Annotated in this window: 77 protein-coding genes (2 of these 77 only partly in view); 46 read left to right on the forward strand and 31 right to left on the reverse strand. The window is 50.3% G+C overall.

The window, feature by feature from the left end; all coding sequences use genetic code 11:
* Positions 1 to 1,150: the 5' portion of an HD domain-containing phosphohydrolase gene (locus ACGHM3_RS03425; protein WP_345420059.1), read on the reverse strand. Its footprint begins 8 nt before the window's first position; only the first 1,150 of its 1,158 coding nucleotides appear in the window; its start codon is at positions 1,148 to 1,150; its stop codon lies beyond the left edge, outside the window.
* Positions 1,147 to 2,562, reverse strand: a complete 1,416-nt coding sequence (locus tag ACGHM3_RS03430) for an ATP-binding protein (RefSeq protein ID WP_345420062.1) — start codon at positions 2,560 to 2,562, stop codon at positions 1,147 to 1,149. The genes ACGHM3_RS03425 and ACGHM3_RS03430 overlap by 4 nt, the downstream gene beginning before the upstream one ends.
* Before the next feature lie 193 nt (positions 2,563 to 2,755).
* Here ACGHM3_RS03430 and msrP point away from each other — a divergent pair, with 193 nt between their 5' ends.
* From msrP to ACGHM3_RS03445, 3 genes are all read left to right on the forward strand, one after another.
* On the forward strand, positions 2,756 to 3,763 hold the full coding sequence (gene msrP / locus ACGHM3_RS03435) for a protein-methionine-sulfoxide reductase catalytic subunit MsrP (protein ID WP_345420065.1): 1,008 nt from the start codon (positions 2,756 to 2,758) through the stop codon (positions 3,761 to 3,763).
* 121 nt (positions 3,764 to 3,884) lie between these two features.
* Positions 3,885 to 4,523 (forward strand): protein-methionine-sulfoxide reductase heme-binding subunit MsrQ, encoded by a 639-nt coding sequence (locus ACGHM3_RS03440; protein ID WP_345420068.1) that lies wholly within the window; start codon positions 3,885 to 3,887, stop codon positions 4,521 to 4,523.
* 79 nt (positions 4,524 to 4,602) lie between these two features.
* Positions 4,603 to 5,049: a cytochrome c gene (locus tag ACGHM3_RS03445; protein WP_345420071.1), complete on the forward strand. Its 447-nt coding sequence runs from the start codon at positions 4,603 to 4,605 to the stop codon at positions 5,047 to 5,049.
* A gap of 116 nt (positions 5,050 to 5,165) precedes the next feature.
* Here the strand turns inward: ACGHM3_RS03445 and ACGHM3_RS03450 are convergent, their stop codons facing one another.
* Positions 5,166 to 5,924 (reverse strand): cytochrome b/b6 domain-containing protein, encoded by a 759-nt coding sequence (locus ACGHM3_RS03450; protein ID WP_345420075.1) that lies wholly within the window; start codon positions 5,922 to 5,924, stop codon positions 5,166 to 5,168.
* A 39-nt stretch (positions 5,925 to 5,963) separates the two neighbouring features.
* On the opposite strand from ACGHM3_RS03450, the gene ACGHM3_RS03455 reads away from it, so the two are divergent.
* Positions 5,964 to 6,776: a ParA family protein gene (locus ACGHM3_RS03455; RefSeq protein WP_345420078.1), complete on the forward strand. Its 813-nt coding sequence runs from the start codon at positions 5,964 to 5,966 to the stop codon at positions 6,774 to 6,776.
* On the opposite strand, the gene ACGHM3_RS03460 is transcribed toward ACGHM3_RS03455, so the two are convergent.
* The 7 genes from ACGHM3_RS03460 to ACGHM3_RS03490 form a co-directional block, all read right to left on the reverse strand.
* Positions 6,766 to 7,518, reverse strand: coding sequence for a 4'-phosphopantetheinyl transferase superfamily protein (locus tag ACGHM3_RS03460; RefSeq protein WP_345420081.1), 753 nt, complete (start codon positions 7,516 to 7,518; stop codon positions 6,766 to 6,768). The two genes, ACGHM3_RS03455 and ACGHM3_RS03460, sit on opposite strands and share 11 nt — an antisense overlap.
* Positions 7,519 to 7,582: 64 nt before the next feature.
* Entirely contained in the window at positions 7,583 to 9,115 is a 1,533-nt protein-coding gene (locus tag ACGHM3_RS03465) for a hypothetical protein (protein ID WP_345420084.1), read from the reverse strand.
* Between the two features lie 288 nt (positions 9,116 to 9,403).
* Entirely contained in the window at positions 9,404 to 11,710 is a 2,307-nt protein-coding gene (locus ACGHM3_RS03470; RefSeq protein ID WP_345420087.1) for an NADP-dependent malic enzyme, read from the reverse strand.
* 396 nt (positions 11,711 to 12,106) lie between these two features.
* Positions 12,107 to 13,732: a sensor domain-containing diguanylate cyclase gene (locus ACGHM3_RS03475; protein ID WP_345420090.1), complete on the reverse strand. Its 1,626-nt coding sequence runs from the start codon at positions 13,730 to 13,732 to the stop codon at positions 12,107 to 12,109.
* Positions 13,733 to 14,056: 324 nt separating this feature from the next.
* The gene (locus tag ACGHM3_RS03480; RefSeq protein WP_345420093.1) at positions 14,057 to 14,530 is read right to left on the reverse strand and encodes a hypothetical protein; all 474 of its coding nucleotides are present in this window, start codon (positions 14,528 to 14,530) and stop codon (positions 14,057 to 14,059) included.
* Positions 14,527 to 15,810 (reverse strand): hypothetical protein, encoded by a 1,284-nt coding sequence (locus ACGHM3_RS03485; RefSeq protein WP_345420098.1) that lies wholly within the window; start codon positions 15,808 to 15,810, stop codon positions 14,527 to 14,529. Before ACGHM3_RS03485 ends, ACGHM3_RS03480 begins: the two co-directional genes overlap by 4 nt.
* Positions 15,811 to 15,893: 83 nt before the next feature.
* Entirely contained in the window at positions 15,894 to 17,057 is a 1,164-nt protein-coding gene (locus ACGHM3_RS03490; protein WP_345420101.1) for a PHB depolymerase family esterase, read from the reverse strand.
* 359 nt (positions 17,058 to 17,416) lie between these two features.
* On the opposite strand from ACGHM3_RS03490, the gene ACGHM3_RS03495 reads away from it, so the two are divergent.
* Positions 17,417 to 19,108 carry a VRR-NUC domain-containing protein gene (locus ACGHM3_RS03495; protein WP_345420104.1) on the forward strand — a complete coding sequence of 564 codons (1,692 nt, stop codon included), beginning with the start codon at positions 17,417 to 17,419 and terminating at the stop codon, positions 19,106 to 19,108.
* Complete coding sequence (locus tag ACGHM3_RS03500; RefSeq protein ID WP_345420107.1) at positions 19,092 to 21,530, forward strand: ATP-dependent DNA helicase; 2,439 nt, start codon at positions 19,092 to 19,094, stop codon at positions 21,528 to 21,530. The genes ACGHM3_RS03495 and ACGHM3_RS03500 overlap by 17 nt, the downstream gene beginning before the upstream one ends.
* On the opposite strand, the gene ACGHM3_RS03505 is transcribed toward ACGHM3_RS03500, so the two are convergent.
* A complete protein-coding gene (locus ACGHM3_RS03505) occupies positions 21,527 to 21,685 on the reverse strand; it encodes a hypothetical protein (protein WP_345420110.1) in 159 nt (52 codons plus the stop codon). The two genes, ACGHM3_RS03500 and ACGHM3_RS03505, sit on opposite strands and share 4 nt — an antisense overlap.
* A 447-nt stretch (positions 21,686 to 22,132) precedes the next feature.
* Here ACGHM3_RS03505 and ACGHM3_RS03510 point away from each other — a divergent pair, with 447 nt between their 5' ends.
* Both ACGHM3_RS03510 and ACGHM3_RS03515 read left to right on the forward strand, forming a co-directional pair.
* Positions 22,133 to 22,516, forward strand: coding sequence for a GFA family protein (locus ACGHM3_RS03510; RefSeq protein ID WP_345420113.1), 384 nt, complete (start codon positions 22,133 to 22,135; stop codon positions 22,514 to 22,516).
* A 54-nt stretch (positions 22,517 to 22,570) separates the two neighbouring features.
* Complete coding sequence (locus ACGHM3_RS03515) at positions 22,571 to 25,969, forward strand: EAL domain-containing protein (protein WP_345420116.1); 3,399 nt, start codon at positions 22,571 to 22,573, stop codon at positions 25,967 to 25,969.
* Positions 25,970 to 25,995: 26 nt separating this feature from the next.
* Here the strand turns inward: ACGHM3_RS03515 and mtnP are convergent, their stop codons facing one another.
* Positions 25,996 to 26,874: an S-methyl-5'-thioadenosine phosphorylase gene (gene mtnP / locus ACGHM3_RS03520; protein ID WP_345420119.1), complete on the reverse strand. Its 879-nt coding sequence runs from the start codon at positions 26,872 to 26,874 to the stop codon at positions 25,996 to 25,998.
* Positions 26,875 to 27,193: 319 nt separating this feature from the next.
* On the opposite strand from mtnP, the gene ACGHM3_RS03525 reads away from it, so the two are divergent.
* From ACGHM3_RS03525 to ACGHM3_RS03535, 3 genes are all read left to right on the forward strand, one after another.
* Entirely contained in the window at positions 27,194 to 27,883 is a 690-nt protein-coding gene (locus ACGHM3_RS03525; protein ID WP_345420122.1) for a TIGR04283 family arsenosugar biosynthesis glycosyltransferase, read from the forward strand.
* A 78-nt stretch (positions 27,884 to 27,961) separates the two neighbouring features.
* Positions 27,962 to 28,585 carry a TIGR04282 family arsenosugar biosynthesis glycosyltransferase gene (locus ACGHM3_RS03530; RefSeq protein ID WP_345420125.1) on the forward strand — a complete coding sequence of 208 codons (624 nt, stop codon included), beginning with the start codon at positions 27,962 to 27,964 and terminating at the stop codon, positions 28,583 to 28,585.
* A 2-nt stretch (positions 28,586 to 28,587) separates the two neighbouring features.
* Positions 28,588 to 29,628, forward strand: coding sequence for a DUF3445 domain-containing protein (locus ACGHM3_RS03535; RefSeq protein ID WP_345420128.1), 1,041 nt, complete (start codon positions 28,588 to 28,590; stop codon positions 29,626 to 29,628).
* On the opposite strand, the gene ACGHM3_RS03540 is transcribed toward ACGHM3_RS03535, so the two are convergent.
* From ACGHM3_RS03540 to ACGHM3_RS03555, 4 genes are all read right to left on the reverse strand, one after another.
* The gene (locus tag ACGHM3_RS03540; protein WP_345420131.1) at positions 29,622 to 30,542 is read right to left on the reverse strand and encodes a hypothetical protein; all 921 of its coding nucleotides are present in this window, start codon (positions 30,540 to 30,542) and stop codon (positions 29,622 to 29,624) included. The genes ACGHM3_RS03535 and ACGHM3_RS03540 overlap by 7 nt on opposite strands.
* 197 nt (positions 30,543 to 30,739) lie before the next feature.
* Positions 30,740 to 31,483 (reverse strand): sulfite exporter TauE/SafE family protein, encoded by a 744-nt coding sequence (locus ACGHM3_RS03545; protein WP_345420135.1) that lies wholly within the window; start codon positions 31,481 to 31,483, stop codon positions 30,740 to 30,742.
* A gap of 4 nt (positions 31,484 to 31,487) precedes the next feature.
* Entirely contained in the window at positions 31,488 to 33,008 is a 1,521-nt protein-coding gene (locus ACGHM3_RS03550; RefSeq protein WP_345420138.1) for an alanine/glycine:cation symporter family protein, read from the reverse strand.
* Between the two features lie 31 nt (positions 33,009 to 33,039).
* On the reverse strand, positions 33,040 to 34,332 hold the full coding sequence (locus tag ACGHM3_RS03555; protein ID WP_345420145.1) for a dicarboxylate/amino acid:cation symporter: 1,293 nt from the start codon (positions 34,330 to 34,332) through the stop codon (positions 33,040 to 33,042).
* Between the two features lie 230 nt (positions 34,333 to 34,562).
* Here ACGHM3_RS03555 and ACGHM3_RS03560 point away from each other — a divergent pair, with 230 nt between their 5' ends.
* The 3 genes from ACGHM3_RS03560 (at position 34,563) to ACGHM3_RS03570 (ending at position 40,802) form a co-directional block, all read left to right on the forward strand.
* Positions 34,563 to 34,961, forward strand: coding sequence for a hypothetical protein (locus ACGHM3_RS03560; protein ID WP_345420148.1), 399 nt, complete (start codon positions 34,563 to 34,565; stop codon positions 34,959 to 34,961).
* A gap of 481 nt (positions 34,962 to 35,442) precedes the next feature.
* The gene (locus ACGHM3_RS03565) at positions 35,443 to 37,674 is read left to right on the forward strand and encodes an NADP-dependent isocitrate dehydrogenase (RefSeq protein WP_345420154.1); all 2,232 of its coding nucleotides are present in this window, start codon (positions 35,443 to 35,445) and stop codon (positions 37,672 to 37,674) included.
* Positions 37,675 to 38,051: 377 nt separating this feature from the next.
* On the forward strand, positions 38,052 to 40,802 hold the full coding sequence (locus ACGHM3_RS03570) for a TonB-dependent receptor domain-containing protein (RefSeq protein WP_345420156.1): 2,751 nt from the start codon (positions 38,052 to 38,054) through the stop codon (positions 40,800 to 40,802).
* Positions 40,803 to 40,950: 148 nt separating this feature from the next.
* Here the strand turns inward: ACGHM3_RS03570 and ACGHM3_RS03575 are convergent, their stop codons facing one another.
* The 4 genes from ACGHM3_RS03575 to ACGHM3_RS03590 form a co-directional block, all read right to left on the reverse strand.
* Positions 40,951 to 43,905, reverse strand: a complete 2,955-nt coding sequence (locus tag ACGHM3_RS03575; protein WP_345420159.1) for a TonB-dependent receptor — start codon at positions 43,903 to 43,905, stop codon at positions 40,951 to 40,953.
* 162 nt (positions 43,906 to 44,067) lie between these two features.
* Entirely contained in the window at positions 44,068 to 45,099 is a 1,032-nt protein-coding gene (locus tag ACGHM3_RS03580) for a FecR domain-containing protein (RefSeq protein WP_345420164.1), read from the reverse strand.
* A gap of 434 nt (positions 45,100 to 45,533) precedes the next feature.
* Positions 45,534 to 46,106, reverse strand: a complete 573-nt coding sequence (locus tag ACGHM3_RS03585; protein WP_345420167.1) for a sigma-70 family RNA polymerase sigma factor — start codon at positions 46,104 to 46,106, stop codon at positions 45,534 to 45,536.
* Between the two features lie 277 nt (positions 46,107 to 46,383).
* Positions 46,384 to 48,318: a M2 family metallopeptidase gene (locus tag ACGHM3_RS03590; RefSeq protein ID WP_345420170.1), complete on the reverse strand. Its 1,935-nt coding sequence runs from the start codon at positions 48,316 to 48,318 to the stop codon at positions 46,384 to 46,386.
* 462 nt (positions 48,319 to 48,780) lie between these two features.
* Here ACGHM3_RS03590 and ACGHM3_RS03595 point away from each other — a divergent pair, with 462 nt between their 5' ends.
* The 7 genes from ACGHM3_RS03595 to ACGHM3_RS03625 all read left to right on the forward strand — a co-directional run bounded on the left by ACGHM3_RS03595 (position 48,781) and on the right by ACGHM3_RS03625 (position 55,599).
* Positions 48,781 to 50,376: an ABC transporter substrate-binding protein gene (locus tag ACGHM3_RS03595; protein ID WP_345420173.1), complete on the forward strand. Its 1,596-nt coding sequence runs from the start codon at positions 48,781 to 48,783 to the stop codon at positions 50,374 to 50,376.
* An 11-nt stretch (positions 50,377 to 50,387) separates the two neighbouring features.
* A complete protein-coding gene (locus tag ACGHM3_RS03600; protein WP_345420175.1) occupies positions 50,388 to 51,392 on the forward strand; it encodes an ABC transporter permease subunit in 1,005 nt (334 codons plus the stop codon).
* Between the two features lie 3 nt (positions 51,393 to 51,395).
* Entirely contained in the window at positions 51,396 to 52,289 is an 894-nt protein-coding gene (locus ACGHM3_RS03605) for an ABC transporter permease subunit (RefSeq protein ID WP_345420178.1), read from the forward strand.
* Between the two features lie 2 nt (positions 52,290 to 52,291).
* Complete coding sequence (locus ACGHM3_RS03610) at positions 52,292 to 53,125, forward strand: ABC transporter ATP-binding protein (RefSeq protein ID WP_345420180.1); 834 nt, start codon at positions 52,292 to 52,294, stop codon at positions 53,123 to 53,125.
* Positions 53,122 to 53,964 carry a dipeptide ABC transporter ATP-binding protein gene (locus tag ACGHM3_RS03615; protein WP_345420183.1) on the forward strand — a complete coding sequence of 281 codons (843 nt, stop codon included), beginning with the start codon at positions 53,122 to 53,124 and terminating at the stop codon, positions 53,962 to 53,964. Before ACGHM3_RS03610 ends, ACGHM3_RS03615 begins: the two co-directional genes overlap by 4 nt.
* 120 nt (positions 53,965 to 54,084) lie before the next feature.
* Positions 54,085 to 54,870 (forward strand): sulfite exporter TauE/SafE family protein, encoded by a 786-nt coding sequence (locus tag ACGHM3_RS03620; RefSeq protein ID WP_345420186.1) that lies wholly within the window; start codon positions 54,085 to 54,087, stop codon positions 54,868 to 54,870.
* A gap of 3 nt (positions 54,871 to 54,873) precedes the next feature.
* On the forward strand, positions 54,874 to 55,599 hold the full coding sequence (locus ACGHM3_RS03625) for a sulfite exporter TauE/SafE family protein (RefSeq protein ID WP_345420189.1): 726 nt from the start codon (positions 54,874 to 54,876) through the stop codon (positions 55,597 to 55,599).
* 100 nt (positions 55,600 to 55,699) lie between these two features.
* Here the strand turns inward: ACGHM3_RS03625 and ACGHM3_RS03630 are convergent, their stop codons facing one another.
* The 5 genes from ACGHM3_RS03630 to ACGHM3_RS03650 form a co-directional block, all read right to left on the reverse strand.
* Positions 55,700 to 56,068, reverse strand: a complete 369-nt coding sequence (locus ACGHM3_RS03630) for a hypothetical protein (protein ID WP_345420192.1) — start codon at positions 56,066 to 56,068, stop codon at positions 55,700 to 55,702.
* Positions 56,065 to 57,093, reverse strand: a complete 1,029-nt coding sequence (locus ACGHM3_RS03635; RefSeq protein WP_345420195.1) for a hypothetical protein — start codon at positions 57,091 to 57,093, stop codon at positions 56,065 to 56,067. The genes ACGHM3_RS03630 and ACGHM3_RS03635 overlap by 4 nt, the downstream gene beginning before the upstream one ends.
* 711 nt (positions 57,094 to 57,804) lie before the next feature.
* Complete coding sequence (locus ACGHM3_RS03640; RefSeq protein ID WP_345420198.1) at positions 57,805 to 58,131, reverse strand: hypothetical protein; 327 nt, start codon at positions 58,129 to 58,131, stop codon at positions 57,805 to 57,807.
* Between the two features lie 2 nt (positions 58,132 to 58,133).
* Positions 58,134 to 58,637 carry a hypothetical protein gene (locus ACGHM3_RS03645; protein ID WP_345420201.1) on the reverse strand — a complete coding sequence of 168 codons (504 nt, stop codon included), beginning with the start codon at positions 58,635 to 58,637 and terminating at the stop codon, positions 58,134 to 58,136.
* Between the two features lie 235 nt (positions 58,638 to 58,872).
* Positions 58,873 to 59,346, reverse strand: coding sequence for an Lrp/AsnC ligand binding domain-containing protein (locus ACGHM3_RS03650; RefSeq protein ID WP_345420204.1), 474 nt, complete (start codon positions 59,344 to 59,346; stop codon positions 58,873 to 58,875).
* A 168-nt stretch (positions 59,347 to 59,514) separates the two neighbouring features.
* Here ACGHM3_RS03650 and ald point away from each other — a divergent pair, with 168 nt between their 5' ends.
* From ald to ACGHM3_RS03665, 3 genes are all read left to right on the forward strand, one after another.
* Positions 59,515 to 60,627, forward strand: coding sequence for an alanine dehydrogenase (ald, locus tag ACGHM3_RS03655; RefSeq protein WP_345420207.1), 1,113 nt, complete (start codon positions 59,515 to 59,517; stop codon positions 60,625 to 60,627).
* A gap of 161 nt (positions 60,628 to 60,788) precedes the next feature.
* A complete protein-coding gene (locus ACGHM3_RS03660) occupies positions 60,789 to 61,352 on the forward strand; it encodes an RNA polymerase sigma factor (protein WP_345420210.1) in 564 nt (187 codons plus the stop codon).
* A complete protein-coding gene (locus ACGHM3_RS03665; RefSeq protein WP_345420213.1) occupies positions 61,345 to 63,417 on the forward strand; it encodes a VWA domain-containing protein in 2,073 nt (690 codons plus the stop codon). Before ACGHM3_RS03660 ends, ACGHM3_RS03665 begins: the two co-directional genes overlap by 8 nt.
* A 266-nt stretch (positions 63,418 to 63,683) precedes the next feature.
* On the opposite strand, the gene ACGHM3_RS03670 is transcribed toward ACGHM3_RS03665, so the two are convergent.
* The 3 genes from ACGHM3_RS03670 to ACGHM3_RS03680 form a co-directional block, all read right to left on the reverse strand.
* Positions 63,684 to 64,859: a DUF1501 domain-containing protein gene (locus ACGHM3_RS03670; protein ID WP_345420216.1), complete on the reverse strand. Its 1,176-nt coding sequence runs from the start codon at positions 64,857 to 64,859 to the stop codon at positions 63,684 to 63,686.
* 7 nt (positions 64,860 to 64,866) lie between these two features.
* Positions 64,867 to 66,243 (reverse strand): DUF1800 domain-containing protein, encoded by a 1,377-nt coding sequence (locus ACGHM3_RS03675; RefSeq protein WP_345420219.1) that lies wholly within the window; start codon positions 66,241 to 66,243, stop codon positions 64,867 to 64,869.
* A 289-nt stretch (positions 66,244 to 66,532) separates the two neighbouring features.
* The gene (locus ACGHM3_RS03680) at positions 66,533 to 66,967 is read right to left on the reverse strand and encodes a low molecular weight protein-tyrosine-phosphatase (protein ID WP_345420222.1); all 435 of its coding nucleotides are present in this window, start codon (positions 66,965 to 66,967) and stop codon (positions 66,533 to 66,535) included.
* Positions 66,968 to 67,370: 403 nt separating this feature from the next.
* On the opposite strand from ACGHM3_RS03680, the gene ACGHM3_RS03685 reads away from it, so the two are divergent.
* The 12 genes from ACGHM3_RS03685 to ACGHM3_RS03740 all read left to right on the forward strand — a co-directional run bounded on the left by ACGHM3_RS03685 (position 67,371) and on the right by ACGHM3_RS03740 (position 82,582).
* Positions 67,371 to 67,547, forward strand: coding sequence for a hypothetical protein (locus tag ACGHM3_RS03685; protein WP_345420225.1), 177 nt, complete (start codon positions 67,371 to 67,373; stop codon positions 67,545 to 67,547).
* 666 nt (positions 67,548 to 68,213) lie between these two features.
* Positions 68,214 to 69,860, forward strand: a complete 1,647-nt coding sequence (wbaP, locus tag ACGHM3_RS03690) for an undecaprenyl-phosphate galactose phosphotransferase WbaP (RefSeq protein ID WP_345420228.1) — start codon at positions 68,214 to 68,216, stop codon at positions 69,858 to 69,860.
* 50 nt (positions 69,861 to 69,910) lie between these two features.
* Positions 69,911 to 71,089 carry a glycosyltransferase gene (locus ACGHM3_RS03695; RefSeq protein ID WP_345420231.1) on the forward strand — a complete coding sequence of 393 codons (1,179 nt, stop codon included), beginning with the start codon at positions 69,911 to 69,913 and terminating at the stop codon, positions 71,087 to 71,089.
* A 42-nt stretch (positions 71,090 to 71,131) separates the two neighbouring features.
* Positions 71,132 to 72,235 carry a glycosyltransferase family 1 protein gene (locus tag ACGHM3_RS03700; RefSeq protein WP_345420234.1) on the forward strand — a complete coding sequence of 368 codons (1,104 nt, stop codon included), beginning with the start codon at positions 71,132 to 71,134 and terminating at the stop codon, positions 72,233 to 72,235.
* Positions 72,229 to 73,350, forward strand: coding sequence for a glycosyltransferase family 4 protein (locus tag ACGHM3_RS03705; protein WP_390517759.1), 1,122 nt, complete (start codon positions 72,229 to 72,231; stop codon positions 73,348 to 73,350). Before ACGHM3_RS03700 ends, ACGHM3_RS03705 begins: the two co-directional genes overlap by 7 nt.
* Before the next feature lie 48 nt (positions 73,351 to 73,398).
* The gene (locus ACGHM3_RS03710; protein ID WP_345420241.1) at positions 73,399 to 74,157 is read left to right on the forward strand and encodes a sulfotransferase domain-containing protein; all 759 of its coding nucleotides are present in this window, start codon (positions 73,399 to 73,401) and stop codon (positions 74,155 to 74,157) included.
* A 130-nt stretch (positions 74,158 to 74,287) separates the two neighbouring features.
* The gene (locus ACGHM3_RS03715; RefSeq protein ID WP_345420244.1) at positions 74,288 to 75,388 is read left to right on the forward strand and encodes an acyltransferase; all 1,101 of its coding nucleotides are present in this window, start codon (positions 74,288 to 74,290) and stop codon (positions 75,386 to 75,388) included.
* 143 nt (positions 75,389 to 75,531) lie between these two features.
* On the forward strand, positions 75,532 to 76,947 hold the full coding sequence (locus tag ACGHM3_RS03720; protein ID WP_345420247.1) for a hypothetical protein: 1,416 nt from the start codon (positions 75,532 to 75,534) through the stop codon (positions 76,945 to 76,947).
* Between the two features lie 135 nt (positions 76,948 to 77,082).
* Positions 77,083 to 79,020 (forward strand): acyltransferase family protein, encoded by a 1,938-nt coding sequence (locus tag ACGHM3_RS03725; RefSeq protein ID WP_345420250.1) that lies wholly within the window; start codon positions 77,083 to 77,085, stop codon positions 79,018 to 79,020.
* Between the two features lie 119 nt (positions 79,021 to 79,139).
* Positions 79,140 to 80,228 (forward strand): hypothetical protein, encoded by a 1,089-nt coding sequence (locus ACGHM3_RS03730; RefSeq protein WP_345420253.1) that lies wholly within the window; start codon positions 79,140 to 79,142, stop codon positions 80,226 to 80,228.
* A gap of 61 nt (positions 80,229 to 80,289) precedes the next feature.
* The gene (locus ACGHM3_RS03735; protein ID WP_345420256.1) at positions 80,290 to 81,612 is read left to right on the forward strand and encodes a polysaccharide biosynthesis C-terminal domain-containing protein; all 1,323 of its coding nucleotides are present in this window, start codon (positions 80,290 to 80,292) and stop codon (positions 81,610 to 81,612) included.
* Positions 81,613 to 81,802: 190 nt separating this feature from the next.
* Positions 81,803 to 82,582 carry a hypothetical protein gene (locus ACGHM3_RS03740; protein ID WP_345420259.1) on the forward strand — a complete coding sequence of 260 codons (780 nt, stop codon included), beginning with the start codon at positions 81,803 to 81,805 and terminating at the stop codon, positions 82,580 to 82,582.
* Between the two features lie 239 nt (positions 82,583 to 82,821).
* On the opposite strand, the gene ACGHM3_RS03745 is transcribed toward ACGHM3_RS03740, so the two are convergent.
* Together ACGHM3_RS03745 and ACGHM3_RS03750 are read right to left on the reverse strand one after the other, a co-directional pair.
* On the reverse strand, positions 82,822 to 83,511 hold the full coding sequence (locus tag ACGHM3_RS03745; protein WP_345420262.1) for a sulfotransferase family protein: 690 nt from the start codon (positions 83,509 to 83,511) through the stop codon (positions 82,822 to 82,824).
* A 71-nt stretch (positions 83,512 to 83,582) separates the two neighbouring features.
* Positions 83,583 to 85,637 (reverse strand): YjbH domain-containing protein, encoded by a 2,055-nt coding sequence (locus ACGHM3_RS03750; protein ID WP_390517760.1) that lies wholly within the window; start codon positions 85,635 to 85,637, stop codon positions 83,583 to 83,585.
* Positions 85,638 to 86,450: 813 nt separating this feature from the next.
* Here ACGHM3_RS03750 and ACGHM3_RS03755 point away from each other — a divergent pair.
* The 4 genes from ACGHM3_RS03755 (at position 86,451) to ACGHM3_RS03770 (ending at position 92,161) form a co-directional block, all read left to right on the forward strand.
* A complete protein-coding gene (locus ACGHM3_RS03755; RefSeq protein ID WP_345420268.1) occupies positions 86,451 to 87,581 on the forward strand; it encodes a polysaccharide export protein in 1,131 nt (376 codons plus the stop codon).
* Between the two features lie 79 nt (positions 87,582 to 87,660).
* Positions 87,661 to 89,874: a polysaccharide biosynthesis tyrosine autokinase gene (locus ACGHM3_RS03760; RefSeq protein WP_345420271.1), complete on the forward strand. Its 2,214-nt coding sequence runs from the start codon at positions 87,661 to 87,663 to the stop codon at positions 89,872 to 89,874.
* A 24-nt stretch (positions 89,875 to 89,898) separates the two neighbouring features.
* Positions 89,899 to 90,444 carry a hypothetical protein gene (locus ACGHM3_RS03765; protein WP_345420274.1) on the forward strand — a complete coding sequence of 182 codons (546 nt, stop codon included), beginning with the start codon at positions 89,899 to 89,901 and terminating at the stop codon, positions 90,442 to 90,444.
* 442 nt (positions 90,445 to 90,886) lie between these two features.
* Positions 90,887 to 92,161 (forward strand): hypothetical protein, encoded by a 1,275-nt coding sequence (locus ACGHM3_RS03770; protein ID WP_345420277.1) that lies wholly within the window; start codon positions 90,887 to 90,889, stop codon positions 92,159 to 92,161.
* A gap of 42 nt (positions 92,162 to 92,203) precedes the next feature.
* On the opposite strand, the gene ACGHM3_RS03775 is transcribed toward ACGHM3_RS03770, so the two are convergent.
* The gene (locus tag ACGHM3_RS03775) at positions 92,204 to 93,166 is read right to left on the reverse strand and encodes a sulfotransferase (RefSeq protein WP_390517761.1); all 963 of its coding nucleotides are present in this window, start codon (positions 93,164 to 93,166) and stop codon (positions 92,204 to 92,206) included.
* A gap of 585 nt (positions 93,167 to 93,751) precedes the next feature.
* Here ACGHM3_RS03775 and ACGHM3_RS03780 point away from each other — a divergent pair.
* The 6 genes from ACGHM3_RS03780 to ACGHM3_RS03805 form a co-directional block, all read left to right on the forward strand.
* On the forward strand, positions 93,752 to 96,892 hold the full coding sequence (locus ACGHM3_RS03780; protein ID WP_345420283.1) for a CRTAC1 family protein: 3,141 nt from the start codon (positions 93,752 to 93,754) through the stop codon (positions 96,890 to 96,892).
* A 197-nt stretch (positions 96,893 to 97,089) separates the two neighbouring features.
* Positions 97,090 to 101,691: a Calx-beta domain-containing protein gene (locus tag ACGHM3_RS03785; protein ID WP_345420286.1), complete on the forward strand. Its 4,602-nt coding sequence runs from the start codon at positions 97,090 to 97,092 to the stop codon at positions 101,689 to 101,691.
* 411 nt (positions 101,692 to 102,102) lie between these two features.
* Positions 102,103 to 107,448 (forward strand): Calx-beta domain-containing protein, encoded by a 5,346-nt coding sequence (locus ACGHM3_RS03790; RefSeq protein ID WP_345420289.1) that lies wholly within the window; start codon positions 102,103 to 102,105, stop codon positions 107,446 to 107,448.
* Positions 107,449 to 107,910: 462 nt separating this feature from the next.
* Positions 107,911 to 112,221: a Calx-beta domain-containing protein gene (locus ACGHM3_RS03795; RefSeq protein WP_345420292.1), complete on the forward strand. Its 4,311-nt coding sequence runs from the start codon at positions 107,911 to 107,913 to the stop codon at positions 112,219 to 112,221.
* A 162-nt stretch (positions 112,222 to 112,383) separates the two neighbouring features.
* The gene (locus tag ACGHM3_RS03800) at positions 112,384 to 113,919 is read left to right on the forward strand and encodes a lipopolysaccharide biosynthesis protein (RefSeq protein WP_345420295.1); all 1,536 of its coding nucleotides are present in this window, start codon (positions 112,384 to 112,386) and stop codon (positions 113,917 to 113,919) included.
* Between the two features lie 20 nt (positions 113,920 to 113,939).
* Positions 113,940 to 115,343, forward strand: partial view of a hypothetical protein gene (locus ACGHM3_RS03805; protein WP_345420298.1) — the 5' portion only. 147 nt of this gene lie beyond the right edge of the window; only the first 1,404 of its 1,551 coding nucleotides appear in the window; the start codon lies at positions 113,940 to 113,942; its stop codon lies off the right edge, out of view.

A 115,343-nucleotide genomic window follows, 5' to 3' on the forward strand; every position in this document is an offset into this window, starting at 1 on the left:
TACGCACCAACACCGTGAAAGGCTCGCGTACGCCAATGCGCTCGTGAAAACCTAATAATCTTCCTACCGCGGTGCTGGTCATCTTTTGCCCCTGGGCCATTAATAGTAGGTCAGTTTGGGAGTGGACATCCTCAGCTAAAATCATTCCAGGGACCAAATCGCTGATTTCGATGGATTTGGGAATCAAAATATTATTGACCGCCGCGCCGGCTTTTTTCAGTGCATCGATATAAATACCGTACTTGCCTTTAAAATGCTGGTGCAGTTTTTCAATGGCTGGTTTGTGGCTGATGCCCTGCATACGCAGATCGTCATAATGGCCTGCAACATAGAGAAAACGCGCGCCCAAGTGAGTTTCATCAGACATTGGCTTGGCTTCTCGGCCTTCGTCTGCGGCGGGTTCCTCAGGGTGGTTTTGATTTCTAATCATCAGCGCCACTTGCTCCATGCGAGGTATTTTGTGCAGCAATTGGTAGGCGGCTTCAGGGTGGTTTTCGTACTGATATTTTTCGTTAGCGTTGAGTTTCTCGCGCAGGTAGACTTTTTCCAGTAGGTCCGGTGGGCAGGTAACGCACCCTAACTGCGAGAGCATGGCGGCGATTTCAAACATCCAAGGCTCGCGCACTTTAGCCATTTTGGCCAGCGACGCTACCACCTGGCGCAGACGTCCACCTCGGCTGAACGCCATGGGGTTCATAATACTGAGCGCTTCACTCATTACCTCCATGCTGGCAAACAGCGTGGTTTTAATGATTTCAGATTCAGCCACATTGCGCTGATATTTAACGCAGGCGTCGGCCAGTATATCTAGTAATTTGTCAGTGTCGCAGGGCTTCATTAAAAAGCGGTATACGCCGCCGTCGTTGACGGCCCGAGCGGACTCTTCGGCATTGGCTTGTCCGGTTAGCAAAATGCGCACGCTGTGCGGAAATCGTTCGCGCACCTCAGTCAAAAACTGAGCGCCGTCGATATCTGGCATAATCATATCGCTGATGACCACCGCATAGGGACCGCTTTGTTCTAACAGTGTAATGGCATCCTTGGCGGACAGTGCGGTATGCACGTTGTAGTGTTTGCGCAAGACATCCTTGAGTCCGTCGAGTACCATTTTTTCATCGTCGACGATTAGAATTTTAGTTTGGTCCGTCATGAGGTAGCCTCCTCATAGCTGTATTCTGGGCTTGTGATGGGCAGGTGCACACTGAATTCGGTGCCAACGTCGATTTCACTTTCCACTTTAATGCTGCCGCCGTGTTGGTTTACCACCACGCGATGGCACAGAGATAATCCCTGTCCGCTGCCCTGGCCGATGGATTTGGTGGTAAAAAATGGATCAAAGATTTTTTCTTTAATGGTGTCGGGAATACCGCAGCCGTTGTCTTTTACTTTAATGACAATTTCGTTATCGACATGGGCGCTGGAAATAATAATTTTGCCGCGGCCACGCAGGTTGTGGCGTAGAAATCTTTCGTTTATGGCCTGAGCTGCGTTAACAATTAAGTTTAGAAATACCTGGTTTAAGTCACCGATATTGCAGTGGGTGTTAGGCAGTTCGGATAAGTGCGTTTCAACATCGGCAATCATTTTATATTCGTTTTTAGCAACCACTAATGTATTTTCGATACCCTCATTAATATTGGCTAGGTTACGTTCGCTCTCAGTGTGATGGCTAAACGCCTTCATCGACCGAACAATGGTGCTTACCCGATCCACTCCAGATATGGCCCGGTCTATGCTTTCTGGCAACCTGTCCAATAAGTAGTCTAGGTCGTAATTCTTATTAATGCTAAGTAGTTTTTGTTTTATCTCTGGCTGGTTTGTGTCGATGAGCTCTGAGTATTCAATGCTAGCTTTTTGCAGATCATTAGCGGCCTCTTGTATAAACCGCAAGCTGTCGCCGATGAACTGAATGGGGGTATTAATTTCGTGGGCAATGCCCGCTGAGAGCAACCCCAACGCCTCCATTTTTTGCGCCAGTCTCAACTCCACTTCGACTTCTTCCCGGTGCCGCATCTCCTGGCGCAGCTTTTCCTGGGAGGCTACCAGCTCGTCATTAATTTGGCTCAGCCTCTCAGTACGCCTTTCTACGCGCTTGGCTAGGGATTCATTGAGCTCTTGTAGCTGACCTTTTATGTTCTCGCTCTTTTCCAGCGAGGAGCGCTGGGCTTCATTTAACAGCAAAAAATAGGTGGTTGGTTCGTACAGCGAGTAATCTTTTAGGCTTAAACCCAGGGCACTTAAGGACTTTAAATCGGTCACCCAGGGCACCCCAATAAACAGATATCCTCCGTGGTGTTGCAAACGTAAAAACTGACCGCGCAGAACCAATCCAGGCTCAACGGTCAATGCGATGAGGAAAATATTCTCAATTCGGTTGTCTAAACCGGCAAGGTCGTTAATGGCGGGTGATTTGAAGGTGAATTGCGCAAACAAGCTCTTACCCTGATCGCTGCGCTGTAAAAAGCGCTGCAGGCTTGGTCCGGTTTGGGTGATTTGGCCGTACTCATCCGATTGGAAGTAGAAGGGAAATATTTGGCCAAATTCGGTGTCGGTAATGTTCATGCGCAGAAAGTGGTTGGTATGGGTACATTACGTGAAACTTTTGTTATCCCTTACACTGTAGCATATGGTTAAAATTGGGTGTGGCAGGTGGGCAATATAGGTTTAGACGACGGCAGAAGTCGATGATGTAGTGCACAAGCGCTTATGTAGTGCACAAGCGCTTATGCCCGCACCCATAATTAAGGTAAGTCTTATGTTGATTAAAACGAAAAAATCATGGCAGCTGAGTGAAGCTCAGGTAACCGATGAAACCGTGTTCCGACAGCGCCGCACATTGCTGCGGCAAATGGGGTTTTTGGGGATGGGGGGCTTGCTGGCCAGCCATGCGCAGGCGGGTGTGTTGGACTGGTTTGGCAACGATAAAAACAGTGGAAGTGGCGCTAAGCTCCAGCGCGAGCTGGAATTTGCCAAGGCCACATCGACGCAGCAAACGCTTACCAGCGAGGCCAAGGTCACGTCCTACAATAATTTCTACGAATTTGGTTTAGGCAAAAATGACCCCAGAGAAAATGCGGCAGGTTTTAGAGTTGACCCTTGGCAACTGCAACTCGATGGTTTGGTGGATCAACCGCAAACCCTAGGCTACGAGGATCTGTTCGGATTCGATTTAGAAGAGCGTATCTATCGCCTTCGCTGTGTGGAGGCGTGGTCTATGGTGATACCCTGGGTGGGCTTCCCCTTGGCGGATATACTTAAGCGCGCCGGCGTTAATTCATCGGCAAAATACATTGCCTTTGAAACCTTGTTCGACCCGAAACAAATGCCAGGCCAACGCAGCCGCCTAGGGGGTGGTATCCGCTACCCTTATGTGGAGGGCTTGCGTATGGACGAAGCCATGCATCCACTGACGTTTATAGCGGTGGGGGTGTACGGTAAAACCCTTGCGCCGCAAAACGGTGCGCCGGTGCGATTGGTTGTGCCGTGGAAATATGGCTTTAAGAGCATTAAATCTATCACTCGCATCCAGGCGGTGGACAAGCAACCGCCCACCACGTGGAATTTGGCCGCGGCCAATGAGTACGGTTTTTACGCCAATGTGAACCCGGAGGTAGACCACCCTCGTTGGAGTCAGGCCACCGAACGCCGTATTACTCGGGGCGGTTTGGGTTCGGATGAGCGCATCGCCACCTTGCCGTTCAACGGCTATGGCGAACAAGTGGCGGGTTTATACCAAGGTATGGATTTGCAGCGCTTTTACTGATATTTCTATCAAAAAACCTCTGTCGATTTGAATTATCTCCGGGCAACGGGCAAGTCAATCCCGCCCGGCAACACCCTTCTGATGGAGACCGTGCTCGCTACTATGGATGGCTAATCTAGCTATGGCTTTTAATATCCCCCCTAATTCCATTACTCGCTTCCAGGTAGGTTGGTCGCGGCTTGCGCTTCACCTCGCTTGTTGCTGGTGGTTGGCCAGCGCTTACTGGTCCGCCTTAAACGACACTATCGGTGGTGATCCTGTGGAATCGCTGATCCACTTCTACGGTCTATCTGCTCTGCGTTTGCTGTTGCTGTCGTTGGTATTGACGCCGCTGGTCCGGTTTAGCCGGCAGCCGGCGCTGATGCGGCTGCGCAGGCCCCTGGGGCTTTGGGCGGCGGCCTTCGCCACGGCACATTTGGCGGTTTATGTGGTCTATGACCTGCAAATGAACTGGGCACTGGTGTTGTCTGAAGTCATCGAGCGGCCCTATATCACCGTGGGGTTTGTCGCTTGGTTGGTGTTGTCGGTGTTGGCGGTTACCTCTTTGCCTCGGTTGGTACGAGCCTTGGGTAAGCGCTGGAAGCCATTACACAACACGGTTTATCTGGCCGCCGCGTTGGTTTGTTTGCATTTTTTGTGGTCCGTAAAAGCCGATATCGTGGAGCCGGGGTTATACATATTAATTCTGGCGGTTTTACTGTTTTTAAGAAAAGAAAAGCTCTTTCGCTATTTTCGCAGCAGCAAACCGCACAACGGATGACGATTGTCACAAAAACCCATTATATTTAGCCTTTTATCGCCATGAAGAGCGATTGTGAAAAACCGATAAGGAGAATTAAATGAAGAAATTAACAATGGCCGCCGCCGCGTTGGTGTTCGCCAGCTCCGTAGCCACCGCTCATACCGACGAAAAAGACCCCGTTAAGGCACAGATTCAATATCGTAAGGCCGTGTTTTCTCTGGTGGGCGCACACATGGGCAAAATGGGTGCGGTAATGAAGGGCGAAGCCAAGTACAACGCCGAAACCATCAGCCAAAGCGCCAATGTGCTTGCGGCCTTGGCGCCGGTGGCCAGCCAGGGTTTTGAAATCGAAAGCCTGGGTCACGGCTCAGAGGCCAAAGCGGCCATCTGGAAAGACAAAAAAGCGTTTGATGAAAAGATGGCGGATTTCGTTGCCGCCACTGCTAAGCTGGCTGCCAGCGCCGGTACCGAAAAAGGCTTTAAATCCAATTTTGGTGCCGTGGGTAAAACCTGCAAAGGTTGCCACGACGACTTTAAAGAATAACCTCGGTTTTAAACTAAATCGCCGAAGGTTTGTAGAGTGATAGCCAGAAGCAAAGGGCCTCCAATCGGAGGCTTTTTTCGCATGATCTGGCAAGCACTGGAAAGTTATAAATAACCTCAGGCGGTAACAAACCACAGAACGCCAACGCAGGCAGCGGCCACGGCTAATGCCAACCAGGGCGAACGCCACTGTGTGGGTGTGCCATCGGCGGTGGTGGTGCTAACTTTTTTATTGCCGGTAATCATTGCGCCTACCAAATGGTCGCCGCGCAGGCTATGCACCACAATAGCCAACACGTGAATCACGACCGCGGCGATGATCAAATTTATGCCCAGCTCGTGTATGTCCATCATGGTATCTTGCACGTCACCGCTGACACTGCTAGCCCAGGGGCCCTCGTAAAAGTAGCCGTCACTGACAAACAGTCCGCTGATTGCTTGTAGTGCCATCAGCGCGATTAACACCAATACAAACCAACCGCCGGCAGGGTTGTGGCCGATGTAGCGGGTGTGCTGGCCACCGGCTAGGCCTTTAAGTTCGGTCAGTGCGGCCAGAGGGCTGCGCACAAAACGGCTAAAGCGGGCTGTTTCGCTGCCCATAACCCCCCAAACAATACGGTACAGCAGGAGGCCAAGCAATGTCCTACCAGCCATCATGTGCCAATCCATTAAATCGTCGGCGATTTCCGCGCTAAACCACAGAAACGCAATTAGGGCGACTATGCTCCAGTGCCAGACACGAGTAGGAAGATCCCAGGCTTTAATTTTCGACGGTGTTATTTCCATAATGTATTTCAGTAATTCCAGGCAAATAGACAATCTAAGCGACTTACGCAACGTGTTTAACGCCGTTGCATTGGCTTGAGTGTTAATCAAGCGTTAAGATGTTGGTTCATTCAAACAAGTTTCCCCGCTATGGACGATGAGATACTAAGCAAACCGAGCGTTCGGGTGATCAGTCGGCCCCAGGCAACGCGCATTATGGTTGCCAACGCCAAAGGTGGAGTTGGTAAGACCACGGTAACCACCAATTTAATCACCCACCTAAGCGAGCAGCACAGCGTAGGGTTGATTGACCTTGACCCGCAGCACAGTGCCAGCTACTGGTTACAAATGCGAGACGAAATAAAACCCACGGTAACCAACTACTCGCCCAAATCCAACGAAGGAGCTAACCACACTCGCAGTTGGATGAAGCACAAAGTGGGCCGCGAGGTGCGTTACTTGGTGTGTGACACCCCGGCCGGATTGCAGTCGCCGGATCTCGACCGGCTACTGGTGGACGCGGATATTCTGTTGATTCCGGTGGCCCCGTCACAGATTGATATTCACGCCACAGCGGGCTTTGTGCAACAACTGTTGTTAAACCCTCAGTACCGAGCCAAACCGGTGCGTCTGGGGGTGATTATGAATCGCGTTAAACGCAACACCCTGAGCTTTCAAAAGCTAACTCGGTTTTTAAGCAGCCTGAAAATACCGGTAATTACTGCGCTGCGCGATACCCAAAATTACCTTAAAGCGGTGGAAGAGGGGCGCGGTATTAATGAGATGACCAAGCGCTACGATTCGGATATCGCTGACTGGCAGCGGATTCTGGCTTGGATCAATAAAGCCGAGCGGCAACAAGCTGTGGCCATGGAGCGCAAGCAGGCGCGGGAAACCCTAGCCCAGGGTTCGGAACAGCTGCTGAGCAAAAACATTCCGCCGGCCGAGGCAGTTAAAGATTAGGGGCGCTTCGATATTCGGGCGCAAGCATCAGTGGCGAGGCCGTAAAGTCCTGGCTAAGGCTATAAAACCGCGGTGCCATGGGTGGGTTAGTAGTGTCAATGCTGGCCCAGGTGCAAAAATAGTTATCCGCCACTCGGTATTGATAAATATGCGTTGCCCGGTTATTGCCGGGTACTTTTTCGTCTTGTAAATCCACCTGCTGCTGCCGCAAAGTAAAATAAAAACTTTGCAGGCTGCGTTGTAAGCCGTCTCCCAGTGCCTTTACGTAGGCTTCTTTTAACGTCCAAAAACGAAAAAAGTTTTCCCGCTGCTGCGCCTCTTGGTTCGGTGCAGTAATTGCGGCGGTTTCTTTTGGGTGGAAAAAACGATCGGCGATTTCCAGTGTAGAGCCACTGCGCTGGGCGCTTTCCACGTCGATGCCCAACAAGGGAGCTTCGGCCAAGGTTACCGCCACCAGGCCTTCCGTATGGGAAACATTGAAGTTTATGCTGCTGCCTGCTAGCTCAGGCCGGCCATTTTTATTTTGGCTAAAACAAAAAGACTCCGGCGCTTGCTGCAACGCCTGCGATAACGCATGGCGCAGTAGGGAGCGGCCGATTAGAAACTGGTGGCTGGCATCGACATGCCGAAAGCGCTCAAAGCGAACTTGGTCTTCGGCGTTTAGCGTGGGCAAAAAGCGGTGTTGGAAGTGTGCCATATTCCAGTCGGAATAATGGCACAAAAAAATACTGGGCTCGTGCATGGCAGGTATGGGTTCTGGCTTAAATCGACGCCCGTGCCTGGGCACGGGGGCGTATTAGGTAAAACTAATTAGGACAAAAACCCGCTACCTCGCTGCCGTCGGCCATAAAACATGTGCCGTTAGAGGTCATGTTGCCGTGTTCAAACTCGCCCTCAAAGCGGTTACCGGTTTCGCTCCAGTAGGTGCCCTGGCCGTGTTTTTTGTCGTTCATCCATTGGCCTTCGTATTTGGCGCCGTTGGGGTAGGTCATAAAGCCGTTGCCCTGGCGGTGGCCGTTGAAGAAGTTACCTTCATAGGAGCTGCCGGATACCCACTGGAAGTTACCCTGGCCATGGGGCTTGCCGGCGCCGTTACAGGTACCGTCGTAGAGGTTGCCGGAATCGAAGGTCAGGCTGCAGGGCTCGGCGGTGGTATCCAGAAGCGCGCCATTGCCGCTTTCGGCGGCTTGATCGGCGTCGGCGTTAATTGAGCGATCTATGATCTGAGGCGGCGCATCGCTATGGGTTTCCGAGAATCCAGAGGACAACTGGAAAGCAGTAAAGCCCAACCAAGCGACCAAACAGAAGAACAGTGCCAATATAATCTTCTGGCCGAAGGTCATTATGGGACGGCGCTCTTTAGGCTCACTGGCTTTTTTACGGCCTACTAAACCGCCCAATTTGTTCATGGCGCCGGGTTGCTCGGCCGCGGGCGCGCTTTTTTCATCGAGGATGGTTTCCAGCGCCTGCCGCTGCATGGCCTCGGTATTCTCATTGCTGGCGGGCACCAGCGTGGTGCCAGCGCCTTCTTCGATAGCTAATACAGAAAACTGATTCGGCCCTTGGTAACTGGCGGCCACTTTAAAATTGGTAATTTGCGAGCCATCCATGGAGGTGATGGGGTAGCGCTTAGCCTTGAAGGCAATGGTGATAACGTCACCGGCTTGCAGGGGCTCCTTCAGGGCCAGTTGTATTTCGTGGGGCTCTTCTGAGGAAACCTGGCGTACCGCCGCTGCCGCCACCGTACACCAGCGATCTTGAGCTTCGGCGCGAAAGTCACCCACGGCTACGCCTTGGTGTGGGATCAGAAAGCGGTTGAGGGCGATGCTGATTTGGGCTTCGTCCATGGCGGTAATCACCGGCTCTTCCGGCGGTGGCCCCGCTTCGGGCTTGGCTTTTTTGGCGATGGTTTCCAGCAGCTTAGTGGAGAACGCCTCTTTTGGCTCGTGCCGTGAGAGCTTCACCGGAATATGGGTAATGAACGCGTTGATGGAGTCATCTAAGGTGTTAGACCACATCAAGGCTTCTTGTGGGTGGTAGTGTAGCTCCAGCTCGGACACCGGCGGCAGGGGCTCTTCAAGCACCAAAATGATGCTGGTGCGAGGCTCGTCTGCGGTGGGCTGAGGTTTCAGCTGTAGTGCGATGGGCCGCACGTTGCTGTTGGTATTGGCCTCACACACCGGCAGCGATATCGAGAAGTCCTCTGGGTTGGGCTTCAAGTCGCAATCTAAGTCTTGATCGACATCCATACGCACGAACACACCGGATGCGATGGCAGTGTCAAAATGAAAAGGCAAGGCGTCCTCACCTGTGTCTAGGGCTGTTGAATCTGATTGCATAGGTAAATAATCGGTTGCGAATGCTTTGCGGCCGGGGGCCATTTACTACGAGATTGACTAGTCGATCCAGAGCCAAGCCCGTGTTTATCAGGCATTACTACTGGTTTTAATACTAATACTCTATTCCATTCTTCCGGAATACGCCATTTCAAGGTGATCAGTTTGCGTTCGATTATGTAAAAGCGTGATCAGTTCCCGCTAAAGGGTCGAAGATTTGAACTGGTGGGCAAAAAAAATGAGCGCCGGAGCGCTCATTGTGGGGTTGGCTGTCGATGTTGAGCTCTGTGATTAAGACGTTTGGGTCTTTTTCAGGCTCAAGATATCGGCGGCGGCCAGGGCACTCATGTTGATAACACCGCGCGGCGTGGCGGAGTTGATCAAAATGTGAGCTGGCTTGGCCAAGCCGGATAGGATCGGGCCTACCAGGGTGCCGTTGGCCTTGCGACGAATCAGCCCCAGGGCAATGTGAGCGGCATCCATGTTAGGGAAGACCAACAGATTGGCGACGCCCTCTAGCTGGCTGTGACGGTAGATGTCCTCACGGTACTCAACGTTTAGCGCCGTCATGGCGTGCATTTCGCCGTCGATGCTGAGATCTGGAAACTGCTTGCGCAGAATCTCAGCTGCTTTGCGCATCTTTTTGGCCGATGGCGCAGAAGATGTGCCGAAGTTAGAGTGCGACAACAACGCGACTCTTGGCTCTACGCCGAAGCGCTTTACTTGCTCAATAGCCGACGCGGCAGACAGTACGATCTGTTCGATGGTTGGGTCGATGTTTACGAAACAGTCTGTGAAGAACAGCGGGCCGTCTTTTAATATCAGGGTAGACATTGACGTGAGGTGGGGCTGCTCTGGGTTGATGCCAAATACTTCGGTGATGCGACGCAGGTGATAATCGTAGCGACCTACTTTACCGCACAGCATGCCGTCCACTTTGCCCTGTTGTACCAACATGGCTGCGGCCACGGTGGATTGGGTGCGCAACATGGTTTCACAGGCCTCGTAGGAAGAGCCCATGCGGCCGACGATGGCGTGGTAGTCCTCGGTGAGGCTTTCCATCAGGCCGGCTTGCAGTGGATCTACCACGTCGATGTCTTTACCGATGGTTAGGCGCAGGCCCAAATCAGAAATCTTCTGCTGAATAACGTCTTCTCGGCCAACCAAAACTGGTTTGGCGATGGCTTGGTCTACCACACTTTGAATGGCGTGTAGGATGGTTTCGTTTTCACCTTCGGCGTAGGCAATACTGGCAACTTCGTCACCGGCCTGGGCCATATCAACCACCGGCTGCATAAACATGCTAGTGCGAACCACGTGGCTGTTCAGCTCGGCCTGGTAAGCTTCCAGGTCAGCGATGGGGCGGGTGGCCACACCGGATTCCATGGCCGCCTTAACTACGGCGGGAGGCACGGTGGCAATTAAGCGAGAATCGAAGGGCTTAGGAATGATGTAGTCTGGGCCAAACTTCAGTTGCTCGCCGGCGTAGGCTTCGGCTACCTCGTGGGTAGATTCCTGCATAGCCAGTTCGGCAATGGCTTTAACACAGGCCACTTTCATTTCTTCGTTAATGGTGGTGGCGCCGCAGTCCAATGCACCACGGAAAATAAACGGGAAACACAGGACGTTGTTTACCTGATTGGGGTAGTCCGAACGGCCGGTGGCGATGATGCAATCTGGGCGAGCGGCTTTTGCTTCTTCCGGAGTGATCTCTGGGATGGGGTTGGCCATGGCCAGTACCAGGGGGTTTTCGCGCATGCCTTTAAGCATGTCTGCCGTTACCGTGCCCGGTCCAGATAAACCCAGGAAAATATCTGCGCCGTCCAGGCATTCTGCCAGGGTGCGTTTGTCGGTGACTTGCGCGTATTCTTCTTTGTAACGGTTCATGCCTTCGGCACGGCCTTGGTAAATAACACCACGGCTGTCACAAACGTAAACGTTATCCTTCTTAAGGCCCATGCTGACCATGAGATTGATACAGGCCAAGCTGGCAGCGCCGGCACCGCTGGCTACCAATACGACATCTTCGATTTTTTTGTCGACAATTTTGAGCCCGTTGTACACAGCGGCGGCGGCCACAATAGCGGTGCCGTGCTGGTCGTCGTGGAATACCGGAATGTTCATTTTTTCTCGGCACATACGCTCAATTTCAAAACACTCAGGGGCTTTAATATCCTCTAAGTTAATGCCACCAAAAGTGGGCTCGAGCGCAGTCACTATGTCGACAAAACGATCGACGTTGGGCTCGTCAACTTCGATGTCGAAAACATCGATGTTGGCGAATTTTTTAAATAAAACGGCTTTACCTTCCATCACAGGCTTGGATGCCAATGGGCCGATATTACCCAGGCCTAATACCGCAGTACCATTTGAAATTACGCCAACTAAATTTCCGCGCGCGGTCATATCGGCAACAGCGGAAGGATCTTCTTCAATTAAACTACAGGCGTAGGCAACGCCCGGAGAGTAGGCGCGGGCCAGATCAGATTGAGTGTCTAGGCGGGTGGTGGGGGTAACTTCTAACTTACCTGGGCGAGGAAAGCGATGATAATTAAGCGATGCCTGTTTGAAACTTTCATTTTTGTCTGATTCAGACATATGTGTCTCCTTCAATGCTTTATTAATGTATCAACGTAAACGAAACAGGCATTGTTTGGTTTGTGTCGCTGATGGCTGCTTGTAGAATTTTTATGACGTTGCTGGATGGTTCGCAGGGATGACTTGCCGATAGACCCGTTAACGTACTTTTATAGACAACACCTTTTGGGTGTTGGGGATGGCTTTTTGAGCCGGGGAAGATAAGGGCACTTTATACAGCATGCAGCCCAGTAAGTGTAGGGCTTTACGGCTATTTGGGAGGTAATTTTTTAGCAGTACTATTGGCGGGGTAAATACTGTTTATTTAGGGTTAAGAAAAAGTCACAAATGGGTGGGGGATGACTCAAAAAAATTCCCGTCTGCTCAATTCCCACCCGGGCCATGGCCGATGCGATATTAGCCGGTGGAGGTGTGTTCTTTGGAATCCGATAACTCGTTGGTGTTATCGACGAAATTTACCACGGCGAAGTTATTGCGACCGCCGTGTTTCACTTGGTACATGGTTTTGTCGGCTTTGCGCAGAAGGTCATCGGCCAATACCTTGCCTCCCTTCGGCACAAAGACCACGCCGATACTGGCTCCAATTTGCACCGATTGATCGGGCTGCAAGACGATGGCTTCTTGTAACCTGCCAACAATACGACCGGCCAGTTTGGCTGACATCTCTTGGCTAATGTCGTCCAACACGATGTTAAATTCATCGCCGCCCATGCGGCAGATATAATCGGAATTGCGGGTAATTTGTTGTAGCTGATGGGCAACGTAGATCAAAACCTGGTCGCCGGTATCGTGACCGTAGGTGTCGTTCACGGCTTTAAATTGATCCAGGTCGATGGACATCAAGGTCAGGCTTTGCTTGCCGTCACCGGTGTTGGCCAAGCGCCGATTAAATTCGGTTTCAAAGCCTAGCCGGTTGCCCAATTGCGTCAGTGGATCAGTGCGCGCCAGGGTTTGCGCGGCAATGCTTTCACTTTTTAACGCGGTGATGTCATTGATAACACCTTGGGCGGTGTCTTGATCGATGGGGGTGAGGTTCAACTGCAGCCACATTTCGCGCTTGCCATTTTGCGGCGGCAAGAATATTTCCAGATGTAGCTTTTGCGCCTTGCCTAAGCACTTGGTAATTTGATTGCTGGCGCCGTCTAGGCTGGGAGGTAACATATCCACTATGTTACAGCCGGGGGAAAGAGCGTTGCCATGGCGCAGGCCGATGGCCTGGCAGGCCTGATTAAGCGATAACAGCTTGCCGGTTTTGTCCGCCACAAAGATGCCGGATCGGGCGTTCTCAATTATGGCGGCAATTTGCTTGTGCTGGGTCTCGCTGGCTTGGCGCAACTCGCGCTCGCTGTTGAGGGCAGCAAACATTCTATCGATTAAGCCGTTGATGTATTCGGTGATGCGCGCAATTTCGCCACCCACCTGGTATTTATTGGCGTCCAGTTTTTGTCCGTTTTGTACCTCAAGGTCTTCGATGTCTTTTAAGAACACCCGAACCTTGGGTAGCAACACGGCCAGCCCAGTCCACACCATGGCTATGGCCACGGCTAGGGTTTGCAGGAACGTTGGCGCCAATACGCTGATTAAGTAGCGCATTTTTTCCTGGTTTAATTTGTCGCTATCCAGCACTACCGACAGGGTGCCTACGGCCACGGAGCTATCAAACGGTGAACTCAGCCTGCGTTGTACTTTGGTGTCACTGTCGGTATAGCGTTTGCCGCGGGAGATGGACACCAGTGGGTGGCCGTCAGAGTTGATTAAATCCACTTGGCTGATGATGGGGTTTTTGATGAGGCCTCGGCCAATTTCCCGGGCGATACTTTTGTCGTTTAAATACGCCGAAATCTGAGCGCTGGGTTCTATGGCGTTGAGAACTTCTTTAATTTGACTCAGCGATCGGTGTTTTATTTCGGCGCTGGCCAGCGAATAATTGACCACCAAGGCAATGCCGCCGATAACCGCAATCAGCAGCAAAAAGAACTTCAGTGCCCTGTACACTAGGCTGTTATGAAACCGTAATGGCATCAGCGATTATTACCGGTATTTGCAGCTCTTACTGGGCTGCGGTTTGAATAATTTTTAGTTAACACGAATACCTATTCCACGAACAACTAATGTAAGTGTAGGAGAATCCCCTGTGATATGCGCCATGGGGCCGCAGGCTTGGCGCCTCAGTTAGCAAAAAAAACGCACGGCGTGGCGCAGTAATGATTTAAGCCCCACACTGAGTATAGTTGAAGGTCTATGGAAGAATGTTGGCGCGGTAAGCTACCCCGGCCCGCCCAGCCGTTGTTATCAACCACTGGGCATTCTTAAGGGAATGTTTGAACGCCTATTCCGGAAAATGCGCTACGGGTTTAGCACATAGACGACTTTGCAGTCTTCAGGTGTGAGCTGATTGAGCACGGCCTCCGGAACGTAGGCGATGGTACTTTGGTTATTTCTGATAAGGCTTTTCACCCGCTCGTAGTTATCGACCTCACGCGGTGGAGAGGCATTGCCTGAGAACATCACGCGCACCCAATAGGAATTGACCTCGGCGATATCGCGGTTGATTAAGCGTTGGTAGAACAAACCCTTCTCGGGAAACTCGGCGTTGATATCAATGGGCAGGGCGGTGAGCTGCCGGGTGAGGGTTTGATCTCGTCCCATATAGATATTCACCACCTCGTTTTTGCTCAGTTGTTCCACCCCGGAGGTGGGGTTCACTATGACGTAGAGCTTTTCGCTGTGGGCTAATACTGGCCACGCATACAGCGAAAGCAACAGCGCCAGCCGCATGCTCCGGGGGCGTTTGTAGCGTTGGCGAGTGAGCAGCATCAAAACGTGAAGTCCATTACCAGCGATAACAACTGGTTTTTGCCGTCCCAATCACTGGTTTCGTTACGCCATAGGTAGGTGGGGTTTTCGGTGTTGCGCACGTAGTTATATTGCAGTTTTACGGCCAGTTGATCGGCTAAATCAAAGCGTGCGCCCAGGGCCAGGTTGGTTTGATTGGCTCGGGCCGGCCGGGCGCCGAACAGAATGGCTTGCGCCACAAACTCCGGTAATTCTATGGCTGTGCGGGTGGGGCCGTCGTTATGAGCGTAGGAAAGCCGAATGTAGGGCGTCCAATTTTGTTTGCGATAACCCACGCTGATGTAACCGTTGTAGCTGCCATCGGCAGTGAGATAACCACTGCGAATAGTGCCGGCGGCGGCGTCGATGCGCCACCGGCCAAGGCCGGTGGCAACGCCCGCGTAGGCGTAATCGATTTTGTAATCCTCGGCCAACGTGGTCACTAAAAAGGCGATCTGTTCTCGGGTTGGGGTGGCATCGCCCGGCGCGTTGATAAACAAGTTGTTATCGGTTTTGAGGGTGGTGTGCTCGTCAATTTCGAAATGGGTGTAGCCCAAGCTAAACTGGGTAAAGCCCAGGGTGTATTTCAATGAGCCGCCATAAATCTTGGAGTGGTGGGAGTCGTAGTCTTCGCCGGAATCCAAGCTCACCGCATCGCCCAGGTAGCCCCCAAACGCGTGAATCTGGGTTTGGTTGAGGCCATTTAAAAACCGCTTCTCTAGGGACAGGCCGCGATAACCGCTGGCGATGTTGTAGTTGTACATTTCCGTGGCCGGCCGCGCCCACAAATAGGAAAATCCGGCGTGGATGGAGTCGGAATTGTAGAAGGTCTCCAGTGGGATCATGCCCGCGCGCAGTTTCCAGCTTTCGGCGAAATGCCAGCGGATTAGGGCTGAAAATAACTTGCTTTGAAAGCGGTTGGATAACCCGTAGTAAGTCAGGGTTTGAATCTCGGCGCTCAGTGCCGGTGTGGGGCGGTAGCTTAGGTGCAAGCCTAGGCGGGTATCGGCTTGGTAGCTAAGCTGGCTAAAGTCCGATTTGCGTTGACTCATGTCGCGGTAGAAGCGGGCGTCGCCATCATCGTTGTAGACCATGCCCAGTGTGCCCTGGGCCGAGAGCACCCACTTTTCTCCCAAGCGGACTTCCGCCTGGCTGCAGGGCACTAACAATACACCGAACAGCACCAGTAGGGGCGCCAACAGGGTAATGTTAATTGGTAGCCGTGTCGGTTTGTTCTCTCGCGTGTGCGTCCAAAAAGGCATCATCGACCATCCAGTTGTACTGGCAAAATAACGTGCTCGCACTCACAGTGTAGTCAAGGATGGTCAGATTGCTTTGAGAGCGACAGTTATTGGCCCGTAATGTGATGGTGCTTAAAAAAGTGCCACATACGTTGCGACACGTTGAGTGCGTTGGGGTAGCTGAATTTGCCTGTTTTACCGCCATACCAGCCGTGGCCTGGCCCGTCCAACCACCAGGTTTCGATGTGCTGGCGCGGCGACTGGCCGCGATAACGAGCAAAGCGCCAACCGCTGGCGCCGGTTTGGCCGGATTCAACCCGTGCCTTACGGTGCAGCGAGATACCAAAGCACGCGGCCCAGCTGTCGCGCAGGTTTTTGGCAGCTTTAATAGGCACTACTTCGTCGTCTCTGGAGTGCACAATCATTAAGGGAACCGGCGTTTTGGCCGCAGGCATTTGCGCTTCCATGGTTTTAACCAGCTTCGCCACCGGACGGTATTGCGTGGGAATGGGCTGGAATAGCTGCACCGCCTGGGCGCTCTCACCGTAGGCCACGCCGGCCACGGCGCAACCAGAAGCGATGCGCTCGGATTGGGTCACCATCAGCGCCACCGCCATTCCGGCACCGGAGGATAAACCGGCGACGTGTATGCGAGAGCTGTCCACAGTGTAGTGCTCGCAGACTTCATCTAAGATGCCGTTGAGATCCGCCACCTCGCCCTGGCCGGCTCGAGTTTGCGCCGGCTGCCACCAAGCCCAGCAGTTTTTGGCGCGCAAGCCTGTGTAGCTAGACACAAACGGGTACACCACCAAGAAGCCTTCTTGCTCGGCGATCTGGTCCAAATTGGCTATTTTGGCGATGTCGAGGTTGGTTTGATGGCAACCGTGCAGCACCATCACCAAGGGCATGGCTTTACCGTTTTGATAGTTGCTGGGAATAAAAAGCCGATAGTCTCTATCCCGGGAGCCCTTGTGGCTTTGGGCTTTAAATCGGCAGTCCAGGCGCTTGGGGGTGAGTTGGCGAAAGCTAAACACCCCATGGCGGGCTTCCACATCGTTGGCCGGCTGGTATTCGGTTTCAGCACTTGTACCATTGCCCTCGGCCGAGGGTGTCGGTGCCGAAGCCGCTTGAGGTGCCTGATGATTGTGAGCGTGGCTGCCCAGTGCGTCTTTGAGCCAATCGTGGATACTGTCTGTTTTCAGTGATGGCGGGTTGTTACCAAACAAATGACGCCAAGCGCTGCGCGCGGTTTTCAGTAATGGGGGCTTCATGGTCTTCGCAGTGATGGCCTAATTCGCTAAAACGGGTACGCGCATGCCGCGCTAATGGGTTTCTATCCTTAAAAACAATAGGCTTAGATGAGCCTTACATAAGCATAGTGGCAATTAGCAACTTTGACTGTAAAAGATGGATCAACAATTGGCGCGAAAGTGCACTAATTACGTTACTAATAAGTAGAGCCGCACCATGGCCTGGGTATTAACTGCCATTATCGTCACTGCTTGGCAGTGTGTTTAGTGCCAGAGTCTGGTAAAAATAGCCCATGTGCCTGACTAGCTTATTCGCCCCAATCGCCGTTCCAACCGTGTGCCGCTTTGGCCATCTGCTCTCTTGGTCTTCTATTTAAAGCATGCAAGTCGTAAGCCCTTTACCTCAGCTTTACTACCTAGCTAACTTTTTGGAATTGTTAGAGGGGGTGCAGCAGCAGTACTCAGAAATACTGCCCAAGCCCTACGGCCAGTTTATCCACCGGTTTCAACGGCTATCGCCCAATGCCCAAGCGCTGTTGGTGCGGCTGTTGTCTCGCAAAGGCAATTATTTCCGCCTGGCCAAGCTGAACTATCCCGAGCTGGGTGAATTGGCAACGGCAGTGGAGGCGCTTGCTGCCGAGCAGATGGTTGCCCTACAACCCCCCGTTGCCGCTGACGAATGGTTACCGCTGTTCACAAAAAAAGAATGGTTGGCCAAAATTACGGCCGGTTTGGTGCCCGGTTTGCAGGCTGACCTCGGCTGGAAGCGCACAGAAATGGACAGTGCCTTGCAAACCGCACTGACGGAACTGTCGCCCGATCAGGCCCTAGAGTTGGCCCAAGAACCGATTGTTGAGCTAAGGGCGCAACCTTTATTTGCCTGGTTAAAATTGTTGTATTTTGGCAATGCGCGGCAGGATTTGAGTGAATTTGTGCTGCGCGACCTGGCCCTGTCGCAATTTGAGCCCTACGCCATCAACCGGCAAACCCGGTTGTTTGCCGATTGGGCCCAGGTGAGTGACCACATGGCCGTGGTAGAACTGGCTGATCGATGGCAGAACACGGCCGGGGACGACATTGAAGCCTTAGTCGCTTTGGCTGAGCAAGTGCCGACGCCTACGGGCGAACCACAAGATGCCCGGTTAGAACGCAAATGCGGTCAACTCTTGTGTGATATTGCCCGCCAGTTGGAGCGCTTAGGTGCGTTGTCCCAGGCGCAGCGTTTATTCGCCAAAACCGGCGAGCTACCGGCGCGTGAGCGCCAGGCGAGAATTTTGGTAAGCCGTGGCCTACCGGAGCAGGCTATCATTCTTTGCCGGGCGATGACTGAATCTCCGGCCAGCGATGATGAATTTGAATTCGCCCATGCTTTCGCCTACCGCGTGGCAAAAAAATTACCCTTGGCGTACTGGCCGAAGCCCACGGTATACCAACCGCCCACCGAGCACTGGCGTTGCCCAAAGGAGCCAGGCGAGTGGGGCGCGCGCCTACCGGAGTGGGCCGTGGCAAAAAAATTATCTGCTAGCGGGCGTTGTTTTTATGTTGAAAACCACTTGTTTCTTACCGTGTTTGCACTGGTTTATTGGCCAGTATTTTTTGCCCCGGTGGCGGGCGCCTTTAGTCACCCGTTTCAGAGCCAGCCCCACGATTTATACAGCCAGGATTTTCTCAAACGCCGGCCCGATGTGTTGGCCAAAACCGAAGCTTGGGCTTTTTCTGCTGGCCCAGACGGACATTTGCCATTGCCGTGTTTGTTGCAGCGGCTAGAACAAAAAAACGGTATCAATCACAGTTTGGTATTTTGGCCGGCAGTGGACGAGGCGTTACTCACACTGGCGATAGAAAATATCAGCGTCAAAGATTGGCGGGCCATTTTTGACTATTTATGGGGTGATTTACGAGCCCGGCGCAAAGGCCTGCCGGACTTAATTTATTTTCCGAGTGCCGGCGGCGCAGAGCTGATTGAGGTCAAAGGCCCGGGCGACAAATTGCAAACCCATCAGCGTCGCTGGTTGGCTTTTTTTCATCAAGCGGGCATTGCCCACCGGGTGGTCAATGTTGCCTGGCAATAAAGTGCCTCGGGTAAGCGTTGGTAACCTGGTCGCCTTTGTGGCGCGCAGTGGTGATCTCGGCGCCGGCGGCACCGCCGGCCCCACGGCGCAGCAGGGCACCGCCGGCCACCAGTGGTTAGCGAAAAAAAAGCCCAAGTCTTGGCTCAGTGAAGTTTCTGTAAAGCATACTTTTGATACGCCCCATGGCCCATTGCAAGTGGCCGGCCGGATTGACTTTGCTCGCTTTTCCGCCGGTAAAAACCCGTTAGTAGAAGAAGTAAAAACCTGCCTGGGTGACCCGCAACAAGATTTTGGGGCCAGTGAGCATTGGGCGCAGGCATTGGTGTACGGCTATTTATTAGCACACAGCGACGAGCGGTTGGCTGAAAACGTAAAACCGGCGTTATTAACCGAGCACGACCTGCTGCCGGCACAAAGCCAATTGGATATTCGGCTAACGCGGTTGGATTTGCTCAATCGCAAAACCCACAGTGAAACACGTACTCACACAGTAGCGGAGTTAACGGAAAAAACTCAACAATGGGTAGCTCAGTACACGGCTTGGTTGCACCTGGTGGCGCAACAGCGCGAGAAGAGTATTGCCTCTGCCCAAGGGCTGGCCTTTCCTTATCCAGAGTATCGGCCACAACAACAAGCGGTGGCTCGGCACGTTTTTCGGTGCGTGCGCGATGCGCGGCATTTGCTGTTAGAAGCTCCCACCGGCTCGGGTAAAACCCTAAGCGTGTGTTTCCCGCTGGTGAAAGCCCTGGGTGAGCAAGCCGCCAATAAAGTTTTGTATTTAACCACCAAGGGCTCCAGCCAGCAGGTGGTGTTGGCGTGTTTAACACAACTGCAAAAGCACGGGTTGGCCCTGTCGCTGTTGCAAATCAGCGCCAAAAGTAAGTCTTGCCCCTGTGCCGCAAGCGATGGCGAAAACTACCAAGATTGTCCGCGCCGTGTGGGCTATTACGATCGTCTGCCCAAGGCTCGGCAGGAGGCGCTGAGCCTGGGTTGGCTGGACGAAAAAGCGATACAGCAATTGTGCCTGCGCCACCGTCTGTGCCCGTTTGAATTCAGCTTAGAAATGGCTGCCTGGGCTGACTGGGTCGTCGGCGATGCCAATTATTGGTACGACCCGGTGATTCGGTTGGCGGTGTTGGAGCAAGGTGCTAAACCGGCCGTTGTGGTTGATGAGGTGCACAATTTACCGGATCGTACTCGAGCTATGTTTAGCGCCCAGCTAACCAGTTTCGATTTGCAACAAATCGCTGATTTCGTACTGCCATCTTTGCAATCGCCGCTTATGGTTAAGCGCCATAAAAAATGCACGCGGGTACTCTCACAGTTAGCGTTTAGCGCTGGCCAGTTTAGCTTTGAGCAAACTTTGCCGGCCAGTCGCCTGGCCGATCTGTTTACTGCCGTGGAAGAATTATTGGTGGTAATAGACGAGGCTCGAACGCAGCCCTTGCCCGGCGTAATGGATTCTCTTTTTGGCAATGATATTGGCCAATACCTACAGCCGCTGCGGCGATTTTTGGCATTGCAAAATTATTTGGCTGAGCATCACATTTGTGTGGTTACCGCCGAACGTAAAAACGCAGTGCAATGCCAATTAATATGTTTAAACGCTGGGCCCTACATTGCGGCTAGGCGGAGTGATAGCCAAATGCAATTGGGTTATTCTGCCACGCTGAATCCGGCCAACTATTATTTGGATAACCTAGGGCTATCCGATTGCGATAGCGATGCCTTGCATTGGTTGCAATTGCCCAGTTATTTTCCTGCGCAACATCGCAGCGTTACCTTGGTAACTTGCGTTAACACTCGCTGGCAAAACCGTGCGGAAAGTTTGCCCCAATTAATCGCCACTATTAATGCGGTGGTGGACAGCGCGCGGGGTAATTATCTTTTGTTTATGCCGTCGTTTGAGTACATGGATTTATTGCTCAATCAAATTCCCGCGGAGCAACGCAGGCTCTGGGTAGTGCAACCCCAGGCCAGCTCCGAAGCCGATCGCCAAGTGTTTGTGGAAGCCATTATTAATGCTAGCCAACCCACGGTTGCGGTGGCGGTGATGGGCGGAGTATTTGGAGAAGCGTTGGACTTACCCAGTGGCGCATTGCGTGGCGTCATGGTGGTGGGTACGGGCATGGGGCAGCCCAATGTCACCAACAAGGCGCTACAACAATATTGGCAGCAGCAGGGGCGAGATGGATTCGACTACAGTTTTCGCGCACCGGGTTTTACCCGGGTAGTACAGGCAGCGGGGCGAGTGGTGCGATCCGAATCAGACAGGGGTGCCGTGGTGCTTATCGATGACCGGTTTACGCATTCGGTGTATCAGCCGTTGTTTCCTCCACACTGGCAGCCGGCAGTGGCCAACAGTGTGGAGGCGTTGCAGACGCGGTTGCACGCGTTTTGGCAAGACAAAACAGTGACTTAGTAGCAGCGGTTGTTGCAATGACGGTCGCCGTAATAATTGTCGGCGTAGTTGCAGTCGGTTTCGGCACACTGGTTTTCTTGGCTGATGCTTAAAGCGACTGGCTGCACGGTGTGATAAGAAAATAATGAGGTTAATACTTGTGCTAAAAAGTTCATAACAGAATACTCCATGGTATTGGTTGATGTGGTTTTTGTAAGGATGGGTAATCAAACCCAACACCTGCAGTCTGCCTGTTAACTATCCATAGTAAAACTCAGTTTATTTTACCAAGCTGATAGCTAAAGTTGATGGTTAAGCAGGGTAGTGGTTGATCATGGAAGTTAAGTCAGGTTGGTAAGATTGGTAAGATTAAAAGCCACGCCGTGTAATGATGTTTCGGTGTGCGCACAATGGGCGACGCTTTTTCTTGCACAAACATTAGCGCTTGTTAATAACAGCTCAACATAACTAAACGCGATAAAAAATAACTGTGACTATCGCCGTGGTATACTGCGCCAATAGGCTTCGTTGTCGATAGTTGACTGCTATGATGTGAGGCAAAGTGGCGGTGCACTAACCTGCACAGAGTCAGGCTCATTGGTCAACAAGATTAGAGGGCACTTATGGTGTATTCCGGTGGCTGTCATTGTGGTGCAGTGCGTTACACGGTAGAGGCGTCCGGCCAACTTAGAGCCGATGAATGCAACTGTTCCATTTGTTACAAACTGGGGTATCTGCATCTCATCGTACCCCAGAGCAAATTTTGTTTAGTAAAAGGTGAGCGAGCGCTCACCGAATACACATTCAATACCCACGTTGCCAAGCACCGATTTTGCAAGCACTGTGGAATTAAAGCGTTTTATGTTCCCCGTTCACACCCCGATAAAATCAGCGTTAATGTGCGTACCTTTGATGAGCTCCCGCAACAGCTGGTGGTGGAGCCGTTTGACGGCAAACACTGGGAACAAAATGTGGCCGCGCTACGGGCAAAAGATGTGCACCGTTAGACGCGCCGCCAAAGCCTTAGGCTGCACTACCTACAGGGATGCTAACAGCAGTACATGATAAATCCGCTAGACAACACCGACCCCAGTTGGTTGGTTCTCTCCGCCGCTCTGGTGCTGACAGCGCAGGTGGGCTTTGCGTGTGTAGAAGCTGGCCTGGTGCAAACCAATAATCGAATTAATATCGCCATAAAAGGCATGGCTTGTGCTGTGTTCGCAGTGTTGGCTTTTTGGCTGATTGGGTTTGGCGTTATGGCCGGTAACGACGTCGGCGGTTGGATGGGCACCAGCCTATTCGCCGTGGACATTCGCAACCAAACCACGGCCGTGGGGGCGTACTTTCTGTTCAATGCTGCACTTTGCGTGACGGGTGTCGCCGTGGTGTCTCTGGCCGTGGCCGAGCGCATGCGATTTAACGGTTATTTGTGTCTGTCGTTATTGGTGGCGGGGCTAATTTTTCCGGCGGCGGGTCATTGGGTTTGGGCTCGGCAAGACGGTGCTCCGGCCGGTTGGCTAAGCCGCTTGGGTTTTGTCGATTTTGCCGGCAGCACGGCTTTGCACGTCAGTGCTGGTGCCGCCGCACTGGCTGCAGCCCTGGTGTTGGGGCCGCGCCTGGGTGGCTTTATGGATGCCGGTACCAAGCGTACCGTGTCGGGCAATGTATCCATCGCCTTTGCTGGCTTAGCGTTTCTGTTGGTGGCATGGTTCGGTTTAGTCGGTGGCAGTGACTCGGCGTTTGGTAATCAGGTGCCGGCCATTATTGCTAACCTATTGCTGTCCGCCGCTGCCGCCACTGGCACCGCGTTACTGGTCAGCCGGCTAGATTTACTGTCGTCTCAAAGCAGCGTGCTAACACCACTTACCGGCTGTTTGGCGGGCTTGGTGGCAATCTGTGGTGGAGGCTTCGCAGTGAGCAGCGGTTCCGCCGTTATTATTGGTGTGGGTGCGGCACTGGCTATGTCTATTATCGATCACATATTAGTTCAACGCCGGATAGACGACGTTGCCTGTGTGGTGGCTGTGTTTTTAGGGGCCGGCGCCTGGGGATCTCTCACGGTGGCTCTGTTTATTGATGAGGCCGAACTGCAAATGACCACCCGCGCAGCGCAACTGGGCGTGCAATCTTTGGGCGTGGTGAGCGTTGCTGTGTGGTCCTTTGCCGTGTGCTTTGTCGCGCTTAAACTAATTAATATCGTGTGGCCATTGCGAGTTAGTGAAGAGGCCGAACTGGATGGCTTAGACCACCAAGAGCATGGCATAGAAAGCCGCCTACAGCGGTTGCTGAAAGTATTGGATAAACACGGCGATGAGCCTGCCTTGGAGCCCACCGGCCAAGTAACACTGAGTGAGATTGGGCAAACCGCCGAGCGTTACAAGCGAGTGCTGGATTCCATCGACAAGGCCGTGCGCAAGGCCCAGGCCATCGTCCGCGATTTACCCCAGGGTGTACTGACCTGTAACAGCGAGGGTATTATTACCAGTATTAACCCCGCGGCGGAAACCATTTTTGGTGTGGCCTCGGCGGAGGCCATTGGCCGGTCCATTAAAGTGTTGTTCGCCAAAGAAAGAATTGTGCGCGACGACAAACAAGAGCGGCTATTCGGTGTGTTGGAGTTGAATCGCACTATCGAAACCTTCGGTGTGCATCCGGGCAGAGAATCGTTCCGGGTTGAGGTTACTGCATCCCAGGGCGAGGCTAACGGCCAGCAGCAGTTGATTGTGTTGGTGCGAGACATCCACAATAAACGGCAATTGGAAGATCAGCTGTTTAAAGAGCAAGAGCGTGCCTTGGTAACCTTGGGCTCCATCGCCGATGGTGTGATAACCACGGACGTTAACGGCAAGGTGAAATACCTTAATGCCGCGGCCGAGCGGCTGACTGGCTGGGGTAGCGCCGAGGCCCGCGGATTTCCCTTCGAGCGTGTCTTTCTAAACAGTGAAGACCAAAGCCACATCGTCGGCAAACTGCAAAAGGTACTGGCGGGCAGTGCGCTCAGCGAGGACTTCAACCAAACGACCCTGCAAGGCAAACGCGGCAATGAGCAGCCCGTAAGCTACACACTGGCTCCCATTAAAGATCAGTTTGGCGATACCTTTGGCTGCGTAGCCGTATTTCACGATGTCACCAGCACCCAAGCCTTGCAGCGCAAGCTTTCTCATCAAGCCACCCACGACGACCTGACCGGTGTGCTTAATCGCAACGGATTTGAACGTGTCGCCCAGCGCTTGCTTAATCGCAGCGTAAATCTGGGCGAGCAGCACGTGCTGGGGTTTATGGATTTAGACCAATTCAAAACCGTTAACGACACCTGTGGCCATCAGGCCGGCGATGAGCTGCTGCGGCAAATTGCTCAATTGATTAAAAAGCAATTGCGCAGCGATGATACGCTGGCCCGCATGGGCGGCGACGAGTTCTGCATTTTGCTGCAAAACTGTAACGAGGATAATGGCCTGCACATTGCCGAAATTATTCGCGATGCCATAGCAGCCTATCGATTCTCCTGGGAGGGCAAACAATTTAGTGTGGGAGCCTCCATTGGCCTGGTAAAAATTACCCGCGACACCCCCAGCTTGCCTAAATTAATGAGCCTGGCAGATAGCGCCTGCTACGCGGCCAAGGACGAAGGCCGCAATCGGGTTAATTTGTATCGCCCTAACGATTTGGAATTGGCCGAGCGCCGAGGCCAGGTGGAATGGATTGCTAAAATTCGACAGGCCTTGGATACCGATTCTCTGAGGTTATTTTTCCAGCCCATCGAACCCCTACAAGGCGAGCGCCAAGCCACCGGCCACATCGAGGTTTTTGTGCATCTGTTGGGTGAGAACGGCAAATTAGTACCGCCGGGGGCGTTTATTCCTGCCGCCGAGCGTTACAGTGTCATCCAAGAAGTTGATATGTGGGTGGTGCGCAACGCGTTGGCATGGTTGGGTGATTATCAACGCCGGCCCGCTGCCAGCCCCATGGTGTGTTCCATCAATTTATCGGGTACCACCATCAGCGATAAAAAGAGTTTGGATAAAATCATCGAATTGATCGAAGACAGCCAGGTGGACACCCAGGGCCTGTGTTTTGAGATTACAGAAACCGCCGCCATTGGCAATTTTGAAGCCGCCAAACGCTTTATTGTGGCGTTGAAAGAAATTGGCTGCAGTTTCTCGCTGGATGACTTTGGCAGTGGTTTGTCGTCCTTCGGATATTTAAAAAATCTGCCGGTGGATTACTTAAAAATCGATGGAGTGTTTATTAAAGATATTTTAAATAACCGGGTGGACAAGGTGATGGTGGATTCCATTACTAAGCTGGCCCACGAGCTAGGCCTAAAAACCGTGGCAGAATTTGTCAGCTCCGAGGCCATCGCCGAACAGTTGCGAGAATTAGGCGTAGACTACGGCCAAGGGTATTTTCTGGCCAAACCTCAGCCCCTGCATACGTTAACCGCGGCCGTAGAACCCTAGGCCCCAGAGTAAACTCTTACAGCAGCCTATTGTTTTAAGACTTCTACCAATGCGCGGGTGGCTTCATCCATGGCTTCCATGGGAGTCACCAGCGCATTGGCCAGCGCATTATGCGCAGCGCTGGAAGGCATCTGCTGGCCTATTCTGCGCACTGTGTTGGCAACAATTGTTTGAGCTTTACCGGCGTTTTCCAGTAAGTTTTTTAAGGCTAAATCGGTGGAAACATTGGCCTCTTTTGGGTGCCAACAATCGTAATCGGTAACCATGGCCAGGGTGGCGTAGGCTATTTGAGCCTCCAGCGCCAGCTTGGCCTCTGGCATGTTGGTCATGCCGATCACATCCGCCCCCATGGCGCGGTACCAATTGGACTCCGCCAGGGAAGAAAACTGCGGCCCTTCGATGCACAGGTAGGTGCCGCCACGGTGGCACTGCACCGCTTCTTGCGATGGCAACTCAGCCACGGCCTGGGCCAGTAAATCGCTGAGTAATGTGCAAACCGGTTGGGCCATGGACACATGGGCCACCGCGCCCTGGCCAAAAAACGTGGTTTTGCGTTGTTTGGTTAAATCGATAAATTGATCCGGTAGAACCATATCTTTAGGCGCTAGCGGCTCTTGCAGGCTGCCCACGGCGGACACCGAAATAATGTATTTTACGCCGCACATTTTTAGCGCGAACAGATTCGCCAAGTAGGGCACCTCGGAAGGGATCAGGCGGTGCCCAGCGCCATGACGCGCCAAAAAAATCACACTCACGCCATCGATGGTGCCGTACACTAAATTACCGGATGGGCGGCCAAAGGGTGTATCGAGGCTGAATTCCTGCCGGTTTTGCAGGGCTTCCATTTGGTATAAGCCACTGCCACCAATCACGCCAATACTGGCCTTGTTTATAATAGATTCCACGTGGTCGCCTCATTTAGATACCCAGTCATTGATGGGATTAGCCAGTACCTTACGGTATTCTGTTGCCCGCCGGTAGCGTGCCTCTAACTGGGCGCACAATGTTAGCTTGTGGCGGGCCTGTAATGGTCACCAACTTATCACAATATTGGCGTAACAATGGCACAAAGTTGTGCCGAAAAAAGCGAAGTGTGTGCAGGCTTTGAGGTTGCAATCAAAGAATAATGCCGGGGTTTTACGGTGAGGTTCTTATGTCCGCCCCTGAGTCCAGTTCCGTGTACCAATTCCATGAACTAATTCAATGGGTTGCTAAAGAGTAGAAATGAATTGCCAAAGGTGTAGCCCCAGTGTTTCTGTGATTGTGCCCGTATTCAACGAGTGCGATAACCTGCCTGCGCTTTTGGCCCATGTGAAAAATCTAGCTGCACTGCAAGTCATTTTAGTCGATGGTGGCAGTTCTGATGGCAGTCAACAATTGCTGGCGGAATCGGGTTTAACCTGGTTGAGCAGCCGCCCGGGCAGGGCCCGGCAAATGAACGCCGGGGCTAGCCAGGCCACCGGTGATGTACTGTTATTTTTACACGCCGACACACGCTTGCCAGAGCACAGCTTGGCTTTACTGGGTGACGGTTTAGATAATTCCAACCGGGTATGGGGGCGGTTTAACGTTAGTATCGCAGGGGCGTCACCGTGGCTAAAATGCATTGCCTTTATGATGAACCAGCGCTCGCGGCTAACGGGCATTGCCACCGGCGACCAGGCCATTTTTATCCAGCGCCTGGTGTTTGAATCCTTGGGCGGCTACGCCGATATCGCATTGATGGAAGACGTCGAACTCAGCAAGCGGTTAAAGTGCTATGGCCCGCCGGTGTGCATTCGGCAAAAGGTCATTACCTCAGGCCGGCGTTGGCAAAAAAACGGCGTAGTAAAAACCGTGTTGCTAATGTGGTGGTTGCGATTCGCCTACTGGTGCGGTGTGTCGCCGGTTCGGCTAGCCCGCTGGTATTCCTGATGTAAGTATCAAGCGTTTCTTCACGGCCGTGCCACCAGTGCCGGTTTTAAAGTTTTTGAGATTCCAAGCGAGCCTTGTATGCCAACCCATGTATTAATTTTTGCCAAGCAGCCGTTGCCTGGTTTCGCCAAAACTCGGTTGATACCAGCCCTGGGTGAAGCTGGGGCTGCGCAATTGGCCGAAGGCTTATTGCAGCACGCTGTGCAGCAGGCCAAGGCTGCTGACATAGGCCCGGTATCCTTACACTTTACGCCGGCCCAGTGGCCGGTTGCCGCCCACGTTAACCAGCCAGATTTTAGCTATCAGCCCCAGTGTGACGGCGACTTAGGCGCACGCATGGCCCATGCCTGTGGCCAAATTTCTGCACAGAACCCAGGCCGTGGTGTGTTGGTTATGGGTACCGATTGCCCGGCGCTCACCAGCGAAGTATTGCAACAGATGCACAGCGCCTTAGCCGATTACCATGCCTGTTTGGTGCCCGCCAATGACGGCGGCTATGTAGCCTTGGCTATGCGAGAATGTCAGGCCGAGGTGTTTAGCAATATCGCGTGGAGTACACCGGCGGTGGCGCCCACCACTCGGCAAAGGATGCAAGCGCTGGGCTGGCAATGGCGAGAATTACCGGCATTGGTGGATATCGACGAGGCCGAAGATCTCGCGTATTTGTCGGCAGATTTAAAAGCCATGGTGGGGCTAGGTTAACCTTGGCCAGTCTGCGCGTTGTTCCGCAGCCGGTGGATGAGCATGTCTTTGCGCCGCCCTTTGCAGGCTTAAAATCTGCCCAGGCCATAGCGCGTTTTCCATTTCCCTTTACCCAGCCCGTGCAGGGCCCTTATCGGTACAGCGTTAATATCGAGCCCCACGAGACCGATGGCATCCCAGGCTCGCCCACCGAGCACTTTTTTGATGTCGATGAATTTTATTTTGCCGAGCTGCAAGAGCGCAGGCGAGCCCTAAAGGCAACGCCGCAACACTCCCAGGTATTACCAGAGGTGACCGATGCCGCCCAGGAACTCACCCATCTCAGCCTGGCCCGCCTAGCGCACAGCTATCCGAATTATTTTATTTATTCCCCGCAGGGCCATGGGTTTGTTTGGCAAAATCACTTAACTGGGCAAGCGCCAACACTGTTCGACCCTAATGCCCCGCTCACCGAATCGAAACCAGACCCGCTGCCGTTTTTAACTAGCCAACTGCCAGGGGACTGGGCGTTATTACAACAACAAGACAATCAGCTATGGCTTAAAGGTGGTGTGGTAACCGGCCCCGCCAGTTGGTCGTTAAGCGAGAAGTTGGGTATGAACTACCTGCAATGGCACAGCCCGGTGCCAGACCAGCATCAGGTTTTTCAGCGCTCCCTAAAATACCTGCTGCGCCTACCGCCCGGCCAGCCGGTACGGCGAAAAAACTGGGGCTTATGTGTGCACCCCAGGCTGGAGATGTCCATGGAGAATCGTCGCGAATGGCAACACGAACTGCAAAACACCTCCGAAAACGATCTGCCGCAATTAGTAAACCTACGTGTGGAGCTGCAGGTGCTGGAGCGGCTGCCCAAGAGCCAAGCCATCGCGTTTTATATTCGCACCTATTTTTTAAGCTTGGCAGAGCTTAAACAAAACCCTGAATGGGCAAGCCGGTTAGTCCAGGTGCTGGAGGAGTTATCCAGCGATATTGCCGAATACAAAAATATTGCTGGCGTAAGAATGTTGATCATAAAATACCTATCGGGTGCCAGGCATTATTGAAGAAGCTCATCCAAATCGGCGTTGTCAATTGCCGATAGGATTTTCTTTGAGTTCGCTTCGATTTCGGATATCTGGCTGGGAAGGAACTCCAACGACATTAGTTGTTTTTGGTTGCTGAGGTTACAGTACTCGCTTAAGAGTGAGCACAGGGCCAACTCATAACCGTTGTAGTATTCCCGGTCATAAACATTACCATGATACTGCACTAAATAAGACGCCAAGCTGCCTAGCGTTGAGCTATCCAAAGCGTCTGTTTTAAAGGCTTTTTCGACGATGGCTTTGGCTTCCGGTTCTTTAAATTGATCCGGGTGAATTTGAAAATAAGTGTTGGAGCCCAAGATATCCCCCGTCGCATGGGATTTTACGATCCACTCATAGTGTGTGTTCCAATCTTTTAGCTTTTCCGCTGAGAGCATATCGATTAGGTTGCTACATCTTGTGTAGTCAGCTTTTGCCGCTTTGAGGGAGCGCTTGCACCAATCGACATCTATGTCGGATAAACAGCGTTCTTCGTCGGCTTCTGTCTTTGGTCTAACACCCATGCAAGCTTTTAAAGACATAGCAACCCAATACATTGCTCTGCCGTCGCCGTCCATTGCGTGTCCTATATTATCTAAATAAATCTCATCCGGTGTTTTGGGCGCCAGTGCAAGTAAAATGTCATCCCTTGCACCATCTTTATACAAAGTGTCGAGTAGTTGGGCCTTAGACGGCTGCTCTTCGCTTTCTTCAATATTTACCGGGTGCGTTATCTCGTTCGTTAATTTATTAACTAAACCGCTGTCGGTTTCATTGTTTATCGAAATGCCCGTGGTTGATATTTCTGGTTCGTGGTTTTCTGTCTTTCGGAGAACAATTATTGCAGAAAGTACCAAGGCGATTATTAGAACTAGGTAGATTGATTTTCTTTTCATAGGGGCTGCCTATGCCTTTGGGAATCGGCTTTTTCTCTGTTAAGAGTACCTTAAATGGGCGACTGTAATCCTTTCTTTACTGTTCTAGTTACACCTTTTTCGGTTGCATGGTCGTAACGGGGGAATTGGGCGGAATTTGAATGGAGCTAATGCTAGGGCTGGTTGCCTAGCTGATTGCTAGGTTCTAAAAGACAGTGCTAGGCAGCAAAAAAGAAGCGATACAAAATCCGCGCAGCTAAAACCGTTAATACCCAGCGGAAGGCGGTTTTAAACAGTTGCTCTGGGAGTTTGTCCAGCAGGGATAAGCCCACCTTGGTGCCAATATAGCCGGCAACAATCATTAGCCCAATCACCCCCAGCCAGGGGGTGAAAGCAAAACCGGCCACACCAAACACCGCCAGTTTTAAAATGTGTTGCGAGGTCATGCAGCTGGAAAAGTTAGCAGTGTATTGCCACTTGCTAACGCCATCGCGGCCCAGCCACGCGGACACCAGTGGCCCGGTGGCGCCTACCAGAACCGATACGCTGGTGGTAATTAACCCGCCCAGGGCCAAGCCCCAGGGTTTGCGGCCCAGGCCAATATTGGGCAGCGGCCCCCAGCTTAAGTAGAGAATAAACGCCGCCACCGCCACGGGAATAAAGCTGGCATCAAACTGATTGAGTAACCAAAGCGATAGCACCGCGGCAACCACGCTGCCGGCAAAAAACCAGCCGACAATGGCGTTTTCTCGATGGCTGCGGGTGAGCCAAGCGCGGCCAGCATTGGAGCCAAGTTGCACCACGCCGTGGACAGGTACCAAGGCTATGGGCGGTAATACATTGGCCATAACGATAATTAAAAAAGAGCCGCCGCCCACCCCTAGCGCCGCCGACAGCGCCGAGCCCAGAAAGCTACTGACGGCGAGTAGAGCAACGGTCCATAGGGGTAGGTCAGCAAACATGCTGCTAACCATCTTTCAGTTGCGGCTCGCTCTTATTACCTGTGGTTTCGGAGTAGCGTTGCTCCCAAAACTCGGCCTTGCTGATGCCCAGGGCTTTTGGGTCGAAGGTGTAATCTTTAACGCCTTGCTTGCGCTGGGCTTCGTAATCTTTCAGCGCGGCAAAGGCCGGCCGAGAGATAAAAAAGATCACCAAAATACCCACAATGTTTAGCCAGGCAGTAAGGCCTACGCCGAAATCACCCAGCCCCCAGGCGAGGTCGGCGGTTTTGATGGTGCCGTAAAATGTGGCCGCCATTAGGCCGATTTTTAAAGCCAAGCCTAATGCGGGTACGTGCAAAAAGCGGTTGAGGTAGGCGACGTTGGTTTCAGCAATGTAGTAGTAAGCCAGGATAGTAGTAAAGGCAAAGAACATCAGGGCAAAGGCGACAAAGGGCGCGCCTACTGTGGGGAGTGTTGATTCGATGGCGGCTTGGGTAAAGGCCGGACTGTTGGCGGCGATTTCAGCGGCCACGTTTTGCACCAAGAAGGTTTCGCCGGGGCCGTGCACGTTGTAAGCGCCGGTAATTAAAATCATAAAGGCGGTGGCGGAGCAAACAAACAGAGTATCTACATACACACTAAACGCCTGTACCAAACCCTGCTGGGCGGGGTGGTCAACCTCGGCGGCAGCGGCGGGGTGGGGGCCGGTGCCCTGACCGGCCTCATTGGAATAAACCCCTCGCTTTACACCCCAGCCAATGGCGGCTCCAAGGCCTGCGATAGGGCTAAAGGCATCCGATAAAATCATACCCACAATACCGGGTAGCTCGGTAATATTTAGGGCCACAATAACGCTAGCAACAATAATGTAAGTCAGTGCCATAAAAGGCACCACGATTTGGGCCACGGCGGCAATGCGCTTAACGCCGCCAAAAATAATCAGTGCCAGGGCAATTAAAATAACGGTGCCCACGAGTATTTTAGTAAAACTAAAATCCCCCAGGCCGGTGCTAATAATGGCGCCGCTGCCAAAGGCCGTTTCCACCGCGTTGCCGATACTGTTGGCCTGCACCCCGGGTAAGCACAAACCGCAGGAGATGATCATCGCCACGGCGAAAACCACGCCGTACCATCTTTGCCCCAAGGCCTTTTCAAAATAAAACGCAGGCCCGCCGCGATACTGGCCGTTGTCTTCTTCTTTATAAATTTGCGCCAGTGTCGATTCTATGTAAGCAGTAGCAGCGCCTAAGAAGGCCACTACCCACATCCAAAACACCGCACCTGGGCCGCCGAAGCCTATGGCGGCGGCAACTCCGGCAATATTACCCGTACCCACTCGGCCGGACAACGACACCGCCAGTGCTTGGAACGACGAGATACCCTTATCGGAATCTTTGTTGGTGAACAGCAAAATGCACATTTCTTTAAACATGCGCACCTGCACAAAGCGTGTCAGCACGGAATAAAACAGGCCTGCGCCTAGGCACAAATAAATTAAGGCCGGGCTCCAAACGATTCCGTTAAGGGTGGATACCAGTTGTTCCATAGGTGAGTCTCTAGTGGGTTAAGGCGAATACCTATTGGTTTAGGTTAACTTCGAGTTCTTCCTCTTCCATTAACCCGGCATCCGGGTTATTGAATACGGCTTGGTCGACTTTGTTTTCAGATTTGGCCACGATGCAGGTCACTGCAGCATCGCCGGTAATATTCACGGCCGTGCGAATCATATCCAGAATGCGGTCCACACCGATGATCAGGGCAATGCCCTCCACCGGTAAGTTGACCTGGGAAAACACCATGGTGAGCATAACCAAGCCCACGCCGGGCACTCCGGCGGTGCCGATGGAAGCCAATACCGCCATCATAATCACCATCAGGTAGTCCATCAGGCTCAAATCTATACCGTAGACATTGGCCACAAACACCGTGGCCACGCCCTGCATCATGGCGGTGCCGTCCATATTAATGGTAGCGCCGAAGGGCACAGTAAATGAGGCCACCGAACCATTCACGCCCATGCGGTTTTTAACGCTCTGTAGTGTGACGGGGATGGTGGCGCCACTGCTGGCGGTACTAAAAGCAAACAATTGAGCAGCTTGGATTTTTTTCAGGAAGGTAATAGGGTTAAGCCCACTAAACAGTTTGAGTAAGCCGGGCAATATGCCAAACCCGTGCACCAGCAGCACGGTAACCAGCACCAGTACATAGGCAAACAGGCTAACCACGAGTTCGAATCCCAGCTCAGAAATGGCCTTGGCAATTAAGCAGAACACCGCATAGGGTGCACACAGCATAACCAGCTCAACCATTTTCATCATCACGGCGTTGAGCTGCTCCATTAGGGTAACCACGTTGCTGGCCTCGCGGGATACCGATAATAGACACACGCCAAATACTACTGAGTAAAAGATCACTGCGAGCATATTGCCCTCAACCATGGCTTGCAGCGGGTTTTCAGGCACAATGTTAATGATGACTTCGGCCAGAGAAGGGGCTTTGCTGCCGGTAAAGTCCGACTCGGACACCGCCTCAATGCCGGCGCCTACATTGAATGTGGTGGCCATGCCCAGAGCTAAAGTGATGGCGATGGCGGTGGTGAGCAGGTACAGCAAAAACGACTTGCCACCCACGCGGCCCAGCAGACGAATATCGCCTATGCCAATTACCCCGGTGACCAAAGAGAAAAACACCAGCGGTACCACCAGCATCTTTAAGGCGTTCACAAACAGCTTACCAACCGTGTAAAACACCCCGTCCACTACAAAGGAACGGGTGAAGCCCTCGCTGTCGTACAGGCCAGTAACATTGATGATTAGGCCCACCGCCAAGCCCAAAAACAGGCCTACTAGCACCTTTTGAGTTAAATTCATTCCCTGCTGTCACTCCGCTATCTGGGTTTTTGCTGCGATAAATGCGTATCAGCCGCAGTGTGACCGCTAAACTAAAAACGTGCAAACCTCACTACATAACGAGGCAGACGCCTAATTCCGCAGCTTTGCACTGGCAGCAAGAACCAGAACACAGCGCCGAGTGGCCGGATTGGGTACCATAGCGCGTTGCAGTTTTGGGTAAGTAAGCACTTGCTGATGATGGAGATGCTATGAAAACAATAAACGGGGAGCCAAAGACTTCTAGATTTTGGCACTTGCTATGTCTTTTGATGATGGCCATAGGCGTCGGCACCGTAAGTGCCGAGGATTCGCCGCCCAGCGATGAAAGCGACGCCGATATGGTGGTGGATGTGATTGGTACCATGCCCGAAGACGCTGCCCCGTATTTGTTCTCCTGCCGCAAGGGCACGGCGGCACGCCGGGTGTCGATTCACTACATGGCGGTAGGGCAGCCGGTGCCCTGCGAGGTGAACTACTTCAAAGATAACGGTGTGATTGAGAATACAGAGACGCTTTGGTACGCCCAGCACGAGGTGGGTTATTGCGAGCAGCAGGCCCAGGGGTTGGTGGAGCGGCTCAAAGCGTGGGGTTGGCAGTGCCAAGAATAACCGTTATTTGGTCAATATCGGCGCATTTGGGGCACTTTATAGCGCCAAAAGCTGCGTAGTTGTCTGTTTTCGTCTGTGTTCGTCTGTTGCAATAGCAAAAATTATCCCCAAACGAAGAAATTTAGCCGTTGGTCGAGTACAGCAATGGTGAAGATTCCGGTATAATCCTAACGCAATTTATCGCAGTGGTCGGTATTGTAGCTGGGCCAGGTAAACACGTAGTGTGCGGCAACCCCGTGTTAAGCGCAGTGCTTACTTTCCATTCCTCCCCTATGCGGGCACCCAGCACGGTAGCGTCCATTCCCACGGGCAACGTTAGCCCACACGGCGAACAAAGAGAGGCGTAAGCCCCACATAAAAGCGCCACAAGTCGAAAATTGCTTTCAATCTGTCTGCTTGGCCTGGCTCTCCCAATCGCGCCAGGTGAGCACTATGGTCTAAACCTGGGTAGCGAAGCGCTCAACCAAACTAGAGGTTAAAAATGACAACACCCGAGTCAACGATTATCTACACCAAAACTGACGAAGCTCCACTCCTTGCCACCTACTCTTTATTACCTATCATTCGCGCCTACGTAGCCTCTGCTGGTATCGACGTAACTCTCAGTGATATTTCGTTGGCTGGCCGTATCATCGCCAACTTCCCAGATAACCTCAGCGAAGAACAAAAAATCCCCGATGCCCTGGCCGAGCTGGGCCAATTGACCCAAAACCCAGACACCAACATCATTAAGTTGCCGAACATCAGTGCCTCGGTACCTCAGTTGAAGGCAGCCATCGCCGAACTGCAAGACAAAGGCTTCGATATCCCCAACTACCCAGACGAGCCTGCCAACGACCAAGAAAAAGAACTCAAAACGCGCTATGGCAAAATTTTAGGCTCTGCGGTAAACCCCGTACTGCGTGAAGGCAATTCCGACCGCCGCGCGCCTACCGCGGTGAAAAACTACGCTAAAAAGAACCCTCACAGCATGGGTAAGTGGTCAAAGTCCAGCCAAACCCACTCTGCATTCATGACCGAGGGCGATTTCTTTGCCAATGAGCAATCGGTAACCATCGCCAAAGCAGGCACGGTTAAAATCGAATTTACCGATAAAAGCGGTAACACCCAGGTACTGAAGCCAGAATTCGCCATGGAAGAAGGTGAGGTTTTGGACTCTTCCTTCATGAGCAAAAAGCTGCTGTGTGAGTTCCTAGAGCGTGAAATCGAAGACGCCAAAGAAGCCGACGTGCTTTTCTCACTGCACTTGAAAGCCACCATGATGAAAGTGTCCGACCCGGTTTTGTTCGGCCACGCGGTTAAGGTATTCTTTAAAACCGTCTTTGAAAAACACGGCGAGACCTTCAAGAAAATCGGCGTAAACCCCAACAACGGTTTGGGCAGCGTGTACGACAACATCAAAAAGCTGCCGGAAGACGAGCGTGCAGTGATTGAAGCTGACCTGCAAGCCTGTTACGACGAAGGCCCACGCTTGGCCATGGTGGACAGCGACCGCGGTATCACCAACCTGCACGTACCTTCAGACGTAATCATCGATGCTTCCATGCCTGCCATGATCCGTATCGGCGGTAAAATGTGGGGCGCCGATGGCGATGCCTACGACACCAAAGCGGTTATGCCAGACCGTACCTTCACCACTATCTACCAAGAAGCCATTAACTTCTGTAAAACCCACGGCGCCTTCGACCCAACCACCATGGGTACCGTGCCGAATGTGGGCCTGATGGCGAAAAAAGCTGAAGAATACGGCTCCCACGATAAAACCTTTGAAATCCCAGCCGACGGCGTAGTGAAAATCATCGACCAAGACGGCACCGTGTTGATGCAGCACGATGTGGAAGCCGGTGACGTATGGCGCGCTTGCCAAACCAAAGATGCGCCGGTTCGCGATTGGGTAAAACTGGCCGTAACCCGCTCTCGTTTGTCCGGCATGCCAGCCATCTTCTGGTTGGATGACGAGCGCGCCCACGATTCTGAGCTGATCAAAAAAGTTAACGAATACCTAAAAGAGCACGATACCGACGGCCTAGACATTACCATCATGTCACCCGTGCAGGCGATCCGCCGTTCTATGGAGCGTATGATTCGCGGCAAAGACACCATCTCCGTAACCGGTAACGTGCTGCGTGATTACCTCACCGATCTGTTCCCGATTTTGGAACTGGGTACCAGTGCTAAGATGCTGTCCATCGTGCCTTTAATGGCCGGCGGTGGCCTGTTCGAAACCGGTGCCGGCGGTTCTGCGCCTAAGCACGTTCAGCAATTCACCAAGGAAGCCCACCTGCGTTGGGATTCACTGGGCGAGTTTTTGGCCTTGGCCGTTTCCTTAGAAGACCTAGCCGTTAAAAACGACAACCAGAAAGCCGCCATCCTGGCCAAAACCCTGGATCAAGCCACCGAAAAACTGTTGGATACCAACAAATCTCCACAGCGTAAGGTAAACCAGTTGGACAACCGCGGCAGCCATTTCTACCTGGCCAAGTACTGGGCAGAAGCCCTGGTTGAGCAAGGCGAAGACGCTGAGTTGGCCGCTAAGTTTAAGTCCTTGGCAGAAACCTTTGGCAGCCAAGAGAAAGAAATCCTAGCGCAAATCGATGCCACCCAAGGCCACGGTGCAGATGTAGGCGGTTACTACCTGCCAGACGACGAAAAAGCCACCGCTGCTATGTGCCCAAGTGCGATTTTGAACGAAGCTCTGGGTTCTTTACATTAAGCTATTTTGTTTACATCGGTAATACAATACAAAGAGGGGGCTGTTGGGCCCCTTTCTTTTTTTGGAGCAGTGAAGCATTGCGGTAACTGACTAGGCGTTCGTCTAGGTATAAAGGTGATTGTCTCTCCTGCCTCCCTCCAATTCTTCCTGCGCCAGATAGGTCAGTTGCATCTGCGGCGTAATTCCGCTTAGCCCCAGGCTTTCAAGTGTGTTCCACTTCTCAAAAATAGTTCAATGTTTTTTGAGGGGGTTTTGAACGTGTCCGTTACTATAGGTAAGTTGCTAGTAAATCCTGCTAACAACACTGTAATTTAAAGCGCTGTAAGCAGTTCCTACAAGCGTTTTTATGCCAATACTCACTTGGGAAGATAGAAACTATGAAGAGAAATCCTTTGTCGCTTGCAATAGATGGCGCTGTTGCTGTTTCGGCCGCGTTGCTGTTTAACGGTAATGTGCACGCACAGGACGAAGAGCCGATAATGGAAGAAATTACAGTTACTGGCTCGCTGATTAAACGGTCTGACCTCGACAGCGCATTGCCCATCCAAGTAATCGATGCCGACAAAATGGCACGTGTAGGCATTATTACCGCACAAGACTTGGTGAGAAAAGTTCCCGCAATGCAAAACTTTACCACGCCGGCCGATTCCGTTGGTGGCGGTGGTGGTGGTCTTAGTACTGCTAACTTGCGCGGTATCGGTGATCAATACACCTTAAGTTTATTGAACGGTCGCCGTATGGCGCCAGCGACTGCTGGTTCGACGATTGACTTAAACAACATACCATTGGCCGCTGTTGAGCAGGTGGATATCCTTACCGACGGCGCTTCTGCTCTCTACGGCTCTGATGCGATTGCTGGTGTCGTAAACTTCATCATGAAGGATTCGGTCGATGAAACCACAATCAGTTTCCGAAAGGATATCCCCGAGGAGTCTGGGGGTGAGAGCTGGGTATTTGACTTGGTTACCGGTTTCGGCGATCTAGTTGAAGACGGATACAGCTTAGTATTTAGTTATTCTCACGAGGAGCAGGATGCATTAGCCGCCGCAGATCGTGAATTTGCCGAGACAGGCTTCATTACTTTTAATTCAGGTGGTCAACAACTTTACTTTGAAAATTCATCAGCTAACTCCATACCAGGTAACGCCTACGTTTATACTGCGGGATACGATTCGCTCGTAGCCGCGTTTAATCCTAACAGGATGGCGAACGGCAATTGTGCGGCACAGACTACTCCTTCTGGTGATTTGTGTCGGTTTGATTACACCTCTACGTTGGAAATTCTGCCTGAGCATGAAAAAGACATATTCTTCCTTAACGGCAAAATGGATTTCAATGAGAATATCACAGGCTTCGCCACGGTGCTTTATGGTACAACCGAAACTATCAACCGAATTGCACCTTATCCAACAGGCCTAGTGCCACTTCCGTTGGATTCGGACCTGGTGGCCGATTATGTTCTACCATATTTAACTGATGACGAGATCGCTCAGATGGGAGAGGTCGGTGGCACTTGGCGAGCTTTACCGGGGTCTAACCGGACCACTAAATACGAGATCGAAACATCCAACATAACTTTTGGTATAGATGGTTCTGCGGGGGAAATAAATTACAGCCTTGCGGCAACAATTTCTGAGACTACCATTGATCAAGACTATCCTACTGGCTGGCTATTATTAGAAGAGTTTGGTGAGCTAGCAGGCTCAGGTGCTATCAATATTTTTGCTAGTCAAGATGAATTCGGCCCCGAGGATGCTGAGATCCTTTCAGGTGCAATATACAGTGGTGACTGGGATGATACCGAAACCTCCCAGACCGTTCTTGAAGCCAACGCAGGTATGCCATTGTTTGAGATGGCAGGAGGTGAAGCTCAGTTGGCTGTTGGCTTCGATTGGCGACGTAATATTTATGAGCGCACTGTTTCAGAGGCCAATGCTAATGAGCTGTTGTTGTTCTTATCAAAAGATACTCCCTATGAATTGGAACGCGATCAGTGGGGTGTTTTCTCTGAGATGTTGTTCCCTGTCGCTGACGGATTGGAATTTACCGCGTCGCTGCGATACAACGATGTTGGTGCTACGTCTGATGAGCTAAATGGTTCGGGAGACATCGATGAAGGAGACTCAGATCTATCTTACAAATTGAGTGCATTCTGGACTGCCATTGATCAGCTGGCATTTAGGGCATCATTTGGTACAGGCTTTAAGGCGCCCTCAATGCGTGAAATCGGTGAGCCGCTGTCTGATTTTGGTGTGACATCAGGTACCTACGCTTGTCCGTTTGGTGCTGGAGATGCTCGTGCAGCGACCTGTAACCCGGGTAGCAACCAATACGCTGTTTTTCGTGAGGGTTCAGGGGGCTTAACTTTTGAGACTTCCGAGCAGTATTCGTTTGGTTTAGTGTTCACACCATATGATCAGTTAGAAGTTACGGTTGACTATTGGAGTGTTGAAATCGAAGATCAGGTGGATCGACTAACAGAGCAAGAAATTTTCGATAATCCAGATGTATACAGCGATTTGTTCACCACTCGCACCAACCTGTCTACTGGACGAGATGAGCTCGCGATTATTCAAGCGGCCGTAAACGTCGCTACGCAAGAAAACACGGGTATCGACTGGCGCATCGCTCACGGTTTCGACCTAGGTTGGGGGCAGCTTGATTTAGGCCTCAATGGGACTTACATGATTAAGTCTGAGAGCTCTCTGTACGGCAGTAGCTTGGGCAGGTTTGGTTCTGATGACCAAGTAGTATTCCGAAATATTGCCAATTTCGATGTCACTCTTTACCACGGCGACTTCACCCATACATTGTTCCTGAATTATCGCTCGGGTTATGATGATCAGGCTCAAACAGTAACCACTGTTGTTCCTGGTGAGGAACTAGGTTCCGGTGATGAAGTAGGCGTTCAATTAACAGTGGGTTCCTACACTCTGGTCGACTATCAATTCAAGTGGACGACTTTAGAGGACAGCTTAGACCTGACATTCGGTATCAAAAACCTGTTTGATGAAGAGCCTCCTCTCTCGCTGAGAACATCAGGCGCTGGTCACCAAGTTGGGTGGGATCCGCGATACACTGACGCTTTTGGTCGCACCATGTATCTAAGAGCTGCTTATAGTTTTTAACTTGCTAGCGATTTAGCTAAAACTAAAGCCCTGCACAATGGTGCGGGGCTTTTTTCTGGAGCAGGGATTATCAATTGGGCTACCGGTAAGCTCCGGGTCTATCATCAGTCCTAAACTCGCGCTGCTGGCATGTATGCTTGTGAAAATCCTAAAACCAATACCCCACCTTGCCATACCAATACTGCTGCTTGGGGTTGTAGGCAAAGGCGTCGAAGTTATCGGTTAATGTTGAGGCGACAAAGGGTGGGGCTTTATCGAATAGGTTGTCCACACCCAGTGTGAGGCGAACCCGTTTTACCGGTTGGTAGTTTAATTGTAGGTTGTGAGTCGTCCAGGAATTAATGGTCCGCGTGGCGCCGCTCACCGGCACTTGCTCTTGCATAGTGCCCAGGTAATTCACGTTGTAGCTTAATTGCAGGCTATTGCGGGTCCACTCCAGGCCGGCGCTGGCTTTCCAGCGGGGAATAGAGCCCAGGCCAAGTGAGGCGCTGTCGATAAACGAGCCGGCGAAATTGATGTTGTCGTTGCTGCCGTATTGGCCTTGGTATTTGTCGATGTAAACCGCATTGGCGGAGAACTCAACGGTGTTGTTTCCGCGCTCGTAAATACTGGCAAGATTAACGTCGTAGCCCGAGATATCGTAATTGCCCCGGTTAATGGCCGGAGCGTAGACCACGGATACATTGCCCAGGGCATCGCGCACCACCAAATCGCTGTAGTTGGTGCCGGCGGCGTTGGCGTCGATGATGCTTTGTGCGTCGGTGGTGATGAGGTTCGACATTTCAATGTAAAACCAATCCACACTCAGGCGCAGGCCGGGGTGTGCCAGTGGGGCCCACACCAAACCCACGGTGGTGTTTTTGGATTTTTCGGCGTCCAGGCCGGTGTCGCCGGTAAAAATCGTTAAAAACTGGGCGCGGGTGGGGTCGCTGGCCACGGTGCAGCCGGGCAGGGCGCTTAGGTTGGCTCCGGCGCAAGGGTCATCCAGGTAGGCCTGGGTGGCAAAACCTTCTAGGTGAAGCTCGTCTAGGCTGGGGGCACGGAAGCCCTCGCCCACAGTGGCGCGGATCAACACCGGCTCTATGGGCCGATACTTTAAGCCAATTTTGGGCGTGCTGTTATCGCCAAAATCACTGTAGTGCGAATAGCGCGCGGCCAGTTCGACATCCAGCGAGTGAATACCCGGCTGATTGCTCACCAAGGGCAAGTGATACTCGGCAAACACTTCTAAAATGCGCCGCGAGCCTTCAATCTCGTTGGTGGTGGTGCCGCCCACAAAGCTGGTGGCACCGGTGCTGGTGCTGGTACTTAATTGGGTTTCTTCGACTCGCCACTCGCTGCCAATGGCCCATTCGCTGCTGCCCGCGGGCAGTTGCCAGCCGGGGCCGTTAATTTCTAAACCAATACCACTCAACAGGGTGTGGCCGCGGCTGCGTTCGGTGGTGGCGATGTAATCCAGTTGTGTTTGATCAATGCTGCCCGCCGGCCCAAACAGGTTCAGCGGCACGCAGCCATCTACGGCTAAGCTCTGGCAATTGGCGGCCGACCCCAGAGCGCGGGCCACCCGTTGTAGGTCCGCCAAGCCGGTGCGCTTTTCCCGCGACTCCGAGCGGCTCCAAAAGCTGTGTGCGTTCCAGCGCAGTTGATCGGTAAAGCCTTCTAGCTCCATGTTGAATCGATAGGTGCGGGTGCGATCAATTTGCTGGCGGTTACCCAGCTCCATAAGACGCCTGCTCACGGATCGTAATTCGGTATCAAACGGGTTGTATAGGTTGTCGGCGGCTACGGTGATGGGTGGGTTTTCTCGGGCGGTAAACAGAGGTAGCGGGGCTAAGGTTATGGTGGCCTCGGTTTGTGCAAAGCCGGCGTTGGCGTAGAGGGTTATGTCCTCGGTAAGATCTTGGTGGTAGCTCAGGTAGAGATTGCTGCGTTCAGACGGTGAAGTGGATGAAGTCTCTTGGTTGTAATTGTATTTGTCGTCGTCGGTAAATGGCCGGTACTGATCACTGCTGGTACCGGGGTAGAAGTTGCCTTGCTCATCCTGGGCCAAGGTTAACCGAGATAGATTCGGCAGTTCAATCAGGGCATTGGGTGGTGCCGATGAGCGCATGTCGGCGCCACCTTGGTTGCGAGCGTCGGCATTGGCAGAGAAATCACGATCTCGGCTGAACAAGCCGTCCTGCTCATACACCGAGGCGGCAAACAGCAGGCTGCCGCTACCAAATTCCAACCCGGTGAGCAGGTTGGTTGTGGTGGTGCCCAGGTCGCCACGGCTGCTGACCCCATAATATTGCTCCACCAAGGTGCCGTCGAATTCGTCTTTTAAGACGATATTGACCACTCCGGCAATGGCGTCGGAGCCATAAATGGCAGAGGCACCATCGGTGTATATTTCGATGCGCTCCACGGCGGCGGGTGCAATGGTGTTGAGGTCTACCGAGCTATCGCCCAGGCCATCGCCGGCTACGCGGCGGCCATTGATGAGCACCAGGGTGTTGTTGCGCGGCAGCCCGCGCAGGGTCACCTTGGCGGTACCGTTGCCGCCGTTAGAAACCGCCGTGCTGGTGGAGTTGCCGGCCACTGCTGGGGTGAACTTTAAAAACTCTACCAGGGTTTGTGCGCCGCTGTTGGCCAACTCTGGAGCGGTGATGAGGTCAACCGGGGCGCTGGTGTCGAAGCCGTTCACCGATAACCGAGAGCCGGTAAGCGTTTGCCCTTGCACCAGCAGTTCTTCGTAATAGGTGGGCAGCAAAATGGGCGCTTCCGACGCAAGTTTAGGCGCAGAAACCACGGCCACGGCCTTAGGGCTGATCACTTTAATGGCCAGGTTGGCGCCGGAGCTTAATTGCTGCAGCAAGGGTAGGCCGCAGGGCTGGCGGTTGATTTCCGGTGCTTGCGCGCCGCTCAATAGTTGGGACGGGAAGACAATGCTGATATCACACTGCTTGCCGATGGCAATAAAGGATTGCGACAGCGATTGGGCGGGGACGTCTATCAGAACGTCTTCGGTATCCAGGCTGTTGGCCAAACCAAAGGCAGTATCGGCCAACAACGCAGTGGCGGATACAGCGGGGGCTAAAAGCTTGGTCAGGTATTTGATCACTGGGTACGAATTAGCTATAGCGGTAGGTTTAAGTGCACAACGCCAAGGGTACGCAAACGTTAGGCAATAGTACCACTGATGAAGACAGAAAAATAAAAGGAAATGGCGTCAGTGGTCAAGCCGGTGGCGGCAGAGGGACGCTATATTAGTGCTATGGGATGATTATCCCTTGCTGGGAAGAGCCGCAGTTTGGTCCGCAGGCAGTACTGTTTGGTTGCTTAAGTGCAGGTCAAAGGTGGTCAAAATCGCCTGCAGCGTATCCTGTGGTGCATTGGTACTAAAGGTACCAGAGATTCTTAAACCGGCTAAATCTGCTGGGTTAAAGCTCACTGGCTTAGCCAAGTAACGGTTGAGTTCGGTTAGGGCATCTGCCAGGGCGCTGTTTTCAAAACTCAGCGTCTGCTCAAGCCAGTGTATTTCTCGGCCTAGCTCGGTAGCTGGGCCAAGGCCGGTACCGGAAAGCATCAGGTGCTGGTCGGCTTGCACAAACTTACTGGCGGGGAATGGCGTGGTTGGTTCTTTTTTCTGTTTAACCCGCACCACACCTTCGGTGACGGCTACCCAATCTTGCAGGCCGCCGCGCTTAATATTAAAGGCGGTACCAATGGCCGTAACGGTGCCTCGGCCTACATCCACCACGAAGGGGCGCGCTTTATTGCCTTGCACGTCGAAGTAGGCCTCGCCTTCCACCAAGCGCACCAGGCGCTCCTGGGGCGAATACAGCACTTCAATTTTGGTGCGCGTGTTGAGCTCTATAACGGAGTGGTCGGCCAGCTCTACAAACAGTGACTCCCCAGCGGCGGTTTGGTATACCTCGGCTTCTATGGGGGCTTGGCGGTCGAGTAGTAAGGCCACGCTTACCATAAGTACGGCCGCAAAGCTTACAGCGCCGGTCAGCCAGTAGCCGCTGTTGGCCGGGCCTGGTAGATATTGGCTCAGCAGGTGTTTGCATCGGCCCCAAAAGCCCATAGTTTGGGCTGATGGGTCCCAGCTGCTGGCGGGCAGTTCCGCGCCCAGGGCTAGGGTGTCCCAGGTGGCCAGCATTTCATCAAAGGCCTGCTCGTTGGCTTTGCTTTGGTTTAACCACTGGGAAAATTCAACATGATCGCGCTCGCACGCAGCAGGCGATCGCAGTTTTACGATCCAGCCGGCGGCGATGTCGAGTAATTCGTCGTCGTGTTGATGAGTGTTCATAACCTAAGCAGAGCCAGAGTAATACGATAATTCAGTTGATTCGGGGCCGCTGTGTTATCGAAGCCTATTTAGCTAACGGTGCAGCTAACAGCGAATTGGGGCAGCAGCCATGAAATAGCCATACATGAGATAGCGCTTGTTCATGAGATAACAATTCATGAGATACAACTATAGACGTCAACTAGGCGGTTTGCGCGCAAATCACGGATTGGGTGTTTGCTTGGAGTTATTAGCCTGCAGTGGGTTGTGCCCAGGCGGCTGAATAGCTCTTAGTGGCAGCGTTGTTGGCTGCTTTGGGGATGTGGCCCGTGTTGTCCCTTCTCAGACACAATAACGAGCAATAAAGTTTAAGCCTCAAAACAAATAATTTGTGTTAACGCACACTTTCGGCTCGTCGGTGTTATTGGGCGGGGATTGTACAACAAATAGTCGGGTTATGCGTCTTTGATGCATTTGCGGCAGTGTTTAAGTGCCTGCAAAATGTATTTTTCAACGCTGGATACCGATACGTTCATCTCTTGTGCGATGTCGTTATACGACAGATTACGCACACGGTGCAACATAAACGCTTGGCGGCATTTGTGGGGCAGTTGGGTAAGGGCTTTTTCCACCTTGTCCAGTTGCTCACGGGCGCGCAGTTGTCGCTCTGGGCAGTAGGCGTCTGTCTCGATGGGTTGAATGCCCATGCTGGAATCGATGGTTTCGGATTGTATGTAAGCGGTGTGGAGCTTTTCTCGGCGGATCTTATCAATGGCCAAGTTGGATGCGGTTTGGTACAGGTAAGCCTTGGGGTTTTCCAATTCGCCGGTTTGAGTTAACCGCTGAATACGAATAAAGGCATTTTGAGCAATATCTTCTGCGTCTTCCCAGTTTTTAACCTTGCGATACAGAAACCGAACCAGGCCCTGTGCGTGGCTGGTGAACACTTCTTCTAGCGGAGCGTTGGTCTCTAGCACGTGGGTTTCCTCTTCGGTTTGGGCGTTAATCGCGGTGGTTGTCTGTGTCATAGCGGTTTGTTACTAATTAGTTATCAATTTTTATGCCATTGCCGTCAGGTTTCCTGTCCAGCTAGCTATGTTTTTATTCTATTGGTTTTGCCTTCCTGGCAATTTCAGAAAACTTGTTTGTTTTCAGACATTTGCAAAGCCCGCTTAGGAGTTGCATCAAACCTTGTACTGGCCAGTCGCTTAATGGCGACTAAACCGGTTAAGTTGTCTGGCGAAAAAACAACCTAAAAATCGATGTTTGCGCACATTAATGCTCATTTTTGGTGCTTTTTGTGACCTAAAATGATGCCTTGCTCCAGCCGCACTGCTTGCCCTGGTTTTGCTCCGCTAACCACTTGGCCAAGGGTGCAAAGTACGCATTGATCGCCTTGGCGTCCATAGTGCGGGTGCCCGTGACCTGCTCCAGCGCATCTTGCCACGGTTGGCTGGCGCCCAGTGCTAGCAGTTTCCCTAGCTTGTCGCCGGCAGCTTGGTTGCCGTAGTAAGAACACTCGTGCAGCGGGCCGTCGTGCCCGGCCTCCTGGCACAGAGCCTGATAAAACTGAAACTGGATTATGTAAGACAAAAAGTAACGTGTGTAGGGGGTGTTGCCCGGGATGTGGTACTTGGCACCGGGGTCAAAAAAGCGCTCATCGCGGGGGCTGGTGGGGGCAATACCTTGATAATTTTGGCGTAGCTGCCACCAGTCTCGGTTGTAGTTGGCGGCTGTGGTTTGGCCAGAAAACACCTGCCAGCGCCACTGATCAATCAATTTACCAAAGGGTAGAAACGCGATCTTCTCCAGCGCCATTTTCATCTGTTGGTTAAGTGTGGCCTGTTCACTGTGGACGACTTCTGGGATCAGGCCTTTTTCGGCGTAGTAGGCCGGCGTCATGGCCAGGGTGATGGTATCGCCTATGGCTTCGTGGAAGCCATCGTGGGCGCCGCCTTTAAATAAAAACGGCTGGTCTTTGTACATCAGGTAATAGTAGATGTGGCCCAACTCGTGGTGCAGCGTTACCAGCTGTTCTTGCGTAGGCTCCACACATTGCTTTATGCGTGGGTCTTCGCCGTTGCCCATATCCCAGGCACTGGCATGGCACACAACATCCCGGTCGGCGGGCTTGGCTAGCAGGGAGCGCTCATAAAAGCTGGCGGGTAATTCGGGCAAGCCCAGTGAGGTAAAAAAGCCTTCTGCCATTTGCGTCATGGCTTCGGGGGTGTAGTTTTGTTCAATCAAACTGGCGCTAACGTCCAGGTCGCTCACACCGGGGTAGGGCTCCACCAAGGGATAAATATTGGACCAGTCCTGGGCCCACATATTCCCTAAAAGGTGGGCCGGGATAGGGCTTTGCGCGTCGACTTTATCGGCGCCGTAGAACTCGCCAAGCTTATTGCGCACGTAACAGTGCAGGTTACTGTACAGGGGTTCAACTTGCTGCCAAAGGCGCTCCACTTCCTGTTCAAAATCGGCCACGGGCATATCGTAGCCGGATTTCCACATGACACTTAAATCGTCAAAACCGTAGGTTTGGGCGCCCTGATTGGTGAGCTCAACAAAACGCTCATATTTGGGGCGCATAGGCACCGAAATTGTGCGCCAGTCCTGCCAGGCCTGTAGCTGCTCATCGTAATCGCGTGAATTACGCAGTACTTTTTCCAGTTCTTCCAAATCTCGGCATTGGCCGTCGCTGTTGCAGGCCTCGCCCGCGCCATACATGCCTTCCATTTCAGTGGCGATGGTGGCCAGCTCAGCCTGGGATTCGGCATTCTCCGGCGCCGGCATGGCGGTACCTAGCAATATAAAGTCCAGTGCTCGGCGGGTTTCCGGTGCCATGTCCACGTTGTGATACTGCTTGGCCTGGGCCACTGCCTTGCCGGTAAAGGCAAGGCTTTTTTCGCCGGCCTTGGCGGCGAGTACAGCGGTATCCGGTGTTAAATAGGTAGCCCTCACCCAGAAGGCGGCTTCCAGCTCTTTGTTGAGCTCAACCCACTCTTGCTGAATGCGCTCTACGAACTGTTCTGGGGATTCTTCTGCTGTGGTGGCGCTTTGGGGAGGTTGGGTGCTGCTGGTTAACTCGGTTTTGGCGCCGCAGCCGCACAACAGCAACGTACTCAACACGGCGATTGGGGCAAGGCTTAGAGCCTGCGCAAGCCGCGTTTGGGGAACCCCAAAACGGCGTGCTGGTCTGCTGAAGGCAGTAGTGTTTCTTTGCTGAGCGCGTACTGACATTGCCGCCCCTACTATAACCAATGGTGGAGTGCTATTACCGCGCAGCTCTGTGGCTGCGTTGGATTACAGTTAGCTTAATAACTGATCAATCTAAGGCTTTGCATCTTGTCTAGATAATCAAGAAATTACAAGCGTGTTGCTTAAAAAATCTGCGTGAATGATCGTTATTTTGGCCGGCTGAGTTAGATGCATTCACTAACTGACTGATATACATACATTTTGCATTGTTCTAAGAGGCGCGCTTGGGCTCTGGCCCGTTGAGGGGTTTAACGAATTTCTCGTCCCATAAATCTATGAAGACTGCGAATATTTGGTCAGCTATTGCTGCCGGCTCGGCCGTTAAACGCCGTTTAGCGCATACATTAGTGTTTACTGGCCCCGCAGCGCGTATCATGCTGTAGCGCATGATCAACCTGCAGCATCGATGCTGCAGCCCCGAATTCTGGTGAAGGAACCGCTTACGTGAATGCCTCTTTGATTCGATCCGCATTATTGTCTTTAGCGTTGGCAGTGACGCTGCCCGCCCAAGCGGCCAAATCCCTGCTTTATTGCTCTGAAGGTTCACCGGAAGGCTTTGACCCGGCGTTGTATACCTCGGGCACCACCTTTGATGCCTCCAGCCGAGCGGTGTACAACCGCTTAGTGGAGTTTGTGCACGGCGGCACCGAGATAGAACCGGGCCTGGCCGAAAGCTGGGACATCTCTGAAGATGGCAAGGAATACACCTTCCATTTGCGTAAAGGCGTTAAATTCCATAAAACCCGTTTTTTTAAACCCACGAGAGACTTCAACGCCGACGACGTGGTGTTTACCTTTAAACGCCAGCTGGATAAATCCCACCCTTGGCACCAGTACACGCCGGGCACCTCTTGGGAATATTTTGAATCCATGTCTATGCCCAGTCTGCTGCAAGACGTGGTTAAAGTAGACGACTACACCGTTAAATTTATGCTTACCGCCCCCCAAGCCCCCATGATCGCCAATTTGGCCATGGATTTTGCCTCTATTATGTCTAAGGAGTACGCCGATACTCTGGCCCAGCAGGGCAAAAAAGAAATGCTTAATCAGCAGCCGGTGGGCACCGGGCCGTTCTTATTTTTGATGTATCAAAAAGACGCGGTGATTCGCTACCGCGCCCACGCCGATTACTGGGCGGGCAAACAACCCTTAGATGCTCTGATTTTTGCCATTACCACCGACGCCTCGGTACGCCTGCAAAAATTGAAAGCCGGCGAATGCCATATTTACCCTTACCCTAACCCGGCGGACATCGATTTAATTCGCGCCGATAAAAAATTAAAACTGGAAGAATTACAGGGCTTAAACGTGGGCTACTTGGCCTACAACACCCAGCAAGCGCCCTACGATAAGCCCGAAGTGCGCCGCGCGCTGAATATGGCCATCAACAAAAAAGCCATATTGGATGCCGTATTCCAGGGTGCCGGCATGGTGGCTAAAAACCCCATTCCGCCCACCATGTGGTCTTACAACGACGACGTAGTGGATGACGAATACAATCCAGAAAAAGCCAAGCAACTGTTGGCCGGGGCTGGGGTTAAAGATCTTTCGCTAAAAATTTGGGCCATGCCTGTGCAGCGCCCCTATAACCCTAACGCCCGTCGTATGGCTGAGTTGATGCAATCGGATTTCGCCAAAATTGGTGTGGATGTGAGCATTGTGTCCTATGAATGGGGTGAGTATTTATCTCGCTCCAAAGACGTTAAGCGCGATGGTGCAGTGCTCATGGGTTGGACCGGTGACAACGGCGACCCAGATAACTTCCTGGCGGTATTGCTCAGCTGCGACGCTGTGGGTTCATCCAACCGGGCGCAGTGGTGTAACGAAGAGTTCGAACAATTGATCCAAGAGGCCAAAACCCTCACCGATCAAGACGCCCGCACTGAGTTGTACAAAAAGGCCCAGCTAGTTTTTAAACAGCAAGCGCCCTGGGCCACCATCGCGCATTCTCTGGTATACAAGCCCATGTCTACTAAGGTGAAAAACTTCGTCGTAGACCCATTGGGGTATCACCGGTTTGATGGTGTGGATATCGAGTAACCTAGCGCTCTATGTTTAAGTTTATCCTCGGCCGGTTAGCGGTTCTCATCCCGACCTTTTTGGGCGTTACAGTAATTGCCTTTTCGTTTATCCGCTTACTGCCTGGCGACCCGTTAGAACTGCTGGCCGGTGAGCGGGGCATGTCAGCCGAGCGCAAGGCGGAGTTGATGCAGCAAATGGGGTTCGATCGGCCCATTTGGCAGCAGTATTTTAGCTATTTGGGTGATGTGCTCCAGGGCGACCTGGGGATTTCTTTTGCCTCAAAACGGCCGGTGCTGGAAGAGTTTTTAGCGCTTTTCCCGGCCACGGTGGAGCTGGCCTTTTGTGCCATTATCATTGCCGTGGCCGTGGGCATTCCCCTGGGTGTAATTGCCGCCAGCAAGCGTGGCAGTTTTGTGGATCAATCCATTATGGGGGTGGCTCTGGTGGGCTACTCCATGCCGATTTTTTGGTGGGGCCTGCTGCTGATTATTTTATTCTCTGGCACCCTGGGTTGGACGCCGGTTTCTGGCCGCATTTCTTTGCTGTATTGGGTAGAGCCGGTCACCGGCTTTATGTTGATAGACAGTATTCTCTCAGGCGAAGAGGGCGCGTTTCTATCGGCAATACATCATTTGGTGTTGCCCTCCATCGTGCTGGCAACCATCCCTCTGGCGGTCATCGCCCGCCAAACTCGCTCCGCCATGTTAGAGGTTATGGGTGAAGATTATGTGCGCACCGCACGGGCCAAAGGCCTTAGCCCCTTTCGGGTAATTGGTGTGCACGCCCTGCGTAACGCGCTTATCCCGGTGATTACCACCATTGGCCTGCAGGTGGGCGTGTTGCTGGCCGGTGCCATTCTCACCGAAACCATTTTCTCTTGGCCGGGTATTGGCAAGTGGCTTATCGATTCCATCACCCGGCGCGATTACTTTGTGGTGCAAGGCGCGCTGCTGTTAATTGCCGGAATTATCATGCTCGTTAATTTAACCGTAGATGTGCTCTATGGGTTTATTAATCCTCGGATTAGGAACTAACCCATGACCACAACAACCGTTACCGTCGAACAAGAACGCTCTGCCCTGCGCGAGTTTTGGTTTTATTTTTCGCAAAACAAAGGCGCCGTGGTGGGCTTGGTGGTGTTTGCCGCCCTGGTGGTGGTGGCCGTATTTGCCCCAATTATTGCCCCGCACCCGGCGGATTTTCAGTACCGAGATCACTTTTTAATGCCGCCGGCCTGGGCCGAGGGCGGTTCTAGCCAATTTTTGTTGGGCACCGATGCCGTTGGCCGAGATATGTTATCGCGCCTTATTTATGGCGCCCGCTTTTCGCTGTTTATTGGCTGCGTGGTGGTGGCGTTTACCCTGCTCGGCGGCGTGGTGCTGGGCTTAGTTGCTGGCTACGCCAAGGGTTGGGTAGATACCGTTATTATGCGGGTAATGGACCTTATTTTGGCGTTCCCGGCGCTGCTGTTGGCGTTGGTGTTGGTGGCTATTTTAGGCCCCGGTTTAATCAACGCCATTATCGCCATCGCCTTGGTTTACCAACCGCATTTTGTGCGTTTAACCCGGGCCGCAGTACTGGCCGAGGGCAACCGCGAATACGTGGTGGCGGCCAAGGTGGCTGGTAGTAGTCATCTGCGCTTAATGTTTTACACCATTCTGCCCAACTGTTTAGCGCCCTTAATCGTGCAGGCAACGCTGTCGTTTTCTAACGCCATTTTAGATGCAGCCGCCCTGGGCTTTTTGGGGATGGGGGCGCAACCGCCTACACCGGAGTGGGGCACTATGTTGGCCGAGGCGCGGGAGTTTATTTTGCGCGCCTGGTGGGTGGTGACCTTTCCTGGCATTGCTATTTTAGTCACCGTGCTGGCCGTTAATCTGGTGGGCGATGGCCTGCGCGACGCGCTAGACCCCAAACTGAAGCGGAGTTAATTGTGGCCCTGTTACAAATCGACAATCTCGTCGTTGAATTTGCCACCGCCAGTGGCCCGTTTCGCGCCATCAATGGCGTGAGTTATCGGGTAAACAGTGGCGAGGTTATGGCCATTGTGGGCGAATCTGGTTCCGGTAAATCCGTGGCAATGCTGGCCATTATGGGCTTGCTGCCCAATACCGCCACGGTAACCGCCGATAACATAATGTTTGATGGTCAAGATTTACAGGCGCTGTCGCCCAAGCAACGCCGCACCCTGGTGGGCCGTGAAATCGCCATGATCTTCCAAGAGCCCATCGCCTCGCTTAACCCCTGTTTTAATATCGAATTCCAACTCAACGAGGCTTTGACAGCCCACACCGATTTACCGCGCAAGGCCCGTAAAGATCGCTGCTTAGAATTACTCAACGATGTGGGAATCCCCGAGGCCAAAAGCCGATTAAAAAGCTACCCTCACCAGTTATCCGGCGGCCAGTGCCAGCGGGTAATGATCGCCATGGCTATCGCTTGCTCGCCCAAATTATTAATCGCCGATGAGCCAACCACGGCGTTGGATGTCACCATTCAAAAGCAAATTTTGGAGTTGCTGCTTAACCTTCAGCAGCAAACCGGCATGGGCCTGATTATGATTACCCACGATATGGGTGTGGTGGCCTCTACTGCCGATAGAGTGGTGGTGCAATACAAAGGTAATTTAATGGAAGAGGCGCCGGTTCTGGAATTATTTGAATCACCGCAAAACCCCTACACCAAAGCGTTGCTTTCGGCCCTGCCGGAAAACGCAACGGGCGACCGGCTGCCCACTGTGGCTGATTTTGCGGGGGGCTTATCATGAGTGAGCCTGGCAACGTCAATGGCCAAACGGTATTGGAAGCCAGAAACATCACCCGGGATTACCATCAATCCGGTGGTTTGTTTGGCAAACAAAAAACCGTACAGGCGCTCAAAGGGTTAAGTTTTTCGGTGAAAAAAGGCAAAACCCTGGCCGTGGTGGGGGAATCTGGTTGTGGTAAATCTACCCTGGCGCGCATTCTCACGTTAATTGACCCGGCCACCACCGGCGAGCTACTCATCGATGGCCAAGCCATTGATATTCGCCAGCAAAAGCTGACACCAGAACTGCGCCGCAAGGTGCAAATCGTGTTTCAAAACCCCTACGGCTCGCTCAACCCTCGGCAAAAAATTGGCAAGGTGTTGGAAGAGCCGCTGTTGCTCAATACCGATAAGTCGGCTGCGGAGCGTAAACAACTGGCCATGGAAATGCTGGATAAAGTCGGCCTAGGGGCGGAGCACTACAATCGTTACCCGCATATGTTTTCCGGAGGTCAGCGCCAGCGGGTGGCTATTGCCAGGGCGTTAATGCTAACCCCCAGTTTGTTGGTGTTGGATGAGCCGGTATCCGCCTTGGATTTATCAGTACAGGCACAAATTCTCAATTTGCTGGCGGATTTGCAAGACGAGCTAAACCTTACCTATGTGTTTATCAGCCACGATCTGTCTGTAGTGAAATACATCGCCGATGAGGTATTGGTGATGTACTTTGGTGAAATTGTAGAATACGGCAGCCGGGACGATGTGTTCACAGCCCCCAAGCACGAATACACGCAAACCTTGTTCGCCGCCACACCCAGGGCGGATATCGAAAGTATTCGGGCGCGGGTTAGCAAGGCTTAGACTTAAGCGTTTATTTTAGGGCAGCCAAATGGCTGCCTTTTTCGTTGTTGTTTTTTCTTTTTTGATTTGTTTTTTGTCGTTTTTTTAAAGCCGGGTTTTGCCGGTATCTAAGGCAGTACTATGTCTGATTTAACCTTGCTCCAGCATGTGCTGATTGGGCTGATTTTTGTGTGGAGCGGCTTGGTACGTTCCGGTTTGGGGTTTGGTGGCTCGGTAATGGCGTTGCCATTTTTGCTGCTGATATTAGATGAGCCCCTGGTGTTTTTGCCCATTGTTAGCATTCATTTGCTGTTTTTCGCCGGTCTTACTGTTTGGCAAAACAACCGCGCCACGTTGATGGGCGGCATTGAAGCTGAGGCCAACAGCACAGTGGATTGGCAATACCTGTGGAAGGCCCTGGGTATAATGATTATCCCCAAATTGCTGGGGGTGTTCGGCGTAATCGTACTGCCAAATACGTTAATGACCGCCGCCATCTACATCATTGTGGGTGCCTATTCGCTGTCTTATATTTTTAATAAACCGCTTAAAAGTAAATCCCGCTTGGTGGATGGCTTCTTTTTAATGCTAGGCGGCTACATCAGCGGTATTTCTCTCATCGGCGCGCCGTTAATTATCTCGGTGTTCGTTAACCACGTAGATAAACACAAACTGCGCGATACCCTATTTGTGCTGTGGATTATTCTAGTCACCATAAAAATGGCGGCGTTTGTGGTGGCTGGCGTGGATCTGCAGCTGGCTTCGCAGTTGTGGTTGTTGCCCTGTGCTGCCGTGGGCCATGTTATTGGCCTGCGCATCCATCGCCGCTTGGTCAACTCCGATACCAAAGTGTTTATGCAGGTGGTTGGCTCCGCTCTGTTGGTGATCAGTTGCATTGGTTTGTATAACGCCTGGGCGGCGCACTGAACCATGCCGGAAATCCTCTTATTAAACTTTATCGTTTTTTTGGGTGCTCTGGTGCAGGGCATTATCGGTTTTGGCTTGGGCGTGGTTAGCGCCTCCATCATCTTCTTAATCAACCCAGAGTATCTGCCGGTTCCATTGATCATGTTATCGCTGGTTATGATGACCATGGTGTTGATGATCAACCGCACCGAGCTGGCGTTCGATTTAGTGCGCTGGCCCATGGTGGGCCAAACCGTGGGCGTGGTAGTGGCCGCCTGGGTGGTGGCCTGGTTGGATCGCAGCTGGTTTGGCTTTATCTTTGCGCTGCTACTGTTGCTGGCCGTGTGTCTAACGCTGTGCCGCATACGGCTGGCCATCAACCCAATCACCGGCTCCATTTGCGGTTTTATATCCGGCTTTAGTGGCACCATCGTCGCAATAGGTGGCCCGCCTATGGCGCTGCTCTACCATTCGTTACCGCCCAAGGTAATCATCACCAATCTATCAACCTACTTTTTGCTGGGCTGTATTATTTCGCTGGTCACGCTGGGGTTGTTTGGCCGAGTCAGTTGGCACGATGTAGAGCTCACCGCAAAGCTTATCCCTGGCATGCTGGTGGGCTACTACGTTTCCCGCCATGTCATTCAATACGCAAAACCTATAGTGATTAGAACGCTAACCCTGGGTGGTAGTGGCGGGGTGGGGCTGTATTCTTTGATTAAATACGGTGGTGAGTTGTTGGCGCGGTAGCGCAGACTAGTACGACACAGACTGAAGAATTGAACGGGGTATGCTAGCCAGAAGCACAAAGGACTTTTTAGGGGTAAGCCCAGTCGATCAATTATAAGGTTCAACCAATACCCATAATGAATCCGCTTAAACCCACAATCAAAAATGAGTAGCCTGAAATCATAAATAGCAAACCTAGTGTCTTGTCTTTTGGTTTGGCGTATTTGCGTACCAGTTCCACTGCGAAAAGTGGATCATTTGGCAGGTTCCATTTACCTAAAGGCACCACAATGGCGTGGCTGTACCAGACCGCTCGAGCACCTATACCGTCCCACTTTGCTGGCCTTGTGCCCAGGTCGCGTTTTATATCACGCTCAATCCTTGCCATGCTGATTCGCGCAAAGGCAATCCAGAAAATAGCCAATAGAACAAAGCTGGTTAAGAATAAAGAAACGAATATATAGTCCTCCAGCGTGTAGACTTTACTCATCGTTGTAAGTCCCAAATCAAGTCGGCGGAATATTTGCCGATGCCATCAAATGTCATTCCCACCGTAAAACCGGTTAGCAACCCTACACCGATAATCACGCCTAGCACAGTCCATCCTAGTGGCCCGGCAAGAGTCAATGACGACGCGGCGGCCAGCCAAGTTCCGCCCGCAATAACGGCCTTGCCGGCATATATACCCGCTGCACCGCCTAGGCCAAATCCCACCATCTGCCGTGCGCTTTCACGCATCCAGTCGCCACCGGCGTCATGGATATCGTAAACTTCTTTAACCCTAAGTCCTGCGTCCACCGCAACAGCTGCGTTACCGACGACATTCATAATTTTGCCACAATACCCAAGCCAACTGGCCTCTATGCGGTTAGCTACCTTGAGGCGTGGGTCTAATTTTGACGAATTGGGGTTTCTGCTAGCGAGGGTCATACCTCGTTCGGCGTTGCTGAGTGCGTCGCCTCTGTTTTTATTGCGCCAGGCCAGTGGGGCGTATTTTTCAAGCTCCGTGGCATAGGCTTTCTCTAGCGCCTCGTAGGCCAGCCGCACCTTTTCTTTGGCTTGCTGTTTTGCAGCGGCGGGGCCACGGCCATGACGATTATTGCGCGTTAACTGCCACAACTCTTTTAGGGCGGTTTGGTATTCCACAATCTTAATTTCAAACGAGCTCAACCGTGCCGCAGCCGCCGTAGAGGCCGCGCCGACGAAAGAATTCAGTCGGTTCATGTTATCTTCGGTGAAGTAGCGGTACATAAACTTGGCGAGGGCGATACTTTCTTCTTGCGCATAGCGGACGATATCCACCACAGCAAAGCGTTGATTGGCCGGCAAGCTGTTAATATGGTTAATTATAGAAGAATTAGCCGCCGTGGCAGCTGCATTCGTATAGGCTTTGCAGCGATCCAGTGTGGTATCGGCGGACACATGGTTGGCTTGGCAGAATTGCAACATTGCCTCCGGCCCTAAAGCCAGTTCAGTTATAGAGGTTGGTCTTTGGGTAAAAGCGAATTCTGTCATGCCTCACTCCTTGTGGCTGTTTTTGACTGTGATTATTGTCTGGCGCGGTGGCTAACCATTCAGATTGGCTGGCGCCACCATTTATTAGCTTTGAAGAATAAATGATGAGAGTGTTTTTCAATAGTCAGTAGCCTGCCCTCATGTAGAAACTGTGACGTATTTCTTAAGCTAGGTGGGAAATGCACTGCTGGTGTTAATACTTTATGCCGCTCTGGGGCGGAGTTTATTAAGCCTTTTGGGCCAGCTAATTACCGCTTTTCTGGGGCGTGCGCAGTACGGGGCGATCGCCACCTTTGAATGTCATAGGTTGGCCAATCTGAATGGGGGATTTGTAGTGGGGAGAGCTCAACTGTTGGGTTGCTCACTTGCCACAGGCTAAGCAATTAATTTTCTATGTCGTATATTTTGCCTAGTCTTGCTATTGTGTTGGCAAGGCTTGTCGAAACACCGAAGGCCTTCAGGTTTATCTCAGGCTCGCTACGCATTATTAATAATAAATTACTTAGGTTACTTTGCAGATTCTTACCTCTATTGTGAGTGTAACTTGCTTCGAATGTTTTGGGATAGAAAGCCTACCTAAAAGTCGGAAATAGTGTGTGGTAAAATCGAGTGTTGTGTGTGCCCATTAGTAAAGGGTTTTGGGGAGATAAATATTTTTCTCATAAAAAATAGCTACATGTTTGGACTATTGTTTGCTGAGTTGATGCTAAGTTACATGCCCATTGACGCAAGTTCAAAGCGAGTTTTCATGCCAATGGCAGCTCCTTTTAAGCATGTGTAGTAATGTTCGTCTTTGTTTCGGAATTGTCTCAGTATTGCGTCTCTAGCTTGTTTGCTTGCCCATTTGATTACTCCTCCCGCGAAATGTGGTCTTGGTACCAAATCTAAGGAAGAGCCACAGGAGTTGCTCCTTCTCAGGAGTTTTTCAAGTAGTTCCAATATGCCTAAGTTTATATTCCACGTTTCAGCTTCCTTTCCATAGATTTTTTTAAGCAGTTGCTGAAATTCTCTAATTTCCGTATCAGATAGGTCTGGCATTTTCAAGTCCTGTTGGTTAGTTTGATCTTGTTGAAAATAGCATTGGTGTTGTGCTGTGAGTCTTCACCTTCTGATATCACTTCAATGACAAAATCGAGATCTGGAGAGGTAATGTATAACTTAGTTTCTTGATGATTTTCTAAGAAATAGACCTTGATACCGCCTTTCTCTTTGGCCGATATTGTGTAATCTTCCAACGAAGAAATTAGCGAGTTTTCGACGGTCCCCTCTGGGCTAGAAAAAACAGAAGTAAAAAACTCAAAAGGACTTTTGTCAGAGCCAGTAGCAGTTATTTCGGCGTGATTAATTACTCGGTAGACAAGTAGTGGGGTTTGCTGAGCGACAAACATTGGTCCGTTTCCAAGTACCGTTCTTTCGCTGCTGACCGGGATGGGGACATCAATTTTATTGTAAAATGAGAGCTGTTCGTCGGTCGAAGCGCAGCCGCAAAGTACAAAAGCTAGTAACGCCGTTATGACAAATAGTTGTGTAGGTGGTTTTATCACAGGGTCTCCTAATGGCGATTGCGCCTGCCCTTCGCATTGCGGACTAAAATAGGCATAATTTTGTGGCAATCCAGGATAAATGATGACAGCGCCTTTCTATAGCCGGTGTTCAACCTGCTTATAAGGATTGTGACATATTTCCGCCAGTTAGCGGCAAATTACCCGTTGGTATTAATACTCTAATCCGCATTTTAAGCAATAGTATTAAGCCTTTGAGGTGGAGTGGTAAGCCGGCTTAATTCCCATAACTCACCGGCACTTCTAACGTGTCTTTCACTTCTTCCATCACCACATAACTGGTGCATTCCACCACGCCGGGTAGGGTGAGTAGGGTTTCGCCGTAGAATTTACGGTAGGCGCGCATATCTTCCACCCTGGCTTTAATAAGGTAATCAAAGCTGCCGGATACCAAATAGCATTCCTGCACCTCGGCCAGGGCTTGGGCCGCCTCTCTGAATTTGTCGAAAATATTTTTCGGCTGGCGGGCTAGGCGAATATTGATAAACACCACCATGGCGGCTTTTAGGTAGGTGGGGTTGATCAACGCGGTGTAGCCACGAATCACGCCTTCCTTTTCCAGTCGCTTTACTCGCTCTATACATGGGGTGGCGCTAAGGCCTACCTGGCGCGCTAATTCGGCATAGCTAATACGGCCGTCTTTTTGCAAGGTACGAACAATGTTGCGGTCGATTTTGTCCAGGTCGTGCATGGCAGTTACTCGGATGAAGTGGAATCCACTGACTGTTTGCAGTTTACAACCTTAAATACCACTGATTCCACTGCGGTGGGCCGATAAATAGTGTGAATTGCATTATTTCGAATCGATATGATGGTGGAATTCGTTGTTATAAACCTAGTCTGAGCTGAGGGTGCTGATATGTTAATTGGTGTGCCAAAAGAGATTAAAAACCATGAGTACCGTATTGGCTTAACGCCCGCGGGTGTGCGTGAGCTTGTGGCCGCGGGCCATCAAGTTATAGTGCAGGCCGACGGCGGCACCGCTATTGGTTTTACCGATGAGCTCTACCAGGCTGCGGGCGCCACTATTATTGCCAGTGCCGATGAAATCTTTGCCACCGCCGAGATGATCATAAAGGTGAAAGAGCCTCAGCCGGAAGAATGCAAAAAGCTACGCCCCGGCCAGTTGCTGTTCACTTACCTGCACCTAGCACCAGACCCAACCCAAACTCAATTGCTGGTGGACTCCGGTGCGAGTTGTATTGCCTACGAAACCGTTACCGCACCTGGTGGTGGTCTACCCTTGTTGGCGCCTATGTCTGAGGTGGCCGGCAGAATGTCCATCCAGGCCGGCGCTCACCATTTGGAAAAAGCCCAGGGTGGGTTGGGTGTGTTACTCGGTGGTGTACCGGGCGTTGCCCCAGCGGATGTACTCATTGTGGGTGGCGGCGTTGTGGGTACCCAAGCCGCGCGTATGGCTGTGGGCATGGGCGCTAACGTCACGATTTTAGATCGCTCGCTACCGCGCCTGCGCCAATTGGACACCGAATTTAACGGCCGGGTTAACTGCGTGTATTCCACGGTGGATGCGCTAGAGACCCTAACTGCCCAGGCAGATTTGGTGGTGGGTGCCGTGCTTATTCCCGGTGCGGCTGCGCCTAAATTGATCACCCGTGAAATGGTTGCCAATATGAAACCCGGCGCCGTGATGGTAGACGTGGCCATTGACCAAGGCGGTTGCTTTGAGACCTCCAAGCCCACCTCTCACCAAGAGCCTACCTATGTGGTAGATGGCGTGGTGCACTATTGTGTAACCAATATGCCCGGCGGTGTAGCACGTACCTCTACCATGGCGCTCACCAATGCCACCCTGCCGTTCGCCCTACAGCTGGCAAACAAAGGCCTGGGCGCAGCCGTTGCCGCAGATCCACACCTAATGGCCGGCCTTAACGTGCACGATGGTAAGGTAACCTACCAAGCCGTGGCGGATTCTTTGGGTTACGACTACGTCGATCCCAGCACGCTATTTTAACTGATGACTGATTGCCGCTGATCGTCATTAAACGCTTTGTCTTCAACTTTGGCCCTTGAATTTTTATAATTTCAGGGGCTTTTTTTATTTTGCCCAAGGATTTGCCAAGCCTCTTCGTCTAACAATAACTATCGAAACGAAACCAGGGTGTGCGCACACCAATGCAATCCGATCAACCGCCGCCAAGGCGGCAGCTACCGGCATTAGATGCACAGATAAAAGCGGCTCAGCAGGGCAGTGCCACGGCCTTTGAGGCGGTGTTTGATGCATGCTACGACGTACTGTATCGCTATGCGTTTCAGTGGGCGGGTAACGCCGCCGATGCCGAAGATATCGCCCAGCTGGCGGCCATAAAACTGGCCAAAACCCTCAAGCAATTTAAGTTCGAGTCGCAATTTACCACCTGGCTTTACCGCCTAGTGGTAACCACCGCCATCGATTGGGCCCGCGCTAATCGACGGCATCAGGGCCAAGAGCCCGCTGCTAATTCCCCGGAGGAATCGGTAACCCATGGGGGCTTTAGTGCGGTGTATTTACAACAGCTAATTAACCAGGTGGCGCAGATGGGGGAGGGCTTTAAGGAAGCCGTTATTTTGGTGCTTGGCGAGGGCTTCTCCCACAAAGAGGCCGCCCAGGTACTCAAAGTAAAAGAATCCACCGTCTCTTGGCGCATACACGAAGTGCGCAAACAACTAAATCAACACTCAGGAGGTTGCCATGACTGACCCCAAGCAACCCTCAAACCATTCCCCAATGGATGACCTTACCCAGCAGATGGCGCACACCCCGCCACCGAGCAGCGCCGCCAAAGCCGCCGCCCGGCAGGCCGCTTTAAAAGCCTTTGCCGAGCAATCCGCCAATCACCACCAAGGATTTTGGGCGCGGTTGCGTCTTACCCTCAACAATCGTTCGCAAGAGGGTAACGCAATGCAGAAAAAATGGATCTACAGTGGTGCTTTAGCCAGCCTATGCGTGGTGGGCATGACGGCTGTGCTAGTAAAAACCACCCAGCCAGAATTAATGGTACCGGTGCAATCCGGCGTTGAACCCAACGCGCAGGCCACCACAGAAGCCCTGGCTGAAGCGAAGGCAGAAGTAAAGCAAGACGCGAGCTTAGCCGCTGAGTTAGAGGCCCCGTCGGAGGTGCAGATGGAGCCGGAAGTAGCCATGGATATGGCAGCACCGCAAGCCATTGCCGCTGAGCCATCAAAAGCGCTGCCGGCAAAACGGTTAGGAACCAAAGAGCTGCGCCAAACTGCAAAATCCAAAGCCGCCGAATTTGCACCCAGCCTAATGGTGCGGCCAGCGCCACAAAACATCCTTGGCGATGCCACAACGTCTGGCCCAGTTATCCAAGGCGAGGATGAATTTACCGAGTTTAAAACCAACCCGGTAACCAAAGTAATGGATCAGCCGGTATCGACCTTCTCCATTGATGTGGATACCGCCTCCTACAGTTTTGTGCGCCGGCAATTAAACCGTGGCCTGATGCCGCAAAAAGATGCCGTTCGGCTAGAAGAAATGGTCAATTACTTTGATTACCAATACCCGCTACCAGCCAATAAAAATGAGCCATTTAGCACGTACGTAAACGTGGTGGAATCGCCGTGGAAGCCGGGCAACAAGCTGGTGCATATCGGTATTAAAGGTTACCAGATCGAGCGCAATGCACTGCCCAAATCCAACCTCGTATTTTTATTGGATGTTTCTGGCTCCATGGGCCAGGCAGACAAACTGCCCTTGGTAAAACAATCCATGGAGCTACTGTTGTCGCAGCTCAACCCAACCGATACAGTAGCCATCGCCGTATACGCCGGCGCAGCGGGTACCGTGTTGCCACCCACGCCGGTGCAAGACAAACAAACCATTATGCAGGCCCTAAACAACCTGCAAGCGGGCGGCTCCACCGCCGGGGGCGAAGGTATACAGCTGGCGTACCAACTGGCAGAAGCTAACTACGATAAAAACGCAGTAAACCGAGTGATACTGGCAACCGATGGCGACTTTAATGTGGGCATCGCCAACCAGCAGGAGCTAAAAGGGTTTATCGAACGCAAACGCGACAGCGGTATTTATCTATCGGTGCTGGGTTTTGGCCAGGGGAATTACCACGATAATTTAATGCAGAGCTTGGCGCAAAACGGCAACGGTGTAGCTGCCTATATCGATACTCTAAGCGAGGCGCAAAAGGTACTGGTACACCAAGCTACCGCCACACTGTTTACCATCGCCAAAGACGTAAAAATTCAAGTGGAGTTTAACCCCGCCACCGTGGCGGAATACCGCCTGCTTGGTTTCGAAACCCGCATGCTGGAGAAACAAGACTTCAATAACGACAAAGTCGACGCCGGCGATATTGGCGCAGGCCACACCGTAACCGCTATTTATGAAATTACCCCAGTGGCAAGTGAAAACAAGCTGATAGATAACCCGAGATACGCTAGCAATAAGCCAGAGCAGGGCGACACTGTCGATAACGAAAATGCCAACGAATACGGCTTTGTAAAACTGCGCTACAAATTGCCCGATGAGGACAACTCAAAATTAATCAGCCTGCCAATCCTTATCGACCAACCGCAAACGGATAATAAGTTGCAGCAAGAGGTCAACTTCAGCGTGGCAGTGGCGGGCTTCGCCCAACTATTAAAAGGCGGCACCTACACCGGCAACTGGCAATACGACGATGTTATTAGCCTGGCGCAAGCCAATAAAGGCGAAGACGAATACGGCTACCGCACGGAGTTTATTCAACTGGTGCGCAAGGCAAAAATGGCTAAGGCGTTGCCTTAGTGATATCAAAGGCAATACTAAAAGCGATGCTAAAAAGTAATGGAAAAGTAATGCCAAAAGTAACGGCTTAGCCACACTTAACAGGTGGCCGGGCCAAGCCCGGCCATGGGCTGAACTTGGCAATCCAGGCCACAACGAATGCAGAGGCAAGCAGAGGCAAGCAGAGGCAAGTAGAGGCAAGTAGAGGCAAGTAGAGGCAAGCAAAAGCAGGTTCGGCAGGCTAACAGGTCAAAAAGATAGGTAAAAAGGCTAAGTGGCCAAAAAGCCTAGGTAACAATATCTTCAACACCTACAGCCATATCCACCCCAGGGAAGATTCTAGCCACCTGGCTATCGCTAATGCCAAATTGCCCGCGCGACACGCCGGCTACATAGCGCCGCACATCCACCGTGGGTAGCAAATCCCTATTTTGATAAAGCTGGCCTTCACCCAGCCCCGGCCATTTGCCATACACTTTGCCACCGCGTACGCCGCCGCCCGCCATAATCATCAAGCCGCCTGTGCCGTGGTCTGTGCCGCCGGTGCCGTTCTCGCGGGCGGTTCTGCCAAACTCGGTAATGGCTAAAATCGTGGTGTCATCCCAGGTTTTACCAAGGGTTTTGCGCATGTGTAGCAGGCTTTCGGTCAGCTCCTTCATTGGGCGCACCAGCGTATTTTGCTGGTTTTTGTGGGTATCCCAGCCGTTGATGGTAAACGAGGCCACTCGGGTATCGCCCAGCAACTGCTGTGCTAGGTAATCAGCCACCTGCAAGTAACCTGGCAGGGGCGCTTCTCCTTTGCCGGCTTTGCTGCGCAGGGCTTTGGTTTCCTCCAAAAGCTCAAAGGCCTGGGCGGCGGTGGGGTGCAGAAGTGGATCATCCTCGTACATTTGCGCCATCAGCCGTTGGCCCTGGCTGCTTAAATTAACGTTGGTTTTAGGAAACCAGCGGGTAATAGGGGCTTGGCCAGTGAGTATGATTTCGCCCTCCCGGGCAACAGAAAACCCAGTGCGAGGGCCATGGCTGGGAATGCTCGCTAAAAAACGGTTAAGCCAGCCAGATTGCTTATCCACTCCGGTGGGAATACTACTTAACCCACACTCTAAAAAATCCTGCCCCTCAAAATGGCTACGTTTATCGCGGTAGGGCGTGGCAACGGCATGCACAAATGCCAGGGATTCCTCCCGCCACAGGGGCATCAAGTTGCTGGCTAGGGGGTGTAGCTGGTAAAAATCGGTCAACGCTGGGCCAGGTTTATTGCCCAAGTTCGGCCGTAATGTTGAGAGGTGAGGGTCGCCCACCGGCCGAACCACATCCAGCCCATCCATAGCCCCGCGCAGAACAATCACCACCAGCCGGCTATCCGTGGCGGCATTGGCCAGTAAAACCGGGTTCATCAACAACCCGCAGGATGCTATGGCCAGTTTAAGGGAGGTGCGGCGCGTAATATCGGTGTTAGCCATGGTTACCTCAATGCCGTTGAAAAGCCGGGGACATTAACAAAAGCGCAATGGCCTCTTTTTTGGTTTCGGCGGCTTTCACCGCCCAGCGAACCCCATCATCAGCCAATGGCCCTAGGGCATTGGCGAGTACCTCGCTGGGTTCTAAAGGGTTTACAAACTGCCGGGTTTGCACGCGCAAAGCCCAGCGCAAACGCTCAGATACCGTATTTGGCGAAACCCATTCCGGGTTGGTTTTGGGCCACCCGTTAGGCCCACTGGGCTGGCCCCAACGTTGGCCCATTCTGGCCATAGCGTTAAGCATTTCGCGATTAAAGGCCTTACCATTTTGCTTGGCGCTAGCCACTAAGGCCTCTGGTTTAACATCCAGGGCGCGTAGCGCGCTCACCATATACTCAATGGGCCGCTTAACCTTAAACAGGGTAGAAGACATAGAAAGCGGATAATTCAACAAAACCTCGTAAAGTGCCAATAGGCTGCCGTTGTTGGCTAAGTAAGCCTTGGTCATTTTGCGCACTAGGTTTTTGGGTGGGTCATCCATCAAAAAGTGCTGGGCCATCTTAAAAGCCAGGTGCTCTGCGGTGGCCTTGCGGGTTGCAAGCTCCGCCAAAAAAGAGCGAATATCGGCCTCGCGGTTGGCATCGCCAGTGGTTTCAAACCCCATAAACGCCAGTGGTCCGGGCTCTTGTAGGCGAGGGTTGAACACGGTTTCTTGGCTTGGGCTAAGCGTTGTACCTGCCAGCAATTTGGCAAAAGTTCTTACATCCTGCTGGCTGTAGCCTGCTTGCACGCCAAGCGTATGGAGCTCCAAAATCTCACGAGCCAAGTTCTCGTTTAGGCCGCGTTTATTGTTTCTTTTTGCCGCTTGTGAATTAGGTCCTGTGGACTGTCCCTGATCTAAATATAGGATCATCACCGGATGCAGGATCGCTGCTTGTAACATCTGAGTGAAACTTGAGGCTATATTCGGCCGAATTGCTGTATCGATATATGCACTAGGTTTTAAGCCGTTACCAACCACTGAGAAGTGGTCTGCCCAAAACCAAGTCAGTCGTTCCTTGAAACCGCAATCGGATGCAACACCACGAGCGAGGTTGCAGCTGTAGTCTTCAATACGCATCTGCTGGGTAGAGTTGCGCATAGTATCTCTTCGGGCTTTCAGTTCTTCCTTTGTGATCTCTTTTTTCTGTCGGAGCGTTTTTAACTGTCGTATTTCACGTGAGTTCTTTTGCACGGCGGGCATCCCGTGGATAGGGAAGCTACTTTCTACTGTATCTGGGCCAGTGAGACTTTTAATCATGTCATCGGTGGAGTTCGAGGGGCGAGAGGCTACAGAAAGGCCTGTACCAAAACGAACTTCCGCGATTGTAGGGTCAAATTTGGGCATATTAGAGCTAAGGCTCAAAAAGTGGTAACGGGGGGGGCAGGTACAACACTGCGCAAGGGTTAGTCTATAAGCAAATACCTACAGTTCAAAATCTGTCGCAGATCGAATCGCATGGTTTTGTGAGTGCGGTTGCTGGCAGCGCCGCCCTCTGCTTGTTTCACTGTTTGTAACTAAAAGGAGCGGACTATGACGGAGGGCTCTGGCATTCACGGAAGCCGATGGTTGCCGGCTCGCCAAAGCTCGACTGGCATCCGGTGGTCTAATGGTGGGCATAAAGAGGGTGGTTGCCCTACAAATACTTCAACCAATCATCCGTATACTTATCTATTGATCTGTAAACATGCTCAAACGCCTCGCGGCTCTTCCGATAAGGATCCGCTACGGTTGCGTTGTTATGCCATTTGCCCAGCAAAAAGGTTTTGCCGCTTACCTGAGGCGCCATGGAGCTTATGGTATTGGCCATCTCCTGGTCCATGGTCAAAATTAAATCGGCCTTCATCAGGTGGTCTGTGCGTATCTGCCGGGCTTCATGGGGGCTGGCGTCCACACCGTGCTCGCTCAGCAATAACCCTGCAGAGGCATCGATTGGCTTACCCACTAAAGCGCTCAGGCCAGAGGAGGAAACAACCACATTGCTGCCACGCAGTTTATGTTTCATTAAGTATTCGGCGGTGGGGCTGCGGCAGATATTGCCGATACAAACAAATAGAATTGAGTTAAACATTTTCTCGGGTGTGGTCTACTGTAAAACGGCTGTTATTTGGGTGGTAGGCGGCATGCAAATGTCGCCATAGAGCATGCTAAAGGATAGCAAAACAACGCATTATTGCGCAGCAAATAGTGTTGTTGGGCAAGACCTGGCTGCTATGCGGGCAATAAATGTTCGATCTTGCAGCCACAATAAGTGTAAAGATTTGTTCGTTGCAAGGTGGTGTCTAGGAAGAGGGGTTCGCCGAAAGTCTATACCTAGGCTCTTTGGGGCTGAACCCGCCCGATCATTACGTAAAAAAACAATCTAGCCGTTGCCATTTGTTGGCATAGTGCTAGCATTAAGGCCGTAGACTCTGTCAAACCATTTATTTGGTGCTTGTCCCTCTTACCAATCTCTATTTTAAAGGTCAAAAGCCATGAACACTGTTATCAAAGCTGTTGGTTCACTTATGTTGGTCGCTTTAGTCGGCCTTGCCCACGCGCAATCAGAAAAGGTTCCTACTACCATGGAGCCTGGTACGGTAGGCACTGAAAGTAGTACAAGCACAACCACCACAACTACCACTACGACCACCACCGGTGGCCCTCAGTAAAGCAAGCCGCCCGCCCTGAGCCAAGTAAAATGCGCCGAACTAACCCCGGCGCATTTGCTTTGCTGTCCTCCGTTCTAAACCTCTAATTTGATTACCCTTTACGCCGCCGGCATGTGCTGTAACACGTAGCACTGGCGCCCCATGCGTTGGCTTGTTCTTTACGAGTTGCCAGGCGTGCCAATTCCGCATTGACTCGGTCTAACGGTGTAAATAAGTATCGGTTAGGTTGGCTTTGAAAAGAAAGCTGTATATTATCCACGTAAGTCTATTAGGTGGTTTTAGGTTTGGTCTGCCGCTACTGAAAGCTAATAAGGCAAGCCTTTAGAATGCAGCTTGAAGCTGCTGAAACATTTATCCCGTGAAGCAATGTGGGTCTTAAAACCCTAGTATTGTTAGCTCCTTCACTCAAAGGCGAGGTGTACAAGTTATGTACACAGCCCAGGGCTTGGTTTTTACAAGGAATTTTTGTGCGCCAGCAATGCTGGTGAACAAGTCAGATAACTCTGGCACAAGTAGGCAAGATGCTTAACTGGCTCAATCCATCATAAAAATTACATTGATTGCCTGCATATTGGTATACGCGTGGTGCTCATTTGGCATCGCTGGGTATTTAAACATGTGGAATTTATGCCATTAAATTGGCGCGGAATGATGGGGTGCTTACGAATGGGCAGTGAACAAGTTTATGCGGTGGAATCTAGCGCTGCGAAACAGGAGAGCGAGGCTAGCAACGAGCCTGCTGAGTACAGCCTCTCTAGTATGTTAAAGAGCTTGGCCAGGGGTAATCGGCCTAGCAGCCCTATTAGTAATAGCCACTGGGGTAAAGGCCGCCAAAAAATGATAATGCACATCGCTACCGATGTGGCCACGTTTAGCGCGTGTGTGTTATTGGCGTATATTGCGGTGATGTTGGTGAAGGGTGCGGTGTTCACCAGTACGCCTAATTTGGCAATACAAGATGTAAGCCTTGTAGCTCCTATCGTGTTTGGCCTTCCTTTGTTATTTCTTATCTATGTTTGCCGTCAAAAAGGCCACTACAGCCGTTTCAAAGGTTTTTGGGAAGAGTTTGGTGAGTTCCTGCAGGTCAGCGTTGCGGTTGCTGGTATTTCAGTTGCGCTGTTATTTTTTACGCAAGAGAACTTCTCTCGCCTATGGTTGGGTTTAACTTGGCTATTGGCAATCGGTGCAATGCCGGTCGCCCGCTGGTTGCTAAAACAATGGCTTATGGGGCGCGGCAAGTGGTTGACCCCCACCATTGTTATAGGCGCCGGTAGTAATGCCAAAGAAAGTGCATTAGCCATAGAAAGTAACGTACTCATGGGCTTTGAAGTGGTAGGTCTTATCGACATAGAACAGGCCCTAGAACAGGCCCTAGAACAGGCTAACCCAAGTGACTTGCCTGCTAACGTGCCCGTTTACGACCCACACAGATGCGAAACCCGTGAATTCCCCATGGCCAATTTCGTTAATGGCCGTATAAGCCTTCAGGGCAACTACAAAGTTGAGGATTGCTACATTGTTCTGGCCTTGGATGCTGAAGATTACAAAACGCACAGCAAGTGTTTGGAAGAGCTGGCAACCCATCGTAAAAATCTAAGTGTTATTCCACCGCTGCGCGGCCTGCCTTTGCTAGGCTCGGAGATATCGCCAATCTTCCGGCATGAAGTCCTGCATGTACGTATTCGCAATAACTTAGCCTCAAGAACCCCAAGGATGATAAAGCGAATTTTTGATGTGGTTCTCTCAGGTAGTGCGTTGTTAGTGTTGTCTCCGCTTTTTGTATTTTTATACTTCCGTATCAGCAAAGACGGCGGGTCGCCTTTCTACAGTCAAAAACGAGTTGGCAAAAAAGGCAAAATGTTTAACTGTTGGAAGTTCCGTTCCATGCACCGCAATGCAGATAAACTTCTAAAAGAGATTCTCAATAACGACGAAGATTTACGTAAAGAATTTGAGGCTACACAGAAGCTGAAAGAGGATCCGCGTGTAACAGAGATTGGTAAATTTATTCGTAAAACCAGCATCGATGAGCTGCCGCAGTTATGGAATGTGTTTGTAGGTGAAATGAGCCTTGTGGGCCCGCGCCCAGTTCGGGAGGACGAGCTAGAGTTGTACGGCGTGCAAGGTAAATACTATTTAGAAACTCCACCGGGTATCACAGGGTTATGGCAAATTAGTGGGCGTAATGACGTTGGCTATGATACTCGAGTAAATTTAGATACTTGGTATGTGCGTAATTGGTCTCTTTGGTATGACATTACTATATTAGCCAAGACAGTAAGTGTGGTGGTTTTCCAGAAGGGTGCATACTAAATGAGCATTGCTTTAAATTAATTAGAGAATCGTTTTTAAAGAGGGAATTTGTGGGTCAGGATGAAGTTGCAAAGGCTTTGGGGTCAGAAAATATAGGTCTCTCGGATGCTCTTAAAGGTAAGAAAGTAGCTATAGCTCATTACTGGCTGGTTAATATGCGAGGCGGTGAAAAAGTGCTTGAGTCATTGTGTGATCTTTTTCCGGGAGCTGATATTTATACGCATGTTTACGATGAAAAATCAATAAGCTCAAAAATTAAATCGCATTCGATTTTCACAACTTTTATAAGCAGGCTGCCTTTCGCAAAGCGGTTATATAAGTTTTACCTTCCACTGATGCCCTTCGCTTTTGAGCGGATTGATTTGACTGGCTATGATTTGGTTATCTCCTCTGAGTCGGGGCCAGCAAAATCAGTGATACCTTCCCCTACGGCTGTTCACATATGCTATTGCCACTCTCCTATGCGATACATATGGGACCTGCATTACCAATATAGGGGAGAGCTAAACTTTTTTGCGGCCGGATTTTTGTCGATAGTGTCCCACTTTTTGAGGATTCAGGATGTAAGCTCATCTTCCAGAGTTGATCATTTTGTAGCAAACTCCAAGTTCGTTGCCAAAAGAATTAATAAATACTATAGGCGAGATTCTTCGGTTATACATCCCCCGGTAGATGTTGAGAGCTTTTCTACCTCCAGTTTTGCTAGGGAGCAGGGTAAATATTATCTGGTGGCGGGAGAGCTTGTAGGCTACAAAAAAGTGGACCTAGCAGTTGAGGCTTTCAATAAACTGGGTGAAAGGCTCGTGGTTATCGGTGGCGGCTCGGAGTTGGATCGTCTAAAGCAGCTTGCCAGTGATAATGTAGAGCTTAAAGGCAAGGTATCTCAATCAGATTTTATTTCGTACGTTCAAGGTTGCAGAGCGCTAATTTTTCCGGGAGAAGAAGACTTCGGCATTGTTCCAATTGAGGCAATGGCAAGTGGCAAGCCCGTGTTGGCTTATAAGTCAGGCGGGGCCTTAGACTATGTTATACCTAATAAAACCGGCAATTTCTTTAAGGAGCAGTCTGTAGAAAGCCTTATTTCCTGCGTGGAACATTTTGAGCAAGAGGAAGCTCATTATTCAACTAGTGAAATAAAGGAGTTCGCCCAATCATTTACACAAAGTGTTTTTAAAGAGAAGTTCAAGAGCTTAGTGTCTCAAGCCATTCAAGATGAAGCTTGTTTATAAAACATCCTTGAATTCGACTATTCCTTTTTGAAAGAAGAGTATATGGATATTGTTATAAACGGAAGATTTCTAACCCAGAATATAACGGGGGTTCAGCGTGTAGCGCGTGAGATTCTAGTCGAGATCGATAGGATGGCTGCTGCCGGCGAGATTGCCGTGCCTCGTCTCGTAGTCCCGGCTAGTGCTAGTATCATTGAGCCTCCAAATTTGGAGGCTATGAAACTTGAATCGATCGGTGCCGGGCAAGGGCACTTTTGGGAGCAAATTAGTTTACCTTTGATTGCCAAAAAGAGTGTGTTGCTGTGTTTGGGGAACACGGCCCCCATATTGAGCCTAAAAAGGAAAAAATCTCCAGTCGTGGTGATGGTTCATGACTTGTCTTACAAGTATTTCCCTAATGCTTACAGCAAGACGTTCAAAATACTTTATAGCTTTATAATTCCAGAGGTTTTGAAGAAAGCGGATAAGGTTGTAACGGTTTCTAAAGCTGAGCAAACAGCAATATCAAACTGTTATCCGTTTATTGCTGGGAGTGAAAGGTTTTCTTACTTGCAGAATGGTGGTGTTGCGGATTACATAGCGGAAGACGCAATTGATGAGGAGTTACCTACATTCAGCGGCCGGGAATACGGCCTTTACGTGGGCTCGCTGACAAAGAGAAAGAATGCGGAAGGGTTGCTGAGTGCAGTAGTTGATTTTTTATCATCTTACCCGGATATGCGATTTGTAATCATTGGTGCTAACGGAGCAAGTTTTGAACATGTTTCCTATGACATTCCATCGGAATTAGCGGATAGGATTGAATTTTGGGGGCAGGTTAACGACAAAGAAATAATCTATAACGCCTATCGCAAAGCCAAGTTTCTATTATTTCCTACTTTTTATGAGGCCTCCCCTCTACCACCTATCGAAGCTATGACTTTTGGTTGCCCTGTCGTTGCCTCAAGAATCCCAAGTCTGGAAGAGCGGTGTGGTAATGCCGCCACGTATTGTGATCCTGCTGATGTGAAGACGATAAAAAGGGCTATAGCTACTGTAATGAAGGAAAACGATTGGGTGACTTTGAGTAGAAAATCAAGAATGTGGGTGACACGATATTCATGGAAAAAACAAGCTAAAGGCTTGGTAGAGTTATGTAAATGTTAAAGGATGGACGACCAAAAGTTAGGATAGTGCATGAAACTAACCCAGAAAAATACTTTCCGGCTCTGTTTCTACTAGAAAAAGAAGGCAGAGTTGATTTAAGGGGGGCGTATCGCTACAGCGTATGTAAAGAATGGCTCCGAGCAGGTATATTGGATAAGACATCTTTAGTTAAGAGAACAAGAAATGCCTTTCACGACCTCATGTTCAGGTTTCGGCTAAATGCAATATCCGGTGAAACTATAATTCTCGGGTTTGCGCCATGGGATTGGCGTATCCTAATTTACTCTTTTTTAGCAAGAAAAAATATCATTATCTATCATACGTCATGGCATGATTGGCGTATTGCTTCGACGCCTAGGCAACCGAAGCCGGCTTTTGTTTGTACCTTAATAAGGCGTTTTTGGATCAATTTTTTATTGAAAAAGAACGTCCAAGTTGTCGCTGTTACGCCTTTGGTCGCGCGAAGTTTAAAAAACGAAATTGGGGTTGATTCAATAGTAATACCACACGCCGTGCCAAATATTTTTTTTGAGCTTGCACGTGAAAATAATAGCCCGGTGGTGGATAAACTCAAACTACTTTACGTTGGCGAGGTATCTGAAAAAAAGGGTATTCGTACGCTATTAAATCTTATGAAAGAAATAGATCTCAAAAACGTTGAGTTGACTGTGATTGGCGACGGAAATTTGGTTTCAGAGGTGGTAAATACATCTCTACCCATTACATACAGAGGTCCTATTTGGGACAGAAAGGAGTTAGCATCGATAATGGCTGAGCACGATGTATTGATGGCCCTCTCTAGAAGAACATCGGTGTGGGAGGAGCTCTTCGGTATAGTCATAATTGAAGCGCTAGCTATGGGCTTAGCTGTAATGGCGAGCGATCATGTGGGCCCGAAAATGATATTATCTGAGGCAGATTGTTTAGGAGTCTACGGAGAGGATGACCAGCACCTAATTGTAGAACAGATCAAAACCTTCCTGAATGTGCCCGGGTCGTTAGTCCATTTCCAAAGTCTCCAGCGTGGTATCGCAGATTCTTATAGAATTGACTCCATCGCTACTAATTGGTTGGAAGTGATAGAAATGCGAGGAAATGCAGATGAGGTTGTTTAGTTAGTTAAGCGAATCGGAAAGCTGAAAGGTTGAGCAGGCGGGAAGCACATGAAAAGTAGCAGTTCGTTTTCAAATCGATTTATGGTGATACTTAGACTAGTGGTTGAGCCGATTTGGAAGAATTGGGGAAAAATAAAATCCACTTTCAAAGGAAAGTACCCTGTTGCACATCACGGGATTCAAAGATCAGGAACTAACTATCTATGTGTAATATTACAAAATGCTGATTATAGAGTTTTGAATTCAGTTGATCCAGCTCGGAATAACCCGAAGCATAAGCACTTTAGATGGTTTCGGGAGAAAGAAAAAATATACATGGATCTAAAGTACAGGAATAGCGTGAAGGCATCTAAAGTAAGCGAAATTAATTCTCTGTCGGGATATAAAAAGGGTACTAAGCACATAGTTATATTCAGATCACCGGCAGAATGGTTGAATTCAATCTACCGGTGGGGGCTTGCCAATGGATGGTATAGCTCCATGGAGGAATTTAACTCTTGTGAATTACAAAAACACTACATGGAAGAGTGGAATGCCTACTATCTTTTTTGGGAAAAAATCGCAAAAAATGAACCCGATCTCGTGCGCCTGATCTCTTATAGTTCACTGCGAGCGAACCCTTTAGAAGTGCTACTAAACATAGATGATTTCGTTGGAGTAAAGCGTGAGAAGCCCTTGATGCGGGTCGAACGTGTTGAGAAGGTAAAACACTCTACTCCATTCAGTAAGAGGAAAGAGGGGGTTGAAACCCTAAAGTATTCTGAAAGTGAAGGTGATCTGTTCGACTGGCGGAGCTATTCGTCCTGAACAGGATTAGCTGTTTTAACAGAGCAAGTGGTGTTGGGGTCGAGCTATCCAGTAGATGAGTAGTTAATATGTATGTGACGGTAATGCGCATATGCTTACAAATAAATAAGTATATTCAGAGGTCTATTAGATGCTTAGTGTGTTTAAGGGAAGGAATCGCGAGCTCGACTTCCTTAGAGGGATCGCGATTTTACTTGCCATGGGATGGCACATTAACGGTATTTCTGTCGATTCGAATGTTACAAAACTGATACTGTTGCCAGGTAAGGAAATTGGGTGGGTTGGTGTTGATATTTTTTTTGTTCTGAGCGGTTTTTTAGTCGGTGGTATGATAATAAGAGAGATAGATCGCAAGAATGGGTTTGGAATTAAAACATTTTATGTGCGGCGTATTTTTAGACTATGGCCGATACTTTATACCTTTTTGATTGCGATGGCAGTTGCGAGGCCAACTGAGCTGTCGACATTCTTACCTCAGGTTGCCTTACATGTACAAAATTATTGGCACACAGGTATTGCGGTGCATTTATGGTCACTTGCTGTCGAAGAACATTTCTATGTACTACTATCTATTCTCATTTATACGGTTGCTGCTAATAGGGAAAAGGTTGTCAGACTACCATATTGGATGGCTGGGCTCGTCATGGTTTCGCTGATATTCAGAGTAGTTGGCGCGCTAAATGACGTTGACTCACGAGATCTCCAGGGCCAGACACATTATCGATTGGATGGATTGAGTATCGGTGTCATTCTGGCTTACTACGCCCATCATAAACCTGATTTGATAAGACAGTTTCAGAGCCAGAAATGGTTACTCTGGCCTGTTTTGTTTTTGTCAGTCTGCTTTGTAGCTATCGTTCCAAAATCAAGTTTTATCGGATCAACTATCGGTTACTCAATTTCCGCCTTGGGTTCGGCCGCTGCTTTACTATTAGTATACAAATCTGGGTTTACTAAGAGAATTCCGACTATTTCACTGATTGTTGCTTATATTGGAATAATCTCTTATCCCCTGTATTTGTGGCATGTGCCTGTGGCCAAAGCCATGGAGATTATCCTTAATGACTACCTGTCGCCAACCGCGCTTGTTTTTTCAATATATTTAACTTCAATAATTATTTCTAGTTTTCTGACACATTTGCTCGAAAAACCTTTCATGCGCTTGAGGGATAATCTATTCCCAGCAAAGGCCCATCCTGAGGTGGATATAGAGATTCCGCTGGCTAAATAACGAAAATTACAAAATATCCGTGTTGTATAAGTTAATGCAAATTTATGTGTCGTTCATTGAACTTCCTTATGTTTTCATAGTGTAAAAAGTGATCTCTTTGTGAAAATGTACGCTGGTTTCAAGGGGAAACGATTAACTGAAAAGTGAGTGATTTAGATCTTATGGGTATCATAAAAAATAAGGGGGCCAGCTTACAAAGTTCTTTCGCTGAATTACTTAATTTAGTGTCTATGGCGCTTTTGCTGATTGTTATTCTTATTAGTGAATTGCAGTTGCTTTCCATCATTCGAGTATCTCTACTATACACATTTTGCACATTCGTCTTTTTAGGGTATGTGATATTGGATCCCAAAAGAGGTGGTGTGTCTTTTATTCTCGCTCTTCAATTTGTGCTTTTTATCAGCGTGCCTGCGACTTTTCAAATAAGTGGCGATCTCTTTCCATTCTACGCACGACCACGTTTAGATTTTATGTACAGTGGGTTTTCTATTCTTGCGCTTAGTCAATTAGCGATTCAATTGGGCTTTAGAGTTCCAATGGGAAAATTCAAAACTACACCGAAACCGAAATATCTTTCTGAAGGTTATATCTCGAAATGGGCCTGGTATCTGGGAGCTTTTGCTTTTTTCATAGGCCTTTTACTTGGACCATCGTACATGCTTTCAACTCGAGGTGAAATAGGTGAGTTAACCGCGTCGTCAGATGGTATTCAAAGACAGTTGCTTTTCATATGTAGGTCGCTAGGTTTAGTGGCATTTCTAATGATACTTTCTATGGCGGTACATTCAAGTAGTGTGAAATATAGACAGAGGAATAAGTTGCTATTGTTTGTGGCTATACCAATCTTTATCTATCTAAATTACCCACCTACTCTCCCAAGGACATATTTAATAGGTCCACTTATTTCAATAACCGCTATATTTGTTAATTACTATAAAACTTCGATAAAATTATCTTTATTCACCTTGGCATTTCCATTGGTTTATCTGGTGTTACCTGCCATAAAGTCACTTGGAGCAGGTGGATCATTGAGTAGTATCAAAGACGCCATAAGCATAGAAAAAATATACACTTATGTATTTCGAGTAGACTTTGATATCTATCTGTGGACGGTGGAAAGTCTTGAATACATATCATCCGGGGCTGAATATCGATGGGGGCATAATTTTTTAGGAGTATTGTTTTTCTTTGTTCCTAGATCTCTGTGGCCAACTAAACCAGAAAATACCGGCAGTCTCGTATCCTCTCACCTTGGATACATCTATAATAACGTTTCAAGTCCTTTATGGGCCGAGGCGTACGTTTCTCTTGGTGTTTTAGGTGTTATCTTCGTCATGCTGCTATTTGGCATTATCATCAGTACACTAGAATCAAGGGCGAGAAGTTATGCGGCCGGCCAAATAGTCATCGATAACTATTCTTATATTGTGTTGATGGCGTTTGTCATAATTATCATAAGGGGCGCGTTAAATTCTGTAGCTCCATCATTTGGATCAGCTTTCTTAGCTCTCTTCGCCGTTTATATGTTCGGCAAAAAACGTCTTGTGTGGCGAAGATGATATTTGATGCCTTCAATGTTAATGCTAAGGTTTGACCAGAGATAAAATAAATCTGTCAAAGTTAAATGTCGTTAATTATCAGGTTGAACTAAATATGAGTTTTGTAATTGATATATCAGGACTGTTGAGCCTCTAATGAATTATCGAAGCGATATAAACGGGTTGAGGGCCATCGCGGTATGTTCGGTGGTGCTCTTTCACTTCAATGAGGTGCTTGCTCCAGGGGGTTTTGCCGGGGTTGATATATTCTTTGTGATTTCTGGATACTTAATGACTACCATTATATTTTCCAAAATCGAAAGTGGAAGGTTTAGCTTAATTGATTTTTACTTGCGTCGAGCAAATAGAATAATTCCGGCCTTGCTGGCGCTCTGCTGTGTTTTGCTATTGTTTGGGTGGCTCGCTCTAGCTCCTATGGAATACGAAACGCTTGGAAAGCATATATTTAGTAGTTTGGGTTTTATTTCCAATATTATTTATTTTCGCGAAGCTGGCTATTTTGATCTCGAGTCAAAAGGGAAGTGGTTGTTGCATACCTGGTCTCTATCGGTGGAGTGGCAATTTTATATTATATATCCGATTATATGTATGGCCATCGCGCGGCTGTTCGGCTTGAGATTTCTAAAAGCATGCTGTTGTGCTCTTCTTGCTATAGGCTTTCTCTATTGCTCATACAAAGTCTGGGATAAGCCCAGTTTGGCATATTATTCTCTCATAACACGGGCCTGGGAGCTGCTGGCGGGTGCTGGCGTGTTTATTTTTTCAAAAGAAATTAAGTGCAAGGATATTCGTTTTGCCTTCGTTACTGGAGGTATGCTGGCGATACTGGGCTCTATAGCCTTCATTGACAAAACTTATCCATGGCCGAGTATATATTCGATACCCGCTGTGTTTGGTGCGTGTATGATTATGATGGCGAATGTTCAAGAAAATATTTTATTTCGCTCAAAAATTGTTACGTATCTTGGGAAGTGGTCATATTCAATATATCTATGGCATTGGCCGATCGTTGTATACTTTCATATAAATGGTAAAGAGCAATGGTGGGGCGCTGGAATCCTAGCTTCAATTGTTCTTGGCGGTCTAAGTTATAAGTATGTTGAATCGAAAAATTATTTTGATGCAGGCAGTATAAAGAGTGTTCTGAGGTCCAAAGTGTTATATTTGGCTACTGCTGTTTTGGTAGGTAGTTATTATATTTTCAACTCTGGAGGGGTTTTAAATCGGTACCCAACAGAGGCTGTAGCCCTTTGGGAGGATATATCAAAAGAAATTAAGATGCCTCATGTTGGTAACGGATTTTGTTTTTATTCCTTCAACGATAAGGCCGGCTTGCCAGTCACATTGATAGACCCACCACCGTGCTTTATAGGCGTAGAACAAAGTAGTCTTTCGCGTGCTTTAGCATTTGGTGACTCCTTTTTAGGCCAATACGATCCTTTCTTGAATAACCTCTTTAAAGATCTGGGTGTGCGAGTACAGTCGGTATCTACCAATTGGTGTTTTCCTTCCTTTGAAGATGATTTTACAGGGCCAGAAACACATCCTTCCTACGAGCAATGTTTAGTAAATAGGCGATTTTTGCGCCAAATAATAGATGGCAGGAAAATCGATAAACTTTTTTTAGCTGGTAGTTGGAACTCGGTTTATAAAGCTGGCTATATTGGTCAAGTTGCGGAATTAATTAAAGAAGCAAGTAGCGTCGGAGTTTCAGTGGTCGTTTTGCCGGCACCTCAGCCCTATACCTCCCAAGCAATTGCTGGGTATCAGAAATATATTTTAGAATCTAATAACGAATCCTTCGATATAACTGAATTTGAGAAATTGCTTGCTGACGTTGGCGGCGATGCTTTGTCAGCACAGGTTGGAACTACTAGTAACGTTACTTTTATTAATAGAGAAGACCTGTTTGCAGGCAGTGGGGTGTTCCGCAAAGGGGGTATATTGGTGCCCTATACTCTGGATGGAAGTCATATTTCTTTAGTTGGCGCTGAAGCAATATACAGCCATTTTTCAAGAACGAAAACCTATGTTGAAATAAAGCAAATGTTTGAGAGTGTTGCCACCAAATGAAGTAGTTAATTTGTATAGAGGGTGACAAAGATTGGGGTTGCTTTGTTGAAGCATAATTAATACTAAAGCACTTCGGTGACTACAGTTGTTATCTGCGTAGTATATGTCAGGGTTTGATCATGGTAGAAGAGTTAGCTTACAAATTGGTGGCGTGGCCAAAAAGTAAAAACAAAAAAAGAAACCCCTACCAGTATTTGTTATACAAAGAGTTGGAGGCGTTGGGGAGGGGCGACATAGTAGAGTTTTCTTTAAGAGAGATACTTTTCTGCGGTCGTGATACTATCTTTCACCTCCATTGGCCGGATGTTTTTTTAGCTAATTCCAACGGGCTTAAGTTTTGGTTGAAGCTCGCATTTCTACGAATTATGTTTTCCTTCTTAAGGCTTCGAGGTATTCCGGTAGTGTGGACGGCGCACAACATTCGAAGAGATGGGCAAAAAAATGCCTCTAAACTGGATAGGTTTTTTTGGGGTTGGTTTGCCGAAAGGGTTGATGCAATTGTTTACATGAACATGACATCGAAATATGAGGCAGAAAAGCAATTTCCTTGTTTAAGCAACAAATTTAACACGATAATACCTCATGGGCATTATAATTATGTTGTCGATAAATATAGAGGAGGTAGTGCGCATCAGGTAAGAGATCGATTAAGTGCATTGTTTTTCGGTTCCATTACGCGCTACAAAAATCTTTATAAATTGTTTTCCTGTTTTTTGGAAGCTCCCATAGGTTCGGTCGAATTGAGGGTGATGGGGAAGTCAAGTAATGCTAGCCCAGATGAAGATTTTGCAGAGCTATATGGGCAGGCGGTATCTCAGGCCCATCCGGCCCTAAAATATTTCCATTTCGAAGATAGATTTTTGAGCGATGAAGATTTGGTGGCTGAAATCGAAGCGAGTGATCTTGTTGTATTCCCTTATAATGATGTTTTGAACTCTGGCGCAGCGATTTTTGCGCTGTCTGTTGGTCGACCCATTTACGCAAGTGGTGTAAAACCTTTTTTGGAGTTGCGAGAGATGGTTGGTGCTGATTGGGTTCATATTTATGAGGGAGAGTTGGAACCAGAAAAACTTCTTAATGCACTAGGGGCGGCTAGGTTACTTCGAGAAAGAGAGGTGGAGCCTGACTTGGCAGCATTCAGCTGGGGGCTTATTGCGGATAAACATGCAGAATTTTTCTCTAAACTATCTCTCTTGAAGAATCAATAATCTATTATTTATTATCTGTTCGGGAGATTAGTCCTCTTGCCATACTAAGCTAATATCTATTATGCGAAACACTAAACAATTGATCTCTAAACTGTTCGGGATAGTTGGTGTCAGGCTTCTTGCTATTGCTCTTACCTTCTTGCAGACTTTGACACTGGTAAAGGTTTTTGGGGCGGATGTATTCGGCCAGTATTCATTCGTAATTTCTATAGCATCGATCCTAATTGTTTTGTTGTCGATGGGCGTTGATCAGTTGATGATGCGTCATCTGGCTCAGGCTGGAGATGGTGCTACTGGCCAACCCAAATGGATCGCTTATAAAAAAATTACGTTCCGCATCGTAGTCCCTGCTGTATGTTCTGTCGTCTTTTTCGGTCTGATTTTAGCGTTCAAAACTCAATTAATAGCTGAGTATAAAATACCTTTCGTAGTGATGCTGTGTGCCTTGCCTCTGTTGATAGCGAGGAAATATTTTGAATCAATATTGCTCGGTTTAAAAAAGGTCTTGCTTTCTATAGTTTCAAGTCAAGTTGTATTTCCGCTGATTTTAATTTCAGCGTCTGGCTTGGTATCCGTCAGTACATTTCCTACTAGCTCGCTGGTACTGATGTTGATTTATTGGAGTGCCAGTGCTTTAAGTTTGGTAATGTGCATAATTCTATGTTTGCCTGCTTTGAAGAAGTTGGGGTTAGGGGCAACCGAAAACAGCGAGGCAAGCTCAATCGGATATGGAGAGTATTGCCGTAGTGGTTTGCATCTCTCCTTTCTTTCTCTGGGAATTATTATAGGCCAACACATTGATGTATTAATGATGGGGGTTGTTGGGCAACCAGAGGATGTGGCTTTAGTGCGAATTGCCGCGAGGATGGCTGAAATCGTAGGTCTCATGAGAACTATAGTATTGTTACAGTATAGACCTATGATTGCTTCATCATTCGGGCAGTCCGACTTCCGTCAGCTACAGCGCTATACTAAGATCATGGTTTCGTTATTTCTTGTTGGCGGGTTGCCAATTGCTATAGCTATGTGGATTTGGAGTAGCAGTATTTTACTCTACTTCGATCCGGCATTTGCCGGAAATGACTGGGTGGTTAGATTCTATCTTTTGGGAATCCTGGCTATGTTGATAATGGGGCCAACTAATGCAGTTCTTTCTATGTGCGATCGTGAGAGTGTCGCCAGTAAAAATTTATTGCAATCTCTGGGCGTCAAAGTCATATTAAATTTAATTCTTATGCCTTTTCTCGGTGCGTTAGGCTGCGCTATATCGAGCTTTGTTTCTTTAGTTTTTCTTGGCTTTTTGGGTAGAGCTGGAGTGAGGAAAGCTTTAAATTTAGAAACATCAATTTTAGTTTATTTCAAAAACTCTGATGAAAAATATTAAGTCTTCAACAACAAGTTGGCTTTGGTCACTCAATGCCCATTCGCCCTGTTTTATTAGTGGCTCCCCCAGGTCTGGCACGACATGGGTTCTGGAGGTTTTGGAATATCTTACAGACTCTAGGCGCCATTGGGAGCCGATTAACTGGTACCTATACTCAACGGGCTATAGGCGTGGGCAGGATGACTCGTCGATGATGCGGCCGGGGGCTGCACAAATAGATGAAAATCCACAATTGAGGGCAGAGCTTTTAAATATATTGGGCGGGGGGAGCCCAAGGTTTGCCCACATGGCGCTTAGTAGGAAAATACACTTACTAAAGGGTGCAAAGCGAATTGTAGCTTCTGATGGTACGATCATAAAGTTTGTTTATGCGCAGAGAGCTCTGGAATGGATGGCTAATCATACTGTAGCCAAAGGCTCGGTTTTAATTAGGCACCCTGCTGCCGTAGTTGCATCCCAACTACACCACCCGTATACCAAGGATGGTGAGCCAATTCAGCACCCTGAATGGAGCGATGAGGCTATTTTAAACATGCATCCAATCATCTCAAAGGATGAAATGATCCGGTGGCCAGCGCTCAAAGAATTTCAGAGTAAGCTTGTCACTCCGGTCGAGCGTTTGGCCGTCACTGCCTGTTTGGACATAAAGAGCGTGTTGGAAAGCTCAGCAGCCTGTCAAAAGTACCCGCTAGTGCTCTACGAAGCTCTAAAGAGTAAACCCGATAACTTTATAGCCTTAGCGGAAAGTATCGGGTTGGAGGTCGTTAATGATCTTAGAGAGGAAGTGGTTTCTAGCAGAAGTAAAACTACGTCAGATCAAACTGGGAAAAGAGGAGTTGCCAGGCTTAGTGAGAGTGATTTATCTAGTGTCCAGTCAATTATCGAATTGTTAGATCTCAGTTTTTTCTGTGCTGACGGCTCCGTCGATTTTGACTATTTCTACGATACTTTCCCTGTGGTTCTTGGTTGATTTGGCAGCTTTTTTAAATGGGTTGGTGGCGTTTGGCTCCTTCTGCGCCTGTTGGTTTTGATAGCGTCAAACTTTGGTGTCTTGAGCTTCGGCTAAAACACCGCTAAAGCTAATTTTGCTCTTCAGCATGCATATGCTCCAGTAGTTTTGCTGCTACTTACATCTTGCATGCTCGGTTTCTCCCAAACACTCTTCCGCTGATAGAGAGTAGGGTGAGCTTCGTTTAAACGAGCTTTCCTCTAGCGCTCGAATCGGTAGTTGAAAGTCTCTATGTCTTGGCTATACATTTCTTCAACTATTGATATTGTTGCTTCGCTGTAGTATTCGGTGTAATGTTTTTTTTGAGTTTCCTTTTTCCCGCCAAGAAACATATTTAAAAAGCTTTTGACTGGATTGGCTTTTTTGGGTTTGTTAGTGTGTGGCAAGTCCGAATTGATTATTCCCAGTTTTTTACATACGGTATCGAAGTCGCTTTGCAAGTTTTCAAATTTACCTATGAAGTCTACAAGGTTTTTACCGGTTTCGGAGCAGTAAATGAAATCACTTTGCGGAAGTATGTGTCTGTATCTATCGTTGTAGCTATCTTTTTTTGGTAATTTTTTGGTGAGAAATGTCTCGAAGCTAAATCTTGCGTTGTAGCCCCTGTAGTTATATTCCGAAACTAGTCTGGACCAAGGGTTTCTGACGAAGGTAAATTTAAAGTACGACCCAAAGTCTTGCTCTGAAATATAACCATACTTTAAGTATTCTTCTGCCGTTAAGTGCGCAAGTCGCTCAGGCCCCTTGTTGCGGTCAATGTTTTTTCGTAGCAGTAAGGGTGCACGGTCTTCCCAGGTTAAGTTGTTTTCGTTTAAAAAAACGCGCTCAATACTCTGGCCTGCAGCTTTCGGTATATGTACAAATAAACATTGGTGTTTTTTTGAAATCATTTTGTTTTACCACTTGCCTTGTGTTTTGCTACAGAAATGTAGGCGTTGCTTATTTGTGCGGTAGGCCATAACTACTTTTTGAGTGTTTGGTTCCAAATCGAGCCTGGCGCATTATTTAGCGTTTGCCCTCCATCGCGTTGTACTGGGCGAATAGTAAGGGACGTATTCTTCCTGCTTCCAAATATTGCATTTAGGGGCATTGTCAATCCAATTCCCTTGTCAAAGCTACCCTCACCAAAATCTTCTGAGCTTACATCCGTTTTGGTTGCCCAAGCCTTTATTTCCCACCCGTTGTTAAACCTTCTTGTAACTTCAAGTGTTGCGCCCTTGTCCTTCGCAAGATACTGACCTATATGTACTGCAAAGTCATAGTTGTAAAATGGCGTTGCCCAATAAGCGCTAAGGAAGCCTGTAAACGTGTTATAGTCACGCAAGCCGAAATCGGAACTGGCCTCTCTTTGTGCAACCCAGGCGTAGGATACGCCAAAGGCTAATCTTGAATTGTACTCTCGATAAAGAGTTTCTCCCCCAATGCCTGCGAACATTTCTTCTAGAATGCCACCGAACACCCTGCTGTAGGTGTTTTTGGCACTGACCCTCTTCTCTACGTAGAGTGTTTGTAGCCGGTCTGTGTCGTTTAAGTAATCTACTATATCAGTTCTTACGTGGGGTAAAGTTGAACCACTCCGCCGGTTACTTTGATCAAAGTTCTGGTCGATAAGATATGTGTAACTACCATTCAGAACCCAATTGAGTGGTAGTGCAACCCTGGTATTTGCGCCAATGGCCAATCCATAGCGAATTGGTTCATCCGGGTCGAACAGTTGTATCCGGGGGGCAAGGCCTATATCAAATGCTATTTGGTTTTGTACGTAGTTCGTTGCGTAGTCCGGTAGAGTATAGTTTTTAGTAGGTAGGTTATCTGGGTAAATTTTTAGAGTGTCAAGCTGTTCGGTGAGTACTTTAAAGGTTGGCCTGGTAACGGTAATAGTCCTGGCAGCGTATCCATTTTCTGCCACTGTGAATTCAATCGTTTTCACGGTCGGCGGCAAATTTAAATCTGCAAGGCTCGTAGCCAAATCTATTGCTTGGTCCCAATTCCTGTATTGGGTATTACCAATGGTCAGTTGAGCCTTCTGCTCGTCGCCTGTTAAGGAGCCATTGACAAGAAGTAACCCTTCGTTTTCCATATCAGTAAGCAAGTTAACATACCAATTATCACTTCGCGCGTTACTAATTAGAGATTGTAGGTTCCTATAATAGGTTTTTTGTTTAGTGGTTCGCCTGTTTGTAGCAACTTTATAGTCGAATTTAACGCTCCAGTTATCCCCCTGTTGATAGGCCGTTCCAATGGACAGGTTGGGCGTGGGTTGCCACTCTGCCCCAATCGAAATATCGCTTGATGGTTTGTCTATACCAAAATTTCGGACGTCATTGCGGTTATATTCTGGGTTTCGCTCTATGAAGATATTGACGGGCAATTTGGGTATGCGGTACTTAATTCCGCCAAACCAGCCGATGTGTTCTCCCTGGAATGCCGAGCCCGTTGGGATTGTTCCTGCTTGGTTGCCTCTGTTGCCGTTATCTTGTCGAGTGGAGAAACTGTTTCTTAAATTCGTTAATGGGTTCTTTATGTTATCGTCACCGGCTAGATCGCCCCAGCCTAGGCCAAAATGCACTTCAAAAGATCCGACATTTTTACTGGCGACAATATATTCTGCACCTACTAGTCCTGTGCCGACGAAATCGCGCATGCCAGTAGAAACCTGAGGGGTGTAGTATCCTTCTTCGATTAATCTGACTTTGGCTGCGAAATTCCGGTCGTAATAGTCAGTCCATATGTTCCTGGTGACATCTTTTACTCGCCTGTATCTGAAAGTTGCTTCCAACCACGGGAAGGCCTGGTACGTCAAGTTATAATAATCGTAGTCCTTGACGGAAGATGCTGAGAATGAGAGGGCCGCATCCTCCGCCATGTAAGCACTGGGGATGGTAGCTAGGCCGGTCGTGCCGTAATTAGATGCACTCCCTAAAGCGTGAGCGCTGGCAGTTAACAAAATGGTGAACGCCAGCCTTCCGGAAAGCGAACGCTTAAAATTGGCATCCATTCGTCTGTAAGAATACATCCGTCATAACTCTGGCTAGAATTGCCCCTTTTTTGCGGGGGATTTTTCAGTGAGGGCTTTTGCTCTGATGAGGACAGGAAGTGGCAGGCCAAGCCTTACGGCCGTTGCATAGTCCAAACCTTCGATCTTCACAATTTGCGTGCCAGGCGCGTGTTGTGTTGAGCTTTCAGTGTGGCTATCTTTGCTCGAGGGCTCTGCACATAGCGCGTCAGCGGCGATTGCCAAGCTGGATGCAACGGCTAAAGCAAGTATTGACTTTAGTCCTAAAGATAGGCCTAAGAATTCACGCACGATGACGTCCTTTTACAGATACTATATTTCCATTGTCGACCTGGTGGGTGGCGTTTTCGCATTGCTAGGGCGGCGTTTCCTGGTGGCGCTGCCGAATCCCTCAGGCGTGCTCGTATTATAGCCAGCATGGAGAATCGTTCACAATGTACTTATTTAACTATCGAGAGTTTTTATTCCCTAGTTCATAGTAAACAATGTATGAAGGTAGGTGCTGGTTGTAGTTTGGGAGGTTCGGGTAGGGATATTTACTAGGCTGGGCTAATGTTTGCCCCTTTTAGTGTCAGTTCGAGGGTCTGTAGCGGTCCTGGCTCGCATCTCTGCAACCGCTTGTCCGCAGCAGGTACTTAGTTTGTGTCATGGGCGTGGTATTAACTCGTAATTTTGGTATCATCGACTCGTATGTTGCCTTATATCAGTCTGTAGGTTGGTCCCGGCGGCCAACGGCCCTTTTAGGACCAGGCTATTGGCCGGGTGTGACTGGGCAAGCTCGTATTTAGTGCGTCGTTTATCAAGGATTAGATCATGCGCCTAGTCGTTCCCGCGGTAATTTTTAGTTGTGTATCTTTAATTTCTTGTACCATCGTGCCTGGAAGCCACATGAAACGTGGGCTTTTCATGTATGATGATACTCCCCCCGAATATGTAGAGGCTTCTACAGAAATTGATTACATCCCTATCAACTCCACTGTTGTCAGCAATTTAAAAATCCGCGTAGCAGAAACGCCATCCCCAAGCAGAGAACTCGAAGATCTAATTAGTTCTTACAATTACACTGTGGCACCAGGTGATGTGTTGACTATCACAGTTTGGGAGCACCCCGAACTCACAATCCCTGCTGGTTCTTTCCGCGGGGCTGAGGAATCTGGTACCGAGGTCAAGTCTGATGGCACTATCTTCTATCCCTACGCCGGAAGTTTGCAGGTAGGAGGCTTAACCACGTCAGAAATTAGTGCCATGGTGCGAGATCGCTTAGCTGCAGTTATTCGAAATCCCCAGGTTGATGTGCGAGTCGCGGCTTTTCGTAGCCAGAAGGTGTTTTTGAGTGGTGCAGTGGCCCAGCCAGGAACTATACCCATTTCCACGATCCCTCTTACGCTTATTGATGCGATTGAGCAACTTGGAGGTTTGTCGGATGACGCTGATTGGGAGCGCGTGGTATTTGCCCGCGATGGAGTTCAGCAGTTGATCTCATTGAGAGATATATATGAAAAAGGGGAGATGGGGACAAATCTTCTTTTGCGGGACCAGGATGTGATTCATATTCCCCGGTACGACGCAAATAAAATATTTGTACTGGGGGAGGTGAACCTTCCAGGTAGTTTGTTTGTTTCTCGCAATGGAACAACACTGGCTGAAGCCTTATCGGAATCCCGTGGTATCAATGAGAACCGGGCGGATGGCCGAGGGGTGTACGTATTACGTAATACCAGTATTGACAAAGACGACGCAGGTTACCCTGTTTACAAAGCGCAGGTATTTCATCTCAATGCTGCTTCGGCGGTTGGTTTCATGTTGGCAGATCAGTTCCCGCTCAAGCCTCGTGACGTAGTTTATGTATCGGCTGCCCCGATTGCTCGTTGGAATCGGTTTTTGAGCCTGCTTCTACCAAGTCTTGTGGCAACAAATGTCGCTGGGAATATCGAGGACAACTGAGTTTATGTCTCGGCTCCATTTATAGAACCTGAAATGAACCACATAGTGATACGCCACGGTATCCAGGCTTTGAACAAATATGACTGCTAACTTTACTCCAGCAAAAGCAACAGCGACCAACGACGATGATGAAATTAATCTACTAGAACTCTTTTTTGCGCTATACGAAAAGAAGTTCTTCATCGCTATCGTAACGTTTTTCTTTGTTTGCTTGGGTGTTGCCTTTGCTCTCCTCTCCACCCCTATCTACCGCGCTAACGCGGTTATACAGGTAGAGCAAAAATCGTCATCAATCCCAGGTTTGTCTGAAGTAAGCGACTTGTTTGGTGGGGAATCCAGTGCCGTAACAGAGATTGAGCTTATTCGAAGCCGAAAAGTCATCGGTGTGGCGGTAGAAAAAGAGCTTTTGGATATTTCTGTTGAGCCAACATACTTCCCTGTTATCGGTAAGGCTTTGGCTTTGAGAGGTAAGGGAATAACATTGTGGGGAGGCGCGTCTGGCAATGAAGTAATCGAAGTTACTAGGTTTATGGTGCCGGAACATAGGTATGGGCAACCTCATAAGTTGGAATCGCTCGGTAGTGGTGGTTACAAATTGTACTCACCCAGTGGCGATGCTCTTCTGAGTGGCAGGCAAGGTGAGCTTGTTGAAGCGGGTGAGTATTCCGTATTCATACAACAACTTTCGGCTGACCCTGGTGTTGAGTTTACCATTGGTAAGAAGCGCTTTTTAAACACCATACTGCAATACCAACAAAATATGTCTGTAACTGAAAAGGGCAAAGATTCAGGTATCATTGTTCTTTCTTTAGATAACGAATCTCCACAGCGCGCCGAAGATATACTCAACCAGATTGCCAGTGCGTACATTCGACAGAATGTCGAGCGACAATCTGCGGAAGCCGCCCAGAGTCTGGAATTTTTGCATAGGCAGCTCCCCGATGTGCGTTTAAATCTGGAGGGGGCTGAAGACAAGTTTAACCAGTACCAGGTGGAAGCAGGCAGTGTTGACATAAGCGTCGAGACCGAAGCTTTATTAAGCCAAGTTGTTGCTATCGAGTCAGATATTGCACATCTGAAGCTGCAAAAAGCGGAATTGGACCGCAAATATACATCAGACCACCCAACCTATGTTGCGTGGCAAGAACAGCTCAATGAACTCACTTTAAGAAAAAACGAACTCAACGAGAAGGTTAAGGGGTTACCATACACCCAGCAGGAGCTACTTGGGCTCAGGCGAGACCTCGAAGTCAGTACGGAAATCTACACCCAGATGCTGAATAACATTCAGGAGCTTGATATCGCGCGTGCCGGAGCCGTGGGGAATGTGCGATTGATCGACGAGGCAGCCACCAACGTCACCGCCCCTGTGAAGCCAAATAAGAAAATGATCGTTTTCCTGTCATTTGTCTTGGGCTTTCTTCTGGCAGTTGCGATAGTTTTGATAAGAAAAGCCTTGCATAACGGGGTTGAAACTCCAGATGAAATAGAGAATATAGGGCTGCCTGTGTACGCCACAGTCCCTCTTAGTGAAGGGCAGTTGAAACTTAATCAAGCGAATGAGGTTAAGGCAAAAAAGGACGACGATATAGCAAGAATTAGTGCGCAATTGCTGGCTGACTATGATCCGACCGATGTATCGATAGAGGCCCTTCGGAGTCTTCGCACCAGCCTGCATTTTGCGATGCTGGAGAGTAAAAGTAACACCATTATGATTTCAGGTGCCAGCCCAGGGGTCGGGAAGTCTTTTGTGTCTGCGAACTTAGCTGTGTTGCTGGCCAATTCTGGTAAGCACGTGTTGTTGATTGACGCAGATATGAGAAAAGGCCCACTACATACCATGATGGGCATAGATAACAGCATCGGCTTGTCTGATGTTTTGTCCAAGCAGTCGCCATTGTCCAGTGCGATCCGGAGGACTGAAATCCCTACTCTCTATCTTGTTCCTCGCGGTGCTGCGCCGCCCAATCCTTCCGAATTACTTATGAGCGAAACCTTCACTGACTGTATGGAGCGTGTAAAAGAGAAGTTCGATTTTGTCATAGTCGATACTCCGCCAATCCTAGCCGTTACGGACGCAAATGTTATTGGCCAGCAGGTCGGAGTCTCTTTCTTGGTTGTTCGGTACGGGCTCAATTCGGCTAAAGAAATCGAGTTGAGTTGTAAAAGGTTTGCTCAGGCTAACGTCCCAGTTAAAGGTGCCATATTTAACGCGGTGGAGCGAAAAGCTTCGGGATATGGATACGGATATAAGAACTATAACTATTCATATGAATACAAATCCGAAAATTAAAGCCAATTTTAAAAAGCCTTGTTCGTGAGACGATTTAGCCTTTATAGTAGTTTCTTTGCGATCATGGCTTGTTTTTTGCTGGAAGGTTGTGTGCATTTAAAGTCAACTCAATTGAGTGGGCTTAGTGCTTTACTTTCCGAAAAAGAGGATCCGTTGTTACCCTATGAGTGGCAAATTCAATGGGGTGAATATCAGAAGAACGTCTATGCGGTGGATCTGAACCCGGTGTATGTATTTGGTAACGTGTTTGGTGACGGTGTCACACTAGAAAACATGCGCATCCGCGAGGCGGAAGGTTTGGGCAAATTTAACCATTTATGGCAGTTTATTGAACGCGGCGAGCATATCATGGCGTATGAATCAGGCGTGCTGAGGGCGACTTTTAACTGTGGTGGATGGCGAATGGTAAGTCGTGAACCCGTAGTGCGTTTGGAGCAAAATTGTACCGAGTTGAAAGGTCATTTGGCAGTAAATTCCATTGAATTGGACGCTGCAGGCAATGTCTCTAAGCTCGTCTATTCTTTGTTTGAGGGGCGCCCGTCTCTTATCCTCAGCAAGCTGCAATTGTGACTGATTGCGTTATTTTTCCATCTCTTGGTGGTGATTCCCTATCGCCTTCTGGTTAGAGTCAGTAGAGTAGGGCTGAATTATCGGCTCTTAGTTATTGCTCGCTCTCCACTGTGTAACGAAAAATCAAAAAGTGTAATGTATTGCTGTATTGGATTGATTGCATATTGATCTATGGTAACGTCTACATGAAACGATATAGCCTATTACATGGCTAGGTGGCCTTTCCGAAACGCATATCGTTGAGTGCAGTAAGGCTACCTTGACTGTTACTTACTGCTCAAATCTTGGCTTTTCCAAATTTTGTCGCTTTTAAAGTTCAAAAAACGCACTACAATGTCGCACATACGCAAATGCGTTGTCTGTGGGTGCATTTGTACCCCTTTTTTATTGTTCTGCCGTTCTTGCAGAACCGCTTAAAGATGTTGTTCCAAAGGCGCTGTGTTTGAAGCAATTAAGTCAACAAGTTAAATCGCTGTTTCTCGGCTCAACCTTGCTGAGTTCGTCCCTTATGGCCCTGATTCTCAAAGCCGTAGGCGCTGCCGCCAACTTCCTAATGGCGCTGGTGATCACCCAGCAGCTGGGCGCTGAGGTGGCTACCTCGTTCTATGTCTATAGCTACTTCGCTATTATTCTGTCTGTTGTTGTTCGCATGGGGATGGACAGCGTCATTTTACGCCAGGTATCTATGTTCGGCAGGGGGATTGTGTTTAGTACCCTGCGGCGTGCTTTTGGTGTAGTAGTGGTGTGCTCTACCCTGTGTTTGGCCTTGGGTGTTGGGTTTGCTCAGCTGGTCAGTTGGATCTCTACTGATGATGTCTTTATTGTTTATTCCATCGCCCTTACCTGGTCTCTCACCCAGCTCTTGGCCGCAGCGTTTAAGGGCATTGGCCGCAATGCGGTGGCGGCGTTTTTTGATGCCATACCGGTGTCTTGTGTAGTCATTATGGCGGTTCTGCTGGGGTTGGTGCCCGGTGAATCCCTGGTGGTATTGCTGGTGGCCTTACAGGCTATTGCTTTGGTTGTCGCTTTTTGGTTGATGGCCCAGGCGTGTAAAGGGGTTACCCAACGCAGAAATCGCGCGCTGATTTGGTCGATAGACCACATGGCGGTAGATGCTCTTAATTTGTGTATGATCTGGTTGCCGTTCTTCGTGGTGGCAGCCGTTGCGGATGAGGTGGTGGCCAGCAATCTCAATATCATCATTAAGCTTGTGATGGTGGGTAATCTGTTTATTGCGGTGTTTAATGGGGTAACCGCCAAGCGGGTTACTCGCTTGTTAAGCGCCAGCGAGTCCAAGGCGGCGCTTAGGGCTGCTCGTTGCCAAACACTCTACGCGTTACTTTGGGTGTTTCCGGTAACGTTCGCCGTATTGTACGCCGGGTATCGATTCCATCTGTTTGCCGGTATTCAGCACGATGAGCTAGTGATGGCCATGGGTTTTCTGTTGCTGGCGCAGCTTATTAACATCGTCACCGGGCCGGTGGAGGTGATTTTGGCCATGGCACGGCAATCTCGGCGGTTGCTATTGATCACCATGGTGAGTTTTGGTGTTTCCGCCTTGGCGTTATCCGTGTTTGTTTGGTTCTCTTCTTTAGTTGGCGCGGCTTTGTCTATCTTGGCGGGTGTGGCGGCGTTTAACTTTATTTCTGCTAAGCACGTACGCCACCAATTGGGTGGGTGGGTGTTTCCTCGTTTTTACTCTGCTAATCGTATCTAACTAGCTTATGCCGGGCTGGCCCGGCATGCAGTATTGAGGTGGTTAGTTGTACCCCAGGGCTCGGTTTAGTGGCCCGGCCGTGGCTTCAAACTGTCGTATTTCTTCTTCGCTTAATTTACTGCGCCAGCGGTCGTCCGTGGGGCGGATGCCTTCTTCGGCCAGCTTAAAGCGGGTGGGGTTGCCGCCGGCGGAGTGGAATATATCTGTGGTGTTGAATTCCAGCATTTTCGGCTCGTAAGAAAGGCCAAGCCATTGGCATAATTCCTTCGTCCGCTGCTCTGGGTTGCTAGTGAAAGCCTCGTATTGCATAGAGAACACGTGCTCCGGTGCAATCCATTTGTTGATCAGCTCTTTGGTCACTTGGTGGTAGTGTTGCCAGCGCTCGGTGGCTTTGGCAAACCCCATGCTGCCCATGCGGGAAGCGCTTACACCGCGGCCGTCTCGGGTTAGGTGCAGTATGCGTACGTGCTCTGGGAACTCTCGGTAGAGGTGCACGGCCTTGCGCGGCAATTTAGAGGCGTCCACCACCATATCTGCATCCCAGTGGTTGGCGGCGGCATCGAATAGCGCCATGGTGTTTTTGGCTCCCTGCTTGGCAGAAGGCAAAGAGGCCCAGCCACCACCGATTGCGGAGGGCAATTTTAGGCTTAACGTGTCCCAAGCGGAGCGATATTTGGCAATGGCTACGCGGCTTTTAGTCTGCCGTTGGTGGTCTACCTTGCCAGTGCCGCCGGGCCATTTCATGGCATCGTCCAGGTGCAGCCCGTAGGGCGTTTTGCGCATGTCCACACCGGTGGTTTGGCGCAGCTTTTCAAACACCTTTCCCCATTCATTGCACTGGTTTAGCTGAGCGCCGCAGGTGCAGTGTTCATCTAAAGATAACAACTTGGGGATAAAACACACCTCCCCCAGGTTGGCTACTTTAGAGTGCTGGCCTACCACAAAGCTGGTCAGTGTAGAGCCGCCCCGGGGAGACGACATTATATACAGCGCCTTTGTTGTCATGCTGAAGGGTATCCAATAAAAACTAATTGATCATTCTGGTGGGGCGTTCTACGGCATCTTAGCGCGAGGTCGGCCACGTCCTTGGCAAGGTTGCAAGAATACCTGCCATCCTTTTTTATTGCCAGAATTGAGGTTGTAAAAGGTAGTTGTGGGAGGTGGCAGGATTAATATTAGGTTTAATATTAAAATTATTTATTGGTCGCTTGGTGGCAATTGCATTTCGTTTTCAACTCACTTGTAACCAGCTAATCGCAGATACCAGTGTTTAGCATTAGTGGTAGCTTGCTTAGCGTTGGTTAAACAAGAAAACACTATAAAAACAGAGCTAAAACTAACCGAATCAGTATCGGTTTAGGCCGATGGGCGGCATTTTTTCGCTGTTTTACTGTGGTATAGTTCGCACCACTCACACCTTTCACCTTTTTGGAACGCCTGTTAACCATAATGGCGCCACCCGGCACTTGCTTCAAATGCCTTAACATCGGTGTGTACATATATCGCCTCCATAGGCCAGTTGGCAATAGCAACGCGCCGCTCGTGGTCAGGGTTTGACTAAATCACAAAATAAACGGAATAGGGGTTTGCATGAAAATCCGAGGGTTATTTTTAACGCTGTCGCTGTCTTCAGTCAGTGCCTTGGTGGGCGCCGCGCCCATTGCCTTTGAAGATAAATCCAGCCTGTTGGCAATATCTGGCACGGCGGCAGAAACCTGGGGCCTAACCTGGACGGACCTTAACGGCGATGGCTGGCCAGATCTTTTCCTACAAGGCCACAGGGATTACCCACGAATTTTCCGCAACACCGGCAATGGTGTCTTTGAAGATGTGGCCAACGAGTGGGACCCTAACCAACTGTGGATGGACAAAACCTGGGACGACAAGCACGGTGTTTCCTCGGGTGATTTTGATAACGACGGCGACCAAGATTACCTAATGTCGGTGAGTGCCTCTGGTAGCGCGCAGCTTTTGCAAAACCTTTCTGAATCTGGCGGCAAATTTGTTGATGTGGCCTCAGATTTGGGCGTGGCGTGGGATGATAACGCGCGTTTGGGCGAATGGGTAGATTTTAACAACGATGGCCTGTTGGACCTGGTGCAGCACACCCGTAACGGCTCCATTGTGCGTGAGCAGAAAGCGGGCGGCGGCTTTCGTAACCTGGTCACCGATGTCTGCCCAGGCCAGGGCGATTATGGCCAGCTGATTGACGTCAACAATGATGGCTCGCTAGATTTCGTATGTGGCCGCCAAGGCACCTTCCCACAAGAGGTGTACGATTTATCCGGCGGCGGTTTTTCTAACTCCGCCACCTTGAGCAACTTAATCCCCAATGTGGGCAATGTGCTCAATTCATTCGCCGGCGATTTCAACAACGATTTAAAAACCGACATCATTCTGATGCGAGGCTCCTTGCGTCCACCATCCGCTGCCAAAATAGATTCTCACAGCATCGATGGCTGGTTAGCGGGCGGCTCTGAAGACGTGGGCTTTGAATTTGTCGCCAACGGCGCGTTTGATGTGATTTTGGATCACCACCCAATGGGCATTTACGCCAACGCCAAAACTGCTACCTTGTCCGCCAACGGCACTACTTCGGCCTACCTGGGCGGTGCGCAAATTACCTATTCCGCCAGCACGGGCAAGTGGACGGTGAAAAAGGGCGGCTCTTTAGGTTTGTATATTCAGATCCGCGCGGTTAACCCCATTGGTGCCCCCACACTTATTAACATCGATAACGGCGACATGCCAGCATCGCTGTTCCATTTGGAGAACAGCAACTCGGGCTTTTCTGCTCAGTACCGCACCGGTATCTCTAATTTAGAGAGCTGTGTGAGTGGTGTGGCCGCAGATTTCGATAACGACATGGATTTGGATATCTACCTGGCCTGCCAGCATGGCGTTAATAACCTAGCCAATGTGTATATGGATAACCAGGGCGATGGCACCTTCCAGCGTGTTTGGTCCCACGGAGGTGAGGGCCCAACCGGCGCCGGCCTGGAGTATGGTGTGGCCGATAGCGTAGCCTACGCAGACTACGATGTAGATGGCTTTATTGATGTGGCCGTTACCAATGGCATGTTGTATTACCCCTTCAGCGAGGGTGGCCCGTTCACCTTGTTACGCAACAAGGGTAACAGCAACAACTGGGTGCAGTTAGATCTACAAGGTGTCACCTCAAACAGAGATGGCATTGGTGCAAAAATCTATGCCACGGCCGGTGGGGTTACCCAGTTGCGTGAGGCCGATGGTGGTTATCACCGTTGGAGCCAAAATACCAAGCGTATTCACTTCGGTTTGGCCAGTAATGCTCGCGTGAATATTACCGTTGAGTGGCCATCTGGCGAGGTGGATACCTTCACCAATGTGCAAGCCAATAGTGTGTATAAAGCGGTAGAGGGCACTTCTTCTCTATCTAAGGTTACCTTGGGCCCGGTAGTGCGCACTCAAGTAGCCTCCGGCGACGAATGCGGCGAGCCGCCCTATGAGAAAACCTATGGCCCCGGCATCACCATGTGGCGCAATTGCGGCTCTAATGGTGATTGGCAAATTCGCTTTAACAGCGGCCTGTACGACGATCACCCACTGCTCAGCGCCGGTACCATTGAGGGCAATTCCGCCTTTAGCTATGCCAGTGGTTTAAATTTGAATTCTGGCGATGTGCTTAGCCTGGCAGGCCGTTTGTTGTCTTTCGATGTGGGTGTACAAAACAAAGTGGTTGCCAAAAAAGGCATCAACTTTAACACCGGCGTGCAGATTTCATCGTGTATGGAATTTACAGATCAAGATATTCCGCGGGTGATTTTGGGCAGTAGCCAAAAACGAATCACACCGCCATTTGATTTGGTGACTTTGCAATCCTGTGGGTCAAGCACGCCCACACCAACGCCACCTACGCCAACGCCACCGGTGGATGATTCTGCAGCCTGTAATCAACCGGCCTACAACAACAAAACCGAAAAGGGCGTATTTGTATGGAGCGACTGTGACGGCTCTGGCCTATGGCACATGCGGGTTACCGGTGGCGGCGACGCTGGCGGCACGGTTTACCAGGGTGTTCTTGAGTCCTCTGGTGGTGTTAACTACACCGGCTACAGCATAGAAAACAACGATGTGCTGGATACCAGTGTGGCCAACCAATTGGCTTACCAATTAAAGGTTTGGAACAACGCACAGGATGGCATTAACTTTACGCCAGCGGCCAACGCCTGTTTAACCACTACCGATGGCCTGCCGGTGTACGTGGGTGAGTCCCGTTTGGAGTTGGGGTCTTCTATCAACCTCACTACCTTGGAATCCTGTGGTGGTACCACTCCGGTAGACACCACTGCCGCCTGTGGCGAGCCTAGCTACAACAACCGAACCCAGCCTGGTTTCTACGTGTGGAAAAACTGCGATTCTACCGCCTCGGCCGAGAGCTGGTACATGCGCGCAGTAGGTGGTGGTTTGGCTTGGGGGCCATACGCTGGTTCTATCAGCGCCAGTGCGGCCATTTCTGCATCTGGCAGCTCTTTAGAGGGTAACGATGTATTAACCTCTGGTACTACCGTCAACTTTAGGTTGAACGTTGGTGGCGGCGGTGTAGATGGGGCTAATTTATCTGTGCCAGCCTCTAGCAATGCCTGTTTGAACGTTACAAGCTTGCCTTCTGGCTCTCAGGTATATATTGGTGAGGGTAAGCAGGCCATGTCTAATTCCTTCAGCTTGGCTACCTTGGGCAGTTGCCCGTAGCCCCAGCCTTTAGTAAACCCTAAAGAGTAGCCCCTAAACAGTCGAGTGCGCGGCCATAAACAGGCGTTATTGCATCTCAACTGCTTAGGGGCTCTTTCTATCAGTTAAACGCTCCACGTACTTGCCAAAAGCGAGTGGCAGGGCTATTCATTATCAAGCAGGAAGCTTACTTTTTTATTTTACGGAGTGTTACGGGTATGGCGAAACATGCAGCCCTAGCAGCAGGCTTTGCAGCCTCTTTATTGTATTCCGCCGTTAGCGGCGCCATTGAATTTACCGAGGTTCCACCCGGTGAATCTGGCTTAACCTACGTTGGCGAAACCTGGGGTGCCTCCTGGGGAGACTTCAACGGCGATCGCTACCCCGATATTTTCTCCAGTAACCACCGCGAGCGGCCCAGTGTTTGGCGCAACAATGGCGATGGTACCTTTACCGATATTGTCCTCCAGTTTGATTCCACCTCCACTTGGTTAGACTTCCCGTTTGCCGATACCCACGCCGGTGCTTGGGGCGACTTTGACAACAACGGTGTGCAAGATTTGCTGGTGCTCAGTGGGGCTAGCTTTCCGCCGTACCTGTATCACAACAAAGGCGCCGGTATAGCGGTGGATGAAACCACCCTGCGTGGCTTCCCAGATGACGCCGAAGGCCGCACCGCCACCTGGTTGGATTACGACAACGATGGCGAACTGGACGTGGTGATTAACAATCGCGCGCCCAACCAATTTATTGAGCAATCGGCCGGTAATTTTGCGGATATCACCGGCACTGTGGGCTTAGAAAGCTTCCGCACCAATTTCGGCATCCTCACCGATATGGATGCTGATAATACGTTGGAATTTATGACCATCGCCGAGGGTGATTTCCCAGAGAAGGTCTACAAAACGGATTCGCTACCGTTTTTGGATATCACCGATCAGTTTCCCAGTAACGGCTTGGTGCTGGATACCGCTTTTACGGATTTTGACAACAACCTTGTGCCGGATATTTTGCTGGTGCGCGGCAACCTGCGGCCCAACCAAGCGCTAAAAGTGACTGATGGCGCGGCAGGGGAGTTGGATACCATAGAGGGCTGGCTGGCAGGTGGTTCCGATACCGGCACCCGCAGTATCATTTTCAGCTCGCAAAACCCCATCGCTGTAACGCTGTACACGCAGTTGGGCTTACCCAAATTTAATATTGGTGCAGATGGCTATCGGCCAATAGACCGCACCTTTACGCTAGACCCGGCCCTAGCCGAAAACCAAGGCATTGCCGAATACGATGAGGCCGCAGACCAGGGCTTTTACATTGGCTACAACACCGCCACCGGTGAATGGCAAATTAATATGTCGCCGGGTTCCATCAGTACGCGTGGTTACGTTGTGGTGGAGGGCGTTGACCTTGGCGACCCAACCATCCCGGATTTATCCACCGGTGATATGGAAATTGTACCCAAGCTGTTTATGAATGACGGCGTAAGCTTTACCGATGTGAACGGCATTGGCTTGAGTATTCCGGTTTCCTGCGTGTCTGTCGCCACCGGCGATTTCGATAACGATATGGATCAAGACATCTATATGGTGTGCCGTAACGGTATCGAGAATATTGCCAATAAGCTCTACGAGAACCTTGGCGATGGTACCTTTCAAGAGGCCGCGGGCTTTGGCGCAGAGGGCGTAATTGGCGCAGGCCTGGCTGCCGGCGTAGGCGTGGGCGAAAACGTGGTTACCGCGGACTACGACCTAGACGGCTGGTTAGACCTCTACGTATTAAACGGCTTGTTAATGAACCCATTGCGCGTGGGCGGGCCAGATCAGCTGTTTAAAAACACCTCCGGCGAAACCAGTACCAACCGCTATTTACTGTTGGATTTGGTGGGTACGGTATCTAGCCGAGACGCCATTGGCGCTAAGGTGGTTGTTACCGCTGGTGGCGTAACCCAGTTGCGCGAAATGGGCGGCAACTACCACCGCTGGGCGCAAAACCACCAGCGCTTGCATGTAGGCTTGGGCCAAAACGATGTGGCCGACATTGAAGTGATTTGGCCTAACGGCGAGGTAGACAGCTTTACCGGAGTAACGGCCAACGATTTATACGAAATCACCCAGGGCGCCGCGGGTAGCCAAACCGGCGCTATTGCAGCGGTGGCGCCCACGGCTGTGCCTGCCTTCCCTAGCCCCGTCGCCGGGGACGAGTGCGGCGTGCGCCCAGATCAACAACCAGCCAGTTTTGAATTCCATTTCGATGGCAAAAAAGATCGCGGCTTGTTTATCTGGAAAGATTGCTCCGGCACCGGCGAATGGTATGTGCGTGGTACCGCCGGTAACGCCAACGGCATAGAGTACGCAGGCAAGTTAATTACCAATGCAGAGTTTAGCAATGTGCTGGGTTACGGCTTAGAGGCCAATAACGATGTGCTAGACAACTCCAGCCCAGAAGTTATCGACTTCTTTTTGCGTATGTCCGGCGGTGGCGTCGATGGGTTTGATTTCACCCTGCCAGACACCGCAGCGGCTTGTTTGGATATGAGCCAGGTAGCAAACGGTGCCCAGGTGATGCTGGGGCAGGGCCACTTGCCTATCTCCACACCCATTAATCTGGCTACCATGGCAACCTGTATCGACATTGCCGCAGAGGACATCACCGCAGGTGAAGGCGACGGCAGCGTAGCCGTTACCGTGAGCTTATCCGCACCTAGCACTGTGGATGTCACCGTGGATTACGCGCTAGTTAGCGGCACGGCAGAAGCGGATTCTGACTTTGCAGCCGCAGCGGGAACCCTAACCTTCAGCGCTGGTGAAACCAGCGCAACGGTGGAGGTTAGCTTAATCCAAGATGCGCTTTACGAATCCGAAGAGTCCTTTACTCTGGAGCTAAGCAACGCCACAGGTGCGTTTATTTTGGGCGGCCAGGCCACTATTACGATTACCGATGACGAAAGCTGCATCGAGTGTGGCGAGCCAGAAGTAGACGCAACCAGCGAGCAAGCCATATTTGTTTGGAAGGATTTTGACACCGGTGTATGGACAGTACATGCCACCGCCGGTGGTGACTCTGGCGGAGTGGCTTTTGCCGGGCTGATCAGCTCTACCCAGGCGTTTGAAAGCGTTGTTGAAGGTGGCTTGGAGGCCAGCGACACGCTGGATTTCACCACCAGCCCGGATTCCATTGAGTACGAACTGCGTATTTGGAACTCCGGCGTGGATGCCTTCCAGTTTGTGCCAGCCGCAGGGGCGCAAACCTGCTTTACACCCACGGGCCCCGCCGGTTACCCGGTGATGGTTGGTGCCTCCAAAACGGCCATCACAGGGGCATTTAACCTAGAAACCATGGGGGGCTGTTTGGATTTGTCAGTGGCAGATATCTCCGTCAGCGAAGGGGCGGGTGTAGCCAGTTTCACTGTTACGCTCACGGAGCCAAGCACAGAAACCGTAACGGTGGATTACACCACGCAATCTGGTAGTGCCATTGGCGACGAGGACTTTGTGGCCGTTACTACACCGCAAACCTTGGTGTTTAGCCCAGGAGAAACCAGTAAAACCATCGATGTTACGTTGATAGACGATGCCGTCGATGAGGGTGAAGAAGCTTTCACGGTACAGCTGAGTAACTCGGTTAATGCGACCCTAAGTACCTTATCTGCACAGGCAACCATTGTGGATAACGAAACCAATGTCTGTGGTGCGCCGCTATTTGATACCGCCACCGAGCAAGCACTGTTTGTTTGGAAGGATTGCGACACCGGTACCTGGTATGTGCGCAACACCGCCGGCGGCGACTCCTCCGGTGCTTTCTTTGAGGGCCAAGTAGTCAGTGCCGATGGCTTTGAATCCATAGTGGGCTACAGCATTGAAAACAGCGATACCTTGGACAACACCACAGATCCTACCGTCATCGACTTTGTGCTTAAGGTTTGGAACAAGGGCGAGGATGGCTTTGATTTTAAACCAGTGGCAGAGGCGGGCACTTGCCTAAATCTGGATGCTCCCGCGGGCATGACGATTTTGGGTGGCGCAGACAAACAAGTGTTAACCGCACCGTTTGATCTTTCTACCCTGGCTGCCTGCACCTCCATTGCGGTTGACATCTCGGTATCGGATGCCAAGGTGAACGAGGCCGATGGCCAAGTTGCAGTAGCTGTAAACCTCTCCGTTGCCAGTGGCGAACCCATCACGGTGGACTACGTAACCCTGGGCGATTCCGCCACGGGCGATGAAGACTACACCGAGGTAACCGTGCCGGTTACGGTGACCTTTGAGCCGGGCGTTACCTCGCAAGAGGTGGTTATCCCCATTCTGCAAGATGGGCTCGCCGAAGGCAGCGAGGTGTTCACGGTAGAGTTTAGCAATGCGGTGAATGCCAGCTTGGTGGATGGCAGTGCTGAGGTTACGATTTTAGACGACGAGCCCAGCGCCTGTGGCGACCCTACGTTTAACTCCGGCAGCGATCAAAACGCCTATCTATGGAAGGATTGCCAAACCGGCACTTGGCATTTTGCCGGCACCTCCGGAGGTTCTAGCTCGCGGGTTACCTACAGTGGTGCCATCGAGTCTAGCCTGGATATTACCGGCGTTGCTGGTAACAGTGTTGAGGGTAATGACACGCTTAATAGTAATGCCAGCGCGACTATTGTGGACTTTATTCTGCATATGAAGGGCTCTGGTTACGATGGTTTTGAGTTTGCACCAGAGGCCGGCGCTAGCACTTGCCTTAACTTGGACGCTTCATCCCCCGGCGCCGGTGCTGTGCTAGTGGGCGCAGATCAAACTTCGCTGGTTACTCCGTTAGATTTAAACACTCTTCAGCCCTGCCAATAGGTATTTGGCGCGCTACGCCTCATAAAGCCGGCTAACGGGCCCCCGTTGGTCGGCTTTACTGTTTTTTACTCACCGAAACCCCACTTGGCGCGAGATAATAAAATTATTACGTGTGTTGTTAAGCTTAAAGCCAGATTAGTTGCGTAATATATGCAGTAGCGTGACTACATTGCGCGCAATGATTAATGAAGTCGTAGCACTCAATATTTTGCGTAGTGCTGCGACTAAGTTGGGTTCGGCATCATTGGTTGGTTTGTTTTGCAAGTCAACATCCTCGTGAGCCATGGCCTGTGTATTAGATATCGGGGGTAACAGCAGCCTGACAAAAACGCCTTATCTGGTGAGAAGGTTTCACTCTAAGGGCGTGAGTAAGCAAGGATGCTTAAAATCTATTTTTAGGGAGTTAGGGGTATGGCAAGTCGGATTTCTGCGGTTGTTGGTTTAGCAGCGGCACTGTCATTCACAAGCGCCAGCCAGGCGATTGAGTTTACCGAGGTGCAATCCAGTGCTTCCGGGTTGGATTATGTGGGCGAAAGTTGGGGTGCCTCTTGGGGGGATTTCAACGGCGACCGCTACCCGGATCTTTTTGTCAGCAATCACCGTGCTCGCCCTGGCGTATACCGTAACAATGGCGACGGCACCTTCACCGATATCATCCTGCAGTTTGATAGCACCTCCTCTTGGCTAGATTTCCCTTGGGCCGATACCCACGCCGGCTCCTTTGGCGATTTTGACAACAACGGCGTGCAAGATCTGCTGGTGCTTAGCGGTAATCGTTTCCCTGCCTATTTATTCCATAACAAGGGTGCCGGCTTATCGGTAGATGAAACCGTCGCCCGTGGCTTCCCCGACGATGCCGAAGGCCGCACCGCCACGTGGATAGATTACGACAACGATGGCGAGTTAGACGTCATCATCAACAACCGTGCGCCCAATATTTTTGTTGAACAAACCGCTGGCAATTTTGCAGTGGCCACAAGTTACGTGGGCTTAGACAGCCGAGAGACGAATTTTGGCATTCTCTCGGATATGGATAACGACAATAACTTGGAGTTTTTGTCGATATCCGAAGGCGATTTCCCTGAAAAAGTTTACAAAACCGATTCCATTCCTTTTTTGGATATAACCAGCCAATTTCCTACCAATGGCCTTGTGTTGGATGCCGCTTTTACCGATTTTGACAACAACTTAGTACCGGATATTTTGCTGGTGCGGGGCAATCTGCGCCCCAACCAAGCACTTAAGGTAATTGATGCGCCCGCCGGCGATGTGGACACAGTGGAAGCCTGGCTAGCAGGGGGCTCGTCTACGGGTACCCGCAGCGTAATTATCCCCTCTACTAATCCCGTAACGATTACTCTTTATACAACGCAAATTGGTAATTCCCGAGTTTATATCGGCTCTGGCGGCTATCACCCTACCAGCAGTACCTTCACATTAGACCCAACCCTTGCTTCAGACCAAGGCGTGCCGGTATACGATGAAACCACCGATCAAGGCTATTACATTGGTTACGATACGGTTAACAGTCAGTGGGTGATTGATATGTCGCCCGGCTCTGCCAGCACCCGTGGCTACCTTGCGGTGGAAGGTGTTGATTTGGGCGATCCAACCGTGCCCGATTTGGCCACCGGCGATTTAGAACTAGAGCCAAAACTGTTTATGAACTCCGGCACTAGCTTTGTCGATACCAACGGCGTTGGGTTAAATGTGCCAATGTCTTGTATCTCGCTGACCACAGGCGATTTTGACAACGACATGGACCAAGATATTTACATCGTATGCCGCAACGGCATTGAGAATATCACTAACCGCCTATTTGAGAATTTAGGCAACGGTACGTTCCAAGAGGTTACTAGCTTCGGTGCGGAAGGTGCTATTGGTGCTGGTTTGCCCTCCGGGGCTGGCGTGGGTGAAAACGTGGTTGCCGCTGACTACGACCTAGATGGTTGGTTGGACTTATTCGTAGTAAACGGCCTGTTGATGAACCCATTGCGAGTGGGTGGGCCAGACCAGCTGTTTAGAAATACCTCCGGGGCAACCAATACCAACCGTTATTTACTGTTGGATTTAAAGGGCACTGTGTCTAATCGCGATGCTATCGGCGCTAAGGTTTATATCACTGCAGGTGGTGTTACCCAGCTGCGAGAAATGGGCGGTAACTACCACCGCTGGGCGCAAAATCACCAGCGGTTGCACGTTGGCCTTGGCCAAAATACAGTTGCAGATATCGAAGTTATATGGCCCAACGGTGAGACCGATACATTCACCAGTGTTGCCGCTAACGACTTGTATGAAATAACCCAGGGCAGCAGCGGTAACCAAACTGGTGCCATCGCTGCAGTCGCGCCTACAGCTTTGCCAAGTTTTAGAGACGCGCAGCCCGGTGATGAATGCGGTGTGCGGCCAGAGGACCAGCCAGACGTTACCTTCCCCTACCATTTCGACCCAGAGCAAGACCGTGCCTTGTTTATATGGAAAGATTGCGCCGGCACTGGCGATTGGTTTGTGCGCTCCACCGCCGGCAATGGCAATGGTATTCAATACCAAGGCCAGCTGGTGACCAACGCCCAGTTTTCCAACGTTGCTGGATTTAGCTTAGAAGACAACAACGACGTGCTGGATGCCAGCAGCCCGGAGTTGATTGACTTCTTTATGCGTATGTCCGGTGCTGGGGTAGATGGCTTTGACTTTACCTTGGCAGATACCGCTTCAGCCTGTTTAAACATGACGGATATGCCTGCGGGTGGCCAGGTGCTGTTAGGGCAAACCCATTTGCCCATTTCTACGCCCATCAATTTAAGTACCTTAAGTACCTGTATTGATATTTCTGTTGACGATGTTCTCGTCGGCGAAGGCGAAGGCTTTGGCCAAGTAACGGTAAGCCTCTCTGCCCCAAGCTCGGTTGCGGTAACCGTAGACTACGCAGCCGTTAGTGGTACCGCAGAAGCAAATATCGACTTTGCATCCACGGCTGGCACCATTACCTTTGCAGCCGGTGAAACCAGCAAAACCATTGCGGTAACCATTACTCAGGATGCAATCCAAGAGGGCGAAGAAACCTTCTCAGTAGAGTTAAGCAATGCTACCGGTGCGTTTATTTTAGACGGCCAGGGTACTGTGACTATTGTGGATGACGAAACCTGTGTGGAGTGCGGTGACCCAGCCGTAGATCGCTTCAGTGAGCAAGGCATCTTTTTGTGGAAGAATTTTGATACCGGTGTTTGGTCTGTTTATGTTTCCGCAGGGGGTGACCCAGACGGCGTGGATTACAGTGGCACCATCAGCTCCAGTGCCGCCTTTAATAGCGTGGTAGGTGACAGTATTGAGGCCAACGATACGCTGGATTACATCACCAGCCCGGATACCATCGATTACAACCTAAGGGCTTGGAATAACGCCTACGATGCCTTTGATTTTCTGCCTGCCGAGGGTTCCTATACCTGTTTCACTCCGGCCAGTTCTCCAATCTATGTGGGAGAAGACAGAACTCCAATTTCGGGCGCGTTTAATTTAGAAAACCTGCAGAGCTGTACCACCGGTATCACTGTGAGTGATATTTCAGTTAGCGAAGGTGCTGGTGTTGCTAATTTTACTGTGGAGCTTACCCAAGCCAGCGCCAGTACTGTTACCGTGGAATATTCGACGGCAGATGGTACCGCCACAGGTGGTGAGGATTACGTTGCAGTTACAACACCGCAGGTGCTTACTTTTAATCCTGGGGAGATATCTAAGGCTGTTGCTATTAGCTTAATAGATGATTCTGTGGTTGAGGGCAGTGAGAGCTTTGTCTTGTCTTTAAGTAACGCAGTGAGCGGCACTCTTACGAATGCATCGGCGCAAGCTACGATTTTAGATAATGATGTGTCTAACGCATCTTGCGGCGAGCCTTCCTACAATGGGGCGACGGAAAAGGCCCTATTTATTTGGAAAGACTGTAATACAGGCGTTTGGAAAATTCGGTCAACTTCAGGAGGGGCGGGTAGTCTAGTCGGCTATGAAGGGGCTGTGTCCACCACGAGTGGGTTCGAATTTGTTCAAGAAGTTAGCTTAGAGAGTTCCGATTTGGTCGACTCTACAACTGACACATCTAAGATAGATTTTTACATGGAAATGTGGCGTCATTCCTACGACGGTTTTGATTTTAAGCCGAATGTTGAGGTGGGAGCATGTCTAACGCTTGAAGATCTTCCAGTCGGTGCATCTATTCTTTTGGGTGCGAATAAAACTCAGGTTTCTACGCCACTTGATCTAAATACTTTAGGAGCCTGCGATTTACCGATAGCTGTAATTATCGGCGATGTTGAAGTTAGTGAGAGGGATGCGACTGCAGATGTTGTGGTGGAACTCACCGGGCAAAGTTCTAACGTCGTTACCGTTGAGTACAGAACCTTATCAGGTAGCGCGGAAGGTGGTTTGGATTATGTCGAAGTCGAATTGGCAAGCACTCTTACTTTCAATCCCGGAGATATGTCAAAGATAGTTACGATAGACCTAATCGACGACACTGAGTTTGAAGGTGAGGAGAGTTTCAGTGTTATTCTTGAAAATGCAGTTAACGCTACTGTCGAGGCCAATTTTGCTCAAGTTACAATTTTAGATGACGAGGCAAGTCCGGCCTGCGCCGCGCCCAGTTATAATGGGGCTGCTGAAAGGGCGTTGTTTGTTTGGAAAGATTGTGCTTCCGGAGTGTGGAGTGTTCGCGCCACTTCTGGTGGTGCCGGTAGTTTGGTTGGATACGAGGGGGAAGTGTCCACTGCAAGCGGATTTGAATTGGTCCAAGGTGTAAGTTTAGAGAGTTCGGATTCGGTTGATTCCATTGCCGACCCCTCAAGAATAGATTTCTATATGGAAATGTGGCGGCACTCGTATGATGGTTTCGATTTTAAGCCGATCGAAGAGACGGGTTCGTGCTTGTCGATAGGTGAATCTCCAGATGGAGCCTTGATACTTGTGGGTGAATCTAAGATCGAAGTTTCTTCGCCGCTGGACTTAAATACTCTGGGTCCATGCGAATTGCCCATAGTGCTAACTGTTGTCGATGTGGAGGTCGATGAGAGTGAGTTGACCGCAACTGTGATCGCACAGCTGTCAGCGGAAAGCACGGACTTCGTTACCGTAGCGTACCGTACTGAGCCTGGCAGTGCTGAGGGTGGTTTGGATTACGTCGACATTACATCGATGCAAACCCTGACTTTCAGTCCTGGAGAGACGTCTAAATCTATAGTAATTGATATTGTAGATGATGCCGTATACGAAGGTGAGGAGGACTTTACTGTAGTCTTTGAAAATCCAGTAAATGTAGAGCTTGCTGCTACGTCCGCTAGAGTAAAAATTCTTGATGATGAAGTTAGTCCGGCATGTCTATCGCCTAGCTATAATGGTGCAACTGAGAAAGCGCTATTTGTCTGGAAGGATTGTGCCACTGGTGTTTGGAGTGTCAGGGCTACGTCAGGAGGTGCTAGTTCACTGATTGCGTTTGAGGGGATGGTAGATAGCGTTAGTGGATTTGAATCAGTTGAGGAGGTGAGTTTGGAAAGCTCCGACGAAGTTGATTACACCACTAATACCTCTAGGATAGATTTTTACATGGAAATGTGGCGGCATTCGCAAGATGGTTTCGACTTTAAGCCGGTAAAGGAATCCGAGTCTTGTATTTACTTAGATAGCCCAGGGAATACACCGATACTTATAGGTGAGGAGAAGTTGGTTGTAACCTCGCCGGTAAACTTAAACACCCTCCAAGCTTGTCCTTAGTTTGCGATCTTGGAGGCAAGTTTCTGGGCAGAACATCAGATACTAGCTGGAGCTTTTAAGCCTCCAATCATTTTTCGTGGCGTTGTGCTGCTTGATGGCACATTTGTATACTTGGTGTGTCGCGTGCCCGCTGAACACCTGCGGGCGCGCTTGTTTTTCATGTGCAGCAGTAGTCATTCTTGGCTTATGTGCGTATCAATTGAACTATTCCCCTCCTATAATCGTTGCGCCGCGGGTTAGGCTTAAGTCGTGAAAGCCTCTGTCAGCTGTGCTTTTAGATTTGTCAACACGTTTCTTGAAACTGTCTGGCGGCGCTTATGAGTGGGCGGTAGGGCTGACCTGCACAATCTTGCATGTGCGTCAAGCTCAAAGTGCACGTATAATTTCCTTGCTCTGTATTCATGTATCAGCGCAGTCACATTCATTGGCATAAAGCAAAGTTTGCTGTGGTTTATTCCCTAAATGTTCGAATTCAGTAAGATCAAAGCTTCTCTCCAGTCTTCTCATACGCCCATCCAACGTTCAGCGGCCATACTCGCATTAGGGCTTTTCGCTTCGCCGAGCTATGGTATTGAGTTTGCCGAAATCCAACCCAGCACCTCCGGCCTAACCTACGTCGGAGAATCCTGGGGCGCATCTTGGGGCGACTTCAACGGCGATCGCTACCCCGACATCTACGTCAGTAACCACCGCTCCCGCCCCAGTATTTGGCGCAACAACGGCGATGGCACTTTTACCGATATCGTTCTGCAGTTTGATTCCAGCGCTAGCTGGCTGGATTTCCCATGGGCCGATACCCATGCTGGGGCTTGGGGGGATTTTGATAATAACGGGGTGCAGGATTTGTTGGTGCTGAGTGGCGCTAACTTTCCGCCCTATTTGTACCACAACAAAGGTGTGGGTATTGCGGTTGATGAAACTGTTAGCCGTGGGTTCCCCGATGATTTGGAAGGGCGCACGGCCACTTGGATTGACTATGATAATGACGGAGAGCTGGACGTTATTATCAATAACCGGGCGCCGAATCAGCTGATTGAGCAAATCAGCGGCAGCTTTTTTGATGCTACCACCACGGTAGGCTTGGCCAGCGAGCGCACCAATTTTGGTGTGTTATCGGATATGGATAACGACCAAAACCTGGAGTTTTTGTCCATCTCTGAGGGGGATTTCCCAGAGAAGGTCTACAAAACCGATACTGTTCCCTTTTTAGACATTACCAGCAGTTTTCCTACCAATGGCTTGGTGTTGGATGCGGCGTTTACCGATTTTGATAACAACCTAGTGCCGGATATCTTGCTGGTGCGCGGCAACCTGCGCCCCAACCAGGCGCTAAAGGTTAGCGATGCCGAGGTGGGCGAAACCGATACCGTTGAAGCCTGGTTGGCTACTGGGCCTGAGACCGGTACCCGCAGCCTAATTGTGCCCAGCCAAAACCCGGTGGTTGTTTCTATTTATACCCAATTGGGCTTGCCGGTAATCAATATTGGCGCTAACGGCCGTAACCCTGCGGACTTTGTGTTTACCTTGGACCCAGCCCTGGCCGAAGACCAAGGTTTTGCCGCCTTTGATGAAACCACAGAGCAAGGCTTTTATGTGGGCTACGATACCGCCAATGGCCAATGGCGGGTGGATATGTCGCCGGGCCCTTTGAGTACCCGTGGCTACATCACCATTGAGGGGGTTGATTTGGGTGACCCCACCATACCGGACTTAGCTACCGGTGATGGCGACATTGTGCCCAAACTGTTTATGAACGATGGCATCAACTTTACCGACGTGAGCGGTGTTGGGCTGAGCATTCCTGTGTCTTGTGTGTCTGTGGTTACCGGCGACTTTGATAACGACATGGATCAAGACATTTACATGGTGTGCCGCAACGGCATTGAGAACATTGCCAACAAGCTGTACGAAAACCTAGGCAATGGTACCTTCCAAGAGGCCGCGGGTTTTGGGGCCGAGGGCGCAATTGGTGCCGGCCTTGCCGTTGGTGCCGGTGTGGGTGAGAACGTTGTTACCGCGGATTACGACCTCGACGGCTGGCTAGATTTATTTGTGGTAAACGGTTTGTTGATGAACCCGCTGCGTGTGGGCGGGCCGGATCAGCTGTTTAAAAATACCTCGGGCAACAGCAGCACCAACCGCCACCTGTTGTTGGATTTAAAAGGCACGGTATCGAATAGCGATGCCATCGGCGCCAAGGTGTACATCACTGCTGGTGGCGTAACCCAGTTGCGCGAAATGGGTGGCAACTATCACCGTTGGGCGCAAAACCACCAGCGTTTGCATGTAGGCTTGGGCCAAAACGACAGTGCCGATATTCAAGTCATTTGGCCCAACGGCGAAACAGACAGCTTTACCAGCGTCGCCGCCAACGACCTGTACGAAATTACCCAGGGCACAAGCGGCAGCCAAACCGGCGCTATTGCCGCCGCAGCGCCCACCGCGCTGCCGGTATTCCCCACTGCAGCACCGGGCGATGAGTGTGGCGTGCACCCGGATGATCAGCCAGAGGATTTCCCCTACCGGTTTGATCCGGAGCGCGACCGTGCTTTCTTCGTATGGAAAGACTGCGCCAACACCGGCCGGTGGTTTGTACGCACCTCTGCCGGCAACGGCGAGCCCGCAGAGTATCAGGGCCAAATCGTCACCAATGCTGAATTTACCAACATCAGCGAATTCAGCTACGAGCCCAGCACCGATGTGTTAGACACCACAGAACCCAACACCCTCGATTTTATCATGCGCATGTCTGGCTCCGGCGTGGACGGCTTTGGCTTTGATATCCCCGATACCGCCGACGCTTGTTTAACCTTACCGGCGGTGCCTGCAGGGGCTCAGGTGTTGGTAGGGCAAGCACACTTGCCCATCACTACGCCAATTAACCTCAGCACCATGGGTGCTTGTATTGATATCGCCATAGAAGAAACTGTGGTGGGTGAGGAGACCGGTACGGCAGCGGTTTCTGTTAATTTAAGTGCTCCTAGCTCGGTAGAAGTAAATGTGGATTACACCATGCAATCGGTTACCGCCTTGGCCGATAGCGACTTCACCGCCGGTGCCGGAACCGTAACCTTCGCACCGGGTGAAACCAGCCAAACTATCTCCGTGGCCGTTATCCAAGATGCGCTGCAAGAGGACGATGAAACCTTCATCGTTGAGCTCAGCAATGCTTCCGGCGGTTTTATGACCACCGCCCAGGGCTTGGTTACCATTGTTGATGATGAGGTCTGTGTTGAATGCGGCCAGCCAGAAATCGAAACGGCCACGGAGCCGGCCATCTACCTGTGGAGGGATTTCTACAGTGAGGAATGGACGGTTTACGTCAATGGCGCTGGTGGCAGTGCGACAACGTTCGCCGGAACCATCAGCTCCACGGCAGCCTTTACTGCAGTGGCAGGCGATGGAGTAGAGGCAGAGGACTCATTGGATTTCACCTCCAATGCGGCTGCCATTCAATACCAGCTCTCGGTTAACCCGGATACCTACGATGCAATAACATTTACGCCGGAAGAAGGCGCCTACACCTGTTTCAATGCCACAAGCCCCAGCGAAGTGTTGGTGGGTGAAGATCAAACCCCAATCAGCGGGGCCTTCAACCTGGCAACGCTGGAGCCTTGCACAAACAACCTTGGCGTAAGCGATATCTCTGTGGGTGAGGGCGATGGCGTTGCCGTGTTTACCGTGGCGCTGACCTATGCCGCCCAAGATGCAGTCACCGTGGAATATCGCACAACCCCTGGCACGGCCACCGAGGGCGAGGACTTTGTAGCCGTAACAGAGCCGCAATTGCTGACATTTGAGCCAGGCGAAACCACTAAAACCGTTGAAGTTCAAATTGTGCAAGACGACAGCGCCGAGTTGGACGAAACCTTTGTGTTGACGTTAAGCAACCCTATAAACGCACAGCTGGCCAACGAGTCTGCCACAGTCACGATTTTGGACGATGAATCCAACAGAATCAGTGTGGATGATATTTCGGTGCTTGAGGGCGATGGCTTGGCTACCTTCACGCTGACGTTAGCCTACGCCACTGACGATGCCGTAACCGTGGATTACGCCACGCTGGCCGATACCGCTACCGGCGGGGAAGACTTCTTTGAGATAACGACGCCACAAACGCTAGCGTTTAACCCCGGCGAAACGTCAGCTACCGTGTCTATCGAAATCATCGACGATGCCGCATTGGAGGCAGAAGAGGCCTTCTCGTTGGTGCTGAGTAACCCGGTGAATGCATCGCTAAACAACGATACCGCCGTTGCGACCATTGTGGATAACGAGAGTAATAGCATTCAAACCAGCGATATTTCCGTGGGTGAGGGTGATGGTGTTGCCAACTTTACCTTGACCCTAGCCTATGCCAGCGTAGAGCCGGTTACAGTGGAGTACACCGTCACCTCGGGCGCGGCTACTGGCGGGGCGGATTTTGTGGCAGTTACAGATCCACAAACCCTGACCTTTAACCCAGGTGAAACCACCCAAACCATCGCTGTGGAGTTGATTCAGGACACCGAGGCAGAAGCCGAGGAAACCTTTGTGCTCACCCTAAGCAACCCGGTGAACTCGGCGTTGGTGAGTGCTACGGCTGAAGCAACTATTACGGATGACGATTCGTCAGGCTCCGGTGGTGATGGGGGGGGGGCTGGCTCTGGCGGTTCTTCTGGCGGTGGTGGCGGTAGTACCGGGATACTAATGCTATTGTTGCTGCTTGGCCCATTGGCCCGCCGTCTAAAACAGGCCCGTATAAAGCAAACGCCTATAAAACGGACTCATTGACGAGTAACCTAGCCCCATCAAAGCGCAGGCCATCGGCACGATTGTAATATCAATCCGCTAATGCTGCACTTAGGCTGTCATTCGTGGCAGCCTTACTCTATATTTGCCTGCAACTTTAATTTGCCAACAACCTTAATAAGCCCTCCCCAAGACCTGCAAAGTATGGCCCCAGAGATTAATTCTAAAAAAAGCTATGGCTTTGCCGCCATCAGTAAAAGCCTAAAGCCCTTTTTAATCGGTAAGGGGGTAAGGCTGTTTGTTTCCGTAGCGGTTATTTTGCTGTTGGCCCGGGTGTTGGAAGAGGCCCAATACGCGGTGTACGTTTCTCTCACTGCTTTGGTAACCATTGTTGGTGCGGTGTCCTCCATCGGCATTCAGCAGAGCATGTTGCGCTACATCCCGGAGCTGCGCGCTTCGGGTAATAACCAGGCCATGTATTGGATGTTTATCCGCGGCATGTTGTTGCGTGTGGGTTTGGTGGGCATTGTTTTGCTTATCGGCATTCCTTTCGCGTTTAAGTATGGCCATAACCTCGGCCTGGACGACTGGCTGTGGGTGGTGCCTTGGTACGCTGGGGTTGGAGTACTGCGTTTGGGGGCTTTGTCTCTGTCGCAATCGTTAGAAGCCTTACTGTGGCAAAAGCAAGCGCAGTACGGCATGGCTATTGGTGGCTTTGTACGGCTGATGGGCATAGTGCTAGTGATGCAGTTTGGCCAGTTGGATCTATGGGCCGTGGTGCTGATTGAACTGGTTTCTGAGGGCTTGTCGCTGGTGATTATGACGGCGGGCTGGTTTGCCATGCGTTCGGCGGACGTTCACAAACAAGACGGTAGCCTTGAATGGTGGCCAGAAAACCGCAAGCGTGTGTATCGCTTTGGGGCTTGGAGCGGGCTAATGAACCAAACTCGCATGCTCTACGGCAGCTCCCCCAACCGCTTGATGACGGCGCACTATTTGGGCAGTGCTGATTTGGCGCTGTTTGGCTTTGCGGACAGCCTGAACAACCTGGCGACGCGGTTAATGCCCACCAAAATGATGATGAGCATGATCCGGCCGGTGTTTATTGCCAAGTATTCTGAAGAGCAGGATTTTAGCCTGCTGTCGGATTTGTCCAACCTTGTGTATCGGTTGAACTTAAGTCTGCTGGCGCTGCCCATAGCTCTGCTCTTGGTGGCCGGTGAGCCGGTACTTAGTTGGTTAACCGCCGGTAAATACGGTGAGGCGGCTTATTTATTAGCAGGCTTTTTGGCTTTGATGCTAACCGAGGGCATGCGCACCACCTTGGAGTTACTGGTGCAGGCGGTGGAGAAAAACCAGATTCTGCTCACCAATTTAATTCAGTCGGTGTCGCTTTTTGTCGCCATTCCACTATTCCCCATATTGGGTTTGTGGGCACTGATTGTGGTGAATCTTTTGGGCACCATGGTGGCGAACTTTATTGTGGTGTATTTGTTAGGTAGGCACGGCCATGATTTTAAATTCGACTGGGCCTTATCTGCCTTGGTTACCGGCTATGCAGCGGTGGCAGGTGGATTGGGGTATTGGGTGCTTACACTAAGTGGCTCTTATATTGCGGCCGCGTTGGTAACCACCGTAGTGTTTGCCATAGGCATGGTTGTTAAGCCACCCTTGCGGCAAACAGAGAAAGACATGCTGATGAAGCTGATCCGCTCTCAGCGCAAGCCGCGCATAACCTAATGCGGGGTAGGAGTAGATCGATGAAAAAACTATTGTGTGCGTTGGCGGTTTTGGCGGCAAGCCAATTTTCCCAAGCAGAGATAAAACCCATCGGTGGAATTAACGTAAAGCCCGCCGATGCAATCACCATTAAAGTGAAACCCAACTCCGTTTTGCGAGAGCAATTCCCGGAGACCTTCTTCGGGTTTAACATCAACTTTAAGTCTTTCCAAGACCAATTGTGGGATGGCACACAGCACCAGGTATACCCCAAGGTGCTGCGAGATTTAAGCCAATTTAAACCTGCTGTCTATCGCTACCCGGGCGGATTGGTTGGTAACTCTTTCTCGTGGGATGATGCTATCGGCGCGTTATCCTCTCGTCGCCTGCAAGACACTATTTTTAAATCGCCTCCCAAAAAAGCGTACTTTGGTGTAGACGAATATTTGCGCTTTTTAGATGAGGTTGGTGGTGAGTTTTTGTATGTGCTTAATATTGTTAACACCAACCCGCTAAAGCCGCTTGATGAAGCGCCTATTGAAGACGTAGCGGCCAAAAACAAAGCGCTGGCAGAGTACCTGGTAAAAAAAATGGGTAGCCAGCCGCGCTATTACCAACTGGGTAATGAGTTAGACCGCAGCAAATACGAGTGGGCGCCAGAAAAATACGCAGCCCGTGCCAAGGCAGTGGCGGATGCTATTCGCTCGGTGGATAAAGACGCTCATTTTATTGCTTTTATGCGCGATTTCACCTGGACGTATAAAAAAGATAAATCCCGCGGTGTGAGCTCCCCCGATAGCTATTTAAAATCGGCAATGAATGACCTGCCAGGCATTGATATTTATTCTGTGCATCACTACTACAACGGCAAGCGTGAGGATCATCGTTCGCGGGCTATATCGTTTTGGATGCGCCATCTAGAGCAAAGCATTAAGAGTTATCAGCAGTTGCGCGGTAACGACCCTGAGGTATGGATTACCGAGCACGCCCGGCAAATGAGCAGTGCCAAGCCCACTAAAGATTTAACCGTGCAATACACCAGTAATTTGGGGGGTGCCTTGGCCACGGCGGATTACCTCATAACTTTAGCTCAGGTGCCACAGGTGAAAAGTACCGTGTGGCATGCCTTAAATGCCGGCCCATGGCAGATGTTTGATGCCACCGTTAAACATAAAGATTTGCGGCCGCGGCCAATTTATTACGGCTTTAGGACGTTGCAGCAAATGGATCTGCCCATGGTGCTGGATACGCGCACGGCGAGTACCAACGTTAGTGGTAACCAAAATGGGTACGATGTGCGAGCGGTGGGCTTTACGGATGCAAACATGCAAACCTTGGGTTTGTGGGCGGTAAACCACTCAAGCCAGCCGCAAACCGTTACCGTGCAATTTAATCCGCTGAAGTCCCAGGCGGTGAATATAGATCGCTGGTTTATTTCCGGCCCT

The organism is Halioxenophilus aromaticivorans, from assembly GCF_042850945.1.
GTDB lineage: Bacteria > Pseudomonadota > Gammaproteobacteria > Pseudomonadales > Cellvibrionaceae > Halioxenophilus > Halioxenophilus aromaticivorans.

What these genes read in the sequence shown, in the direction of transcription:
- ACGHM3_RS03430 (WP_345420062.1), bottom strand. Translation starts at nt 2,562, where the DNA reads ATGAACATTACCGACACCGAATTTGGCCAAATATTTCCCTTCTACTTC.
- msrP (WP_345420065.1), top strand. Translation starts at nt 2,756, where the DNA reads ATGTTGATTAAAACGAAAAAATCATGGCAGCTGAGTGAAGCTCAGGTA.
- ACGHM3_RS03440 (WP_345420068.1), top strand. Translation starts at nt 3,885, where the DNA reads ATGGCTTTTAATATCCCCCCTAATTCCATTACTCGCTTCCAGGTAGGT.
- ACGHM3_RS03445 (WP_345420071.1), top strand. Translation starts at nt 4,603, where the DNA reads ATGAAGAAATTAACAATGGCCGCCGCCGCGTTGGTGTTCGCCAGCTCC.
- ACGHM3_RS03455 (WP_345420078.1), top strand. Translation starts at nt 5,964, where the DNA reads ATGGACGATGAGATACTAAGCAAACCGAGCGTTCGGGTGATCAGTCGG.
- ACGHM3_RS03460 (WP_345420081.1), bottom strand. Translation starts at nt 7,518, where the DNA reads ATGCACGAGCCCAGTATTTTTTTGTGCCATTATTCCGACTGGAATATG.
- ACGHM3_RS03465 (WP_345420084.1), bottom strand. Translation starts at nt 9,115, where the DNA reads ATGCAATCAGATTCAACAGCCCTAGACACAGGTGAGGACGCCTTGCCT.
- ACGHM3_RS03470 (WP_345420087.1), bottom strand. Translation starts at nt 11,710, where the DNA reads ATGTCTGAATCAGACAAAAATGAAAGTTTCAAACAGGCATCGCTTAAT.
- ACGHM3_RS03475 (WP_345420090.1), bottom strand. Translation starts at nt 13,732, where the DNA reads ATGCCATTACGGTTTCATAACAGCCTAGTGTACAGGGCACTGAAGTTC.
- ACGHM3_RS03485 (WP_345420098.1), bottom strand. Translation starts at nt 15,810, where the DNA reads ATGATGCCTTTTTGGACGCACACGCGAGAGAACAAACCGACACGGCTA.
- ACGHM3_RS03490 (WP_345420101.1), bottom strand. Translation starts at nt 17,057, where the DNA reads ATGAAGCCCCCATTACTGAAAACCGCGCGCAGCGCTTGGCGTCATTTG.
- ACGHM3_RS03495 (WP_345420104.1), top strand. Translation starts at nt 17,417, where the DNA reads ATGCAAGTCGTAAGCCCTTTACCTCAGCTTTACTACCTAGCTAACTTT.
- ACGHM3_RS03500 (WP_345420107.1), top strand. Translation starts at nt 19,092, where the DNA reads ATGTTGCCTGGCAATAAAGTGCCTCGGGTAAGCGTTGGTAACCTGGTC.
- ACGHM3_RS03505 (WP_345420110.1), bottom strand. Translation starts at nt 21,685, where the DNA reads ATGAACTTTTTAGCACAAGTATTAACCTCATTATTTTCTTATCACACC.
- ACGHM3_RS03510 (WP_345420113.1), top strand. Translation starts at nt 22,133, where the DNA reads ATGGTGTATTCCGGTGGCTGTCATTGTGGTGCAGTGCGTTACACGGTA.
- ACGHM3_RS03515 (WP_345420116.1), top strand. Translation starts at nt 22,571, where the DNA reads ATGATAAATCCGCTAGACAACACCGACCCCAGTTGGTTGGTTCTCTCC.
- ACGHM3_RS03525 (WP_345420122.1), top strand. Translation starts at nt 27,194, where the DNA reads ATGAATTGCCAAAGGTGTAGCCCCAGTGTTTCTGTGATTGTGCCCGTA.
- ACGHM3_RS03530 (WP_345420125.1), top strand. Translation starts at nt 27,962, where the DNA reads ATGCCAACCCATGTATTAATTTTTGCCAAGCAGCCGTTGCCTGGTTTC.
- ACGHM3_RS03540 (WP_345420131.1), bottom strand. Translation starts at nt 30,542, where the DNA reads ATGAAAAGAAAATCAATCTACCTAGTTCTAATAATCGCCTTGGTACTT.
- ACGHM3_RS03545 (WP_345420135.1), bottom strand. Translation starts at nt 31,483, where the DNA reads ATGTTTGCTGACCTACCCCTATGGACCGTTGCTCTACTCGCCGTCAGT.
- ACGHM3_RS03550 (WP_345420138.1), bottom strand. Translation starts at nt 33,008, where the DNA reads ATGGAACAACTGGTATCCACCCTTAACGGAATCGTTTGGAGCCCGGCC.
- ACGHM3_RS03555 (WP_345420145.1), bottom strand. Translation starts at nt 34,332, where the DNA reads ATGAATTTAACTCAAAAGGTGCTAGTAGGCCTGTTTTTGGGCTTGGCG.
- ACGHM3_RS03560 (WP_345420148.1), top strand. Translation starts at nt 34,563, where the DNA reads ATGAAAACAATAAACGGGGAGCCAAAGACTTCTAGATTTTGGCACTTG.
- ACGHM3_RS03565 (WP_345420154.1), top strand. Translation starts at nt 35,443, where the DNA reads ATGACAACACCCGAGTCAACGATTATCTACACCAAAACTGACGAAGCT.
- ACGHM3_RS03570 (WP_345420156.1), top strand. Translation starts at nt 38,052, where the DNA reads ATGAAGAGAAATCCTTTGTCGCTTGCAATAGATGGCGCTGTTGCTGTT.
- ACGHM3_RS03580 (WP_345420164.1), bottom strand. Translation starts at nt 45,099, where the DNA reads ATGAACACTCATCAACACGACGACGAATTACTCGACATCGCCGCCGGC.
- ACGHM3_RS03585 (WP_345420167.1), bottom strand. Translation starts at nt 46,106, where the DNA reads ATGACACAGACAACCACCGCGATTAACGCCCAAACCGAAGAGGAAACC.
- ACGHM3_RS03590 (WP_345420170.1), bottom strand. Translation starts at nt 48,318, where the DNA reads ATGTCAGTACGCGCTCAGCAAAGAAACACTACTGCCTTCAGCAGACCA.
- ACGHM3_RS03600 (WP_345420175.1), top strand. Translation starts at nt 50,388, where the DNA reads ATGTTTAAGTTTATCCTCGGCCGGTTAGCGGTTCTCATCCCGACCTTT.
- ACGHM3_RS03605 (WP_345420178.1), top strand. Translation starts at nt 51,396, where the DNA reads ATGACCACAACAACCGTTACCGTCGAACAAGAACGCTCTGCCCTGCGC.
- ACGHM3_RS03615 (WP_345420183.1), top strand. Translation starts at nt 53,122, where the DNA reads ATGAGTGAGCCTGGCAACGTCAATGGCCAAACGGTATTGGAAGCCAGA.
- ACGHM3_RS03620 (WP_345420186.1), top strand. Translation starts at nt 54,085, where the DNA reads ATGTCTGATTTAACCTTGCTCCAGCATGTGCTGATTGGGCTGATTTTT.
- ACGHM3_RS03625 (WP_345420189.1), top strand. Translation starts at nt 54,874, where the DNA reads ATGCCGGAAATCCTCTTATTAAACTTTATCGTTTTTTTGGGTGCTCTG.
- ACGHM3_RS03630 (WP_345420192.1), bottom strand. Translation starts at nt 56,068, where the DNA reads ATGAGTAAAGTCTACACGCTGGAGGACTATATATTCGTTTCTTTATTC.
- ACGHM3_RS03635 (WP_345420195.1), bottom strand. Translation starts at nt 57,093, where the DNA reads ATGACAGAATTCGCTTTTACCCAAAGACCAACCTCTATAACTGAACTG.
- ACGHM3_RS03640 (WP_345420198.1), bottom strand. Translation starts at nt 58,131, where the DNA reads ATGCCAGACCTATCTGATACGGAAATTAGAGAATTTCAGCAACTGCTT.
- ACGHM3_RS03650 (WP_345420204.1), bottom strand. Translation starts at nt 59,346, where the DNA reads ATGCACGACCTGGACAAAATCGACCGCAACATTGTTCGTACCTTGCAA.
- ald (WP_345420207.1), top strand. Translation starts at nt 59,515, where the DNA reads ATGTTAATTGGTGTGCCAAAAGAGATTAAAAACCATGAGTACCGTATT.
- ACGHM3_RS03660 (WP_345420210.1), top strand. Translation starts at nt 60,789, where the DNA reads ATGCAATCCGATCAACCGCCGCCAAGGCGGCAGCTACCGGCATTAGAT.
- ACGHM3_RS03665 (WP_345420213.1), top strand. Translation starts at nt 61,345, where the DNA reads ATGACTGACCCCAAGCAACCCTCAAACCATTCCCCAATGGATGACCTT.
- ACGHM3_RS03670 (WP_345420216.1), bottom strand. Translation starts at nt 64,859, where the DNA reads ATGGCTAACACCGATATTACGCGCCGCACCTCCCTTAAACTGGCCATA.
- ACGHM3_RS03675 (WP_345420219.1), bottom strand. Translation starts at nt 66,243, where the DNA reads ATGCCCAAATTTGACCCTACAATCGCGGAAGTTCGTTTTGGTACAGGC.
- ACGHM3_RS03680 (WP_345420222.1), bottom strand. Translation starts at nt 66,967, where the DNA reads ATGTTTAACTCAATTCTATTTGTTTGTATCGGCAATATCTGCCGCAGC.
- ACGHM3_RS03685 (WP_345420225.1), top strand. Translation starts at nt 67,371, where the DNA reads ATGAACACTGTTATCAAAGCTGTTGGTTCACTTATGTTGGTCGCTTTA.
- wbaP (WP_345420228.1), top strand. Translation starts at nt 68,214, where the DNA reads ATGGGCAGTGAACAAGTTTATGCGGTGGAATCTAGCGCTGCGAAACAG.
- ACGHM3_RS03700 (WP_345420234.1), top strand. Translation starts at nt 71,132, where the DNA reads ATGGATATTGTTATAAACGGAAGATTTCTAACCCAGAATATAACGGGG.
- ACGHM3_RS03705 (WP_390517759.1), top strand. Translation starts at nt 72,229, where the DNA reads ATGTTAAAGGATGGACGACCAAAAGTTAGGATAGTGCATGAAACTAAC.
- ACGHM3_RS03710 (WP_345420241.1), top strand. Translation starts at nt 73,399, where the DNA reads ATGAAAAGTAGCAGTTCGTTTTCAAATCGATTTATGGTGATACTTAGA.
- ACGHM3_RS03715 (WP_345420244.1), top strand. Translation starts at nt 74,288, where the DNA reads ATGCTTAGTGTGTTTAAGGGAAGGAATCGCGAGCTCGACTTCCTTAGA.
- ACGHM3_RS03725 (WP_345420250.1), top strand. Translation starts at nt 77,083, where the DNA reads ATGAATTATCGAAGCGATATAAACGGGTTGAGGGCCATCGCGGTATGT.
- ACGHM3_RS03730 (WP_345420253.1), top strand. Translation starts at nt 79,140, where the DNA reads ATGGTAGAAGAGTTAGCTTACAAATTGGTGGCGTGGCCAAAAAGTAAA.
- ACGHM3_RS03735 (WP_345420256.1), top strand. Translation starts at nt 80,290, where the DNA reads ATGCGAAACACTAAACAATTGATCTCTAAACTGTTCGGGATAGTTGGT.
- ACGHM3_RS03740 (WP_345420259.1), top strand. Translation starts at nt 81,803, where the DNA reads ATGATGCGGCCGGGGGCTGCACAAATAGATGAAAATCCACAATTGAGG.
- ACGHM3_RS03745 (WP_345420262.1), bottom strand. Translation starts at nt 83,511, where the DNA reads ATGATTTCAAAAAAACACCAATGTTTATTTGTACATATACCGAAAGCT.
- ACGHM3_RS03750 (WP_390517760.1), bottom strand. Translation starts at nt 85,637, where the DNA reads ATGTATTCTTACAGACGAATGGATGCCAATTTTAAGCGTTCGCTTTCC.
- ACGHM3_RS03755 (WP_345420268.1), top strand. Translation starts at nt 86,451, where the DNA reads ATGCGCCTAGTCGTTCCCGCGGTAATTTTTAGTTGTGTATCTTTAATT.
- ACGHM3_RS03760 (WP_345420271.1), top strand. Translation starts at nt 87,661, where the DNA reads ATGACTGCTAACTTTACTCCAGCAAAAGCAACAGCGACCAACGACGAT.
- ACGHM3_RS03775 (WP_390517761.1), bottom strand. Translation starts at nt 93,166, where the DNA reads ATGACAACAAAGGCGCTGTATATAATGTCGTCTCCCCGGGGCGGCTCT.
- ACGHM3_RS03780 (WP_345420283.1), top strand. Translation starts at nt 93,752, where the DNA reads ATGAAAATCCGAGGGTTATTTTTAACGCTGTCGCTGTCTTCAGTCAGT.
- ACGHM3_RS03785 (WP_345420286.1), top strand. Translation starts at nt 97,090, where the DNA reads ATGGCGAAACATGCAGCCCTAGCAGCAGGCTTTGCAGCCTCTTTATTG.
- ACGHM3_RS03790 (WP_345420289.1), top strand. Translation starts at nt 102,103, where the DNA reads ATGGCAAGTCGGATTTCTGCGGTTGTTGGTTTAGCAGCGGCACTGTCA.
- ACGHM3_RS03795 (WP_345420292.1), top strand. Translation starts at nt 107,911, where the DNA reads ATGTTCGAATTCAGTAAGATCAAAGCTTCTCTCCAGTCTTCTCATACG.
- ACGHM3_RS03800 (WP_345420295.1), top strand. Translation starts at nt 112,384, where the DNA reads ATGGCCCCAGAGATTAATTCTAAAAAAAGCTATGGCTTTGCCGCCATC.